We start from the raw sequence: 115,343 nt of genomic DNA, 5'->3' as shown, positions 1-115,343 counted from the left end.
AGCGATAATCGCCAGTAAAACCACCAATAAGGTGATGCCGATGCGGATTATTTTTAATGAAAAAGTACTCACGGCGACCTCAGGAGAAGAAACGAGAAATTAAATATAAAAGGCAACCGTACAACGCAGTATTAAAGAGGGCTGGGTGCCAAACAAACTCATAAATACCTGTCGGTTGCAGCAAACGGCGCACAACAAAAAACAGTGCCAGCGAAAGTAGCAGCTCCAGAAATATCGGCGGAAAAGAGAGACCGAAAATAACCATCACCGGAAGTAAACTCATTCTTAAATCCTTTCTATTATAGGATGTCGGTGAACATGCCTGAGTGAATAATCGGACGTTACACGGGCACTCATCCCACCTTTTCTGCCACGGTGAAAAGCTCCAACTATCAGGCAGACTTATCGGTTAAACTTGATTGTTCGGTATAGTGGCAAGCTAGACAAGGCGAGAAAAGACTTTCGCTACGCAGCATTCAGACTTCGGACAATTCACGACACCACTATATTAGCCTGCTTATTATCAACTTATCTACAATGTGTGATCTAAATCACTTTTAAGCTAGAGTTAACAATCGAGACGAAAACAAAACTTAAATAGGGCAAACAATGGAAAGATTAAAACGAATGTCGGTGTTTGCCAAAGTGGTTGAATGCGGCTCTTTTACCGCGGCGGCCAGGCAGTTGGAGATGAGCGTGTCCTCTATCAGCCAGACGGTATCAAAGCTGGAAACTGAGCTGAATGTTAAGTTACTTAATCGTAGTACGCGGCGTATTGGGCTGACAGAAGCGGGCCGGATTTATTATCAAGGTTGCCGGCGTATGTTGCAGGAAGTGCAAGAAGTGCATGAGCAGTTATATGCCTTCAACAATACCCCCACCGGCACATTGCGCATTGGCAGCTCATCCACCATGGCACAAAATGTTCTGGCGACCATGACAGCGGAGATGCTGAAAGAGTATCCCGGCCTGTCCGTCAATTTGGTGACAGGCATTCCCGCACCGGATCTGATCACTGATGGATTGGATGTGGTGATTCGCGTCGGGGCATTGCAAGATTCGGGGCTATTTTCCCGCCGCCTCGGTTCTATGCCGATGGTTGTCTGCGCGGCCAAAAGCTACTTGTTGCAGCATGGCACGCCCGAAAAGCCCAGTGATATGACCAATTTCTCGTGGTTGGAATATAGCGTCAGGCCAGACAGTAATTTCGAGTTGATCGCACCTGAGGGCATCACGACACAAATATCCCCACAAGGCCGTTTTGTGACCAACGATTCGCAAACCATGATTTGTTGGCTGAAAGCGGGTGCAGGTATCGCTTATGCGCCGTTAATGTGGGTGATAGAAGAAATTAAGCGCGGTGAAGTGGAAGTGCTGTTCAAGAAATATCATTCAGACCCACGTCCGGTCTATGCACTTTATACCGAAAAAGACAAAATGCCGCTCAAGGTTCAAGTTTGTATCGATTATTTGACGGAATATTTTAAGGGCGTAGCGCAAATTTATCAGGGGTATCGCTGAATACTGTCACGCACTCCCGCTCCCAACGGTTGGATTCACTAAACAGCCATTATCTAGTACAGGCAACACAGGAAAATCAACAAAAAGGATATAATAATATCCATTAATATCAAAAATAGGTATTTTGGGATATTATTGTATCCTTTCGTTAAAAGAGAAAAAAATGAAAAACCTAACTTTGCTGTCTGCATTTGATGTCCAACAACAACTTGCCGATGCCGTTAGAAAAAAACGAAAGCAGCGGAAATGGTCCCGCCAAGCGCTGGCTGAACGCAGCACAGTACCCACCACAACAATCAAAAAATTTGAAACGACCAGCCAGATATCATTACGCCAATTTATCTTACTATGGCAATGTGTCGACTCGCTGGAAGGACTGGCTACACTCACCCATGCTGAAAAAAGATCACCCCGCACTATTGATGAGGTACTTAACTCATGACGCAATTTGTGCCGATTCAAAAACTGGATATTTTCCGTCGTTTAAGCAACAACAAGCGAGTTCTGGCCGGGGTTTTAGCGCAAAACTCTCAAGGCGTATATTTCCAATACGATCCTGATTATTTATTAAATTACCCGACGTTATCACCGTTCAATCTGCCCTTTGACGGCGATCTACATCAAGCTCCTCGCGAACCTCATCAGGGTTTACATGGCGTATTTGCAGATTCACTACCTGATGGCTGGGGAACATTGCTGATGAACCGAGTATTTCGTCAGCATGGAATTTTGCCGCATCAACTCACTGCAATGGACAGATTGGCCTATATCGGCAATCGAGGTATGGGGGCTTTAGAATATAGCCCTACTTCTGATTATGCGACTCAGGACAATAGCAATTGGATTGATGTGGCAATGCTGGGAGAAGAGGCACAACTGTTATATGACGGCCAAACAGAGACAGTGTTAGCACAATTAGCCAATGCCGGAAGTTCGGGCGGGGCCAGACCCAAGGCTCAAATCTACCTTCAGCGCGATAACGCTACCTTAGCGAGTACGATTGCAAAACCGGATCTGGAGCCATGGCTGGTAAAATTCACCTCCGCCTCACTGGATCTCGGTCATGAAGAGGGGCTATGCGAAGCCGCATATCTATCAATGGCTGCACAAGCAGGTATCGATGTGCCTCAATGGCAACTGATTACGCCGCCTGAAAAATCGTCTGCGATTGCTTGGCTAGCACTACGGCGTTTTGACTGCTCACCTCATCAGGGCCGCTATCACTTTCATAGTCTTGCCGGTATGCTTGATGTAGATTTCCGAACGCCTGCTGTTGATTATGAAACGATAATAAAAGCCAGCCAAATCCTGTGTAAGTCACCTGTTGCAGGCCAAAAACAGTTTACCCGCGCCATATTTAACCTATTCTCACTTAATCAGGATGATCACAGTAAAAACTGGGCATTCCTGCAACAAGATAATGGTGAATGGAAAATTGCCCCCTTTTACGATGTGACATTCAGCCCAACACCCTATGGGGAGCACAGCACCTCATTTGCTGGATACGGCAAAAACCCGCCATTGAAGGCCATCCAACAGTTGGCAGCGCAGGCAAATTTTGAGAATTATGCGCACGCGCGGGCAGCAATGGAGAAAATAGTCAGTGCTATCCATAATTGGCATGATACAGCGATGCATTTAGATATTAGAGCAGAGACACGAAAATTAATTGCAGAGCGACTAAACGATGTTTATCAGCAAAACAAACACCTGCTGTCGAAATAATCAATAAAACGGAAACTGCGCGGTTATTGCAGTTTCCGTTATCAATAAACTCGCCTTACGCAGTACCACCGACAGTCAGATTATCCAGTTTCAGCGTTGGTTGACCGACACCGACAGGTAAACTTTGGCCCTCTTTGCCGCAAACGCCGACGCCTTTATCCAGCGCTAAGTCATTGCCGACCATAGAGATCTGCTGCATCGCCTCAATACCCGAGCCAATCAACGTCGCCCCTTTCACCGCACGGGTGATTTGGCCTTTTTCGATCAAATAGGCTTCAGAGGTTGAGAACACAAATTTGCCGGAGGTGATATCCACCTGACCGCCGCCAAAGTTCGGTGCGTAAAGGCCGTACTCCACACTGGCGATGATCTCTTCAGGTGTTGATTTACCCGCCAGCATATAAGTGTTGGTCATGCGCGGCATCGGCAAATGCGCATAAGATTCACGGCGGCCATTGCCTGTTGGCGATACGCCCATCAGACGCGCATTGAGCTTATCTTGCATATAGCCTTTCAAAATGCCGTTCTCGATCAGGACATTGTACTGACCTGGCACACCTTCATCATCGATAGCCAGCGAACCACGGCGGCCTTGTAGGGTGCCATCATCGACCACCGTACACAGTTCAGAGGCGACCAACTGGCCCATCTGTCCGCTGAACACTGAACTACCACGGCGGTTGAAGTCGCCCTCCAAGCCATGCCCGACGGCTTCGTGTAGCAACACGCCCGGCCAGCCTGCGCCTAGTACCACTGGCATCGCACCCGCAGGGGCCGCGATGGCTGAAAGGTTAACCAACGCCATTCTCACGGCTTCATTGGCAAAGTTATCCGCTCGCACTTCGCCATCAACCGTTTCTAAGAAGTAGTCATAACCGAAACGGCCACCACCACCACTAGCACCACGCTCGCGTTTACCGTTGTCTTCCACCAACACACTGACGGACAAGCGCACGAGTGGGCGTACATCGGCGGCCAATGTGCCATCAGTGGCGGCAACCAGAACCTGCTCATAAACGCCGGTCAGGCTAGCGCTGACTTCCTGCACTCGCTTATCAGCGGCGCGAGCGACTTTATCGACACGATGCAACAGCGCGATTTTGTCTTCCCGCGACAAACTTTGCAGTGGGTCTAGCAACGGGTACAACGCTGAATGCGCTATTTCACCCAAAGTATGAACTTTGCCATTGCCTGACTCACGGACAATACTGCGCGCGGCATGAGCACTTTGCTGCAAGGCATTCAGGGTGATTTGGTCTGCGTAAGCAAAACCCGTTTTTTCACCGCTGACCGCTCGCACACCGACGCCCTGATCAATATTGTAAGAGCCATCTTTAATGATGCTGTCTTCCAACACCCATGCCTCGTGGTAGCTGGACTGGAAATACAAGTCAGCATAATCGAGGCGGCGTTCGGCCAATTGCCCCAACACTGAGAACAAGTCCTGATGGTTCAGCTTGTTAGCAGCGAGTAACTGCTCACTGACAAACGAGAGGCTCATAGTTTTTACTCTTTATTTAGATGATGGTTTTAATTTAGCTGAAAGCTCATGCAATGACGGCACCTGTGGCGCTAAAAAGCGATTGTGCTGCAATACCGGCATTTGGCTACGAATCGTTTTCAAACCTGTGGTTTCAATTTTGACTTTCAATGCAGCGACTGCATCTGGGTTCTGCCCGAGTATTTTACCCCAAGCATCGACTGCCATTGTATGGCCCCATGTCCGGCGAGTCGCACCGTGCCGCCCGACTTGCGCAGCGGCCAAGATTACGCATTGGTTCTCAATCGCCCGCGCACGCAGCAATATTTCCCAGTGGGCTTCACCGGTCATTTTAGTAAAAGCGGCTGGCACGGTAATAATCTCGGCACCTTGCGCCCGTAAGGCTTGGAATAAGCCAGGGAAACGTAAGTCATAACAAATGGTCATGCCTAGGCGGCCTACGGGGGTATCGACCACGGTGACTTCTTGTCCTGCTTGATAGGTATCCGACTCACGATAACGGCCATGAATATCGTTAATATCTACATCAAACATATGAATTTTGTCGTAGCGTGCTTTTAACTCACCTTGGTCATCAAACAACAAGCTGCTGGTCGTAATAAGGTCCGGCGACTCACGGCTTATCATCGGCATTGAACCGACTTGAATCCAAACGCCATAACGGCGAGCCATCTCGCGGATCTCTTGCTGTAACGGCCCGTCATTGTGGCGCTCTGCATGATGGCGATATGAGGCCGAATTGGCGAACAATAATGCATTTTCCGGCGTCAGAACCAGCTTAATACCAGAATTTAACTGTTTGATCTGCTGCTCAATTTGAGCCAGATTGTCACGGGTATTTTCACCGCTGCATAACTGCAATAATGCAACATTGGCATTTTTCATGGCGCCTTACTCTCCTTTAGCTGGCGTAATACTTCATGGATGTTCGGCTGATCCAAACTACCGGTGATTTGGTAACGAATCAGCGAAACCTTACTCCAAAGTGGCCCTAAAATTTTCGAGGCAGCAAATACTGCCGCACCGACTACTGGGTTGATCGCAAAGGCGGTCGCAACACCGACGGTGGCCGAAATCTCGGGAGTGATCACCGCCTCCATGGCTATTTTCCGTTTAGCCAAATCCACATTGCCACTCATGGCAATATCGGCGGCTAAGCCATCAACCACTAAATCATTGGTATGCATGACGCCATTTTTGATATTGGCCGTGCCGCGAATCGAATCAAAGGCGAAGTCACGACTAAACGTATCACTAAAATCGAGCTGGAGCTTACGTAATAGTGCGTCGAAGCTGACCAGCCGCAGGAGTTGCCCCGCACGCCCGCCACCAAGATCTGTCAACACCCCTCGACCCAATCTACTCTTAATCGTCCCGTTCAGGGTATTAATCTGCGGTTGCCAGGGTACGCCACGCCAGTTTACGTCGGCACTGATATCAAATGAGGCATCTCTTATTGGCGTTGTCAGGCCAAAGAACGAGAGGGTTTCATCGATTTTAGCCCCTGTCAGCGCGACATTTAATGAGGTCTTGTCACCCGCAGCGTCTTGTTGCCATTGCCCACTTATTTTCGCTCGCCCGTTGCCCGCTTCAATCAGGCCATTCGTCAGCGCCAAAATGTCATCTTTCGGCGTCAGATCGGCATTAATTCGCCCAATGTTCTGCCCAAGAATCCAGCACGCTTTACAGCGTAGTTGCAGTGCTGGCCAATGGCGGAATGAAATTTTGTCAGTGCTTGCTGGCGCCGCCGCTTGCGCAAACGGGTCTTTCGCCTCGTTGGCTGCCCATTGCGGATTGTAATAAAGGTAATCAACGTCCGCATGCCAAGGACCACGGTCGTCCATCATCAAGCTCCCCCTAACTTCCTCGCCATTTGCGGTCACTTTAGTGCCTGCTAGCAGCGGCTCGACCAGCAACGTCAGTTGATGCCAGGCCTGCCCTCCTACCAATAGTTGCGGCGTCTCTAAGGTCAACCGTTGCGGGAAGATGACACTAGAATCGCTACCTTTTATTTTAGGCGGTGCCGACGAGGTAAAAGGCGCACTTCCCGTGGACAACTCAGGTGCCATCAAGGCTAGCCAGCGCTCACCGTCCAGTGGCGGTAATTTCAGTACCAGGCCTTTCTCCTCCGGCAACGGTGGGACTTTTTTGCTGTCTGTTTTTGGGCTATCTGTCTTTTGGCTACTGTTTTGCCAAATCGCACTCGCCAATTCGACTTGATCTTTTTGCAGTAACCACTGGCTATTAAAGTGGTTGTTGCCGCCCGCACTACCTGACAGCATAAATGAATCTAATCCGCCAATAGCTTGCACATGAATAGGCAATGCCTTACCACTGGTTTTATCCAGCGGTGACGGTAAGTGACTGCTCACTTTCTTTAGGTCAGCCGTTACATCGACTTTGTAGTCTGGCTTGCCTTTTTTGGGTAATTGCACGACAACTTTGCCTTCCCAATTCGCACTGCCATTGAGTAATTTAGCCACGTTGTCTGGCACACCCGGCAATTTAGCCGGTAGCCAATCGCCGTGCAGTCCAACATTCACTAAAAAGTTTTTTGGCTGCTCTTCCGTCGTAAAATCAACGGTTAACGGCTGACCAAACCAGTTAGCGGATAAGGCATCGCTATCGAGATTGCCATCATTGAAGCGGAATTTACCACTGATATTCTCCAGTTGGCTTTTCAGTGGTTTCACCAGCAAGCTGTTATTATTCAGCGTCACTTCGCCATTAGCATGGGTGATGCGGTCTTCTTGCAGTGGAATATCTAGGTGTAAGCGCCCACTAACTTTACCACCTACCTGCAACTCATCTAAGGTTTCAGCCACCGAATCATTCAAGGGTGTTTGGGTAAAGTAGTCATGAACATCGCGACCTTCGCCCACTACCTCAGCATCGACATACAGCTTTTCTTTCAGGTAATCAGGAATGATGGCACTGATATTGCGACCCGTGACATTACCCAACATCGCATGAGGGGCATCCATCCACAAACCTTCATTGAGGAAATTCAGATCGATGGCTAAATTCTCTAACGCAGGCCAATCCGGTTGGAACTGGAAAGTCGCGTCACGTAGCGGGACATAAACTTGGAACTGGCCTTCTTTATGTTTATAAGGAAAATCATGAGGGTTGCCATTATAGACCAGCGTAGCATTATCGACTTGCCCACCTTGTAACGCCTCAGTCAAATATTCCACCAGCTTCTTGCCCATAAGGGGTTCAGGGAAGTAACGCCAAGCATCGGTGGCGTCATACAGACGGATACCCGTTAGAATGCTAAGCCAAGGCTGCCCTTTGTCCGGCTGCTGATAGCGGAAACTGCCGTTACCCCACAGTGATTTGGCCCTGACATCCAGTTGGTCACTCCACAGCTCCCATCCTTTATCATCGACTTGCCAGTTCAATGCGCCACTGGCCTGACTCACTTCTAGTGGTGCGCGGAACATATCGCCATAGGGTAAGGTGCTGTCATTAAGGCTGACATTCATCTGCCCTTGCTTGGCTGAACCGGCCAATGTACCACTGAAATTATTCACGCCCGGCAGCACCTCCCAGTGCTGCCAGCTCATATCGTGCCATTTAGCCTGAAAACGCGTTTTTTCTGGCTGGCTAATCGGGATGTCCAGAGCCAGCGCATCGACGATGCCTTGTGGACGTAAATCCGTCCATCGATTCATTAATTCAGGCGTAAACAGTGACAACGTGGGTAAGAGTGGCCCCACACGTTCCAACTGGATATTAGTGGCACGAATACGTAATTCTTGGGTTTGGTCTGGTCCAATGAATTGAGTGTTCTCAGGGAGCCACAGCGCAGAAAGGTGGCCTTTCGGCCAAGGTAGCCCATCGGTTTTAAGACTCAGTTGGGGCGCATCAATTTGCCAACCATTACCCTGACGACGGCCTTCGAGCACAAAATTATCGACGGCAAGTTGATGGGTTTTGTCATTGACCGTCCAATCCGCGTGCCCTTCACTGAGCAAAACATTACCGCTGTAGACTTCGCCACTTTTGATACTCAGCCAAGCGGCCAGACTGAACTCAGCGCTATTCAAGCCCGTATTGTTATGCAACCAGCGGCTGATCCACGGCTTAACATCAATATTATCGGCCTGCATATAAACGGTGCCTGTATCTAAAATACCCTGATTATCATGCAGGTCGATACGAACCATCACGGCGCCATGCTGACCATTAATGGTCGAAAGGCTAATTTGCCCTTCCGCACGGTGTCGATTGAAAGAATTCAGCCAAGTCAGTTGTGGGATTTCTAGTTCGGCGCGTGGGCCAGAGGGTGTCAGAAATGAGATGCGGCTATTACGCAAGTCAAAATGGTCCAACTGGCGCAGGAAGATATCGGTAATCTGGCTGGCTTCAAGATTGCGGCTGTTACTTTGCTGCCGATCCAGTGTGGTGTTCAAGTCCAACTGCAACTGATAGAACGTCATATCGCGGAACTGCCAGCGCCAATGGAGCAACGATTGCCACACATCAAGCGCAAGCGTCACCCGTTGCACCTGCCAATCGGCAGACGGTAATTTAGCGCGAATATCGCGTAATTCCAGCGTCGGACCAAAAGTTTCCCACGTCCCCTGCATGAACCCCACTTCCAGTGGGATCCCGCTGATGGACTGGACTTTGGCCACGATTTGCGGACGATAATCGTTGATGAGAGGCAGCATCATCCGTAGCCCACTGACCAACAGCGCCACCACAACAATTATTGTGGCGCCTGTCGCTAACAAAATCCTGGGCAGTCGCCTCACACATCTCTCCTTACCATCGGCTGCAAAGGTTACAGCAGATCTTAATAGCTCCCATCCCATGTCGGCTGGGAGATTTTACATCATCACCACGTCAAACTGCTCTTGGTTATACAGTGGTTCAATCTGAACTTTGACCTGCTTGCCGACAAAGATTTCGACCTCAGCCAGCGCATGGGATTCCTCACCTTTCAGCGCTTCCCCTACAGCAGGAGAAGCATAGACCAAGAAGCGATCAGAATCATAAGCATGGTGAACACGGACGATTTCACGCAGAATTTCGTAGCACACCGTTTCTACCGACTTAACTGTGCCACGCCCACGGCAGTTAGGGCATTCATTGCACAGTACGTGCTCAATGCTCTCCCGCGTACGCTTACGTGTCATTTCGACTAAGCCTAGCTGAGAGAAACCATTAATACTGGTTTTTACTCGATCTTTACTCAGCGCTTGTTCCAGCGAGTGCAATACACGCCGGCGATGTTCTTCATTAACCATATCAATGAAATCAATAATGATAATCCCCCCCAGATTACGCATCCGCAGTTGGCGCGCGATAGCCTGAGTGGCTTCAATATTGGTATTGAAAATAGTTTCGTCGAGATTGCGGTGACCGACAAACGCACCGGTGTTGATATCCACGGTGGTCATGGCTTCGGTCTGGTCAATAATCAGGTAACCACCTGATTTTAATTCAACTTTACGCTCTAGTGATCGCTGAATTTCGTTTTCGACATCATAGAGGTCAAAAATCGGTTGCTTACCGGCGTACAATTCCAGCTTTTCGGTCATTTCCGGAATATATTCGCTGGTAAATTCCACCAGAAAATCATAGGTCAGTTTAGAGTCAACGCGGATTTTATCCAGCGCTGCACCAGCAAAATCACGCAGTACGCGCTGCGCCAGTGCCATTTCGCCATACAGTTTATATTTAGTGATATTGCGCTTTTTACGCTCTTGGACTTTCGTCCACAGGCGTTTGAGGAAAGCAGCATCCGCGGAAAGTTCTTCGTCGCCGATGCCTTCAGCGGCGGTACGAATAATAAAGCCACCTTGTTCGTCGCAATAGGCAGCCACGATTTTCTTCAACCGTTCACGTTCGACTTCACTTTCAATGCGCTGGGAAACGCCAACATGCGCAGCCCCTGGCATCAACACCAAATAACGTGATGGCAGAGTGATATCCGTGGTTAAACGTGCGCCTTTGGTGCCAAGAGGGTCTTTCACCACCTGCACCATTAAATCTTGGCCCTGACGAACCAGTTCAGCGATATCGCGGACATTGAAGTTTTTTTGCTCATCCCCAGCCACGCATTCGGTGTGGGGCATGATATCGGAAGCATGCAGGAAGGCGGCCTTTTCGAGACCGATATCAACAAAGGCCGCTTGCATGCCCGGTAATACTCGGCTCACTCGACCTTTATAAATATTGCCAACGATCCCTCGTTTAGCTTCACGCTCAATATGTATTTCTTGCAGGATGCCACCATCAATATAGGCAACCCGCGTTTCAGACGGGGTAATATTGACCAGTAATTCAGCTGTCATGTATTCCTCTCACATTACGTAGCGCAATGAAATGACTCAGTAGTTCATGGGTTTCTACCAGCGGCAGGCCGACAACAGCATGATAACTGCCCGTTATGGACCTGACGAAGCAACCACCTTTCCCCTGAATACCGTAAGCGCCCGCTTTGTCCATGGGTTCACCGGTAGCAATATACTTACTGATTTCCAACGGAGATAACACACGGAATGTCACATCTGTCACGACCATGACAGATAACACATCTTGCCGGTCAGCCAGCGATACCGCCGTGATCACCTGATGTTGTTGCCCAGATAATGCACTCAATATTTGCTGGGCATGCTCTGCATCCCGAGGTTTCTCTAAAACTTGCCCATTGAGCACCACAATGGTATCAGCCCCTAATACTGGCAGATCCTGCGGCGCGACCATCACCCCTGCTCGTGCTTTATCTTGCGCGAGTCGCAAAACGTACTCTTGCGCGCTTTCTTCTTGTTGACGTTGCTCTTCAACCTCTGTTTTCAGTACCTCAAACGGGACATCTAGCAGGGCTAATAATTCACGGCGACGCGGAGAACCAGATGCAAGATACAGGGCGGTCATGAGTCTTAGATCCTTATTGCACCGCAAATTGGCGGCGAATTTTACGCATTAATAGAAACAGCCAAGGCCAAAGAATGCCGTTAACGACACTACTCCAGAAGACTTCAGGGCGGAATGAGACATTAATGACTAAAAACTCAGACCAAAACACCACAACATCCATGGTGAGCGAAAGCAGCATCACGATAAGTGCTTGCTGCCACAACGCCATATTGCGAAATAGCTGGAATTTAAACGCGACCAAATAAGCAATGATACTCAGTGCCAGCGCTCGCACTCCGAGTGTTGAACCCAGAATCAGGTCCATAATCAGCCCAAGAATAAAACCGGTGCCAACGTTGACTCGATGCGGCAGGGCCATCACCCAATAAATTAAAACTAACGCGACCCAAGAAGGCCGGAACATGTAGATTTGCTCAGGCCACGGCATAATTTGCAGCACCATGGCAATCAGGAAAGATAACCAGATGACCCAACGTCCATTGCTGCTGTAACGGTTCATGGTGAGACTCCTGGCGCAGTGATTGCGTTTGGCGCAGTCGTCGGTGCTGCAGCAGAAGGTGCCCCAGTCGTAGGCGGTGCTGGCGGCCCCATTTCATCTGCAGCAGGCAACACTTGCGACATCATCGGAGCCAGACGTTCATTTGCCACGCGGCGGACTTCGTTTGGCGGCAAGGGTATATCGCCATTACGATCAGCGCCCCACAGCAACAGCAGGTAACGTAAGCGTTGTAGGTCAGCGGTCGGACGCGCTTGAATCACAGTATAAGCCCGCTGATTATCCACTTTGACCGAAGACACCACCGCAACAGGGTAGCCTTCAGGGAAGCGGCCACCGAGGCCTGACGTGACTAACACATCACCGACGCGAATATCTGTATTGCTTGGCAGGTGTTCCAATAATAAGTCATCAGTGCAACCACTCCCTGCGGCAATCACTCGAATATCATTGCGAAGCACCTGTATCGGTAGAGCATGAGAGGCATCGCAAATCAATAATACGCGGCTGGTTAATTTACTCACCGCAACGACTTGGCCTACGACACCCCGATCACTGATAACCGGCTGGCCTTCGTAAACGCCATTATTAGAACCTTTATCGATAACAACTTGATCGCTGTAGGGATCGGTCCCGCTGGACATCACCTGCGTGACCATTTTTTGTTCGTCTTGACGCAGCGGAGAACCCAGCAATTCACGTAAGCGGTTATTTTCCTGCTTAAATTGCCCGAGTAGCTGTAGGTCAGTATTTTTTAATAACAACTCTTGGCGCAATGCACGATTTTCCAGCTCAAGCTGTTCACGAGTCGCCAGCGTTTCAGAAACATTGTCGAGAACTTTTCGTGGCCCGTTGGCCAGAAAATAGAAAGGGCTAACTGCAGTGTCCATATAGGTGCGCACTTTTACAAACGTACCTAATCGGCTATCAGCGATAACCAAAATAATGGCTGCAAGAACGGCAAAGAACAACCGCAGTTGCAGGGATGGACCCCGGCTAAAAATCGGCTTCATAAATTATGCGTATTCCTCGACGACATGAGGAAGAAGCGCCAAACCTAAACCTATCCCCTTTCCTTGGATATCAGTTCATTCGATCTGGCGTTCTCCTTCTGGCTGACTATTCTTCGCTGAACAAATCGCCGCCATGCATGTCGATCATTTCCAACGCTTTACCACCACCGCGAGCAACGCAGGTCAATGGATCTTCTGCCACCACCACTGGGATACCGGTTTCTTCCATCAGCAGGCGATCCAGATTACGCAGCAAAGCACCGCCGCCGGTCAACACCATACCGCGCTCTGAGATATCAGAGGCCAGTTCTGGCGGACATTGTTCCAGCGCAACCATGACCGCGCTAACAATGCCGGTCAACGGCTCTTGCAGTGCTTCGAGGATCTCATTGGAGTTCAGGGTAAAGCCACGAGGTACACCTTCAGCAAGGTTACGGCCACGAACTTCAATTTCCAGGACTTCATCACCTGGATAAGCAGAACCGATGCTGTGTTTGATACGTTCGGCAGTGGCTTCACCAATTAATGAGCCATAGTTACGGCGCACATAATTAATGATGGCTTCATCAAAGCGGTCACCACCGATACGAACTGAAGAGGAGTAAACCACGCCGTTCAGAGAGATAACGGCCACTTCTGTGGTCCCGCCACCGATATCCACCACCATTGAACCGGTCGCTTCAGAAACAGGCAAACCTGCACCAATCGCCGCGGCCATCGGTTCTTCAATCAGGAACACTTCACGAGCGCCAGCGCCCTGAGCAGATTCACGGATAGCACGGCGCTCAACCTGAGTGGCCCCAACAGGGACGCACACCAATACGCGCGGACTCGGGCGCATAAAGCTGTTGCTATGAACTTGCTTAATAAAGTGTTGCAGCATCTTTTCGGTGACAAAGAAGTCGGCGATAACGCCATCTTTCATTGGACGAATAGCAGCGATATTACCGGGGGTGCGTCCTAGCATCTGTTTGGCTTCATGACCCACAGCCGCGACGCTTTTCGGTGAACCGGCACGATCCTGGCGAATAGCAACCACTGAAGGTTCATTCAGTACAATGCCTTGTCCTTTAACATAAATAAGGGTATTGGCGGTACCCAAGTCGATGGACAAGTCGTTGGAAAACATGCCACGAAATTTCTTAAACATAACGAAAGGATAATCCTGCAAGCTGGGGGCGGAAAATAAAATCCGCCTACTTTACCAACCACACGAACCAGCGACAAGGCGCAAAAACGTCCCGATTCGGTGAAAAAGTAGCTGCGTTAATGGCATATCGTTCCACTCAGAACCCATATCGTTTGAAAAGGTTGAATAAAACCTTGGCACAACACGGATTCTGCGCAACGACCGGCGTAACACAGCACATATAATCTAACATTTAACCTGATACTCGCTGGAAGTAAGCACCCACCAACGATTTACGGAAATGGCCGACACATTCTACGTTAATTTTTGCTCAACGATCAGGCTAAACACGGCCTAATACGAATATTTTTTCTTTTCGGGATTTAAAGGCGCTGGTGAAGCAAAAAAATTGCCCTGTCCACCGTAAATACCTTTCTCTTTCAGTGTTTGCCATTCTTCGCGGGTAAGCACTTCAGCGGCAAAAACTTTTGTATGCGTTCCTGCGCAGGCACCGGTCAAACTTTCAACAAACAACTGATTCTCATAACGTAAATTAATGTTTCTGACTAATCCAGGATGAAGCTTGATCATCTTGATCCGCAGCGACTTGATGTAAGACGTGCTGACAACGGTTAATCCAGCCTGCGATACCATGACTTTGCAGCCTAGCCCGAGCAATAAACGAATCATCGGACGGATTTGGTCGATATGTTGACACACATCTGCCTCTGCAAGTTCAAAGATAATTCGCGTTCTATCCGATTTTTTACATTGCAACAGCGTATCCCGCAGCCAACGCTGGAAAGGACGCTGCAATAATGAATCAACGCAGATAGAAAATGCCAGAGTTTCGTCCGGCCATAAAGATAATAAAGGAATTATCCGATCAATTTTTTGACGGTCATAGCGCTCAGCTAAACCAAACAGTTGTACTAAGGGCATAAATTCAGCCGCCAGTAACTCTTGCTTGCCATCAAATATGCGGCTAATTACTTCACGATGATGAAGATTGCCGTCCACGGTAATCACTGGCCGCTGATAGAGCCTTGGGCCACCGTTTGCCAGCGTTTGCTCTAATAAAGTGCGCCATTTGACACTACCACGCCCTTTTTCTGCCACGTTAGTGTCAAAGACATACCAACCGTTTCCGCCACTCATCGCTGCATTTCTGGTTGCTTGCGCGGCGTTATCCATAATTTGCTCAACGGTCTCGCCACTGCGATACGCCACAATCCCAATATGCAGCAATGATTCACGGTCAATAACATGAGGCTTGGGTAATGTCCCAACAGCATGGAGCAATTGTGCCGCCATCACATCGGCATATTTTAGGGTTTTATGCGGCAGTAAAATGGCGACCTCATTTTGATGATAACGGGCCAATAGCGCGGTGGGATGGCGGGTCATAAAGGTCGAAAACAGATTGATCAGTGAATGCATTAACTCTTGTACCAACTGATGGTCACCGGTTTCATTCAAACGGTCAAAATCAGGGAGCTGTATCATCATCACAACCCCGTGCGCACCTGATTCTTCTAAGTGCGTTGTTAATTGGTTATCAAAGAACTGCCGATTGCTGAAACCGGTTTTAGCATCCTGCGCCGCAAAAGTACGAATCAAGATATCGACCCGATTACGCTCAGCTCTTACCTCGGCCAATTCCGCCAATAAATGGTCCATCGCACGACTGGCACAAGGTGGCCATTCATGGCCTTCGCTGCGAATGGCATTTTCACGTTCGCCGCTCAAAATGCGCTTTGCCCGTCGTTCTAGTTTCTCTTGACCGGCAGTTTGTTCACGCAACCAACGGAAACTCAACAATAATGTCAGTGCAATCACCATCGCTGCCAGTGATAAAATTGCCATCGCATAGAGAGAGCGGGTATAGCTATTTAAGGGATCAACATAGGTAAAATGCATTGACGCCCCCGGTTGATGCAGCATAGGGACGACCAATGTACGGTGCTGGCTCTTATGATTCCAAGGTGTATAGACGGCAGGCAGTTTAAGACTGTACAACGTGCTGGTTTCATTACGAATACTGACTTCTACGACATCGATCGTGCGCATCAAGATGGGTAGCCATTCACGTTCTTTGTCTGGCGGATATTGCAATAGTGACTGATCATAGGCCGTCGCAATGCTCTGGAGACGGTGCTCCAACTTTTTCTGACACAGATAGAAGAAGCTTGCAGTGCTACCCAACAGCACTAAACACATTGCCAAGACGACCAGCAGGGTCATAAATGCAGAAAGTTTGGTTGTAAATCTCATCCCTTAGCCTTGCGAAGCGCACTTGAAGTAAAAACGCAGTTCCTTTGACGAAAATACTATATGACAAAAACAGCACGTAACACCGGTTTTTTACTTCACAATGCGACAATAGCCCAATAACTTGGTCCTTTTCCCTGAAATTCAGGGATTCTTCTTTCAAGAATAGCCTTAGTCAAAATCAATGGCGTCATTTTTGTCCTTGATCAGACTCGTTAGTTGATGTTGCCGTTATATTGGCTCACTCTTAACTCATCTTTTTCTGTTTTCTGGAGTGCGACATGCGAGCGCTTGTTCTTGATCAAATTGATGGCCGTACCACCGCAGAAGTGCGTGAAATATCCCCTTCACAGTTGCCTGCCGGTAATGTCACGGTCGATGTCAATTGGTCCAGCCTGAATTATAAAGATGCCTTGGCCATTACAGGCAAAGGGAAAATCATTCGTGAGTTCCCCATGGTGCCCGGTATTGATTTCGCTGGCACAGTTCACAGCAGCGAAGACCCTCGTTTTCATGTCGGCCAATCGGTATTGCTGACGGGCTGGGGCGTGGGCGAAAACCATTGGGGTGGTTTGGCTGAACAAGCGCGAGTCAATGGCGATTGGCTGGTCCCCATGCCTGAAGGGCTGGAACCACGTAAAGCCATGATTATCGGTACTGCTGGCTTTACAGCCATGTTATGTGTCATGGCGTTGGAAGAAGGTGGTGTCACTCCTGAACGCGGTGAAATCGTGGTGTCAGGGGCAAGTGGTGGCGTCGGCAGCACGGCGATAGCCTTGCTTGCTGCGCTGGGCTATCAAATCGCCGCGATTTCTGGCCGCGATAGTAACAGCGAATATCTGAAAAACTTGGGCGCACATCGGGTGCTATCACGCAATGACTACCTCGATGCGTCACGTCCACTGGAAAAACAGTTGTGGGCAGGGGCCATTGATACCGTCGGTGATAAATTACTCGCGAAGATACTGGCACAGATGAATTACAACAGTACCGTTGCGGCCTGTGGGTTGGCAGGCGGTTACACTCTACCGACGACCGTGATGCCATTTATTCTGCGAAATGTACGCTTGCAAGGGGTGGACTCGGTGATGACACCACAATCACGCCGTCAACAAGCTTGGCAGCGGCTGCTGAAAATCTTACCTGAAAGCTTCTATCAGCAAGCGTCACAGTCCATCACACTGGCGGATGCTCCGGCCATCGCGGCACGTTTACTGGAAAATGAAGTGACTGGCCGAACGTTAGTTAAAGTACGCTAATTAATATTTTAGGCTGACGACGACGCACACCACTCAGTACCTCGCGTTGTCGTGTCAATTCTGCTGGGGGTTAAGCCCCCAGTATTTCCTTACTATTGTAATTATTTTCAAATTTCTCCTCACTCCCTCGCACTTATGTTCATAAGCCGCCATGATTAATATCACTATGGTCAATATGATGCTTCTGTTTGATGGAGTAATGCTATGCGCAACGTTTCACCTCATCTCAAAAATACTGTTCTCCAAGCCAATAATACAAAGCGCACACTAACGGAAGCGGACGTCACGCCCGAGAGTATCTTTTACCAACGCCGTAAGGTATTGCAGGCGCTAGGCATTACGGCTGCCGCCTTAGCATTACCCGCCTCAGCACAAGCTGATTTGTTGGCTTGGTTTAAAGGTAATGACCGCCCCAAACCCCCTCCAGGCAAACCTTTGACGTTTACCCAATCCGCCGCGTATCACCCTGATTTGGCGATGACACCAGAAGATAAAGTGACTGGATACAATAATTTCTATGAATTTGGTCTCGATAAAGCCGATCCTGCTGCCAATGCAGGAACGCTGAAAACAGAGGGCTGGCAAATCAAAATTGACGGTGAAGTGGCAAAGCCTATGACACTGGATATGGATGATTTGATGAAGCGCTTCCCGCTAGAAGAACGTATCTATCGCATGCGGTGCGTAGAAGCTTGGTCAATGGTGGTACCGTGGATTGGATTTGAATTGGGGAAACTGTTAAAGCTGGTTGAACCGACCAGTAATGCACGTTATGTCGCGTTCCAGACACTCTATGCACCGGATCAAATGCCTGGGCAGGAAGACCGTTTTATTGGCGGTGGCCTGAAATACCCCTATGTCGAGGGGCTGCGGCTGGATGAGGCGATGCACCCATTGGCCTTTATGACGTTGGGTGTCTATGGTAAGACTTTACCCCCGCAAAATGGCGCGCCAGTCCGGCTTATCACACCGTGGAAATATGGTTTTAAAGGGATAAAATCCATTGTGCAAATTCGCCTGACTAGTGAAATGCCACCGACAACATGGAATCTGAGCGCCCCCAATGAATATGGGTTTTATGCCAATGTGAACCCCAATGTTGACCATCCTCGCTGGTCACAAGCCACCGAGCGTTTTATTGGTTCTGGCGGCATATTGGATGTGCAGCGCCAGCCGACACTTCTATTTAATGGCTACGCTGATCAAGTCGCTTCACTCTACCGAGGGCTAGATCTGAGGAAAAACTTCTAATGCGGCTGAGTTTACAACACATTAAGTGGCTAAAGGTGGCGATCTGGCTGGCCGCAGCCCTGCCTTTTCTGTGGCTGGTTTTATCGGTGGATCAAGGCTGGTTCAGTGCTGACCCGGCCAAAGATATTCAACATTTTACTGGGCGGATGACCCTTAAATTATTATTGGCAACATTGGTGGTGACGCCACTAGCACGCTACGGCAAACAACCGCTGTTGATCCGCTGTCGTCGCCTACTGGGCCTATGGTGCTTTACTTGGGGAACACTGCATTTGGTGAGCTATTCCGTACTGGAACTGGGGCTCAGCAATATTAGTCTGCTGGGCCGTGAACTGGTGACTCGCCCCTATCTGACACTGGGTATTATCAGTTGGCTATTACTCTTATCGCTGGCGGCCACCTCCACCTTGTGGGCGCAACGAAAAATGGGACCTAACTGGCAAAAGTTGCATAATTTGGTGTATGTTGTCGCCATTCTTGCGCCAATTCATTATCTTTGGTCGGTCAAAACGTTGTCACCCCTCCCTATTCTTTACGCGGTGGTCGCGGCAATATTACTGGCGCTGCGTTATAAAAAGTTTCGCCAATGGTACCGCTAAAATTGGAGACAAATTGGCGAGTGAATGCACAGTTCAGATTTTTTTCTATTGAATATCTTCGCTGATAAGACCAGTATTTAGCTGCTAATTGCTACGATATCATTATAATGCCCGACCTTAGTACCGATCACAGCGTCAAAATTATCGTAAAAAGGTGACAAATCGGTGACATCAGGTTATTTTTTACGATGATGTACTCATTCTTTACGATGAAGTACTAATTGCCGGAGATACCAGCATAATGTCGGATAAGTTTCACATTTTGCTTCTGAATGGCCCTAACTTGAATCTACTTGGAACGCGCGAACCGGAAAAGTACGGATCGACCACGTTGGGCGAGATTGTTAGCCAGTTAGAGACTCAAGCTCAGAAAATGGATGTTGAACTTTCCCATGTGCAGTCAAATGCAGAACATGTGCTGATCGAGAGCATTCACCAAGCACAGGGTAATATCGATTTTATCCTGTTCAACCCGGCAGCGTTTACGCACACCAGCGTAGCACTGCGCGATGCACTACTTAGCGTAGCGATCCCGTTTATCGAGATTCACTTGTCTAACGTGCACGCCAGAGAGCCTTTCCGTCATCATTCATATCTTTCAGATATCGCGGTTGGCGTAATCTGCGGACTTGGTGCCGATGGCTATAACTTTGCTTTACAGGCAGCGGTAAATCGCTTGTCAAAGTCCCACTAATTGCCACACAAAAAGAGTACGGAATCACACTCATGGATATTCGTAAGATTAAGAAACTGATCGAACTGGTTGAAGAGTCCGGTATTTCAGAGCTGGAAATCTCAGAAGGCGAAGAGTCAGTACGTATCAGTCGTGCTACCGCCGCACCAAACTACCCAATGATGCAACAGCCCTACGCATTTGCTGCTCCACAGCAACCTGCTCTGGCTGCTGCTGTTGCGCCAGCACCTGCTGCTGAAGCTGCTGCACCAACGGCTATTAGTGGTCATATCGTGCGCTCACCAATGGTCGGTACTTTCTACCGTACCCCGAGCCCAGATGCTAAAGCCTTCATTGAAGTAGGTCAGAAAGTTTCTGCTGGTGACACTCTTTGCATCGTTGAAGCGATGAAAATGATGAACCAAATCGAAGCAGATAAATCCGGTACTGTAAAAGCCATCCTGGTTGAAAACGGTCAACCGGTTGAATTCGACGAGCCTCTTGTCGTCATCGAGTAACGAGGCGTTCCATGCTTGATAAAATCGTAATCGCTAACCGTGGTGAGATTGCGCTGCGTATCCTGCGAGCTTGTAAAGAGCTGGGGATCAAAACTGTTGCAGTTCACTCTGTCGCGGACCGTGATCTAAAACATGTGTTATTGGCTGACGAGACTGTCTGTATTGGTCCCGCGCCTTCTGTTAAAAGCTATCTGAACATCCCAGCCATTATTTCTGCTGCGGAGATCACCGGCGCGGTGGCTATTCACCCCGGCTATGGTTTCCTGTCTGAAAATGCTGATTTTGCCGAACAGGTAGAACGTTCAGGTTTCATCTTTATCGGGCCTCGTGCCGAAACTATTCGCCTGATGGGTGATAAAGTTTCCGCGATCAATGCGATGAAGAAAGCGGGTGTCCCTTGCGTACCCGGTTCTGACGGCCCATTGACCGACGACACAACCCAAAACAAAGCCTTTGCTAAGCGTATCGGTTATCCGGTCATTATCAAGGCATCTGGTGGTGGTGGTGGTCGTGGTATGCGTGTTGTTCGCCACGATAAAGATCTCGAGCAATCCATTAACATGACCCGTGCGGAAGCCAAAGCGGCTTTCAATAACGACATGGTTTACATGGAGAAATACCTTGAGAACCCACGCCATATCGAAATTCAGGTTTTGGCTGATGGTCAAGGTAACGCCATCTATCTGGCTGAGCGTGACTGTTCTATGCAGCGCCGTCACCAGAAAGTGGTCGAAGAAGCACCAGCACCAGGTATCACTAGCGAGATGCGCCGTCATATCGGTGAACGCTGTGCAAAAGCCTGCGTGGAAATCGGCTATCGTGGTGCGGGGACGTTTGAGTTCCTGTATGAAAACGGCGAGTTCTATTTCATCGAAATGAACACCCGTATTCAGGTTGAACACCCGGTTACCGAAATGATCACCGGTGTCGATTTGATCAAAGAACAGCTACGTATTGCTGCAGGCCAACCTCTCTCCATCAAACAAGATGAAGTGAAAGTGAAAGGCCATGCTGTCGAATGCCGCATTAACGCCGAAGATCCAAATACTTTCCTGCCAAGTCCGGGTAAAATTACCCGTTTCCATGCGCCAGGCGGTTTTGGTGTGCGTTGGGAGTCTCATATTTACGCCGGTTATACCGTGCCGCCATATTATGACTCCATGATCGGCAAGCTGATCACTTACGGTGAAAACCGTGATGTGGCGATTGCTCGCATGAAAAATGCGCTGGCAGAACTCATCATCGATGGCATCAAAACCAACGTTGAGTTGCAGCAACGCATTATGAATGACGAAAACTTCCAGCACGGTGGCACCAATATCCACTATCTGGAGAAGAAGCTCGGGTTGCAAGAAACCTGATTTTCATCCAAAAAAATTTCGTCTTTTATATCAGGGCCGGTTAATCATCGGCCTTTTTCTTTTTGCACTTTCACGGCTTCGTTTTATATCTGGTCCGTACTAAATTGTTGGCACAACGCCCCTGCAGTATATGAATGAAATCCGATGACTTAATTCGGATGGCAAATCTGCGGAGGGTGGGTGATCGCATCCCGATGAGCTGACTCAAGTCAGTGATTCGGGTGTGTGAGCGCAGCTAACAACGCTGTAGCGCCAAATACACAAAATTTACCCAAAGTAGTTGGTGTTACAGCTAGGCAGCAAGCGAGCACATCCCGATGAGTTGACTCAAGTCAGTGATTCGGGTGTGTGAGCGCAGCTAACAACGCTGTAGCGCCAAATACACAGGGTATTGGAGACAAACATGGACACAAGATTCACACAAGCAAACAAAGAAGCACGCTGGGCCTTTGGCCTAACCGTCGCTTACCTGCTTGGTTGGATAATTACGGCTTACTTACCGGGCAATATCCCTGGAATGACGGGTTTGCCGGCTTGGTTTGAAGCGGCGTGTATTGCATTACCGCTGCTGTTTATTGGGTTGTGTTGGTTAATGGTACGCATGATATTCCGCGATATTTCGCTGGAGGATGATAATGCAAACTGATGTCATCCTGCCGCTAGTCGGCTACTTGGCGATGGTCTTCGGCTTATCGATTTATGCTTATACCCGCCGCCAAACCGGGAATTTTCTCAACGAATACTTCATCGGCAACCGCTCGATGGGGGGATTCGTGCTGGCCATGACCCTAACGGCCACCTATATCAGTGCCAGCTCATTCATTGGTGGGCCGGGCGCTGCCTACAAATATGGTCTCGGTTGGGTCTTACTGGCAATGATCCAACTCCCTGCCGTGTGGCTGTCGTTGGGGGTATTAGGGAAGAAATTTGCCATTTTGGCGCGCCGTTATAATGCCGTCACCCTCAACGATATGCTGTTTGCCCGTTACCAAAGTCGTCTGCTGGTATGGCTGGCTAGTCTCAGCCTGCTCGTTGCGTTTATCGGGGCCATGACGGTGCAATTTATTGGTGGTGCACGTTTGCTGGAAACCGCGGCTGGCATTCCCTACGATGCTGGTTTGCTGATTTTCGGTATCAGTATTGCGCTGTATACCTCTTTTGGCGGTTTCCGCGCCAGTGTACTGAACGACGCCCTGCAAGGGATGGTGATGTTGATTGGCACCATTCTGCTGTTGGTCGCGGTGGTTCATGCCGCAGGTGGATTGCATAAAGCCGTCGACACGCTGCAACATATCGATCCGGCACTGGTTTCTCCGCAAGGCGGCGATAAGATCCTCGACCTGCCCTTTATGGCCTCATTCTGGATCTTAGTCTGTTTCGGGGTCATTGGTTTACCTCATACCGCTGTCCGATGCATTTCGTATCGTGATAGCAAAGCCGTGCATCGCGGCATTATCCTCGGCACCATTGTGGTGGCAGTCTTGATGTTCGGGATGCATCTGGCGGGTGCGCTTGGCCGGGCAATCCTGCCGGATCTCAAGATCCCAGACCAAGTGATCCCAACATTGATGATCACGGTACTACCGCCTTTTGCCGCGGGGATCTTTTTGGCGGCACCGATGGCGGCAATAATGTCGACGATCAATGCCCAGTTGCTACAATCCTCAGCCACCATCGTGAAGGATTTGTACCTCAATTTACGGCCGGAAGAGCTGAAGAATGAGCGTAAACTGACACGAATTTCCAGTATGTCGACACTGATCCTCGGGCTATTACTGCTGCTTGCCGCTTGGCGTCCACCAGAGATGATTATCTGGCTAAACCTACTGGCCTTTGGTGGCTTGGAGGCGGTATTCCTCTGGCCATTGGTATTAGGGTTGTACTGGGAGCGCGCCAATGCTCACGGCGCCCTTAGCTCAATGATTGTTGGTGCGGTATGCTATACCCTATTGGCCAGCTTCGACATTAAAATAGCCGGCCTGCACCCGATAGTGCCTTCGCTAGTGCTCAATTTGCTGGCGTTTTACATCGGTAATCAGTTTGGCGATCGCGCGCGAGCACGCCAACCCGTCATCGCCAGCACTGAATAAATCGCGAGTGATCGCGATATTGACCGAATATCTTTTTGCTTTCCGAAACTAATGGTTTATCGAAAGCAGAATATTTATCGAAACCTTATTGAGAAAAACCGATCCGGCAGCGCAAGTGAAGGATCGGTTTTGGAAGAGAACGCGATGCCTTGGATCCAATTGAAGTTAAACACTAGCGGTAATCAGGCCGAATCCCTCGGCGATGCGCTGGTTGAAAGTGGCGCAGTGTCTGTCACGTTTCAGGATACTCACGATAATCCTGTCTTTGAACCATTGCCGGGTGAAACGCGTCTGTGGGGCGATACCGATGTGATTGGCCTGTTCGATGCTGAAACCGATATGGCCGAAGTCGTCGCCATGCTGGAATACCACCCACAGCTCGGTAAAGGCTTTATCCATAAAATTGAGCAACTGGAAGATAAAGATTGGGAACGTGAATGGATGGATAACTTCCATCCGATGCGTTTTGGCGAACGTCTGTGGATCTGCCCGAGCTGGCGTGATGTGCCCGATCCAACTGCCGTTAACGTCATGTTAGACCCTGGCTTGGCCTTTGGGACCGGGACTCACCCAACGACGGCCTTGTGCCTGCAATGGCTTGATGGCCTCGATCTGGCAGGCAAGACGGTTATCGACTTCGGTTGCGGCTCAGGCATCTTAGCCATTGCGGCATTAAAACTCGGTGCCGCGCACGCTATCGGCATTGATATCGATCCGCAGGCTATTCAGGCCAGCCGCGATAACGCGCAGCGTAACGGCGTTTCAGAGCGCTTGGCGCTCTATCTGGCCAAAGACCAACCCGCTGATTTATCCGCTGATGTGGTGGTCGCTAATATTTTGGCTGGCCCGCTGCGAGAACTGGCACCCTTGATCAGTGTATTACCGGTTGCTGGCGGCCACCTTGGCCTGTCAGGCGTACTGGCAACGCAGGCCGCAGGTGTCGCCGAAGCTTACGCAGATAAATTCATTCTCGATCCCGTCGCCGAGAAAGAAGAGTGGTGTCGTATCACCGGTGTTCGCAAGACTCACTAACCGAGGCATAACGAGTATCCCCTACCTTTGTAATGATAAAAACGTAGGGGATGCTCTGTCCGTTCGAGTCAGTACTTCCATGCCCTCTGTCGTACATAATTTTCAGTAAAAATGAGATGCTCGGCACACTTAATTCTGTGCTTTATCGTTGATTTGATGAATAAATCAGCATTTTCAACCTCAGTTATGATGTTTAGCTGGTCAATAATGATGTTGTTTAGTCGAAAACACTAAAGAGCACAAATTAGCCAATTCGATTTAACATCATGTTATATATGAATAAATAATTAATTAGCCAAGATTGAGGCGCAAATTACTGCTTTTTTTTCATCAATTGGTTAAAGTTTGGCCTTTCATCTGAGCGTAAAAATGCGTAATATACGCGCCCTTACGGACACAGTGTGGTCATTCTTTGTCTATGCGTATTGGACACTTCCAGCTTACAAATTGCCTGATTGCCGCCCCGATGGCCGGTATAACAGACCGCCCTTTCAGAGCGCTATGTCATGGCATGGGAGCTGGGATGGCTGTATCTGAAATGCTCTCCTCGAATCCTGAGGTATGGCGGACAGATAAGTCGCGTTTGCGCATGGTTCATAGTGATGAGCCTGGCATTCGTACCGTGCAAATTGCCGGTAACGACCCAGATGAGATGGCAGCAGCCGCCAAAATTAACGTGGCGAGTGGTGCACAAATCATCGACATTAATATGGGATGTCCAGCCAAGAAAGTGAACCGGAAGCTGGCAGGATCTGCGTTATTGCAGCATCCCGATCTGGTCAAACAGATCCTCTCCGCAGTGGTTAATGCGGTAGATGTGCCGGTCACGCTGAAGATCCGAACCGGTTGGTCGCCAGAACACCGTAACTGTATAGAAATTGCCCAATTGGCCGAAAATTGTGGTATACAAGCCCTGACGATTCATGGCCGAACCCGTTCTTGCCTGTTTAACGGTGAAGCGGAATACGACAGCATTCGGGCAGTTAAGCAGACTGTTTCCATTCCCGTTATCGCGAATGGTGACATCACTGACCCGCATAAAGCCAGAGCGGTGCTTGACTACACTGGAGCTGATGCTCTGATGATAGGACGTGCCGCTCAGGGAAGACCTTGGATCTTCCGGGAAATCCAGCATTATCTGGACACTGGGGAGTTGCTGCCACCGATGCCACTTGGCGAAGTGCAGCGCTTGTTAAACGGGCATATACGGGAATTGCACGACTTTTATGGTCCAGGCAAGGGATTTCGTATTGCACGTAAGCACGTCTCTTGGTATCTCCAAGAGCACGCCCCTAACGACCAGTTTCGGCGCACATTCAACGCCATTGAGGATGCCAGCGAACAGCTGGAGGCGTTGGAAGCATATTTCGAAAATCTTGCCTAAACAGAAAAAAGAGCTGACAGAACTATGTTCGAACAACGCGTAAATTCTGACGTACTGACCGTTGCAACCGTAAACTCACAAGATCAAGTGACTCAAAAACCGTTGCGTGACTCGGTAAAACAAGCACTGAAGAACTATTTTGCTCAACTGAATGGTCAAGACGTTAGTGACCTGTATGAGTTGGTACTGGCTGAAGTTGAACAGCCATTGTTGGACATGGTGATGCAATACACCCGTGGCAACCAAACCCGTGCTGCCCTGATGATGGGTATCAACCGTGGTACGCTGCGTAAGAAATTGAAAAAATACGGCATGAACTGATACTAGTCAGTTAAATTGTTGTTTAAAAGGGCGTACTCCACACGGAGCGCGCCTTTTTTATTGGGAAAAAAACGTGTTCTAGACTCATGCTCGCGCCAACCTTTCTGTTGGCGTGACTTTCGCGGTGCCTACGACTTGGCTAACGTCACCAACAACGCTGCGAGTTTGGCGGGAACGGAGACAAAAGGCTCATGTCCGCTATCGAGCTGATGGTATGAAGTAATACCGGCGCGTTGAGCCATTAACGCCTGTAACTGCGGGGAGATTGCTTTGTCTTGATTGCAACGAATGTAGGCCTTGGGAATATGGCTAAAACCTTCAGACCAAGATGCTGGGGCAAGAATAGGCTTGATAGGCTGCGGGCGAAAAAGCGGTAATAGCGCGCGATACTTATCCACATCGCAGTCATTAAAGAATGTCCCTGCAATTTTATCAGGGTAGAGCTTAGCAACGAATTGGTCAGGAATAACTTCAGCTTGCGGCCCCACAGTCCCCAGTTTGTCACTTTCCTCCCCCAGAGAAGCCACTGACTCGCCAGGTTGAGGTAGAAATGCGCAAACATAAATTATTTTGGCGAAAAGATCAGGCGCCAAAGAAGCGGCAGACGTGACCGCCGCTCCGCCCATGCTGTGGCCAACCAACACTAAATCGTATTGCGAACCGGCTATTTGATTGGCCTTTGAGATGATGGCATTAGCATAACTTTCGAGCGTGACATCTTCCGCTGGCGTACGATCGTTCCCACTACCGGGTAAATCTAAGACGCTCGCGTGATAGCCTTTATTCTTGAGGATATTAACCACAGGTTCCCATGCCCAAGCCCCCTGCCATGCCCCGTGAACTAAAAGAAAATGTTTCTTCATTGATTATCCTCCTTCAGTTTTAGAGAGATGAAACTGCTCACCACAGGGTGCTCACGTTCTCAGCATTGCGCTTAACAAGTATAATCCGTTCTCGGGAAATCGCCCCGCAGGTGAAGGGCGATAAGAAAGAATGGGATTAACCGACTTCCACCCGATTCCGTCCTTGCTGTTTCGCACGATACAAGGCTTCATCCGCCAGTTTTAATGCGTCTTCAGGCATCCCCTCCCCACTCCAATATGCCACCCCCAATGAGATCGTAATGGGGTGTACATTTGGCATCACCATCACTTCCACATTATGGCGCAGGCGGTTGGCGACTTGTGTTGCCACATCCAGCGTTGTGCCAGGGAGTAGCATCAGGAATTCTTCCCCGCCGCTACGACACAGGATATCGGTATCGCGCGAGCTATCACGAATCTGCGTCGCTAACTTTTTGATTACTTCATCGCCAACATCGTGGCCATAGGAGTCATTAATCAGCTTGAAGTGGTCAATATCCAACGCAATGACCGAGAATGGCTGGCCAAGTTGTGCGATAGGCTCAAGGGTAGTGGCTAACCCGCGCCGGTTATACAGGCCTGTCATCGGATCCGTTTGGGCCTCAAACTTCAGTTTGCCGATCTTTTTTTGCAGCAGGCTGATGCCAATCAACAGCGCCCGTTTGAGTTGCGTGGATTCGAAATACCACGAAGGTATTTGTTTGATACTAACGGCGATATCAGGCTTATCCATATCATTAGCGCTACCCGCCAATAACCACAACGGACGAGCAATCAAACGTGATAGCAACCAGACAGCCAGTAAAGTGAATAATGCCAGCGGTGCGATATGAGCTAACCCCTTGAGCATCAGCCCTTCTAGCGGTTTTAGCGTCACCGCCTCAGGCCGCAATGTAATGATTTCCCAACCGGATGGTTCCACCATGGCGTAGCCTGCTAACATCGACTCACCACTGGTACTGGTGACTATCAAACTGCCATTATTGGCGGTCTTCGGTGCCTCGGTGAGCGGTTTTGGCTCAAGTACCTCGCCGATGCGGCTTGTATCACGGTGATAAAGAATGCGTCGATCCTTATCAAGCACCACAATATAAGAACCATCGCGATAATAATGCTCACCTAATAATTCATTTAAAATGCTCTGCTTACGCAGATAAATCGTTCCGCCGATATAACCGCGATAATGTCCATCCGGCGTAATTATTGGCGTTGAAATATTGACGACCAGATTGTTCGCTGCCGAGACATAGGGCTTGCTGATGATAGGACGGCGCAGTTTTAACGCCTCTACCGAACCAGGTGACGACAAAGCGTGCCCCAGTAGTTGCAGGCTATCAGGGGACGTTGCGCGGATAACACCCTGTGCATCCGTTATCACCACCGAATTGAAACTGTCCGTTTGGTATTTTAGCCGTGCGGTTTCGGCTTGCAGAATCTTCGGATCATCAAAATGCTGGGCGGCAATCATGCTGCTGTAATGAAGTTGCCTTTGGGCACTTTTCAGGAAAATTTCAGTGCTGGACGCCAGTTTGGTGGCATAAACACGGTTGGCTTCCAGCGTGTTATCGATCAGTAGCTGTCGTTGCACCTTATAACTGGCATAGAAGCTGTTCGCCAGCGTCACAAACGCACTCATCACAGCAAGAATAAGGATCAAACGACCTAAGTCGAGGCGGAAAATCTTGGTAGAAATTATCGAGCGTGACACGACAGTCTTCCTGAAACAGTTAATAGGCCATATTCGACACTGACGTTAGCACGAATGGAGAGCGAGAAGTCTCCTATATATCTACATATGCTCAATATTTATCTCTTCAGATTAATCATTATCACGCTATAGTCATTATCAACGGCTATCTATCGTTAACTTTCAGCAAAGCCGTAGACAAAGCAATCACGATAAGCTGACTGATATCTGATGCGTATCAACAATTAAGGGCTAATTATGAAAAAACTGGTCATGGCAGTTGCACTCGCAACAACGGTATTAAGTGGCTGTGCCAACAACAATACGTTATCTGGTGATACCTTTAGCGCCTCTCAGGCACGACAAGTTCACACGGTAACTTACGGGACAGTGGTTTCTGCACGTCCAGTGACCATTCAGGGCGGCGATAAAAATAACGTCGCTGGTGCCATTGGCGGCGCCGTTGTCGGTGGATTCTTGGGTAATACTATCGGTGGTGGCCGTGGTAATAGCTTAGCAACGGCGGGCGGTGCAGTGGCGGGTGGTATGGCAGGTCAGGGCGTACAGAGCGCGATGAACCGTAGTGAAGGTGTGCAACTGGAAATTCGCCGTGATGACGGCAGCAGTATTGTTGTGGTGCAGGCTCAAGGCCCAACCCGTTTCAGTGCAGGGCAACGTGTGATGATTGCCAGCGATCGTAGTGGTACGGTGACGGTTTCTCCTCGCTAAATGCCAAATGCCGGAGGCTCCCTCCGGCATTTAACGGGCCTAATGACAGAGAATTGGTTAAATTTTAACTTTTTTTCATCATCGTAATATCTTGTTTAAAAACAAATAAATGCCAACACACCTTCTCTTGGAAGATGAAAATACCATTCAAATTAGTTATGGCAGTCAAATATAGTGTTGCTACAGTGAATGCATTGTGGTTAAATAGCGTCATCGGTTTGGAACACAGACCTTATGAAAGCAGTTTTAGTAAAGCAGTCCTCAGTTCAAGCGTTATCTTAGATATCCCTTCTCCGTGAGTCTCCTCCTAAGTGCCTAAGTAAGTCATCTTCTGAAAACAGACCCCATTCGCTGCATCGTTATTTTGATAATTTTGTGGCAAAAAAATAATTGAAGGAAGTATATCTATGTCTAATAAAATGACTGGTTTAGTAAAATGGTTTGACGCTGGTAAAGGTTTCGGTTTCATCTCTCCAACTGATGGCAGCAAAGACGTGTTCGTTCACTTCTCTGCTATCCAGAGCAATGACTTCAAAACCTTAGATGAAGGCCAAAAAGTAGAGTTCTCTATCGAGAACGGTGCTAAAGGTCCATCAGCGGTAAACGTTGTCGCGCTGTAATCCAGTGTGATACGGAGTGTTGGCAACCGACAGCGATGACGGTTTAGCCCGAGCAGTGTTGCCAACACTCAAGTCAGACTGTAGTAAAAGTCAGACTGTAGTAAAAGTAAGACAGCAGTACCCGGTTGACAGTAACATTTATGCAAGCAGTTTTAGTAAAGCAGTTCCCCGTATTAGCGTTATCAGACAGATACCTCTTCTCCGCGAAATTCCTTCTAAGTGCCCCATAAGATGTACCCAAGCCTCTCTGTTCGCCTATGGCGGCAATTAAAAATAAACAAATGAAGGAAGTATCTCTATGTCTAATAAAATGACTGGTTTAGTAAAATGGTTTAACTCTGATAAAGGTTTTGGTTTCATTTCTCCTGCTGATGGCAGCAAAGACGTGTTCGTTCACTTCTCTGCTATTCAGAGCAATGACTATAAAACTTTAGATGAAGGCCAAAAAGTGGAGTTCTCTATCGAGAACGGCGCGAAAGGCCCAGCAGCAGCAAATGTGGTTGCTCTCTAAGCCCCCCTATTCTGCTTAATACCCAGCGATTGATGTGACACGCAGTGAATACCGCTGTCGTATCAAGAAAGGGGTAATTTGGAATGATTTACGATAGCGATGAAGGTGATAGCCCTGAGCAGTTAAATCATTCTGAATAAAGAAGACCCGCCTTAGTGCGGGTTTTTTTATGGTTATTTTTTATGACTAATAATATGACTCGGTGCGAAATAATATGAAATTAACATTTAGCTAATAAATAATCTTCAATCAGCAAACTTCATATGGCGATTATTATTTTCCTGTCGCTGCCTCCGCCCCCAATACTGTCAGCATAGCCTTACCACCCCTGCCTTTCATGTGTATTTATCTTGTTTTAACAAACAAAACCCTGCCACCTAGAATTAAAAAAGTAAATTAATCGAAATTATTTCCCTGAACCTCCCCCTCCAGAACAATATATTTTCCTCTCAGCTCGGCGTGCGCCGCTCAATATAAAAATGACTTCGATCAAAATGAATACCTTATTTTGTCTATACAGTGATTTCATCTCCTCACCGCTTTAATCATTTAATGTCCACCGTTTACCGGTGAACATTAGCGCCGCATATAAAATTGCATCAGGGTAAAAGTCATGTCGATATTCAGAACACGTATAGGAAGAATGCTGCTTATTCTGCTCATTGGGATAGGTATCTGGTTTAGCCCAGTGCCTGAGTCTGTTGATCCGCGCGCTTGGCATCTCATGGCCGTTTTTGCAGCAACCGTCATCGGTCTGATTCTCTCGCCGTATCCGTTAGGGGCGATGGCCATCTTCAGCCTGACTGTCGTGGCGGCAACGGGGCTGCTGAGTATCAAGGAAGTGCTCGCTGGCTTTGCCGATCCTACAATTTGGATGATCGCCTGCGCCTTCTTCATTTCTCGCGGGTTTATTAAAACGGGTTTTGGTCGCCGTGTCGGTTTCTTGTTTATCAGTAAGTTAGGCCACAACTCATTGGGTCTGGCTTACGGTTTAGTGCTCACCGACTTACTGTTTGCTCCCGCGATGCCTTCCACGTCGGCACGTTGTGGGGGGATTATTACTCCGTTGTTCCGCTCTATTTCTGAAGCCTATGAATCCACCCCCGATCGCGGCACTGAGCGCAAGATTGGGGCTTTTCTGGTGCAATGTATCTTCCAGTGTAACGCCATTACCTGTGCCATGTTCCTGACGTCGATGGCCGGTAACCCAATGATCAGTAAGCTGGCAGGCGAGATGGGGATTACCATCACGTGGACGAGTTGGGCGCTGGCTGCAATCGTCCCAGGGTTAATCTCTTTGGCTGTCATCCCCTTATTGCTATACCGCTTCTATCCGCCAGAACTGAAAAAAACGCCGGAAATGCGTGCGCTGGCGCTGATGAAACTGAAAGAAATGGGGCCCATGAGCCGCAACGAATGGGTGGTTCTATCTGTCTTTATCGGGTTAGTTACTTTATGGGTGAGCGGCGCGACATTGAATATTGATGCCACCATGACCGCTTTTATTGGGTTAGCGATTCTGCTGCTGAGCAACGCACTGACTTGGGATGATGTGATTGCCGAGAAAGAAGCGTGGCATACCGTGATTTGGTTTGCCGTCTTGCTCACCCTGGCTAGTCAATTGAATAAATTAGGTTTTATTGCGTGGTTCGGCTCGTCTATTGCCGGTTCAGTGCAAGGAATGAATTGGATCCCGATGATGGGGATTCTGCTGCTGGCGTACTACTACAGCCACTATATGATGGCCAGCGCCATCGCCCATATCAGCGCCATGTATGCCATTTTTGTGTCTATTGCTATCGCCGCAGGTGCGCCGCCAATGCTCACCGTATTGGTGTTCGGGATGTTCAGTAACTTGTATATGGCGACCACTCACTACTCTGGTGGCCCTGCTCCTATCTTATTTGGCTGTAACTTTATCCCACTGGCAACATGGTGGAAAATTGGCTTCCTGATGAGTTTGGTGGTCATCCCGATTTGGTTGATTATCGGCGGTGCCTGGTGGAAAGTACTGGGCTTCTGGTAAGTTATCAGCACTGAAAAATACCGCGCCGTTGATGAGACTCGCGCGGTATTTTTTTATCGGTGACTAATGTACTGATGGCTCACTGCTGTTTACGTAACTCAATACCGACATCCCCACCAGGATGCACAGCCAATAACGTTTCTTTGGTAAATCCGCTGCGCGCCATCAGACAGGCACACATGGCATCAAACAGCGCCAGCACTAAAACAATCGAGGTGGTAGCCAGCATATTGAGCGGGTCAATCTCTTGCTGTACGTGGGTTTTTAGTACCAAGGCAGAGGCTTGTGCGATCGCCGATTGCTCATTTTCCGTCACACTGATAATCGTGACCTGCTTACGTTGCAATGTCGGTAACAAACGGGTTAATTCGTCAGAGTTGCCGCCACGGGAGATCAAAATAATGATGTCTTGTGCGCCAAGAAATCCCAAATCACCATGGGCAGCATCGGTCGCATTCAGATAAATCGCCGGTTGCTCGACACAAGCCAGCATATGCGCAACTTTCCGCGCTGCAATACCGGACGTTCCCACTCCTGTGACTGCAATTTTGCCACGGCATTGCGCTAGCGCGTCCAGCACCTGCAACCACACCTGCTGATCGACATTATCCTTTAATGCCGCCAACTCGCGGCTGTAAGTCATCCATGCTGCGCTGGCCGCTTGCCATTCATCACTGTGGCTCATGTCCCCTCCTTCATCAATTCCTGATAACGCACATGGTCGTCGTACATCTGGTGGAACACGCGATATTTGCGATCGTAATAGGCTTTGATTTTATTGGTTTGCGGCGTGACGGTTTTCCCGATACGACTCATGGCGGCCATTGCTTCTGGCAGTGACTCAAACACGCCAGCAGCGACCGTCCCCATCATGGCGCTCCCCAATAACATCGCCTCGCTCTCTTCCGGCAATAACATGGCGCAACCGGTGGCATTCGCGTGCTCTTGTACAAAAATAGGGTTCTTCGTCCCGCCACCGCTGGCCATCATGGTATCGATGTTGTAGCCGTTCTGATTCATGGTTTCGATGATGTGCCGCGTCCCTAACGCCAGCGCCTGAATGGTTGCCAGATACCGCAATGCCATATCTTCCGGTGTTGTGGAGAGCTTCAGGCCAGTAATAATGCCTGTCAGATTCGGGTTAGCGCGAGGTGAGCGGTTGCCGTGGAAATAGGGCAGCATATGAATATCATTCGTCAGGAAGGCGATATTTTCCGGCTCTCCCGCCAATTGGCGCAGAATATGATTCAGCGCCTCATAAATCGTTTCCCCCTTGCTTTTCGCTTGTGCCAATAGCGCGGGGTAACATGGATGTGACTGAATAATATGGTCAATCAAAGCACCGGTGGCCGATTGGCCGCCTTCATTGAGCCAGTATTCTGGCAAGATAGCCGAATAGTATGGCCCCCAGATACCACTGATAAAATGCGCTGAGCGGGACATCGCCATGTGCGCTGTTGACGTGCCACCAATCAGCGCAATTCGCCGATCAAAGTTAGCATTCTCGCCGGTTACCCCACTGGCACCGAGAATACCAATGGTGCCGGCATGGGCGTCAATGATGGACACACTGACCGCGGTGCCGGGGATCAGCCCCATTTCAGACGCAGCTCGTTGGCTTAAACCTCGGCCCAGTGGTTCCCCCATCGGCTTCACGGTAGCCCCAATTTTCGCCGCGTTGTTATCCAGTAAATCGGCTAACCCTACTAATTTGAAATAGGAAGGATCCCAGCGATCCTCATGGCCCAAATAAGTCCATTTACACACCGTCGAACACAGTGATCGGGTTTCATCTTTTGTCGCCCGCCATGTCAGGAAATCAGGCAGATCAAATAGATGGCCGACATTGCTCCACGTGGTTGGCATATGTTGCTTTAGCCACAGCAGTTTTGGCGTCTGCATCTCCGGAGAAATCACCCCACCCACAAATTCCAGCACGGGGTGTTTGGTGGCGTTGATGCGTTCCGCCTGTGTAATGGCGCGGTGATCCATCCACACAATTACGTTTTGCTCGCTGCGCCCTGAAGGGCTGACCGTCAACGGGTTACCTTCTTTATCCAGCACCACCAGCGAACACGTGGCATCAAACCCCAGCCCTTTGACTTGAATCGGGTTGATATCCGCCTGACTGACGGCATCGCGCACCGCATTACACACTGCTTGCCAGATATTATCGGAAGATTGCTCAACGAAATCTGCCTTGGGCTTAAACATGGTGATTTCACGGCTGGCCTGCCCGACCATACGGCCCTGCAAATCGAATACCCCAGCCCTTGCGCTGCCGGTCCCTACATCTACGCCGATAAAGTAACTTGCCATTGTGTTATCCCTCAATTCTTAAGCTTTACGATTCTGTAATGCGATAAAGAGGATCAATACCCCACCCCATAACGCCATGGTCAGGTAGCTACTCACCCCCAGCAAATTCAGGCCACTCTCCAGTAATTGCAGCACCACCAACGCCAATATCAGACCGATAATGCGACCAAAGCCGCCATCAGGATTAATGCCGCCCAATACGGAGGCCAAAATGGTGACCAATAGATAGGATTCGCCATAACCGGCTTTGGCAGAGTTGAATTTCGCCATCATTAAAATGGCGGCTCCCCAGCCCAATAGGGCCGACAGGATATACACCGCAATCTGTACCCGATGGGTGTTCACGCCACTAAAACGTGTTGCCTGCTCATTGGAGCCAACTAGATAGATACTGCGCCCCAAGGTGGTGTGTTCCAACAGCACCCACAGCCCTGCCGACACCAGTAAAAACAAGATCATCGCGACAGGAATACCGGCGATATCACCGCTACCAATGTACTGAATCACTGGCGGAAAACCTGAGATCACATCACCGTTGGACATCAAAATATTCAGGCCGGTGATCAGCGTCATGGTGCCTAAAGTCGCGAGTATCGGCGAGACGCCAATGACTGAAATCAGCAGCCCATTCAAGGTGCCAATTGCCACCGCCACCAGCAGCCCCGCCCCTAACGCCAACAGCAGAAACAGCGGCTGATCGGGGTGACTGACAATAATGGCGGCCATCACTAACGCGCAGGCATTCGCACCCGCAATAATAGATAGGTTTATGCCACCGGTCAGCATGGTCAGCCCCATTCCTAACGCCAACATGCCTAAAATCGGTAGCTGCGATGAAATCGACTGGAAGTTACCTATGCTGAAAAAGCGCTGCCCTAAGGTCATGGCGAAGGCCAGCATCACCGCCACCAAAATCAACAATTGCAGCCGGATAATGCGGTCATCAGGGATAATTCTGTTTAACCAAGTCATATCAGTGCTCCCTCAACAACTTGCGTTTTTCATTCCATGCGGTGGTACTGATACTCACCAAAATGATCACGCCGCTGAAAACCGTATGCCAGTAAGAAGAGACGCTCAGTAGCGTCAGGCCGTTTTGCAAAAATGCCAGCAACATCACGCCAAGCACTGTACCGGTTAGTGTGCCGCGCCCCCCGCTCATACTGGTGCCACCCAGCACTACCGCCGCCAATACCGTTAACTCAAAGCCCATCAGTGAATTAGGCGCAACCGATTGAGAAATCTGCGCCTGAACCACTGCGGCCACTCCCGCTAGCATGCCCATATAGCCGTAGACATACAGGTGCAGCCGCAGAATGTTAATCCCCAAACGGGAAGCGGCATCTTTATTGCTGCCCATGGCGAAAATTTGCCGACCGAGACGGGTGTAATTCATCAAAACACCGGTGAAAATGATGGTGGCGGCCAAACAAAACAGCGGGAGTGTTAAGCCATAGTCATAGCCATCACTGCCGGTAAACGAAAACCAGTTAATACCGGTCATAAACCAGTCTGGGAAGCCGTAGAGCCAAGTCCCGTTGGTGATGTACACCAGCAAACCGTAGAACAGATTCAAAGTGGCAATGGTGATAATAATCGCCGGTACTTTCAGCCAATAAACCAGCAAGCCGTTGACTAATCCCAGCAACAACCCCACCGTCATGGCCAACACGAACGCTAGCGCGAAGCTGCCGCCATGGGTGATCACCCACGATGCCATCACATATTGCGCAATGGCGGTTACCGCTGGGAAAGAGATATCGATGCCGCCCGCAATCAGCACCACAAACAAGCCGCAGGCTAAAATGCCTAAAATGGCATAGCTGGTGGCGACATCCGTCAAGTTCCCCAACGTCAGGAACTCAGGGCTTTTCACGCTCAAGCCGATAGCCAGTAACAACACCAGCAGGCCGAGATAGAACTCGTGGCGGCCCGTGAGGTGCCGCAGTGTTAGCTTATCCATTGACCACCTCGGCGATCTGTTGTTCTGTGCATTGATGCGGATAAAACTCGGCGACCAATTCACCTTTGCGCATCACCAACACCCGATGGCTGTTGTAGTACGCCTCGGGGATCTCGTCACAAATCATTAATACCGCCATCCCCTGCGCCGCCAGCGCTTTGGCAATGTGGTAGATCCCTTCTTTGTTGGCGATATCGACCCCGACCGTCGGCGAATCGAGGATCAAAATACGCGGTTGTGTCGCGACCCATTTGGCAATGGCTATACGTTGTGCATTCCCACCGGACAAAGTTTTGACCGGCAATGCGGTATCAGACACTTTGATATTCAGATCCTGCACCAGTTGCTTCACCAGTGCGGCGGCTTTAGGGTGATCGAGCAATCCACTGCGGGTGTGCAGTTGGTCGAATACCGACACAATCGTGTTGTCGTAGATCGACTGCTCCATGATCAAGCCCTGTGTCAGGCGATCTTCGGAGACATAGCCGATCCCTTGGTGGATCGCATCACGGTTATGGCGAAAATGTACGGCCTTACCCGCAACACATATCTCGCCGCTTTCCGGTTGCGTCATACCAAACAAGCTCAGGCACAGCTCAGTGCGGCCCGCACCAAGTAAGCCGGTGATCGAGACAATTTCACCCTCATGTAGCGTCAGATCGATATTGCGATACTGCTCGCCACGGCTCAGCTTTTTGACTTCTAGCAACGGTGTGGCCTTAGCAGCCAAAGGGGGTAATTGGCTGTAAGTGAAACGTTGGCCAGTCATGCGAAACGCCAATTCATGGCTGTCTAATTCACTGGCAGGCCAAGTGCCAATCAGCTTGCCATCGCGCATCACGCTGATTCTGTCAGCGACTTCCATCACTTCATCCAAACGATGGCTAACGAACACTACGCAGATACCTTGCGATTTCAGGTCGCGCACCACATTGAGCAAGCCTTTCACTTCTTGGCTGGTCAACGAAGCAGTTGGCTCATCCATAATCACCAAGCGCGCATCGGCGGCAATCGCGCGGCAAATAGCGACTAATTGGCGATCAGCAATCGAAAGTTGTTCCACTTTTTTATCGGGATCGAGGGTGACTCCCACTCGTTGCATGGCGGCCAAGGCTCGATCATGCATGCTTTTGCGCTTCACCCAAAAATCGCCCCCCGGCAGATAACGGTGGACAGCAATATTTTCGGAGACGGTTAAATTGGGGAAAAGCGACAAGTCTTGATAAATCACTTGTACGCCGTAGAAGAAGGAGAGTTGCGGTGTCAGGTGATGAAACAACTTGCCGTCAATCAGGATACTGGCACCTTTTTCGGGCTGATATACCCCTGAAATCACTTTAATGATGGTGCTCTTGCCGCAGCCGTTCTGGCCGGCCAAACAGTGCACTTCCCCTTTGTTCAGGGTGAGATTCACCTGATCCAGCGCCAGCACGCCGGGGAATTGCTTACTGATATTTTCAAGCGTGATAAATGCGTTAGCCTGAGTCATGACAATACCTTCCCTAACGCCCTCGGTATGGCGCTACTTTTACCGCTATTTGGTGAGGGTGGTGAGGACCGTGGGGCTGCTTTCCCACGGCCTGTTTTACTGCTGAATCCAGCGTTGGTTGCTGGTTATTCCCTGGTATGGCGTCTGAACATCAGAAACCTAACGTTTTGGCATTATCTTTGGTGACTTCGAGAATTTTATTAAAACGAATGACACCTTTTTCACTATCAACATCAGCTTTACCCAAGCCGTCGATGGTCAGGTCTGGCGTAATTTTCTGCCCTTTCAGCAGTTGATCGGCAATCTCTACCACCGCAAAACCAGCATCTTTCGGATCCCACAACAGTGCTTTTTTGATATCACCGCGCATCAAGTACGGCGCTGCCTGTGCTGGCATCGCAATACCGACAACCGCTATCTGATCCTTAGCCCGTTTCTTGGCAACCGCTTGACCGGCACCAATCGGACCCAGTGAACCAAAACCAATAATCCCTTTCATCTGCGGATAGGTTTTCATCAGATCCAGCGTGGTGGAATAAGACTTATCGATATTCTCCGCGACAGGTAAACGTGGGGTCACTTCGAACATGTCAGGGTATTTTTCTTTCTGGTATTTGATAGCGTAATCAGCCCACGCGTTATGCAATGGCACAGTCAGAGAGCCGACATAAATGGCATAGCCGCCTTTGCCGCCCATAGCTTTAGCCAGCTCGTCCATATTGGCCTGAGCGTACTTTTCGCTGTCGATGGTTTCAACATCCCACTGACCAATACGTTGATCCGGTGATTCATGGGTTAATACCACGATGCCTTTTTCTTGCGCTTTCTTCAGTACCGGCTCCAATACTTTGGCATCGTTCGGCACCACAATGATGGCATCCACGTTTTTGGCGATCAGGTCTTCAATCACTTTGACTTGTTGCGCCGGATCTGGCGTCGCAGGCCCAACTTGATAAGCGTTCACATCCAATTTTTTCGCGGCTTCGTTGACGCCAACTTCCATACGAGTAAACCAAGGAATGCCGGTCACTTTCGCCACGACAGCAATTTCAGGTTTTTTTTCTGCCATCGTTTGCGTGGTGAACAGCATGCATGCCGAAACAACACATGCATTCAGTAATGCGAGATTGAATTTCATAGCAATACCTTCTTGTTTTCTTTCAGATAACGGGTTGGTTGCAGGGTGAAGAGTCATCGGTGTTGCAAAGTGAACGTTTTATTTTCATGTGACTGCTTTTCACACACAGAAGGTTAACAAAAGAACACAAGAGGCTGCGCGACGAGGCAAAGTGAAATGTGATACATGCCCATAAAAGTAAAATTTAATAATTAATTACGTTAATAAATAGTTAATAATTTAGAAGAAAGAATAAACTCGATCAAACACCATCCTTTTAAATACAATTAACACTCATTATTTAAACATATATTTAACAATTGGCATTATCCAAAAACTCTGTAGCACGTACAAATCACCAGTAAATTGGCAGTCAATACTACAATTTATCTAAACTGTGACTGATATCACCTTACTGGGCCATCAGGTGCCTGCCGCCCCTCTTCAAGGCCTTCATTTGACGTCCTTAAAACGAGGCTGCTCGCAGTTTATGTCGAGAAAATTCCGTTTCGCTTCCTCGCGGTGATCTTTTTCTTTCATCTAGCAGGAATATGATATAATCCACCGAAAGCGACACTCGCCTATCGAAAGCCTACGTTTATGACCATTCACTACGCGATCCCTGCTTTTAATGTAAAGATTGCGTCAATTACCGCATTCCTAAAAACAATAGTTAACTATTGATGTCTGAATATTGAGTTATCGACGTCTGAATAGTTTTTTACCGATGTTTTAATAGTTAGTTGCCGATGTCTGACGATATGTATCGCTATCGAGTTATGTCCTTATGCGCTACACACTCATACTTAACGCATAAAGATAGAGCTCATATGATCAAGCCGCAGAAGTTCCATATTTCCTTGCTCCAACCACGCTATTGGCTAACGTGGTTTGGCCTTGGGTTGCTGTTTCTGTTAGTCCAATTGCCATACCCATTGCTCAACAAATTGGGGGTTTGGCTAGGGCGAACGTCCATGCGTTTCCTCAAACGCCGTGTCTCCATCGCTAGGCGAAATCTAGAACTCTGCTTCCCTGAGATGGACAAACAAGTCCTCGAACGCACCATTGTGGGTAACTTTGAATCCTTAGGTATGGGGATGATGGAAACCGGCATGGCATGGTACTGGTCTGATGCCCGCATTAAGCGCTGGTTTACGGTCTCTGGCTTAGATAACTTGAAAAAAGCGCAGGAAGGCAATCGGGGCGTTTTGGTGATTGGCGTGCACTTTATGTCACTGGAGTTGGGTGGCCGTATGATGGGGCAATGCCAGCCCATGATGGCGATGTACCGCCCGCACAACAATAAAGTCATGGAACTGGTGCAAACTTGGGGTCGTATGCGTTCAAATAAAGCCATGCTGGACCGCAAAGATTTGCGAGGCATGGTTCAAGCCTTGAAAAAAGGGGAAGCCGTCTGGTTTGCACCGGATCAAGATTACGGCCCACGTGGCAGTGTGTTTGCACCGCTGTTCGCCGTTGATCAAGCCGCAACCACCAGCGGCACCTTTATGCTGGCCCGTCTCGCTAAACCCGCCATGCTACCGCTCGTTTTGCTGCGCAAACCAGATGCCAGTGGCTATGAGCTGCTGATACAACCGGTATTGGAAGATTACCCCATCGATGATGAGGTCGCTGCTGCTGCCTATATGAATAAGGTGATAGAGCAAGAGATCTTGCGTGCGCCAGAGCAATATCTGTGGTTGCACCGTCGCTTTAAAACCCGCCCTGCGGGTGAGCCATCACTTTATTAATGTCCCAAAGCAGGGATTGTCCCGACTGAGGGATAACCTCAACCGCTAGGCGATCCATAAAAACCCGCACTCGATGCGGGTTTTTGCTGTTTCCACATAACTGTACCCCTTCCCTTCATCGCCCCCGCACTAAAAAGCATCAATTTGTCGTTAATTGCGCCATTTAAGTGCAACCCACTCTATCAGAAATTACCTACAAAGAGTTACCTCCAAGTAATTACCCAGTTGATCAATGAAATGCAACTCTGGCATCACATTTGCTAATACCAAACTGGCTACACGCCAAAAGACAGCGACGGTGCAGTCACTGTGCACCACAAAATTAAAATAGGTTCAACTTTGCCTCACAGGACGCTTTCATGAAAAAAATGATGATTTCCACGCTGGTAGCTGCTGCTTCATTAGTGGCATTAGCGGGTCAGGCCCATGCGGGTACTACTTTGGATGCGGTGAAGAAAAAAGGTTTTGTGCAATGTGGTATCAGTGATGGCCTGCCCGGCTTCTCTTATGCCGATGCGAGTGGCAAATTTTCTGGCCTTGATGTCGATGTCTGCCGTGGTGTTGCTGCCGCCATCTTTGGTGATGCTGAGAAAGTAAAATATACCCCGCTGACGGCAAAAGAACGTTTCACTGCCCTGCAATCAGGCGAAGTGGATATTTTGTCCCGTAACACCACTTGGACCTCCTCTCGTGATGCAGGCATGGGAATGTTATTTACCGGCGTGAACTATTACGACGGTATCGGCTTCCTGACCCACAATAAAGCGGGTCTGAAGAGTGCTAAAGAGCTGGACGGTGCCACAGTCTGTATTCAAGCGGGGACTGACACTGAGTTGAATGTCGCCGACTACTTTAAAGCCAACAAAATGCAATATACGCCAGTGACTTTCGACCGCTCTGACGAAAGTGCTAAGGCGCTGGACTCTGGCCGCTGCGACACCTTGGCTTCTGACCAATCCCAACTTTATGCCTTGCGCATCAAGCTAGGTAAACCAGATGAATTTATCGTTTTACCTGAAGTGATTTCAAAAGAGCCTTTGGGCCCAGTTGTACGCCGTGGCGATGAAGATTGGTTTGCTATCGTCCGCTGGACACTGTTTGCCATGCTGAACGCAGAAGAAATGGGCGTGACATCGAAAAACGTTGAAGCTCTGGCCGCCAAACCTACCACACCGGATATGGCTCACCTGTTAGGTCAGGAAGGCAATTACGGTAAAGATCTGAAAGTCCCTAACGACTGGGTGGTTAAAATCGTGAAACAAGTGGGTAACTACGGTGAAAGTTTCGACCGTAACGTCGGTCTGGGCAGTGAGCTGAAAATCAAACGTGGGCAAAATGCGTTGTGGAACAATGGTGGCCTCCAGTACGCACCGCCGGTTCGCTAATCACCAATGATGTCTTGATGACAAATGACGTCTCCGGCAGGCCAACCCTGCCGGCTGTATGACCCAGACCGAGGCCCACACTATGTCACAACGCCCAACCGTCAAAGGTGCCTTTTCGCTGACCAACCCAGCGGTGCGCGCCTGGCTGTATCAAATTATTGCGCTATTGATACTGATCGGATGCGGTGCGTACCTGATTCATAACACCATGACCAACCTGTCCACCCGGGGCATCACCTCCGGTTTTGCCTTCTTGAACAACAGCGCCGGTTTCGGCATTGTTCAACATCTTATCGACTATGAGCAGGGCGATACTTATGGGCGCGTGTTCTTAGTCGGGCTATTGAATACCTTGCTGGTCTCCGTATTGTGTATTTTCTTTGCCTCAATACTGGGCTTCTTTCTTGGGTTGGCGCGGCTGTCGGACAACTGGTTATTACGCAAACTCTCCACTATCTATATCGAAACCTTCCGTAATATTCCGCCGCTACTGCAAATCTTCTTCTGGTATTTTGCGGTACTGCGTAATTTGCCGGGGCCCCGGCAGAGTATGGATGCCTTTGGCGTCGCCTTTTTAAGTAACCGTGGCCTCTATTTGCCATCACCCGAATTAACGGCCGGTTTTATACCCGCGCTGATTGCCGTGCTGTTAGCTGTCGCCGCCATCATCGCATTGTCTCGCTATAACCATTTTCGCCAGTTACATACTGGCCAGTTCCACCGCACATGGCCGATAGGTTTGTTGTTGCTGATTGTTCTACCGGCATTGGCTCATGTCATCTATGGCCCCGCGCTACATTGGGATATCCCCGCGTTACGCGGTTTTAACTTTAAAGGTGGATGGGTACTCATCCCTGAACTGGCCGCCTTAACACTGGCGCTGTCTGTTTATACCTCCACGTTTATCGCTGAAGTGATTCGTTCAGGTATTCAGTCCGTTCCCTATGGTCAGCATGAGGCGGCCCGCTCACTGGCGCTGCCTAATACCGTCACTTTGCGACAGGTTATCTTGCCGCAGGCGTTGCGGGTCATCATTCCCCCACTGACCAGCCAATATTTGAATGTCGTCAAAAACTCCTCATTGGCGGCCGCAATAGGCTATCCCGATATGGTGTCATTGTTCGCCGGTACGGTACTGAACCAAACCGGACAGGCGATAGAAACCATCGCCATCACGATGTCGGTCTATTTGGCTATCAGCCTATCCATTTCATTCTTAATGAATATCTACAACCGGCGCATCGCGCTGGTCGAGCGCTAAGGGGAGCGAATGACAATGACATTAACCCGCGAACCACCTAGCACTGTGCGGCCGGGGAACGCGTTCAGCCGGATGGTCTTTTGGGCCAGAAAAAATCTCTTTTCCAGTTGGACCAACAGCCTGCTCACTCTGCTATGCCTGTGGCTGATGTGGCAGTTGATCCCACCACTGCTGAGCTGGGCCATTTTTAACGCCAATTGGATAGGAACATCACGCACTGATTGCACCCGCGAAGGCGCCTGCTGGGTATTTATTCATGCCCGTTTTGGCCAGTTTATGTATGGCCTCTACCCCATTGAGCAGCGCTGGCGGATTAATACCACGCTAGTCATCGGGTTGCTGACGATGGTCCCGTTGTTCTGGCGTGGCATGCCGCGCCGTGGCCGTTATCTGGTGGTCTGGATGGTAGCTTATCCGCTACTGGTCTGGGTGATGCTCTATGGCGGTTTCTTTGGACTGACTCGTGTGGAAACCCGCCAGTGGGGCGGTCTAACACTGACACTGATTATCGCCGCTGTCGGTATTGCTGGCGCGCTGCCGCTCGGTATCTTACTGGCGCTGGCCCGCCGCTCCAGCATGCCAGTGGTGCGCATTCTGTCGGTGGTGTTTATCGAGTTCTGGCGTGGGGTACCATTAATCACCGTGCTGTTTATGTCCTCGGTCATGCTGCCGCTGTTTATGACCGAAGGCACCAGCATCGATAAGCTCATCCGCGCCTTGGTCGGTGTGGTGCTGTTCCAATCAGCCTACGTGGCGGAAGTGGTACGCGGCGGCTTGCAAGCCTTACCCAAAGGCCAGACGGAAGCGGCGGAATCGCTCGGATTAGGTTACTGGAAAACCCAAGGGCTGGTGATCTTGCCACAAGCCCTGAAAATGGTAATCCCGGGGCTGGTCAACACCATTATCGCCCTGTTCAAAGACACCAGTTTGGTGATCATCATCGGGTTGTTTGATTTGTTCAGCAGTGTGCAGCAAGCCACCGTTGACCCTGCTTGGCTAGGCATGTCAACCGAAGGCTACGTCTTCGCCGCCGCTGTTTATTGGATTTTCTGTTTCAGCATGTCGCGCTACAGCCAGCATTTGGAAAAGCGCTTTCACACCGGACGTTCCACACATTGAGGCATAACATGAGCGACAATCAGCCAACTTTCGGCGATAAAATGATGATTACGCTGGAAAACGTCAATAAGTGGTACGGGCAGTTCCACGTATTGAAGGATATTAATTTACATGTCCGCCCCGGTGAACGCATCGTGTTATGCGGTCCTTCTGGCTCGGGGAAATCCACCACCATTCGCTGCATCAACCATCTGGAAGAGCATCAGCAGGGGAAGATCATGGTGGATGGTATCGAGCTAAACGATGACTTACGTAACATCGAGCGGGTGCGGACCGAGGTCGGTATGGTGTTCCAACACTTCAATTTGTTCCCACACTTAACCGTGATGCAGAACTGCACGCTGGCCCCAAGTTGGGTACGTAAAATGCCGAAAAAAGAAGCGGATGAATTGGCGATGCATTATCTGGAACGGGTCCGGATTGCCGAGCATGCTCATAAGTTCCCCGGTCAACTTTCCGGTGGGCAACAACAACGCGTAGCGATTGCCCGCTCCCTGTGCATGAAACCGAAAATCATGCTGTTCGATGAACCGACTTCAGCACTCGATCCAGAAATGGTGAAAGAGGTGCTGGATACCATGATCAGTCTGGCGCACGAAGGCATGACCATGCTGTGCGTTACCCACGAAATGGGGTTTGCACGTACCGTCGCTGATCGGGTGATCTTTATGGATCGCGGTGAAATCGTAGAGCAAGCACCACCAGCTGAATTCTTCTCTCAGCCAAAATCAGAGCGTACGCAGGCGTTTCTGGCACAGGTTATTCACTAAATTCATTACGTTGGGAGTTTACATTGAGGATTTTCGGGTGAGGTTAACCTCACCCTTTTTTATTCCCGCGCACTGACTCTATTGTTGAGCAGTCGCTAGCCATTACCGCAATACCTGACCTTTACCACAATATCTGACCATTACCACAACAAGTGACCCATCAGTGGCGCGCCGATCACCGTAATAATACCAGCCAGCATCATCACTAAGCTGGACACTACGCCCTCCTGCGATCCCATTTCATAGGCTTTCGCAGTCCCTGCACCGTGAGAGGAAGCCCCCAAACCCGCGCCTTTTGCCAGCCCACTGCGTACTGACAAGCGCAAGAAGAGTAAGTCCCCCACCGCCATACCAAACACCCCCGTAATCACCACAAATAGCGCCACTAAGTCAGGTTGCCCGCCCAGTTGTTTAGCGGCTTCTAATGCAAAAGGTGTGGTGATCGAGCGCACGGCGAGGCTGCGTTGTACCTCTTCGGATAGCGTTAAGAACTTCGCCAGCCACACCGAACTGACCACTGCTACTGTGACCGCAGTTATCACTCCTGCACTGAGTGATAACCAGTGGCGGCGAATGATCGACAAATTCTCGTAAACGGGTACCGCAAACGCGATAGTGGCTGGCCCCAATAACCACAGTAACCAATGTGTCTCGCCAATATAATCCTGATAAGAGATATGGGTGACCACCAGCAATAACACCAAAACCATTGGCGTCAGCACCAACGGCATCAGTAATAATGAGCGGTGGCGGCGATAGAGCTTTTTATTGGCAAAATAGAGTGCCAAGGTCGCCAGAAAGCAGGCGATGCTGATCATGAGGTCATTCATGGCGATTGGATTTGCGACGTTGCAGCCACACCTCAAAACGGTAGACGCGATCAACCACTAACCCCGTGGCGGCGAGTGTTAATGAGGTGCTCACGGCGATCACCGCAAAAATCTTCCAGCCATCGACCCGAATTAACTGGGCATAATTCACCACCGCCACCACCGCCGGAACAAAAAACAGCAGCATTTCGGCTAACAGCCAGCGCGATCCCGCCTGAACCCATCGCACCGGCATGATGCGCAGCATAATCATTGCCAACAGCAATATCATGCCCACGATATTAGCGGGTAAAGGCAGATGAAACACCCTAACGAGCTGATCAGAAATAATAAATAGCCCTGCGTACAGCGCGACCTGAACGGGCACTTGTAAACGCGTGATGACCGACGGCGCAAAACTGCGTAACGCCAATAACATGAGAAACCTCAGTGGGGAATTTTTGTCAGTGCTCAGTATAGGCCGCAGGCAACCTTGCAAAAAATGAATTAAAATCATCGTAATCATGCCTAAATGGCATACTTCGCTGTTCAAAAGACGGCTCGCTGACTAACAGGAAAACCTGATGGATATCAGAACACTACGTTATTTCGTGGAAGTGGTGCGCCAACAGAGTTTCACGCGGGCGGCAGAAAAGCTTTTTGTCACCCAGCCCACTATCAGCAAAATGCTGCGTAATCTGGAAGAAGAACTTGAGTGCAGCTTGTTGATTCGCGAGGGCCGTCGTTTACATCTGACCGACAGTGGGGAGGCAGTTTATCAACGGGGATTAGCGATCCTCGACCAATTTCAGCAGTTGGAAGCCGAGCTAGAAGATATTGGCTCGTTAAAAAAGGGCAAGTTGCGTTTAGGCATTCCGCCCATGGTTGGCACACAAATGGCCGTCCTCATCAGTCAATTTCGTCAGCGTTATCCCGGCGTGGAACTGCAAATTTCAGAATTTGGTGGCTTAACGGTGCAACAAGCGGTGTTGTCCGGCGAATTGGATTTAGCCCTAACGGCCTTACCCGCCGGTGTAGATTTACCGCTGACCACATTGCCCCTGTTCAGCCATCCACTTTGTGTGGTGGTGCCACGCACGGCATTTTGGCTCAACCGTACCTCCATCAGTATTCCCGAATTAGCCGATCAATCGATTCTGATTTATAACGAGGATTTCGCGCTCTACCGCCAGTTAATGGATGCTTTCACGGTCGCTGGGTTTACACCCAAAATCGCCGTTCGCAGCGGTCAGTGGGACTTTTTGGCCGCTATGGTACAAGCCAATATCGGGATCGCTATTTTGCCGGAACCGATTTGCCAACGGCTGGATAAGAACGCATTGCTATGGCTGCCCTTAACACCACTGATGCCATGGCAGTTGGGATTGATTTGGCGACAAGGCAGCTATCTCTCTCACAGCGCACAAGCGTGGATCAGTCGATGCCGTGAATTTTGGCCCAATGGCTCATTGGTGGAGGTGGGGGGGAAGTGAATCCGGCGACTGAATAGCCGCCGGATTGAAAGAGGATTAGCCTGCTTTTTCGAACGGATTAACCTTCTTTCTCGATCAATAACGCTTCCAACAAGTCCAAATCGTGCAGCAGCTTTTGCAGGGTTTCGTTACTGATTTTCTGCGTTGCGCGCAGGTGATACAACTCACCACGTTCTGCCCGTAATGCTGTTAAGCGGAAACGCCGCTCCAGATTTTCGACAAATAAGGTGTTTTCAATTTCATCCTTACTGCCCGTGCGCCGCCGCAGATTACCGATCACCCGTGAACTGACCTCTTTGAGCAATTCTGGATCGATGTTTTCCTCACTGCTGGCCGCCAACCGCTCTTCCATTTTATTTAAGCTAACAATCGCCACTTCCGCTGCCGCCGCTCGCGCTAAGCGGACCTCTTCACGGCTGACACTCTTATCGGCCATAACCACACCACGCAGTAACGGTGGCAAGGCAATCACCCCAACAATGACCGATAACAAAATGACGCCGGTGGCGATAAACACTAGTTGATAGCGGGAGGGGAAAGCTGAACCATCGCTCAGGAATAACGGAATCGACAGCACACCTGCTAGCGTAATCGCCCCACGCACCCCAGCAAATGATGCGACCCACAGCTCACGCGTGGTGTATTTGCTAAATTCGAGTGGCCGTTTGCCCAGAAAACGCTTACTGATTCTTTTCATCGACCACAACCAGCCGAAACGCAGCACCAGCAATGCCCCATAAATGATGGCAACGTCGGCAAACAGATTCCACGTTTGGATAGTCGGGTCCAGCTCTGCCTGCACAATCGAGGTTTCCAGAATCCCCGGCAATTGCAGGCCCAACAGAATGAACACCATGCCGTTAAACACAAACTCCAGCATCGACCAGACGCTATCAGCACGTAACCGCATTGTCAGTGGGGCGTTACGAATCACGCCGGACTGGCTGATGGTCATCCCCGCCGCGACGGCCGCCAAGATACCAGAGACGCCGATATGTTCGGCAATCAAGTAAGAAGCGAACGGCAATAACAGCAGCAAGACAATTTGCGTTGCGGGATCATCGCCACTCCAGCGACTCATCAAACGCAGCGATTTACTGTATAGCCAGGTGACTGCGACACCGGCCAACAAGCCACCAATAGCGACTTTCAGGAATTCTAATGTTGCGCCGGACACAGTAAACACCATGGTGCCCATGGCAACCGCAATGGCAAACTTCAGCGCCACCAGACCGGAGGCGTCATTCATCAATGCCTCCCCTTCCAGTACGCCCATAATCGATTTCGGTATACGCCCTTTACCCACAATGCCGGACAACGCCACCGCATCGGTTGGCGACAATACCGCCGCCAGTGCAAAGGCGGCCACCAGCGGGATCCCCGGTACCATCCAGTGGATCAGGTAACCGATCCCCACCACGGTGACCAATACCAACGCGAGTGCCAGCGCTAATATTTCTCGCCCATGATGAATAAATTCGCGCGTCGGTGTTTTCCAGCCATCGGCAAAAAGCAAAGGCGGAATAAACAGCACCAAGAATAACTCGGGGTCAAAATCGACATGCAAACCAAAGTGAGGCCAAGCCAATAAGGCACCACAGACAATCTGCATCAGAGGGAGTGGGACTTGGAACGGTAACATTCGGGTGACAACGCCGGAGAGCGATACCACCAAAATCAGAATGAGGATTGTAAAAAAGATTTCCATGCTTTCCTTAGACTCAACTCAATACTGCTCAACATAAAACTTGCTTGTACTTACCCGTAGACAGGGCCAAAGCGCCGCTTTTGATAGTAGATCACTTTTTTATTCAGCGGGGAAAAACCTGTAACAGATCGCAGGAAAAAACAAAGAATGTGGGGTTAAAGCGGGATGGGAAATAGTATCGGGGGCAGACGACCCCCGATAAGCAAACCAATAACCATTTATGCCGGCTTAAATCGCCCAGCCACCGGCATAGAATACCACCAGTGCCACAGCAATAATGACGGTACCCAAGTTCAGTTTACGCCATTCGCCGGAACAGATGCGACCAATCACCAGTGAACTGAAGCCCAGCATAATACCGGTCACGATATTGCAGGTCAGTACGATAAACACGGCGCACAACAGGCCGGACATCGCATCTACAAAATCGTCGAAATCCAGCTTGGACACATTACTCAGCATCAGCAAGCCCACATACATCAACGCCGGAGCAGTGGCATAGGCTGGCACTAAATAGGACAGCGGTGAGAGGAACAGCATCAACAGGAACAGCACACCGACCACAGTCGCTGTCAGACCCGTTTTACCGCCTGCCGCCGTACCCGCTGCAGATTCGATATAAACCGCCGCTGGCGCTGCGCCCACTAAGCCAGCAAAGATGCTGCTGACGGAGTCAGAGGTCAGCGCTTTACCGCCACTGATAATCTGGCCGTCTTTGTCCAGCAAGTTAGCCTGACCCGCAACCGCACGAATCGTACCCGTTGCATCAAACACCGCCGTCATCACCAAGGCCAAAACACTTGGCAGTACCACAGGTTTCAAGGCACCCATAATGTCGAGGCTGAAAATCAAAGAGTTGCCGTTAGCATCCGCCAAGCTTGGCATCGCAAACAGCCCTTGATACGTCACACTTGGGTCAAAGATCAGGGCGATAATCGAAATACCGATAATCACCAGCAAAATGCCACCTGGGACTCGCAGTTTTTCCAAACCAAAAATCACCGCCAGACCCAATAACGTCATGATCACAGGGAAAGAGGTAAATGCACCCAGCGCCACTGGCAAACCTTCGATAGGGTTTTTGATGACCAGACCGACACCATTGGCTGCAATCAGCAGCAAGAACAAGCCGATACCGATACCGGTACCGTGCGCCACGCCCATGGGCAAGTTACGTAATATCCACGAACGGATACCGGTGACGGAGATAATGGTGAACAGTACCCCCATCAGGAATACCGCGCCCAATGCCACAGGAATACTAATTTGTTGGCCCAATACCAAGCTAAATGCAGTAAACGCGGTCAATGAGATGGCGCAACCAATGGCCATAGGTAAATTGGCCCACAACCCCATCAACAGAGAACCTAAGCCTGCGACCAAACAGGTCGCCACAAACACGGCGGTTGGCGGGAAACCTGCTTTGCCCAACATGCTCGGCACCACGATAACCGAGTAGACCATGGCCAAAAAGGTCGTCAGACCGGCCAGCACTTCCTGGCGTACATTACTGCCACGTTCACTCATCTTGAAAAATGCATCAAGTGAACTTTTTGGCTTTGCTGCCGAGTTCGCTTGAGGATTGGTGCTAGACATGGTGATGTCCCCTGTGTGTGTCATTTTAAAATAGTCAGCAAGCCAAGCGTCCATTCCATACGTAATCGTTTCCGTCCCTGCCGATTAACTCGTCAACTCACCCAACGCCAAGATGGCGGGGAAAATAGCAAACGATTAGCTGGAAGTACGCATGACTGAAATAAAATCGAGATTTAAGGCAGATGTCATTTAAGGCAAACGATTATCCAGCTATTTGCGGCGACTAATCAACATCAGATCGCGACATTTAATGCCTTTTTTAACATTAATTTGTCCAGAGACATGAATTTGAGGTCGAACGGAAGTGTGAGCAGCCTCACACCCGTTAACTCTCCGCGACCGTTGGTGCCAAATCACAGGGGATCAGCGTTCCAAAGTGTAGGCACCGCCCTTCGCAATCGCCTGTTTATAAGCAGGGCGCTCATGAATTTGCGCTAAGAAATTTTGCAGTTTGGGGAAACCCTCAAGGCCGCCACGGCTGTTGATGGCTTCGATAGGGAAACTCATTTGGATATCTGCGGCACTGAAATCGCTGCCAGCAAACCACTTATGTTGAGTGAGATGCTGCTCCAGATAATCGCGGTGTGTGGCAATTTGCTTATTCAGGTAATTTTTCTGTACCCCATCCCCCAGCGCTTTGGCGACAGGGCGAATAATCCAGGGTACGGGTGGCCCACCTAATCGACTAAAGATAAGTTTCATCACCAACAGGGGCATCAAAGAACCTTCGGCATAGTGCATCCAGTAACGGAATTGCTGGCGATCATAATGCCCCGTTGGCTTAAACAACCCCTGAGCATCATAGGCTTCCTGCAAATATTCGAGGATTGCCCCCGATTCCGCTAGGGTCAGATCGCCATCAGTGATCACCGGTGATTTACCCAGCGGGTGCACTTTTTTCAATTCAGGCGGAGCCAACAAACTACCAGGATCGCGCTGATAGCGCTTTAGTTCATAGGGGACTTGTAACTCCTCCAACATCCACAAAATACGCTGTGAACGCGAATTATTTAAATGGTGAACAATGACCATAATCAGTATCACTCCGCATATGAAAATAAAACCTAGTCACGACAGACAAACTTTGCGACTGAAGCAATGAAACGGGTTAATAAAAACCGCAGGCCACGACTCAAGGCGTACTTCAATCATCCCAAAATGAGCCCTAACACCGCTAGTGCTACGAAATAGAGTGTAGGGCATGCAGTCAAAATGGGTTGATAATCTGGGGAACGGCTTTTTCAAACACAAATCACGGTAACCTCGAACCCTTGATTAACCTTCTCTCTTATCGAACCGGCCCCGTACTCGGTGGTGTTGATGTTGCAGGTGGAGTGATGAGCGGTTTAGAACGATAAAACAGCTTATAAGACTGTGTTGCAAAGATAACCCCAGCGATAACTAAAACAGCCCCTGAAATCTGTAAACCCGTGGGTAAAATATTATTCAACATGGCTAATATCATGGTAAAGACGGGGACAAGGTTGAAGAAAACAGCCGTATTCGCTGCACCTAAATTCTTAATCCCCACATTCCAGAATAAATAAGCTAATACCGACCCTGCAATTCCCATGTAGATAAGTGCGGCATGGTTAAAGGCAGAAATATTCGATAAGCCGCTGAATGTCCCTTCTGTGTAATAAGCAAATAGCACGATACCTAACGTTCCAAACAGCATGGTAAAACTGGTTATCTGCAATGGGGTAGCGCCAATACTGTATTTTCGGCAGCCAACCGTATAGGCCGCCCATGCAATATTACCGAGCAAAATAATCATATCACCTTGATTAAATTGCATATTCAATAAATTACCGATAGAGCCTTTGCTGATAACCAGTAAAACCCCTAATAAACTGACCAACATGCCAACACACTGGATACGTGATATTTTCTGCCGTTCACTGAGAGTGAAAAGTAGTGCCGTTGTAATTGGCGAGGTTGCCATAATAAGGGCACCATTTATGGGGGTGGTTGTTTGCAATCCAATAAAGAATGCCAAATTAAAACCGGTGATACCACAAAGGCCGAGCAGAATAAATGCCAGATAATTCCTTTTCAGAACAACCCAGTTATTTCTTTCTCGTAAGAAAAGTATCGCTAATATCGCGATGCTCGCAATGACAAACCTCTCAGTTGCCGCCATCATAGGAGAAACATGATTGACGATTAACGCTGCAACATTGAAATTCGATCCCCAGAAAAATGTGGAGAGAACGACGCAAAGCAAAACAAGACTTTTATTCATGTGACTATCTCCAAAGTGCTGCATCTAGGACAATAGAAGAAGCAAGTGCATTTCTAGATGTTTTCAATAAATAACTGACTGTGTCAGCAACATCAGAGGCAGCAAGCATTCTTTTCTTTTGCTCGTTTGATATATTGATATGCTCTTCCATCAGTTCTCTAAATGACGTATCAACCTTATCAAGAATAAGACTTGTCACTTTAATCCCTAACGGTTTGCAATATTCTCTCAACCCATCAGTCATACCTTGAACGGCATACTTAGAAACAGAATATGCATACATGTCTTTATTTCCTTTCGTTCCCCAAATAGAGGACATATTTATTATTTGTGCTGAAGGGCTATTGATGAGCACCGGTAGCAACGAGCGGGTAAGATAAAAATAACCATTCACATTAACATCAAATGTATTTTTCCACTCGATATCCGTGGTTGTTAACGGGCTGCTGAAATATGAAATACCTGCAACATTGATAAGTACATCAATCGAATTCATCACATCTAAAGCATTCAATACTGCTTGGTCAACTTCATCCCGCTGTGTAACATCTAATTGAGTGAAATGGATTTTATCTTGGTATTTTCTCTTTAATAGCATCGTTTCCTTTTCTGGAATGTTTTTGAAATGACAAGCAAAAACCGAATGTCCATCCTTTAGAATACGCTTTGTTAAGCTCTGACCAATTCCACTCTCACAACCAGTGATAAATACATTCATAAGACGTTCCTTTATTTGTTCAAAAAATATTTAGTCATGTTTATATCCCTGGTTAAATACTATAATATTCATCTATTGAGCATAAGAGTTGAAATTGAATAGGTGAATTTCATAAATGAAAGATAAAATTTCTCTGGACGATCTTAATTTATTTGTCAGCGTTGTTGGCGCTGGGAGTTTGACAAAAGTCTCTGAAACCGCTGATATCCCCTTACCAACTCTCAGTCGTCGACTAACAAAATTGGAGCAATGCATTGGCGGCCGTCTTCTTAATCGTTCAACCCGAACAATCACACTCACACCGTTAGGACGCATGTATTACGACAGTTGTGTCGGCCCCTTATCTGAATGTTTATCCGCTACCACATTACTTGATGACTATCACCATAGCTTAACGGGGAAACTTGTCATTACCGCCCCAATAAATCTTACCCATCAATGGGTTGGTGATTGTATTTTTAATTTTATGAAAAAGTACCCAGAGATCAGCATTGACTTAATGGTGACCAACCGAGTGATAGATCTCGAATCTCTCAACATTGATGCTGCTATTAGAGTCGGTAAGTTGAAAGACAGTAATTGGATCGCCAAGAAAATCATGAGCTCACATTATGTTTTTTGTGCTTCCATAGAATACCTTTCTAAAAATTCCGTTCCATTAGTACCAAGTGATTTGGTAAACCAGCATAAGTTGATTATGCCGAGATCTGACACTGAATGGCAGATTACCAATAGATCTTCAAATAGCGAGTATGTCATTTCAGCGGCTCCCTATATGGTGGTAGATGATACCGAGTTGATTATCCGAGCAGCAAAAAATAATCTTGGAATTTGTTTGGCTCCTTTTCAATTTGTTAAATCACTTATTGAGCGCGGGGAACTGGTACACATACTACCCGAATGGCATGGTGGGATTAGACCAACGTATATCATGTTTAGAGATAGAGATTATGTCCCTGCACGCTTGCGTGCCTTTATTAGTCATGTAGAAAAATATGAAATCATCGATAGTTAAAGTACTTTGCGTTAATCAAAAAAATGAGAAGAGTATTGTATGCAACCACTCTTCTCAAATAATAATAACGAGGAAAGTCCTATATCATTAGTAAGTAATACCTTTCATTCCTTCTTGGGTGTATCGCTCGCCATAAACACTAAGTTTGTGCTTAATGTTATTTAAGAGCATAACATCACAATCATCCAAGCTAATATGACATGAGGCTATATTCTCCGTTAAGTATTTCTCTTTTTTCGTGCCTGGAATAGGAACAATATTACTACTTTGCGCTAATAACCATGCCAACGCAATCTGGCCAAGAGTACAGTTATATTTATGGCTCAAAGGTGTAATTGTTTCTAGAATAGCAAGATTTTTAGTCATGTTCTCTTCAGAAAAACGCGGATTGAAACGACGAAAATCATCTGTTGCAAAGTCATTTGCTGAAGTATATTTTCCGGTCAAAAAACCTCGGCCAAGCGGTGAATAGGGTACTAACCCAATATTCTCCTTGATCAGGAATGGTAATATTTCATCTTCAATATCCCGTGTCCAGAGGGAATACTCTGTTTGCACCGCATCAATTGGGAACACCGATAGAGCGCGCTGAAGAATATCCACAGAAACTTCACATAATCCAATATGTAAGATTTTCCCTTCTCTCACTAAGTGAGCTAGAGTATTCATAGTTTCTTCAATAGGTATTGAATCATCAAGTCTATGCATATAATAGAGATCGATCTTCTCCACCCCTAGTCGTTTTAAGGATGATTCGCAACTTTGCTTTATATAATCAGGGGAGTTATTAATTTTCCGCTCATAACCCGTGCTATCACCACGATCGATGCCGCACTTAGTTGCGATGGTTAAATTTGCACGGTCGCTAGCGGTTAAGGTAGACAAGCATCGGCCAATCAATGATTCATTATGCCCACGGCCATACATATCTGCCGTATCAAAGAATGTTACCCCTTGATTGATAGCGGAATGCAAAATATTCAGAGAATCAACTTCATCGCTAGGGCCATAGAACTCACTCAACCCCATAGCGCCATACCCAATTGAGGATACCTGTAAACTTGAACCTAAAATTCGTTGTGGTAGCTTATTGTTATTCATTTTATTCCTTTATCATTAAGCAATGAATTCCTGCTAAATATTATTTACTGACACTTTAAGTGATTATAAATTATTTTATTAAATGAATACTTCCATCGTTCCAAGTTCCGACGAGGTAGTTATTTCCTTGTTTAGCTAATGCAACCGCACCACTAAAATTATCAGCCAATAATTCAGTTTTACCTGATTTGACATTGACACGCTTAACCGCATTGGCCCCATTATCTACAGCAACAATCACGTCATCTGACTCAACAACAATTCCTACACCAGGGCGGGAAAAATTATGGCCTAGCTCTGTTTTTTCTCCTGATGGGCTAATATGTGTTAACCTGCCGCTATATTGGGTGACAACTAAGCTCCCGTCATTGAGTTCAGCAACACCAACAGGAAGACTTAATCCTTTGACGACCGTTATTGCACTACCGCTTTCAAGGTCAAGAGACGATATCTCGCCTGATGAGCGATTAGCAATTAACAAATTTCCATTATTGGAGAATGCAATACCTGTAGGCGTGTGATAACCCGTTGATATTTTACTCTGGACACCCTCAGGGCTAATTTTAAGAATATAATTATCAGAGTAAGAAGATACATATACATCGCCATTGCGATTAACTGCAATTCCAGCTGGAGATGCTATATCTCTTGCTAAAACTTCTTTTTCACCATTAGCCATTATTTTTTCAATGGAATCTCCCGACCAGTTAGTCACATAAACAGCGCCTTGTTGGTCGACAGCAATTCCTGTCGGTGCATTAAAGCCCCTGTAGACGATTGATGAGTCTGCCATTATTTTCTCGTTAAAAAAAATCGTAGTGAGTAACAGTAATACTATATTTAAGCTCTTCATAAATTATTCCTTTGAACTATAACGTCAAGTTGTAGTAAGGGCGATAAGCCCCCCACCACAACATCCGATAATTTTACTTAATAGATAAAAATAGTACCCCTGCTAGTTGAAAGACATTAATGCTATCAACTGTTTTAAAAACCAACGGTCGCTCCACCATCAATATTCAGGGAAGCACCATTAATAAATGATGACTTTTCACTTAATAAAAACAATATTGCATTGTTAATGTCTTCAGTACAGGCGTATCTATTAGAGGGGTTTATTGAACGTAAATTTTTATCTAATACCTCTTTATCAATTCCTTTGAATTCTGCTAATTTCTCACACGTCTCACTCCAAGACTCTGTTTCAGTAATCCAAGGATTGATCACATTTAAATTAATATTCTTCGTAGCCAAATACTTTGAGCATGCCTTAGTAAACCCTGCTAATGCTGCATTAACAGTGCTGTTAATAATAAAAAGAGGGTCAGGGTCATAGCAGAACGTACCATTAATAATAATGACCTTTCCACTCTTATACTTTGACATTGTTCGAGTTACTGCTTGCGTCATTCGTATTGTGCCCAATAATTTTGCTTGCATAGTGACCTGCCAGTCATCCTCTGTAGTAGAGAAAAAGTCGGTAGGTTCACCATTTCCAGCGGCATTTATCAATACATCAATTGGACCGTAATACTCATCAATATAAGCAACCCCTTGATCCACTGATAGCGGTTCCGAAATGTCTATCTTATGTGTAATCACTAAATCATGCTGCCCCGTCAAGTTAGCTATTTCATTTTTAACTTGCGTCAATTTGCTGTCGCTACGCCCGACTAAAATAACCTTATAATTGCTCTCTACTAAGCATTTGGCTATTTCCTTACCAATTGAACCTGTCGCACCAGTCACTATCGCTAATTTATTCAACATAATTTATTTTGAACTCTCAACAGGGTTAATAACATGGGTAACTTTAGATTCCCCCATATAGCGAATAGCTAATACAATGTTAATCACAGATACAAAAATACAAGTGAGCACCACGCCATTCCAATTCATCGAATTCCAGACAAGGCCAAGGATAAAGGTACCAAAGCTCCCTCCCGCTAAACAGGATAAGAGATATAATGATGAGATCGTTCCTTTAGATGAAACATCCACCAGTTGAGTCAGTATGGACATCACAATAGGCTGTATACCAAAAACAAAGATAAATAATGAAAAAATACCAAATGCTACAATATAAATATTATTAGAGAAGGAAATAACTAATATAGAAGCAACGACACCGCATAAGAATGTCATTAAAATCTTTCTCTTATCGATTGTCATTGCTAGTTTCGCACTAATAAAAGCACCGCCAACTGCGCTTACCCCGACAAAATTCAGCCAGCCTAACGCTGTTGACGATAGGTTAAAAGCTCCCCCTTTAAGGTAATAGGTTAGAAATGAAGATAATCCTAAGTAGCTGAAGAAAAGTAGGAACCCCAAAGATAAAAACAAAATGATTCTTTTGTCGGCAAGGATTTTAACCGCATTAATATAGACATCTGCTAATTTCATTTGATTCTGCTTCATGGCCATTTTTTCTTTGAGACCAACGATAATAAGTAGTGCAGAAATCATCACAAACACAGCATATATGAAGAATGCAGTACGCCAAGAAAAATAGTCCGATAAGATACCAATGATACTACGACTAAATATGATACCAACAATTGAGGCTGATATCATTAGCCCCATTGCACGAGGAAGCTTATACTCCTCTGTATTTTTAGCCGTATACGAAAATAATGCAGCAGGGACCGCCGCAGCAAAAAAACCGAGCAAGGCCATGACCAGAAGAAAAGTATTATATTGGATAATATAAAGGCAGAGAACCAAGCAAATAATAACACCAGCGCATCCAAATAAACTCAAAGACTTAGCAGAGACTCGGTCAGACAAAGGTCCGAATATAAAAAATGAAATGGCATAAACAAAGCATGATACGCTAAATGAGTAGCGAGCGTCCAATAAGCCAACAACAAAACTTTCTGATATCTCTTGGAAAATCAACTGTGTAATATAAACAGCGCCAACAGATAAAACAATACCAATAACTGAGATAATTAAACTTGATAGCTCACCACCTGAAGCAGGTTTCCCTAGTGTTTTATTTGAATACATAGTAGCACCTATTTTTATTCATAGTAATTTCATTCCTTTCGTTGTTACTTCTGAAAGAAATATCATCAATGATGCCAAAAATAGATTGACATCATTGGATAATAAATAATCAAAATTCTCTTCAGAAATTCACTTTACTATTAATAGATAATATAAATCCAAGACGGAAAGGCATTAAATATGGCGTTATACTCGTGCCACTGCCATCGCTAAACCTTCACCACCACCAACGCACAATGCCGCGACTCCATTTTTAAGATTCCGAGCACCTAATTGATGAATGAGTGAAACCAAAATCCGGCAACCTGATGCACCAATTGGATGCCCTAAAGCGATCGCTCCGCCATGAATATTAATCTTCTCTTTCGGGATAACGAGGGCCCTTTTAATGGCTAACGATTGTGCTGCAAAAGCTTCATTACATTCAAAAAGGTCAATTTGAGAAATATCACTATCAATCTTTTCCAGACATTCAGTAATTGCTGAAATGGGAGCAACACCCATTATTGAGGGGCAAATACCGGTATTGGCAAATGCAGATATTTTCACTAGTGGCGTCAACCCTAACTCTTTCGCCTTGCTCGCACTACAGACAATAACGGCCGCTGCTCCATCATTTAAGGAAGATGCATTGCCTGCGGTGACGGTACCTTGAGAATCAAATGCGGGTCTTAACTTGGCTAGCTTAGTAGCCTCAGTCACTCTTGGTCCTTCATCAGTATCAACAATCTGTGAGCCTTTTTTATGCATCACGGTAACTGGGGAGATCTCCGCCTTAAATTTCCCCTCGTCAATTGCTGCTAGTGCTTTTTGATGGGACTGCATTGAATATGCATCTTGATCCTCACGCGAAATATTATATTGAGCAGCTACATTTTCCGCAGTAATCCCCATGTGGTAGCCCTTATAGGCATCTGTTAATCCATCATTTACCATCGAATCAACAATATTACTATTCCCGACACGGATGCCTTGACGTGAAGACAATAGAATATGGGGTGATAAAGACATGTTCTCTTGTCCGCCGGCAATAATCATATTCGCATCACCATTACGAATCGCCTGAGCAGCCAATTGAATGGCTATCATTCCTGAGCCACAAACTTTGTTAATCGTTAATGCACAAACACTATTAGGCAATCCAGCATTTAATGCAGCCTGACGCGCAGGGTTCTGACCACAACCCGCGGTTAACACTTGCCCCATAATGACCTGATCAATATTTTCAGGATTAATATGATATGTCTGCAATAAATCCTTTATCACGATGGCACCTAATTCAGTGGCCGGTACTGTAGATAACCCTCCCTGAAATGAACCAATGGCTGTTCTCTTCGCCCCTACAATAACAATATCTTCCATGCACCCTCCCTCATAAACGGTCAATGACGTCATTATTATTAAAAATAGAATTGTATTTAAATCTATATATTTAGCAGTTTTGCTCGTTAAATACGTATAATCTCCCAGCTATTTTCTAACGCATAATGGCTGAGTGCTGTTCCCTCACCAATACATACGGGATGACCAACAGAAGCAAGCATAGGAATATCAGAAACATCATCGCCATAGGCAAAACTCGTTGATAAATTAATATTCTTTTCTAAAGAAAACTGCCTAATTGCGATTGCTTTACCTTCACCGATTGTTTGTGTATCTGTAATTTCACCGGTAACCACTCCTGATCTATCAGTCACTAATTTTGTACAGAGTATATCGGTAATACCTAATAACTGAGCGATAGGTTTTAAGAGTGGAACCATTGAACCAGAGACAAAAACCACATTATTACCTAACGCTCGATGTGCTAAGACACTTCTTAATGTGTAACCAATAAATATTTCAGTATCTGAAAACGTTTTTTTAAACCAACGTTCTGCACTCTGCTCTATACTTAATAATGGAACGCCCTTGAAAAATCGATAATATGAACGATTTAATTCCTCCCGACTAACCAGCTTTCTAGCAACAACAGAGAACTGCGAATCAAACAGTTCCTTCTGGTTAACAAGATTATTCTCTTCTGCCCAGAACTGGTAGAAATGAAACATACTTTTAATATTGATTAACGTATCATCCACATCATAAAATGCAGTCTGTCGCATCTTCATTCCCCATCGTCATAATACATTCTTCGGCTTTTCGTTTTGAAATCGGGATTGTCACCAGCAATACCGGCATCCCCCCATCGAGAAGGTAAAATCTCTTCGATATAAACCGTAATCTTATCTAATGGACAGCCTAGCTGATTATGTACGACTCGAGTAATATCAGCGATAAGTAATCTGGCTGAATTCTCATTCGCAAATGGCCATGCTGATATTCTTATAATTGGCATAATGCTTTACCCTAGTGTTGTAATATCGTGAAAACTTGAATTTTTTAATTTAAGGTGGGCATGAATATCGCCACCTAGACCATAGAACCCTATTGCTCCACCATAGCTTTGCTGTGAACTCATAAAAAGCACAACCACATTGATGATACGATTAGCACTTTTATTCACACTCGATGGAAACGGATTATCTAATATTGCCCAATACGATGCACATCCATGTTCATCAGTGATAAATACATTCGGTATGCCCAAAGGTCCTGGCCTGCTTAATACATCAGGATTTAAGTCATTTTCTCTTAAGCTCATAACAGTATATAAGCTGTTAGGTACAAGATGACTAAAATTAAAATCAAACCGAGCTGAACGACTGTTATCCGAAACAGTCACAGTAAGAGCACCCTGCGCCTTTGCCCAATCTGCCAACGTTATTTTTTCTATTTTTCTCCGCCCATCACTCTCTCGATAGTCAGAAATATATGCCTGATTAAGAGGATGACTATTCCGTATGACTTCATTAGCATTCGGACACTGCTCCGGTGCAAATACCATTGGATAATTATTAGAAGGCAACGGTAGTGGCAAAGTAAAAAGCTCTATATCTTTTAATTCATCTGTTGAAGCTTTAGATAAATCCTTCTTAATTAGATAATCCTCAATATTGCCAAATGAGGGAACTGGGGTTTTTGTATCAACAATTGCCGCTCCCCAAATCATTTTCCCTTCCTGCAGTAAATTACCAATAACAACATAATCCCCGTCTTTATCGATGACCTCACTAGGTGGATAAAGTGGCCCTTGTGTGGTAATTGATAATTCGTAGGTATAACTTTTGTTACCTTTCATTATATTTACTCTGAGACTATTTTATTTGAATTTATTTTAATAAAATGATCACTGATCGCCTTCTCTGCAAGTTCACTCTCTTTCTCACTAATTATATCAAGTGGATAAACTGTGAAATTTGCTTCCATAGAAGCACATAATATATCATTCTGCCATGCTTCAATTCTTGAACTTACTTTTTCTCTCCGCTCATTAATATCAATATCATTAACTTTATATACAATATTGGCTGCAATTGGAAAAATGAAATTATGAAACTGAGTATTTAGTGAATTGATGACAAAGTATTTTTTTATATCCCCAAGGAACGGGTAAAACTCTTCAGTAACAGCAATAAATGTTTGTCTAAATGCCTCAACTAATAGCATACCCTGTAAGTGTTTACCTGATTGGTGATCGCCCATCAGCTCACACCGTTCATCAATGATTAGCGGCAGTGTATAAATGTTTTCTTCAACTTTCGTCGTTTTTCCGATCAGAATATTATGTTCTTCTTTCTTATGGGTGTAATTGTTAATTCCTTGCGAATGTTGATCTTCTAGCAAGATTTGCAAATCAACATTACTTACTTGTTGGTTATATTCATGATAGTTTTTTAATATATTATTTACAGTGTCTTTTCTAACACCTTGCCCGACGACCAATGAATTATTTCTAGCTAATACTTTAGATGGTATTTTTGTCATTAAGTCTAGCTGACTTAATGTAACAATATCATTACCCAAGGCGAAGTCATGAAATTTATCACCAACCACCAAGAGATCTGTACTTTGCTTTGTTAACATATTCATCTCTCTCACTTGTCATTAATGAAATGAAATTTTCTGATATATTTTTGTATACAAACCGTCATTGCCGCCCGTGATATACTTATCACCCGCTTGTTGAATAATCCTCTGATAGTTTTCATCAGTGAATGATTTAATATATTCATTAGGTGATACCGAAAAAGACGAAACGAACATAACACCAGGTTGAGTACTAAATAGTGAATGATATGCTTCAAAGGATTCAATTTTGTCTTTATTACTGCGAACAACATTGAAAATAGTTTCTTCCCGCCAATTACGATATTGTGAGTGGAACTCTGGAACGACTTCGACATGCCGTAACTGTACATATTCAGAATCCGGAATAGGTTTTTCTGATGCAATAGGACTTTCAACAAACTTAACTAACTCACGTTTGACATCACCAGATAGTATTGTTTTAAGGCTATCAAGAATGCAGTCGAGATTATTCTCATCATTCTGAATTGCACTGAGTTCTGTATAGCTGTTGAATTCCAGCAATTCTTTATCTTCACCTTGTGTAGAAAGATAATAGTTTTTCATTTCAGAAGGTTGCAGCAATATTGCGAGTTTAGACTCCATTCCTTTCTTTAATGGGTAGCGAGAGATCATTAGATAGTTAGAAGACATTGTTTATTTCCTTTTCAATCAGTTGAAGGTTAATCATTATTTCGATGAAAAGAGCTTACGTTTTTAAAACGATGTTTCGAAGTATTTATTTTGTGATAGGATAAAGATATCAGCGGGTATGAAAATCAAGGTGTTCGTTGCAGCTCTATCGCTTAAGCATAAACATGGATGTTGGAGAGAGTGATGAAGATATTTAGTAAAAGGCTACCTACTATCAAACAATTGCAGTTCTTTCTTGCGGTATGTGAAGATATGAGTTTTAGGCGGGCGGCTGAACGATTAGGCGTTTCACAACCGCCGTTATCAATTCAAATTCGTCATCTTGAAGAGAATCTTGGCACCACTCTTTTCCTTCGCGATACACATCAAGTATCTCTAACCGAGGCAGGTAAGTTATTTGAGTTACAAAGTCGGCATCTTTTGAATACGATGGTTGATAGTTTGGTGGAAATTAAAAAGCACAGTACTGATGAACAAGGTTTTCTTGCAGGAACCACTAAAACGTTAGATTTTAATTTAATGCCTAAGATTCAAGATACACTTGATGAACTTTCTATTACGAATAAAATCTATAAAGACACCTATACTTCTAAACAACTCTTGATGGAGATGCTTAACGGCCATTTAGATTTTTCAATTGTCGCAGAAAAGCCTTATCAAAATGAATTGTTGGAATTTAAATTTATCCATAAAGAAATAAATCTGATCACCATACCAACGAGTCATCCCGCGAGCCAAAAAGAATTTATTGATTTAAAAGATGTTAGCGACCTTCCGTTATATTGGTTTAATCGTCTAGCTAACAATGACTATTTTGATAAATGTGAGAAGATTTTTAATACTTTACCTTTTCATCTGACCCGAAAACCAGAGCCAGGTGATCCACTACGAATGTTGTCTGAAATTGCATTAGGGCGCGGGATGGCCTTTATCCCATATTCAATGTGTATGGTGAGCAGAGCAGGCATTACCTATAAGCGTATGACGCCTTACTACGAAGAGAAATTCAGTATTAATATTTATCTCTCTTGGCGAAAAGATTTAAAAAAAATCAGTGCACTGAACGCGATACAAAGGATTTTATCTTTAGAGCCTTAAGCGAGCGGATAGATAGCCACCGGCGGCTTATCATGATTGATTAGGTAAAATTGCGCCGGTGAGGTTTCATTATTCATTCCCTGCAGCGATATCTGGTCGCTCTTGGAGAAGCAGCGCCCTGCTAATGTTGCCCTGAATGGAGCAACTCAGTAAAGATTTACCCTTTTTGCTGTCGAGCATGACGATTTTTTCAGCGCTATCTTTAGCAGGAGCAATACCATCGACAGCAGAAGGATTAGGCTGCCAAGGTTGGGACGGGTTGATCTTTATCTGTGCATGCGTGATATAGGTGTCACTGTTCTTTTGCCACTTAAGTTCTGGTGTTAAGGCGATCACTTTCTCAACGGGTTCGTTGATCAGTAGACCCCAGAAGTAGTATTTCCCTAATTCACCGAGGTCATTACTCTGCTCGTAATAGCCAGATAGCGTGAAAGCACCATCGCGCATGGTCTGAGTAAAATAAGCAATCCTGCCGTCTTTATCCTTCACTGGCACCCATGCATTTGCCTTTTTATCATCTTCCACACGGACAACTTTTTTCAACTCAGCACGATGCTGATAAAGCACTTGGAAAAACTGTGGATTACACTCAATAAGGCTAGCGGTTAGCGTCGTTGCAGCAACACTACTGCCCATCGACGCACCCAAAACTGATGTGATAAATATGATTTTTGCTACAGACATGTCTATTCCCTTACGCATTTTGTCATCCGCCGCAAACGTATTGCGCGGCGCGCCTTAGCCAACCACTACCCCTGATAACGGGTTAAGTTCCTTCTATCGGCAACTCGGTACCGCACTTTAGATTTTTTACTTTTTCCTAACATCAACTTAGCTACTTATTCGCCCGATGAGAGTAGTGCATTGAGGCATTTGTCGAAGCAATGACTAAACATTTAGACGTTTCCTTTCACGCCGTTAACCACGTTATGGCAAGGGCTGACTGTCATAACGTAAAGTCATTTTTTGACAAGAAAACATGCATACTTTACACTACAAAAAATCGCTTTACGCGGAATGAATAATGACAGTCAAGACATCTGAACTAGGCGAGTATATTGAATCCATATTGGGTTTTCGCACTAAGCTAACAAAGGTAAAACTCAATGTTCCGTTCAGCGTGCAGGAAGTCTTTCGTTTTTATAAATTAGAAATCGATATTCCGGGTGATTCCCCCATCACGCTGCTGGCTGCCTTACAGAATGATGACGACTATCCAGGCATAGTCACGTTGAGAAAACGTCTGTCTGCTATTGAAAAGACCACTGATTTGGTTGTCGTTTACGTTAGTAATGGTATCTCCTCCGTCGAACGCCGAAGTCTAATTAACCACCATATAAATTTCATTGCCGTTAGAAAGCAGTTTTTTATCCCAGAATTAGCAATGGATTTGCGCGAAGCTTTCAGAATCAGGAAGAATAATATTCACGAGGAGTGCTATTTTTCCCCGGCGACTCAAGCCATGCTAATCCAACTACTATTTGATGAGTCAGCCTCTAGACCCGACGTTCTCTATACCGCAGAGAAGTTGATGGGTTCATACAAGTACAGTCGAGTGACGCTATCCAAAGCAATATCTGAACTGAGGAAGTCCAAGCTTCTTATTTTAACGTCTGATAAAAGTTTTTCGACTAGACATTACGCGCTCAAATATTCGCGTTCAAAGACCTTCGAAATAGCGCTGCAACTGATGCGCAGCCCTGTCAAAAAAACAGTCTGGATTAACAAAATTCCGCCTTTAGGTGATGGCATTTATTATGCTGGGGACACTGCATTAGGCGAGTACACTATGCTTGCTCCCAGCCCTAAACCCGTATTTGCAATGACCCAAAAGGTTTTCAGCTCGCTAGTGAATAGCGGAATATTTGATGAAATGACACATATCGACTGGGCTAAGGCGACGGTGGAAATCTGGAGTTATAGAAGCCCCAAAGTCACGAGACATATCGTCGACGAGATATCATTATATTTGACCCTAAAAGATGATAAGGACGAACGTGTTCAGTTAGCACTCAGTGAACTCAAGGAGGATTACCCATGGATGAAATTCGAGGATTAAAACTATTTGGTGAGCATTTCAAAAACCACCAGGATCAGTATGTACTTATCGGAGGTGTTGCATCTTGGATTACGATGGATGAGGCAGGTGAAAAATTCCGAGCGACCAAAGACCTCGATATCGTGCTCATCCTAGAAGTTCTCAGCCCCGCATTCGTGCAACAATTTTGGGCTTTCATACAGTTAGGCAACTACGAGATTCGACAAACAGGGGGAGATAAACCCATTTTCTACCGGTTTCAAAAGCCAAGAGATGTCAGCTTCCCCGCTCAAATTGAACTTTTCTCTCGTTCTCCCGCGGGGATGGAACAACCGGAAGATGCTCAAATCACGTCCATTCCAACCGATGAAGATATTTCTTGTCTCTCAGCCATTATTCTTGATGACGACTATTATTTCTTTCTCAAGGAAGGCCTTCAGCGTACAGAATCTCTCTCCTATATCGGAGCAGATCGATTAATTCCCTTTAAAATGAATGCATGGCTAGACCTATCTGCCCGCAAGGCAGCAGGAGAACCTATAGATTCTAGGGTTGTAAATAAGCATCGAAATGATGTTATTCGGTTATCCGGCCAATTGACGGAAGAGGCAGTGACCATTCCCGATAGCATTCGTGTTGATATGGAGCGCTTTCTCACACAACTGCGTGGCGAAAAAATGGACCTTAAATTACTGGGTGTCCGCGGCTCAATAGATGATGTAAACAACCGAATCAGAACAGGTTTTGGTCTGCCACTATGACAGGTCACACACACCTAATTACCCACTAAATAGAAAACAAAAAGCCCCGTATTCGGGGCTTAGCGATAAAATCTCACAAAAATTGTTAGAACGGAATATCGTCGTCAAAATCCATTGGCGGCTCGTTGCCGCCTTGTGGCTGAGCTGCTGGGGCAGACTGAGCAGGGCGTGAAGTTTGACCACCGCTGAACTGATTACCACCTTGTGGCTGCTGAGGCTGACCCCAACCGCCTTGCGCGCCGCCGTCTTGCTGTGAACCACCTGCTGGTGCGCCACCGCCTTGACGGCCACCCAACATTTGCATAGTCCCACCAACGTTAACCACGACTTCAGTGGTGTAACGCTCTTGGCCACTTTGGTCCTGCCATTTGCGGGTTTGCAATGCGCCTTCGATATATACCTGAGAACCTTTACGCAGATATTCACCCGCGACTTCAGCCAGCTTGCCGAACAACACCACACGGTGCCATTCCGTTTTCTCTTTTTGCTCGCCGGTTGCTTTATCACGCCAGCTTTCGGAAGTGGCCAGGGTGATATTGGCAACAGCCCCGCCGTTAGGCATGTAGCGGACTTCCGGGTCTTGGCCCAAATTCCCGACCAAAATCACTTTGTTTACGCCTCTGCTGGCCATGTGAACTCTCCTGATGAAGTAAATTTTGTACAGTATAAACGAGTCAGTTTAACACGCGAACCACCAAACGGCACAACTGATCATAACTGCGTAATGCATTACAGATTTATCGGGTTATCTGTCTTAATTGCACTCGGATACTGGATATCCATTCAGGTTTTTTTGTGTCATAATTATCCGTTTCGTACTGGCTGTGCCCTTTTTTCGGCGTTGCAAACATGTGCCTGCTGGCAACTTAACACAGTGATTTTTACGGCAAATGGGCAACTCCCTCACGCCTAACTCATTGTTGTTACAGGCACGATGTCAATACCCTGCGGTTACAAAGCTCGTGGGAGTAAACGCGAAAATGGCACGGTGAGAGGCTCAGTCTACATCCGGGAAGTGTTTGAATGGATAATATCGAAGTTCGGGGCGCTCGCACCCATAATCTTAAGAATATCAACCTGATCATCCCGCGCGACAAACTGATTGTTGTCACCGGCCTATCGGGTTCAGGCAAGTCCTCGTTGGCTTTTGATACCCTGTATGCCGAGGGGCAACGCCGTTATGTTGAGTCTCTCTCTGCCTATGCGCGCCAATTTCTATCGCTGATGGAAAAACCAGATGTCGACCATATTGAAGGTCTGTCACCGGCCATTTCCATTGAGCAAAAATCAACCTCCCATAACCCGCGCTCCACCGTGGGGACCATCACTGAAATTCATGACTACCTGCGTTTGTTGTTTGCCCGAGTCGGTGAACCACGTTGCCCTGATCACGATGTCCCGTTGGCGGCACAGACCGTCAGTCAGATGGTCGATAATGTTTTAAGTCAGCCTGAAGGCCGCCGCCTGATGCTACTCGCGCCCGTGGTACAAGATCGCAAAGGCGAACATACCAAAATGCTGGAAAATCTGGCGATGCAGGGCTATATCCGAGCACGAATCGACGGAGAGGTTTGCGACCTATCAGATCCACCCAAGTTAGAGCTGCAAAAGAAACACACCATTGAAGTGGTTATCGACCGCTTTAAAGTGCGTGAAGATATGGCGCAGCGCCTTGCTGAATCATTTGAAACCGCACTCGAATTATCTGGCGGCACGGCTGTCGTCACCGATATGGACGATCCTCAGGCCGAAGAATTATTATTCTCCGCCAACTTTGCCTGCCCAATTTGCGGCTATAGCATGAGCGAGTTGGAACCGCGCCTGTTCTCCTTCAACAACCCCGCAGGTGCCTGCCCGACTTGTGATGGTCTCGGCGTACAACAATTCTTCGACCCTGATCGCGTGCTGCAAAATCCTGAGTTATCACTAGCCGGTGGCGCGATTCGCGGCTGGGATCGCCGTAACTTCTATTATTTCCAGATGCTACGCTCACTGGCGGATCATTATAAATTTGATATCGAAGCGCCCTTTAACTCGTTAAGTACCACCATTCAAAAAGCGGTACTGTATGGCTCGGGCAAAGATACCATTGAGTTCAAATACATAAACGATCGGGGTGATACCACCGTCCGCCGTCATCCTTTTGAAGGGGTGCTGCACAACATGGAACGCCGTTATAAAGAGACGGAATCCAGTGCGGTGCGTGAAGAGTTGGCAAAATTCATCAGCAATCGTTCCTGTGCTTCTTGCAGCGGTACACGTCTGCGCAGAGAAGCACGTTACGTCTTCGTACAAAACACCACGTTGCCCGAGATTTCCGAACTGAGCATCGGTCATGCACTGACTTTCTTCCAAGATATGAAACTGAGTGGCCAACGAGCGCAGATTGCCGAGAAAATCCTGAAAGAAATCGGTGACCGCCTCAAATTCTTGGTGAACGTCGGGCTAAATTATCTGTCATTGTCACGCTCGGCCGAAACCCTGTCAGGGGGTGAAGCACAGCGTATACGATTAGCGAGCCAGATTGGCGCAGGTTTAGTTGGCGTCATGTATGTGCTGGATGAGCCATCCATTGGCTTGCACCAACGTGATAACGAACGTTTGCTGGAAACACTGATTCACCTGCGTAATCTGGGTAATACCGTCATTGTGGTAGAGCATGATGAAGATGCGATCCGCGCCGCAGACCATGTGATTGATATCGGCCCTGGAGCCGGTGTACACGGGGGTGAAGTGGTGGCAGAAGGCACCGTTGATGACATTATGGCTGCGCCAAACTCATTGACCGGCCAGTTCCTGAGTGGCAAGCGGGAAATCGAGATCCCAGCTAAACGCGTAGCCGGCGATCCCAGTAAAGTATTAAAACTGATTGGGGCGAGCGGCAATAACCTGAAAGATGTCACCCTCACCCTGCCGGTGGGGCTATTTAGCTGCATTACCGGTGTTTCTGGTTCCGGCAAGTCGACGTTGATCAACGATACACTCTACCCCATCGCACAGAGCCGATTAAATGGCGCGACCAACAATGAGCCCGCGCCTTACCGCGAAATTCAAGGGTTGGAGCATTTCGATAAAGTTATCGATATCGACCAAAGCCCCATTGGTCGTACACCGCGTTCAAACCCAGCGACCTATACCGGTATCTTTACGCCTATCCGGGAATTATTCGCCGGTGTACCTGAATCACGCGCCCGCGGTTACACACCGGGCCGTTTCAGCTTTAACGTCAAAGGGGGTCGCTGCGAGGCTTGTCAGGGTGATGGGGTGATTAAAGTCGAAATGCACTTCCTGCCTGATATCTATGTGCCTTGTGACCAGTGTAAAGGGAAGCGTTATAACCGTGAAACGCTGGAAGTGAAGTACAAAGGCAAGAGCATCCACGAAGTCTTGGCGATGACTATCGAAGAGGCGCGTGATTTCTTTGACGCCGTGCCAGCACTGGCGCGTAAGCTGCAAACGTTGATGGATGTTGGCCTGTCGTATATTTGTCTGGGGCAATCGGCGACCACCTTGTCTGGTGGGGAAGCCCAACGAGTTAAACTGTCCCGTGAGCTATCAAAACGCGGCACCGGCCAGACCTTATATATTCTGGATGAACCGACGACTGGCCTGCATTTTGCTGATATCCAGCAACTACTGGCGGTGCTGCATCAGTTACGGGATCAGGGCAATACCATTGTGGTCATTGAGCATAATCTGGATGTGATTAAGACAGCAGACTGGATTGTCGATTTAGGGCCAGAAGGTGGCAGTGGCGGCGGCGAGATTTTAGTCTCAGGCACGCCAGAAACCGTCGCACAATGCGCCGCATCCCATACGGCTCGTTTCCTCAAGCCGATGCTGCAACCGAAGTAAAACGCAAAAAAGCACTCAGGGGCAATTCATTGCCTCTGGTGTTTTTTGCTCGTCATACGGTTTATTCCTCGCGCCCCATTAGTTCCACGCGACGCTGACGGCGCGCTAGGCAACAACCCCATATAGTCTTCATGGCATAGCACCGATGACATCACAATAAGGGCGGAGGGCTAAACTCAAACCGCCAACGCTTGGCGTCTCTGTTCCGGTAGTCCCTGCAATACCAACTGATAAGAGCAATCGACTAACGAATAAAACTGCGAATTCGGCAATTCCCCATCCAGAAACACCGTGTTCCAGTGCGCTTTATTCAAGTGTTCACTCGGCACGATATCCGGATGTTTCTCCCGTAAGCTCTCCGCCAGTTCTGGGCTGGTTTTCAATGAAATTGACGGGCGGCCCTTGGTTTCCCCCATCATGGCAAACATCACATCTGCAACTTTAATTTGATTGACCTGCCATGCCTCATGATCGCTCTGCTCAGCGCCGGGCTTAGACATGCAGTACTCCAATAGTGCGGAATTATTCATTGGGTTATCTCCTGTAATGGGCCTATACCGACTGGCGAAAAGGCCTCATAAGCGATTCATTCCATACGCTTTCAATGACTCATTCCATTGATGCAGCAACATGCTGAAGTGATAGCTTGCACCTATTGCGGAAGGTTTAATGTGAGCGATGAATGATCATTTGGCATAAGTTAGCCAACACTAATGAGTATATTCTTTAATCGATTTACAGCCATGAACTCGCGGTAAAATAGACAAGAGATGAGGGTAAGTCGCGGAAAGGTGGAAGAAAAAAGACGGGAGAGATAGATAGGAAAAAGGCGCAGTATCTGCGCCTCGATCACTCAGTTACTGTACGGCAGCAAAAGCCGCAGCAACCCGCTGAACATTACCGTGGTTAACGCCAGCCATGCACATCCTGCCACTGGCAATCAGATACACACCAAACTCTTCCCGCAAGCGATCAACCTGCGCTGCGCTAAAACCGGTATAGCTGAACATACCGCGCTGTTGCAGCAAATAGTCGAAATTGCGATTTGGCAGCGATGCTTTCAAGGCTTGTACCAGTGTGCTGCGCATTTCAATAATCCGCAAACGCATCTGTTCGACTTCCGCTTCCCATTGGGCGCGTAACGCGTTGTCATTCAGTACTTTGGCAACAACCTGCGCGCCAAAGTTTGGTGGGCTGGAGTAATTACGGCGCACCGTCGCTTTCAACTGCCCCAATATGCGCCCTGCCACGTCTGCGCTTTCACACACCACAGACAGGCCACCCACCCGCTCGTTATAGAGAGAGAAGATTTTAGAGAAGGAGTTACTGATTAAACACGGCAATCCCGCCGCCGCCATCTCGCGAATGGCATAAGCATCTTCATTCAACCCAGCACCAAATCCCTGATAAGCAATATCCAGGAATGGGATCAGATCCCGCGCTTTAGCCACTTCAATCACCTGATCCCATTGTGCATTCGTCAGATCAGAGCCTGTGGGGTTATGACAGCAAGGATGCAGCAAAACAATACTTCTGGCGGATAATTGCTGCAATGCGGCCAACATTTGATCGAATTTGACGCCCAGCTTTTCGTCATCAAAATAAGGGTAGGTATTCACCTTGAAACCTGCGCCACCGAAAATCGCGACATGGTTTTCCCAAGTAGGGTCGCTCACCCAGACTTGTGAATCAGGGAAATAAGTATGAAGGAAGTCAGCGCCGACTTTTAAAGCACCAGAACCGCCCACCGTTTGGATCGTCGCAACCCGTTGTTGATTCAGTATCGGATGTTCGCGACCAAACAGTAACTGCTGAATCGCAGTACGGTAAGATTGCAAACCCTCCATCGGCAAATAGACCGGCGTTCCATGGGGCTGAGCGTTCAATTGTGCTTCAGCGATGTCTACCGCCTGCATTTGCGGGATTTCACCCAATTCGTTGTAATAAAGCCCAATGCTCAAATTGACCTTATCTGCTCGGCCGTCAGCTTTAAAACTTTCCATCAGTGAAAGGATTGGGTCACCTGCGTAGGCGTCAACATGTTGGAACACGGTGCTGCACTCCTTTATCGATAATCGTCGTCAATACGCTAAATCATTCGCGTTGCCGCCTGCCAACGATTTAGCCTATACCGCATATATTTATGCAGCTTACCTTATTCCCCTAAATATTCCATCGTTACGCGGGAGGTCAGCTTAGTGATCAATTCATAGGCACTGATACCGGTACAAGCGGCAATTTTCTCAACGGGCAATTCTACTCCCCAGAGCAACACTTCATCCCCGACTTTGTCGTTCGCATCCGGCCCAAGATCGACTGAAATCATGTCCATCGACACTCGGCCAGCAATGCCAACCTCACGCCCATTGATCCACATCGGTGTACCCGATGGTGCGCTACGAGGATAGCCGTCACCATAACCAATCGCCACCACACCTAGCCGCGTATCTCGTTCACTGACCCAAGTGCCACCATAACCCACAGGTTCACCGGCTTTATGTTCACGTACCGCAATCAAACTGGATTTCAATGCCATCGCAGGCTGCAAGCCAAAATGGCTGGCATGGGGTTGATCCAACGGCGAAACACCGTAGAGAATAATCCCAGGGCGAACCCAATCACGATGCGCTTCTGGCCACAGCAAAATACCGCCAGAGGCGGCAATCGACTGTTTACCGGGCTTATCGGCGACAAAGGCATCAAAACAGCGGAGTTGTTGGCGGGTGGTATCGACTTCTGGCTCATCCGCGCGACTAAAGTGGCTCATGATATTGACCGGCTGGACCACATTACGACAGGCGCTTAAACGCTGATAAAAAGCATTTGCGTGTTCAGGACGAACGCCCAAACGATGCATGCCAGTATCCAGTTTCATCCAAACATTGATGGGGGCAGGTAGGCTCGCGGCTTCCAGCGCTTCCAACTGCTCAATACTGTGCACCGCTGTTTCAATGCGATTCGCCACCAGAATGGGTAGGTCTTCTGCGGCAAAAAAACCTTCCAGCAGTAGGATAGGTTTGACAATGCCACCAGAACGCAGCATCAGCGCTTCGCTAATGCGCGCTACACCATAGCAATCGGCATCCTGCAACGTATGCGCAATTTCTAATAACCCGTGGCCATAAGCGTTTGCTTTCACAACGGCAATCAGGCGGCTTTGCGGCGCCATACGCCGCACCTGTTGCAAGTTATGTCGCAGAGCGCGGCGGTCAATCACTGCAGTTGCCGCTTTCATTTCTTATCCTTAATTATCAATTATATATGTAAAGAAATTAGTGTTGTTGGCTCACAGCAAGTGGACGCAGTTAACCCCTGCGGATTCACGAAAGAGAGGGGATGACTATTCGTCGTCGTATTGTGGACCTGCGTAGTTATCGAAACGTGACCACTGACCATTAAATTTCAATCGAACAGAACCGATCGGACCGTTACGCTGTTTACCCAAAATAATTTGGGCGATCCCTTTCTCATCACTGTTCTCGTGATAAACCTCATCACGGTAAATAAACATGATTAAGTCGGCGTCCTGCTCAATTGAGCCAGATTCACGTAAGTCGGAGTTGACTGGGCGTTTATCGGCGCGTTGCTCCAAGCTACGGTTAAGCTGCGACAGCGCAACCACAGGAACTTGTAGCTCTTTCGCGAGCGCCTTGAGAGAGCGTGAGATTTCCGCAATTTCCAAGGTGCGGTTATCGGAAAGCGATGGTACCCGCATCAATTGCAGATAGTCGATCATGATCAGGCTCAAGCCACCGTGTTCACGGAAAATACGCCGCGCACGAGAGCGCACTTCCGTCGGCGTTAGGCCAGAAGAGTCATCGATGTACATATTGCGCTTTTCCATCAATATCCCCATGGTACTGGAGATACGCGCCCAATCTTCATCATCGAGTTGGCCGGTACGAATTCGGGTCTGATCGACATGTGACAGTGACGCTAACATACGCATCATGATCTGATCGCCGGGCATCTCCAAACTGAAGATTAATACCGGTTTTTCCTGCATCATCGCGGCATTTTCGCACAAGTTCATCGCAAACGTCGTTTTCCCCATCGATGGACGAGCCGCCACAATGATCAAATCCGATTTCTGCAAACCCGCCGTCTTTTTATCTAAATCAGAAAAGCCAGTCGATACACCGGTGACACCATCATGGGGCCGCTGATAGAGCTGCTCGATACGTGCCACCGTCGCTTCTAGAATCTGATCGACGCTTTTTGGACCTTCATCCTTATTGGCTCGGCTCTCTGCAATTTGGAAAACTTTCGACTCTGCCAAATCCAGCAAATCTTCACTGCTACGCCCTTGGGGATCGTAACCCGCGTCAGCAATTTCATTCGCCACAGAGATCATTTCACGCACCACGGCACGTTCTCGCACGATATCCGCATAGGCACCGATATTCGCCGCACTTGGTGTGTTTTTGGATAACTCCGCTAGATAGGCAAAGCCCCCTACCGAGTCTAAATCACCTTTTTGTTCCAATGATTCAGACAGCGTGATCAGGTCGATTGGCTTGCTGTTTTCCAGTAAGCGCTGCATTTCGGTAAAGATTCGGCGATGCGGACGGCTGAAAAAGTCATTACTGGCAACACGTTCTGACACGTTGTCCCAACGTTCGTTATCCAGCATCAAACCGCCCAACACGGACTGCTCTGCCTCCAGCGAATGCGGCGGGAGCTTCAGCCCTTCCATCTGGCGGTCTCGTGGCTCTGTCGTATTGTTGGTTGGTTTTTTTGCGGCCATGAAGAGTGTTCTTTACCTTTGTTGCGAATAGAAAAATGACGAATAGAAATTATAGCGGCCTAGTATATACCCAAAGTAATTGGAGTTGCAGGTAACCGATAAATCAATCACGAATCTGCACACGCAAGATCTTGGCTACCTTCGCAGAACCCTGTAGGGTGAAAATACATCTACGTCGAGGAGCTAATATGGCAAAGCGTATTCAATTTAACACCACTGGTGGGCCAGAAGTATTGCAATACCTTGATTTTTCACCGGCAGATCCCGCAGCCGGTGAAGTGCAGGTTGAAAACAAAGCAATCGGCATTAACTATATTGATACCTATATTCGCAGCGGGCTTTATCCGCCTCCTCACTTACCTAGCGCCTTGGGAACGGAGGCGGCTGGCGTCGTGGTGAAAGTAGGTTCATCGGTGAAAGCCCTTAAAGTGGGTGATCGCGTTGTTTATGCTCAATCAGCGCTTGGCGCTTATAGCGAAGTGCATAATGTTAGCGCAGAAAAAATAGCGTTGCTTCCCGAGCAGATTTCTTTCGAACAGGCAGCTGCGTCCTTCCTTAAGGGGCTGACAGTTCAATACTTATTGCGCCAAACCCATGAAATCAAACCCGGTGAGGTGTTCTTGTTCCACGCAGCCGCAGGGGGGGTTGGGTTAATTGCCTGCCAATGGGCAAAAGCACTCGGTGCAAAACTGATTGGTAGCGTGGGGTCGGATGAAAAAGCAGAGTTAGCCAAAGCGGCTGGCGCTTGGGCCACCATTAACTATCGCACGGAGAATATCGCTGAGCGGGTAGCCGAACTGACTCATGGTGAGAAGGTGGGCGTTGTCTATGATTCGGTTGGGAAAAGTACGTGGCAGGACTCACTCAACAGCCTCAAACGCAGGGGGTTAATGGTCAGCTTCGGGAATGCCTCGGGTCCAGTGACCGGTGTTGACCTCGCTACGCTGAATCAGAAAGGTGCGCTGTATTTGACCCGCCCATCACTCAATGCTTATGTGACCAATCGACAAGAGCTGGAAACCGCCAGTCATGAACTGTTCTCACTTATCGCGAGCGGAGCCATTAATGTTGATGTGGCTAAAAACCAGCAATTCCCGCTGCGGGATGCTCATCGTGCTCATGAAATATTAGAAAGCCGCCAGACAACAGGGTCTAGCCTGCTTATTCCTTAATTTTCTGAGCCGCATTGAGTTAATCTCGCCATAAAAAATAAAGGGCTCCTGATTAGGAGCCCTTGCTTTCTTTGATGCATATGTAGGGGTACAGCAGAGTATTCTGTCAGAAGCCGATCTGTTTTGGTAACAGTGCCGTTTATACGGCTATTTCTTGCCTCTAGCAGAGATGAAAATGTGATACCGAATCGTATCGGGTAGCATCCTAGCAAGCACGCCAGAGAAAAAATACGCTTTCACGACAATTTGTATCACTAAACTTTCAGGCTGTGATCGCTCACGCAAGAAAGCAAAATAATCAATAACGCCTGACTGTCGGTTTCTGCATCGAACGCCATAACCAAACAACAACGATCGCTAGAACCAACCATGGCAACAACTTAATCATCATGACAAATAACCCGCCGACCATCATAAAAGCCGCGGCAACCAGCAAAGCCGCAAATATTCCCAATAAGGAAATGCCGGTCACCATGAGCATGATGAAAAAGCCGATAACAAATAGAATTTCGAACATGGCGAGCTCCTTACTCATTGTTTATTTCCCTTGCGCCGTGCGGCGAATATCACGACACAAACGGGGGTTTTATCTTGAGTATTACAAGAAACGTGCCAATCTAATGCTTCAATTTAAGGCATTGAATTTAATAGTAATGATTTAGGTGCAGCCTATCCGAACAAACGAATAGGCTTGGTCAAATTAACTAATTTGTAGTGAATTAGACTGCGGATAGTGAATTAGACTGCGGGCGAGTGACTAGGGCCAACGCCTGCTCGACGACGGAGACATCCGCACCGGGCTTATGCGCATTCTCACTGAGATGGCGACGCCACTGACGTGCACCGGGTACGCCTTGGAAAATACCTAAAATATGGCGGGTGATGTGGCCAAGATAGGCACCTCGAGACAGTTCCTGCTCGATGTAAGGATAGAGCGCCTCAATAGCTTTTACGCTATCGACCACCTCAGCATTAGGATCAAACAGCTCACGATCTACTTGCGTTAGAATACTGGGGTTTTGATAAGCCTCACGCCCCATCATCACACCATCAAGGTATTTCAGGTGTTCTTTGGCTTCAGCCAATGTTTTCACCCCACCATTAATGGCGATGGTCAGTGCGGGGAAATCACGTTTGAGCTGATAAACACGCTCGTAATCCAACGGCGGTATTTCACGGTTTTCTTTCGGACTCAGCCCTGATAACCAAGCTTTTCGAGCATGTATGGTGAAGATATCGCACCCGCCCTGCTCAGCAACAGTTTGCACAAACTCACACAAAAATGCGTAGCTATCCAAGTCGTCAATCCCAATACGGGTTTTCACAGTAACGGGAATAGACACCACATCACGCATAGCTTTAATGCAGTCAGCCACCAGACTCGCTTCTGCCATTAAGCAAGCACCAAAGCGACCATTTTGTACGCGATCGGAAGGGCAGCCTACATTCAAATTGATTTCGTTATACCCGCGAAGCTCAGCCTGTTTGGCGCACAATGCTAAAGCCTGTGGGTCACTGCCCCCCAGTTGTAGCGCAACAGGATGGTCCTGTTCGCTGTAAGCCAGATAATCGCCTTTACCATGAATAATGGCACCGGTGGTGACCATTTCGGTATAGAGCAATGTCTGCTTAGTGAGTAAGCGATGGAAATAGCGGCAATGGCGGTCAGTCCAATCGAGCATCGGCGCGACGGAAAAACGCTGTAGCGGAAAACTGCCTTTTAAATCAGTATGATCGCTTGTTATAGCTGAATTTATCAGTGTGTTATTTTCGTGCATTCTGGGTCATTTTGTCGTGTTATTTCTTCTCAGCACACCTCAATTAGAGGCCACTGGAATAGTGATAAGGTAAAAGCATCGCCTACTATAACACAGAAAAAAACCTTCGCGCCGATGACTAAAGGGTATGTCACATTAGTAAATTTAAAGTTTTGAATAACTAGAGTATTTTCTCTCGACTCTATCTCTTTCAATAAAAAGAAAATATCCAAAAATATTTCAAAAGAATAAATAATGTATATTCCATTAATTCCAATTATCCAGTAGAATTTCAATAAATCTTCTTTAGATACTCACAAAATAAAAACATTTAAATAATACAGTCAACCAAATTTATTTAAAACCACATCAGTGACCACATATTTATCTATAATCCCATACAATTAACTTTAATCAACGCTAATGAATTAACTTAATTAACACTGAAAGAACATCATTTTCAATAAAGAAATGAATGTCGGAAAATTCCCACAAATTTTAGTTTCCCGTCCTATTTAAAACAAATTAGTACGGATTAATATCGAAACTAATATTAACTAATGTGGGTATTATTTATGAAAACACCTTCCTTTACGCCGATAGCAGTAGCACTCTTCGGCATACTATCGGCGTCTTCTGCGAATGCAATTGATGTAGACTCAACAATCACCAATATTGTAGAAGGAGATGATTTCAGCAACTTTAATGTATCTCATACCGTTGCTAACATGTCTGGTGGTTCGATTTTCATGATGAGTAATAATGCTCAAATCGGTAATTTATTGGGTGGAACCATTAGCGTTATGGATGGCAATGCTCAAATAAATAATATGTCCAATGGCTTCATTGCTGGCATGTTTGGTAATAGTAATATCCTTAATATATCTGGCGGGAGAATTGGTAATATCAGTGGTGCTAATAACTTATTAACTTTTGCCGGAGATGCTACCAGTCTGAGTGGTGGAACACTTGTGGGTCACGTTAACAATAACGCCGACTTAACACTCTCGGATAATGGCTTTATGACAATAGCGTCAGGAGGTGGCACTTTTAATGCTCATCTTAAGATGAACGGAGGCACTGTTAGATTAACATCCGGTATATTGGGTACAGACCATGCTTTTGATATGCTCAGTGGAGCAAATAATACTTTGTGGGCTGTTGCCGATACTGAGAATGTTAACCTTAATATTGCATCTGGATTGACAGGTACGATCAATACCGATGCTGGCATAAATCTTACCTTAAATAACCTAACAGCAGACAGTACCACGACCCTAAATAAAGACGGCGCTGGGACTCTGATTTTGTCTGATACAAGCAATTACAGCGGGACAACCTCTGTCAATGGTGGTGCCATTAGAGCCACTGCGAATAATATTTTCAGCAGCCTCTCAGATTTCATCACTCAATCTGCGGGTTCTCTGGATTTGAATGGTTACAGCCAAACACTAAAGTCACTCAACCATGCAGGAATTGTTAATTTTGGCGGTAGTGGTGGAAATACCTTGAACATCATCGGAGATTATATCGGCAACAATGGATTGCTGAATATGAATAGTATATTAGCTGCTGATGTTTCAGTGACAGACAAACTCAATGTTCAGGGTAATACATCAGGAACAACTTATGTTCAGGTTAACAATCTGGGTGGAAGCGGAGCGCAAACGCTCAATGGTATTGAGTTAATCAGTGTTGCAGGCTCATCTGATGGTGAATTTATTCAAAGCGGCCGCATTGTTGCTGGCGCCTATGACTATTATTTAAACCGTGGTCTGGATGCCAATGCCAATAATTGGTATCTAAACAGCACACTAGCTTCAGTCAATCCAGGTCCTGGTGGTGGTGGCGGCTTAACGCCTGAAACGCCGGATGAGGGTACCGCTCCTGGACCAAGAATTGAACGCCCAGAAGCGGGAGCCTATAGTGCTAACTTAGCCGCGGCCAACAATATGTTTTCTACTCGCCTGCATGATCGGTTAGGGGAAAATCACTACATTGATGCATTCACTGGCGAGCAAAAAGTCACCAGTATGTGGATGCGCAACGAAGGTGGGCATAATCGTTCCCGTGATTCTAACGGCCAACTCGACACCCGAATGAATCGTTATGTGCTTCAAATTGGTGGTGATATTGCGCAGTGGAGCAATAACGAGAAAGATCGTTTCCATCTAGGCATCATGGCCGGTTATGGCAATAGCAGTAGTACTACAGACTCACGTATTACTGGCTATAGCGCAAAAGGTTCCATCGACGGTTACAGCACAGGCTTATACGGAACTTGGTTTGCCAATGATACCGATAAAACCGGTCTGTATGTGGACAGCTGGGCACAATACAGTTGGTTTAATAATACGGTGAATGGCCAAGACCTAGCGGCCGAAGAGTATAAATCTAAGGGCGTTACCGCTTCAATTGAAAGTGGTTATACCTTCAATGTTGGCGAAAATGCAGCGAAAAATACGCGTTACTTCATCCAGCCGAAGGCACAGGTGACTTGGATGGGGGTAAAAGCTGATGACCACAAAGAAGCCAATGGCACCCGTATTTCTAGCGAAGGTGAGGGGAATATCCAAACCCGCTTAGGAGCTAAAGCATTTATGAACCGATACAGTGACCAGAATAAAGAACACGCCATCCAACCTTTCGTTGAAGCTAGCTGGATTCATAATACGAAAGACTTCGGAACAAGACTGGACACGGCAACTGTTAAGCAAGAAGGGGCAGCAAATATTGCGGAACTGAAGCTAGGCGTAGAAGGAAAGGTAAATAAAAACGTTAATCTATGGAGTAATGTTGGCCAGCAAATCGGTAATAATAATTACAGCGATACGTCGGTAATGTTAGGCGTTAAATATAGTTTCTAATCCTAACTAAAGGTGAACAAATCGAGCCATTAAGCTCGGTTTGTTCGCTTTAATTTAGCGCTCACACCGTAAAATCTCGCCATGATGGTTAAGTAGGTTAGTCAAACGAAAAACTTGATATCAGGCCAGTATTGAGATTAAAAAGACAAAATTGCGATGCCCGCCAACCCTGAGCCTTTTCATCTATCGGTGATTAGCTGTAAATATGGTAAAATTCCTTCAATTCGACTGCTGCGGGATGTATATGATGAACCCTATCAATCAGGAAAAACTGCTGGCTCAAGCTGAAAGTTTGTGCCAACAACGTAACGTCCGGCTGACACCGCAACGTCTTGAAGTTTTGCGTCTAATGGCACAACAGCCTGGCGCAATCAGTGCCTACGATTTATTGGATTTACTGCGTATCTCTGAACCTCAGGCTAAACCACCGACTGTTTATCGCGCGTTAGATTTCTTGCTGGAACAAGGATTTATCCACCGTGTGGAGTCTGCGAACAGTTATGTGTTATGCCATCATTTTGAAGAACCGACCCACACCTCAGCGCTCTTTATCTGCGATAGATGCAAAATAGTGACTGAACGTACTACGGTGGGTATCGAAGAAGCATTGGCACAATTAGCAAAACAGTCTGGTTTTGCACTTCGTCATAGCGTGGTTGAAGCGCATGGTTTATGTGCTGAATGCGGAGTGATTGAAGCATGTGAAAGCCATGATCATTGCGATCATGACCACTCGATTGTGGCTAAAAAGAAGTGATTGAGGCAAAGAGAATAACGCCCAAGAATCTCGTTTGAGCTGTCGTCGATATCACGGCAGCATAAATTTTAATATTAGCGATGATCAGAAAATATGAGACACGTCCTTGTGTCGCGTCGATACAAAAAAATAACGCTAATGAAAATCCTGATATAGAATCTATTATTAACATGCCTCATCAAAGATGATTGAATAATAAAGACAGTTAAACAACCGATATGAGGTTTATTTAATTAATAGTGATTATTCTATCATGCAGGAATTCGAATTGTTTGTATCGGTATCAGATTAATTCCATTTAGTGACGTGACTACCAGCGATATTTGCTATGATCTTCCCAGGCCTTCACTTCTTTCTCAGCCTGCTCTTTCTGGTAGCCGTATTTTTCCTGGATTTTACCGACCAGTTGGTCGCGCTTACCTTCAATAACCGTCAGATCATCGTCAGTCAGCTTGCCCCATTTCTCTTTCACTTTACCCTTAAACTGCTTCCAGTTACCGTCAGCTTGATCTTTGTTCATGATATCTCCGTAATCTTTGGATTAGTCAGTTTACTTAATTTGATACGATAAATATTTTCCATTATTACTAAGCATCTAACGCCATCTATATAAACTAATAATTTGTAGTTATTAATTTATTTAAGCATCAGTAGAAATATTTATCGTAGGAATAACTATAGCAGAGGAGACTGATAATTAAAGGCTGATTGATATTAATGACTGGATTTAGATCAGGAAAGTAAAAATAATGACTGATAATATTCAGTTAAAACAGCAGGTAATAATGTATTGTCGGAATGCTCTCAATTTAAATATGATAAGAAAGATTGTAGGGAAATGGATAATATACCCTTCTGATAGGAAGGGTATATTGCGGGCAATTAAATCAGATCCAGTCCCCATTACGGATGACGCCAACGGCCAATCCCTCAATGGTGAAGCTTTGTTCGCGCAGATCAACGACGATCGGCTCAAACTCGCTGTTTTCTGGCAGAAGCTGTACGATGCTGCCCTGCTTTTTAAGGCGTTTGACTGTCACTTCATCATCGATGCGTGCCACAACCACTTGCCCGTTCCGCACATCCTGCGTTTTATGTACTGCGAGTAAGTCGCCATCCAGAATACCGATATCTCTCATCGACATCCCATTAACCCGCAGCAAAAAATCTGCGCTCGGCTTAAACATGGAAGGATCAACTTTATAGTGCCCTTCGATGTGTTGCTGCGCCAGCAGTGGTTCACCTGCAGCAACCCGCCCAATCAGTGGCAGGCCCTCTTCTTCTTCCATCAGCAAACGAATGCCGCGCGAAGCGCCAGAGACAATCTCAATCACGCCTTTACGGGCCAATGCTTTTAAATGCTCTTCAGCAGCGTTAGGAGAGCGAAACCCCAGACGCTGCGCAATTTCGGCCCGGGTCGGTGGCATACCAGTTTGCGCCAAGTGATCGCGCACTAGGTCATAAACCTCTTGCTGTCTGGTCGTAAGTGCTTTCATTCCGCCCCCTGTTTGTTTATACAGTTTTGCTGTGAGTATATACAGGTGAGTGGATATTGGGAACCAAAGAGTGAATAAAAACAGGGATTAATCACAGCTTAATTGTGTCCTGTTGTGAACTCACCGTCGCTTTATGCACGATGACATCAGCCAAAATAGTGCCAAAGTACAGATATCCAGACAAAAACAGCCAACAAGACAGCCAAAAATACAGCGGCAGACCCCATATCTTTAGCCCGACCAGATAGCTCGTGGAACTCACTGCCAATGCGGTCGACTACCGCTTCAATTGCACTATTGATAACTTCAATAATAATCACTAGAACAACGCTACCAATCAATAAAATGCGGGCTACAGCATCTAAATCTAGCCAGAACGCCAGTATGATAGCCACAAGCGCAACGACAGCCTCTTGGCGAAAAGCCGCTTCATTGTGCCAAGTTGCGATTAAGCCTTTCGCAGAATAACCCGCCGCTTTGTAGATTCGGGTTAGCCCCGTTAACTGATTCGCCATGTTTTATTGCCTTTATCTTAAGGAGATGATGATTTTTACCGTTTTCTATTGTCTCATCACCACAGATCTAAAAACCAGTTTCTGGTATCCTTGCGATGAATTGCTAACAAGAGGCTTCACGTTGTCATGTCAGGTTGGCGTAAAATATATTATAAGTTATTGAATTTACCACTTAAATTGTTGGTAAAAAGCAAGGTTATTCCGGCAGATCCTGTGACTGAGTTAGGGTTAGACCCGTCTCGTCCAATTCTGTACGTTTTACCTTATAATTCCAAGGCTGATTTACTGACTTTGCGAGCGCAGTGTCAGGCACAAGATCTGCCTGATCCTTTGATTCCATTGGAAATTGATGGCGTACAACTCCCAAGCCATGTCTTTATCGATAATGGCCCAAGGGTCTTTCGCTATTACGCGCCAAAACAAGAGTCAGTCAAGCTGTTCCACGATTATTTGGATTTACATCGTAATAATCCGGAATTAGATATTCAGATGCTGCCGGTTTCCGTGATGTTTGGTCGCTCACCTGGGCGCGAAGGGCACGGCACACCTCATCTGCGGGTATTGAACGGCGTTGAGAAGTTCTTTGCTGTCTTGTGGCTAGGCCGCGATAGTTTTGTCCGGTTCTCAACCACAGTGTCACTGCGCCGGATGGCCAGTGAGCATGGCACAGATAAAACCATCGCTCATAAACTGGCTCGCGTAGCGCGGATGCACTTCTCTCGTCAGCGTTTGGCGGCAGTCGGCCCAAGTTTGCCAGCCCGTCAGGACCTGTTCAATAAGCTGCTGGCCTCTAAAGCGATTGAAAAAGCCGTTGCCGATGAAGCGCGGACCAAAAAAATCTCCCACGAGAAAGCACAGCAAAACGCCATTACGTTGATGGAAGAGATTGCGGCAAACTTCTCTTATGAAGCCGTACGTCTATCTGACAGGGTATTGAGCTGGACATGGAACCGCCTGTATCAAGGCATCAACGTCCATAACGCTGAGCGAGTACGGCAGTTGGCACAAGATGGTCATGAGATTGTTTATGTGCCTTGCCATCGCAGCCATATGGATTATTTGCTGCTCTCCTACGTGCTCTATCATCAAGGGCTAGTACCGCCTCATATTGCAGCCGGTATAAACCTTAACTTCTGGCCTGCTGGCCCGATTTTCCGCCGTTTGGGTGCGTTCTTTATCCGCCGTACTTTTAAGGGCAATAAACTCTATTCAACGGTATTCCGTGAATATCTGGGTGAGCTGTTTACGCGTGGCTATTCAGTAGAATACTTTGTTGAAGGCGGCCGTTCACGCACGGGGCGTTTGTTAGAGCCTAAAACCGGCACGCTGTCGATGACCATTCAGGCCATGCTTCGTGGCGGGTCACGCCCCATTACCTTGGTGCCAATTTATATTGGCTACGAGCATGTCATGGAAGTGGGTACTTACGCTAAAGAATTACGTGGTGCGACCAAAGAGAAAGAGAACTTGCTGCAAATGCTACGTGGCTTGCGCAAGTTACGTAATCTCGGTCAGGGCTATGTTAACTTTGGTGAACCTATTCCGCTGACCACCTATCTGAACACTAATGTGCCGCAATGGCGGGATGCTATTGATCCGATTGAAGCACAGCGCCCAACATGGCTGACACCGGCAGTGAATGATTTGGCTGGCAAGATCATGGTTAGAATCAACAATGCGGCAGCGGCAAACGCCATGAACCTCTGTTCGACCGCATTATTGGCCTCACGCCAGCGCTCACTGACTCGCGAGCAGTTACTTGAGCAACTCGATTGCTACTTGCAACTGATGCGCAACGTGCCTTACGCGAAAGACGTCACTGTTCCGGATAAAACACCGGAAGAGTTACTGAATCACGCCTTGAATATGAATAAGTTCGAGGTGGAGAAAGACAATATCGGTGACATCATCATCCTGCCACGGGAACAAGCCGTGCTGATGACTTATTACCGCAACAATATCCAGCACTTGCTGATGTTACCGTCGCTGATTGCCAGCATGGTGATGTACCACCGCCGCATTACTCGCGCTGAGTTGCTGCGTCAGATTGGCATGATTTATCCGATGCTAAAAGCCGAATTGTTCCTGCATTACAGCAAAGAGCAGTTACCGCATACGCTGGATACCTTAATTGATGAACTGGCGCGTCAGCAGCTTATTTGCGACAAAGGGAATGAATTGGTGCTGAATCCAGCCCGTATTCGTCCACTGCAATTATTGGCGGCAGGTGTCCGAGAAACACTGCAACGTTACGCGATTACGCTGTCGTTACTCAGTGCAAACCCAAGCATCAATCGTGGGGCTCTGGAGAAAGAGAGCCGTATCATGGCGCAACGTTTGTCGGTTCTGCATGGCATTAACGCACCGGAATTCTTTGATAAAGCGGTCTTCTCAACGTTGGTGGGCACACTGCGTGAAGAAGGTTATATCAGTGATACCGGTGATGCTGTTCAGGCACAGACATTGGAAGTTTATAATATGTTGAGTGCCTTGATGACGCCGGAAGTGAAGCTGACGATTGAGAGTGTCAGTATGCCAGCGGAAACCAGCGAACAGTTGCCAGAACCTGATGATGAAGAAGAAGATAAATCGGAAAATTAATCGATTAGTAAACAGTATCGGTTAGCAAACAGTATCGGTTAGCAAACAGTATCGGTTAGCAAACAGTATCGATTAGTAAACAATAAAAGTGGCCAGACTGACCCTCTGGCCATTTTTTATAAGTAGCTCACTAGAATGCCTAAAAACAATACCAATCCCACATAGTTATTGTTTAGAAATGCTCGGAAGCAGGCATCACGCTCACGTTGAGCAATCAACTTCTGCTGATGAACGAACAGCGCCCCTGCGAGCAGTAATGACCAATAAAATGCCCCGCCCAGATTCATCAGCCAGCCGACCGCGACCATCAGTACCAACGTCGCTAATTGCAACAATCCAATGATCAGTTTGTCATGTTGACCAAAGAGAATAGCGGTAGATTTAACCCCAATTTTGAGGTCATCATCACGATCAACCATCGCATATTGCGTATCGTAAGCGACTGTCCAGCAGATATTGGCCAAGAATAGTAGCCAACAAACCAAGGGCAAACTTTCACTGACTGCCGCGAATCCCATCGGGATTGACCAACCAAAAGCGGCGCCCAAAACCACCTGAGGTAGGTGGGTAACCCTTTTCATAAACGGGTACACCCAAGCCAGCGCCAGTGCCGCCAGTGATAACCCGATGGTCATGCGATTCAAGGTTAAGACTAAGCCAAACGAAAGCAGTACCAAGGTGACGAACAGGATTTTGCTCTCTTTTTCACTAATGGCACCGCTGGGCAGCGGCCGAGAGGCGGTGCGTTTCACATAGCCATCAATATTCCTGTCAGCATAATCATTGACGACGCAGCCTGCCGCGCGCATGAAGAAGACCCCTAAGACAAAAACAATCAGTATCTGAACCTCAGGAATGCCTTGCCCCGCCAACCATAGCGCCCAAAATGTCGGCCACAACAATAATAAGGAACCAATCGGCTTATCGATGCGCATCAAACGGCAATAAGCCCGCCATTTGCTTTGGTCAATACTTCCCTTCAATTTATCCATCTCCTAAATCTCACAGCCAACTCAACCTGCAAAAACCGAATAAAGCGGCGAGGCCGGTAAAAAAACTTCTGTCAGTAACAAGGGTTTGCCTGATAGGCGTAGCAATGAGCGGCGCGCCCATAGCGCATTCTGCCGCCCTACCTGAATATAATCCCGCGTTAAATTATCGCCACCAAATAAATAGCGCCCCAGCGGTATCGTCCCTAAATCCACCAGCGCACGATCTGGGCCTGACAAGGTTTCTTCGGGAATAACCGTGCGCCCCAGTAGCCAAGGTTCATTATCACCACATAAGATGATTTCCCGCAGCCAATAGCGTTCGCTTACCGGTAAATGTGCCGCATCTTCACCTAATTCGTTACGTGTCACGAAGCATTCACGTTGTGGTTCGACATGGACTCGCTGGCAATGCTGCTCAAAGCGCCGAGTCATTGAGCCTAATTCCATCAACCAATCAGCAATATTGGCGGGAATATCGGGCTGTTCAATGGCACACCATTCGATAGGCTTTAAAATTGATGCATCGCCGGTAGACATGCGACTTGCTCCCTGCAGGGGATTTAACAATGACGAAAGAGAGCGCTATTGTAGCGCAGAATGAGCCAAGGGCGGCATCTGATTATCATAACCACAACAACCAATTAACGCCGATAAATTCAGCAGACGGATGTGCAGTATCGATGTTCTAGAGAGTTCATCAGGTAAAGAAGATATTGCATAAAACAAGATAAGGCGCAGTCGCTGCACATACCGCCCCATAAAAAAAGGTGCGCCAAAGCGCACCAATCATCTAGCCATATTCGGCAGTGCCGGGATTAACCCTTGCCTTTTACACTGCCAATAAAGGTTTTTCGGGCTGAAGTTGAGCCCAAATGTTCCGCCTCGTTCAACAATTTCAGCGCCTTATCGACATCACCGGATTTCACCGCGTCTTTAATCGCTTGGTTGAAGTAGTTTTCAGTCTCGCTCAGCATCGGTTCTGCCGGTTTCACAGGCGCAGGTGCTGGTGCTGCAACCGCCGCAGTTTGTGTGCTGCCTACCACGACAGGAGGTGAAGCCGGTGCTGACTGAATTAAGCCTATCATCACGTTACCCATGCCTTGCTCGGCAGTGGCCTTGATTTTCAGGTTGCCTGTAGGCGTATGCTTGGCAATCGGATCAGGGATATCCGGTACTGCGTTACCCACGCCCATGGCATAAGCCTTAGCCGGATCGAGCAACTTAGTGGTTTTAGCCAAATCTTCACGCGTGGTATAGACCAACAGATAAATCTGTTTCTGGCCCAACGCAGGTGTCAGTTTCATCACCCCTTGCAGACGGTCGCTGGTCATGATGCCGGCTTTTTCGTAGGTGAAATAGCTGGCAGGATAATAAGCTGCTGGGCGCATTTGTTCATCGAGCACCAAGACGCTTGGCGAGTACAATTGGTTATCTGTCACTAAACTGCTGAGCGTGATTTCCATCGAGCCACGATCTGCGGGCAATGCAAAGGCGGCAACCGCACCTTCAATGTTCCCTTGCGAGATTTGTGGGCTAACAGACGTGAGTTTGACGTCTTGCGTTACGGGTGGCACTAAGGGTTGCCACGGTAACTGCTGTAGCGTGGCAGTACTGATTGTCGGCGCGATAGAGACATTCGCCGGAGATATCGTTGATTCGGCCTGCACTGCCAGAGGTGCGGTGACCCCTAGAGCCAATGCCAAACAGAGTGTCAGCAGATTCTTTTTCATTGTTATACCTTATACATTGAGCGTCAGCGCTAACTGTGCACAGGCAAGGTCGGCAGAGTTAACCAATGATTCCCGTCAAACTTCAAGTTGCCTGCACCTTGGCGACCACTTGAATGATGGCGGGTGTCTCGCTTTATATTATTGGAAACGGGCCGTAACCCACCTCATCAAAACAGGACAGCCGCCCCTAAGGACGGCTGCAACACGACTGTTACCACCAAGCTTCGAATTGTGCACCGAAGGTGACTTCGTTGTTCTTACCACGGCTATCAGTACCGATTGTACCGTTTTGCGCTAAACCATTATCCGCGCTGCCAGACACATTGTTGTAGCCCCACTTCTCATCCCAGTTGGCATAAGTTGCGAAGATACGGATTGCCGGACGTGACCAAATGCTGTCGCCTGCCTGCCATTGTTGTGCCAGAGTCAGTTTGTACTGGCCGTTACGCTCGCCAGTATGTTGTGACTTCACATTGTCATAGCCCGCTTCCAGCAAGGTACTCATGATAGGGGTCCATTTGTACATTGGGCGTACACCCACGCTGTACCAGGTAGTACCGTTGTTGTTATCCCAATCAGTATCTTGGTATAACGCGACGTACATCATGTCCCACTTCTCGGCCAGATTGATGGCACCGTGGTCGATAACACGCAGCATATGGCCGTTATTATTGATGGATGCCCCTTGAGAGTGACCGCTGTTATAGGAGGTCATTGAGTCAGTGGCATATTGGATAACAAATTTGTTAAAGCCACCCATCATGCTTTGGGTGTGTTCAGTGGTCAGCATCACGCCATCTTTCGATGCGCCCGGTGCTAACGCATAATCGTCTTGGGTATTGGCGCGACCATAATCGACACCAAACTCAAGTGTACCGCCTGGGTTAGTTTCTAAACCGGCCAAGCGAATGTCGTACACGTCGTTGACAGTGTGGTCGGCATCTTTACGTTGATTGTCGATCCAAGCACTTGAACCGCCCGCTTCTGAGTTGCGGGTAGCAGCCACAGATAACTTACCGAAGCCCAGATCAATAGCCTCTAAACCTGCACCAGGACCTGAAATGTCCCAGTAGTAGAAGTCAATCATATGGACGTCATGACGTTGATAGAAGCGTTTACCCGCCCACATGGTGGACCCTGGCAACCATTCGATCAGATTTTTACCCTGCACGTTGGCTTCACGGAAAGCCGGTGATGTGGATTCCCAGTCATCACGTTGTGAAACGGAATAGGCGACGTTGGTATCGAAGTAGAAGCTCTTATCACCTTCTTTCCACAATTCTTGGCCTAACTTAATTTCCGCATACGTCTCACATTCGTTACCCAAACGGTATTTACTTTGAGCACCGGTTGCTTTGAAACATTGTTGCTCGCCACCACTTGCTGTCCAGCCGATACCGGAACGCGCGTACCCGTGGAAATCAACAGCCATCGCTTGAGTGGAAAGGACACCAGCGGCAACAGCCAGTGCTATCGGTAACTTGCGCAGAGTAGTCATCAGTAATCTCCTGTTATATTTGCCTTTTGGCATGCGTGCTTAACATTTTCCGTCGCAGGGCGCTGCTATCACTAGACACCCAGCTCTTGGTAAAGCCGTTTACACGCAGTGCCATCTTCACGGAATAGATGACAACGTTGTGGAGGCAAACCGATGGCGAATGTTGCACCTTCTTCTACCAGCACCACGTCGTTCTGGCGGTAAACCAGGTTCTGACGTATTGCCGGGATTTGGATATGAATTTGAGTCTCGTTACCCAGTTGCTCGACCACTTGAATCTCGCCTTCCAGCGTGACTTCAGAGGCGCTGCTTGGCAGCAAATGTTCCGGGCGGATCCCCAAAGACATATTTGCGCCGACATGAACCCGAGTGCCCTCTACCGGTAGCCACACTAATTGGCCATTTGGATTGGGAAGTTCTATTTGCACTTGGTTTGGTTCAACGGCGGTCACTTTAACCGGTAAAAAATTCATTTTTGGCGAGCCGATAAAGCCCGCGACAAAGCGATTGGCTGGGTAGTGGTACAGCTCGAGTGGCTTACCTACCTGCGCGACATTGCCCGCATCGAGTACCACAATTTTGTCGGCCAATGTCATGGCTTCGACCTGATCATGGGTGACGTAAATCATGGTGCGTTGCAGGCGTTTATGGAGGCGCGATATCTCAATGCGCATCTGCACTCGCAGTGCGGCATCCAAGTTAGATAACGGTTCATCGAGCAAGAAAACATCGGGCTCCGCGACCAAGGTACGACCAATCGCCACACGCTGACGCTGCCCGCCTGATAACGCTTTTGGCCGACGGTCCAACAGGTGAGCCAGTTGCAGCACTTCTGCTACCTGATTCACCCGTTGGTTTATTTCGGCTTTCTTCGCGCCCGCCAATTTCAGGCCAAACGACATGTTTTCGGCCACAGACAGATGGGGATAAAGTGCATAGGACTGAAACACCATGCCGATGCCGCGCTCAGAAGGCGGTACATCGTTCATGCGCTTACCACCAATCAACAGCTCACCCGAGGTAATGTCCTCAAGACCGGCAATCATCCGCAGCAGCGTTGACTTTCCACATCCGGATGGGCCAACAAACACCACAAATTCACCGTCATCGATTTCCAAATTGATATCTCTGGAAATCACAGCCTCACCAAAGGCCTTATAAACGCCGCTCAGCGTTACATTAGCCATCTGTTACTCCTTTGCTTACGCAAACAACTTTTCAAAAAACTTGAATGAAGAAAAATGGCGGAAGCAAATCCCGGCATAGCCCGTCGATAACTCCCAGCCCTGATGACTCTCTTGCTACGCGTCGTTCCGCCAAGCGTTGAGCCGGTTGCCCCGGACGACGTCGCGGCCTGAGTATAGGGCTGCACGTTAGTTAACGCTTCAACGTCTTGATCTGGCTGGGTAAAAACTAACCAAACAACCTCATTAAGTGGGCCACTGTGCTGTGCTGGCGCTGCTTTTCAATGAGGGACTGTTTTTTCAATGTTGCCGATAATGCGGCAGTGCTACTGTTTGGTAATCATCCGTAACAAAGTTTTTCATGGGGGAGGAGATGGGAGGATGAGGGAACGAATAGGTGGGGTAGAAGTTCCACTGTAAATACAAATACGTGATCTCTCTTGCAAATTTCGACCTACATTATTGTGCCTAACACCACAGAATAGGCAGCAATGTTAACTGGCTCACATTTACTCGCTGGGGGGCGTAGAGGGGGGGAGGATGATGCTGTATCCGGTTGTGACTCAATATGTCAGCGTAATGTATTAGTCAGTGTAATAACTTGTTTGCAGCTCAACATTTTTGCAACGCTGCCACACCCTCCTCACTGAGTGATTCAAGGCAACAGCGGCCTGAAAACAGCAGGCAAACTTAATTGCCAATAATGGTTCACCAAAAAGTGAGTACCCACAAAATTGGATAAAAGGATTGGATTATGACTCGCAGCTTCACAAAATCCGGCATAAGTAAGACCGCACGTGTTTTGGCCCTTTCAGCGTTAACGACGCTGGTGCTCTCTTCCTCTGCTTTTGCCAAAATTGAAGAAGGTAAACTGGTTATCTGGATCAATGGCGATAAAGGCTATAACGGTCTGGCAGAAGTCGGTAAGAAATTTGAGAAAGACACCGGCATCAAAGTCACCGTCGAGCACCCAGATAAATTAGAAGAGAAATTCCCGCAAGTCGCCGCAACAGGTGATGGCCCAGATATCATCTTCTGGGCGCATGACCGTTTTGGCGGCTACGCGCAGTCTGGCTTACTGGCTGAATTGACGCCATCAAAAGCCTTCCAAGAAAAACTGTTCCCGTTCACTTGGGATGCCGTTCGCTTTAATGGCAAGTTGATTGGTTACCCTGTGGCAGTCGAAGCGCTGTCACTGATTTACAATAAAGATCTGGTCAAAGAAGCGCCTAAAACATGGGAAGAGATCCCTGCGCTGGATAAAACACTGCGTGCCAATGGCAAAAGCGCCATCATGTGGAACCTGCAAGAACCCTACTTCACTTGGCCACTTATTGCAGCCGACGGTGGTTACGCCTTCAAATCTGAAAACGGTGTTTACGACGTGAAAAACGTGGGCGTGAACAATGCCGGTGCGAAAGCAGGTCTGCAATTTATTGTCGATCTGGTGAAAAATAAGCACATCAATGCGGATACCGATTACTCCATCGCAGAAGCAGCCTTTAATAAAGGTGAAACGGCGATGACCATCAATGGCCCATGGGCATGGTCCAACATTGATAAGAGCAAAATTAATTATGGTGTGACCTTACTGCCAACCTTCCATGGCCAACCCTCTAAGCCGTTCGTCGGTGTTCTGACGGCAGGGATTAATGCCGCCAGCCCGAATAAAGAACTCGCCACTGAATTCTTGGAAAACTACCTGATTACTGACCAAGGTCTGGCTGAAGTCAACAAAGACAAGCCTCTTGGCGCGGTGGCACTGAAGTCATTCCAAGAACAATTGGCGAAAGATCCCCGTATTGCGGCCACCATGGACAACGCCACCAAAGGCGAAATCATGCCGAATATTCCGCAAATGGCCGCCTTCTGGTATGCCACCCGTAGTGCGGTCTTGAACGCCATTACTGGGCGTCAAACCGTGGAAGCTGCACTGAACGACGCAGCGGCGCGTATCACCAAATAACAGCTTCACCTGCAAAAGGGGCATAGTTCGCTATGCCCCAACACGGTTTGCGGTAGTGTTAACCGCTAACACCGCAGCAACTTCAAGTACGAAGAGTAGAAAGGGAATATTATGCAGTTATCCCACACCGAATATGAAAGCCGTAAAAAGAGAGTTGCCTGGTGGCAAAGTGATGCCCTTAAATGGCTGGTTATCGGCGCATTAAGTCTCTTCACCTGCTATTTGATCGTGTTGATGTATTCTCAAGGTGAATATCTTTTTGCCATTGTCACGCTGATTCTGGTGAGTTTGGGACTCTATGTTTTCGCTAATCGCCGCGCTTACGCATGGCGTTATGTTTATCCTGGCGTGGCTGGGATGGGGCTGTTTGTCCTGTTCCCCTTGATTTGTACCATCGCCATCGCGTTTACCAACTATAGCAGCACCAACCAATTAACCTTCGAGCGCGCCCAATCCGTTTTGATGGATCGGCAGTTCCAAACCGGTAAAACCTTTGCCTTTGGCCTGTATCCGAGTGATGACCAATGGCGCTTGCAACTGACCAACCCAGACGATAATACCGTCCTGATTTCCGAGCCTTTTCGCTTCGATACTGTCGGTGAGCATAAATTAAAAGTCACCCCGGCTAGCGCTGAACAAACCGGCGAACGCGCGTCACTACGGATCATTACCCAGAATCGCCAAGCATTAAGCAGCTTAGTGGCTACCTTGCCTGATGGGGGCGAACTGCGCATGAGTTCACTGCGCCAATTCTCTGGAACCAGCCCACTTTACAAACTGGGTGATGATGGCCAAGAGCTGATCAATAAACAGACAGGGGTCGTCTATCGGCCTAATACGGATATCGGTTTCTATCAAGCCGTGAACGCTGATGGGCAGTGGGAAAATGAAAAACTCAGCCCCGGCTTTACTGTCACCATTGGCTGGAAAAACTTCCTGCGAGTACTGCACGATGAAGGTATCCAGAAACCCTTTATCTCTATTTTCATCTGGACCATCCTGTTTTCCGTTATCAGTGTCGTCCTCACTGTTGCCGTTGGCATGATACTGGCCTGCGTGGTGCAATGGGATGCCCTAAAAGGTAAAGCCATCTATAGGGTGCTCTTGATATTGCCCTATGCCGTACCTTCATTTATTTCTATTTTGATTTTCAAAGGGTTATTTAACCAAAGTTTCGGGGAAATTAACCTGATGCTTAACCAACTGTTTGGCATTAAGCCTGAATGGTTTAGCGATCCACTCACCGCCAAGAGCATGATTGTGATTGTGAATACGTGGCTCGGTTATCCCTACATGATGATTCTGTGCATGGGGTTACTCAAAGCTATCCCTGATGATTTATATGAAGCCTCAGCAATGGATGGCGCGGGCCCATTCCAGAACTTTTTCCGGATTACTTTCCCGCTACTGATTAAGCCGTTAACACCGCTGATGATTGCCAGCTTTGCCTTTAACTTTAATAACTTCGTGCTGATTCAATTATTAACCCGAGGCGGCCCAGATATGATCGGTACCAGCACCCCTGCGGGGTATACCGATTTGCTGGTCAACTACACCTATCGTGTCGCCTTTGAGGGTGGCGGTGGGCAGGACTTCGGGCTGGCAGCGGCTATCGCAACGTTGATTTTCATACTGGTAGGCGCGCTCGCGATACTGAATTTGAAAGCCAGCAAAATGAATTTTGACTAAGGAGGAGATGCAGATGGCTATGGTTCAACCTAAATCCCAACGTTTGCGTCTATTAGGCACCCATTTTCTCATGCTGTGCTTTATCGCGCTGATCATGTTCCCACTGCTGATGGTCATTACCATTTCACTGCGGCCGGGTAACTTCGCGACCGGCAGTTTGATTCCCGACCAAATTTCGTGGGAGCACTGGAAGCTGGCCTTGGGTATTAGCATCACCCATGCAGACGGTAGCGTAACGCCACCACCGTTCCCCGTCATGTTGTGGCTATGGAACTCCGTTAAAATTGCGGTGATCACCGCGATTGGCATTGTTTCACTGTCGACAACCTGTGCCTATGCTTTTGCCCGTATGCGTTTTCGCGGTAAAAACACTCTGCTGAAAAGTATGCTGATTTTCCAGATGTTCCCTGCGGTGCTGTCACTGGTGGCGCTGTATGCCCTCTTCGACCGCCTCGGGCAATATATGCCGTTTATCGGTCTGAATACCCACGGCGGCGTGATATTTGCTTATATGGGGGGGATAGCGCTGCACGTTTGGACGATCAAAGGTTACTTCGAAACCATTGATAACTCACTGGAGGAAGCCGCGGCCTTAGACGGTGCGACCCCATGGCAAGCCTTCCGGCTGGTACTGTTACCGCTGTCGGTTCCTATTTTGGCCGTGGTGTTTATTCTGTCGTTTATTGCCGCCATCACCGAAGTCCCAGTCGCCTCATTGTTACTGCGTGATGTGGAGAGTTACACCTTGGCGGTGGGAATGCAGCAATATCTGAATCCACAAAACTACCTGTGGGGCGACTTTGCCGCTGCCGCTGTGCTTTCTGCCATCCCTATTACCACCGTCTTCCTGCTGGCACAACGCTGGTTGGTGGGTGGCCTAACCGCCGGTGGAGTGAAAGGTTAAAGATTTCATTATTCAATACCCAAAGTAATTGGAGTTGTAGCTAGGCGGCAAACGAGTGACAAATCGGTCAGGAACCGATTTGAACAGCGTTTATGCTAGCCCGTAGGGTGAGCCTCAAGGACGAGGCTCATTAATCCCGATGAGCTGACTCAGGTCAGTGATTCGGGTGAGAGAGAGCAGCTAACAACGCTACAGCTTCAAGTAAGAAGGGTATTTTCCTCTGGTACTGTGTCTTTAGGGCGGCCTCATGGCCGCCATTTTTATTTTATATCCCAAACACGGCCTACCCGCAGGTTACTCTCGTTTTAAACGATCCGTATTTGCCAAATACAACGTCACCACCAACAACAAAATTGAACCCGAATATATCAGCGTATCAATCGGATTTTCATGATCAACGATGATTAGCCGAATAATGGCCGTGATACCGATATAAATAAAGTAGCGTAGTGGGAAGTGATAGCCTGATTCAAAGTACTTAACAATCAAGGCAATAAACTCGAAATACAGGAAATAAATCACAATGCCTTCAATCAGCATATATGACGAGGTTTCCTGATTATTCATGAATAGCATCTGCCCCAGATGAATGGTTTCTTTCACTAAAAAAACCACCAAAATCGCCGCGAGAACAATTAATCCTGCATTCAATAAGCGCTGTAGATTTTTAGCGACCCATTGAGAACGCGAGTTTTTGGCCATAAATCCCCCCTGTTAAAGTTGGAAAATTATCCGAGCCAAAAAAAGCCCCTTACTCAGTAAGGGGCTAACAAGCACGGATCAAGAGCTTAAGCCGCTAAGCTTAACGCCAGTTCTTGAAACGGTTAATCAACGCATTGGTTGAGCTGTCATGGCTGGTGACCGCTTTATCATCTGCCAGTTCTGGCAAAATGCGGTTAGCCAGTTGTTTGCCCAGTTCAACACCCCATTGGTCGAAGGTGTAAATGTTGAGGATAATGCCTTGCGTGAAGATCTTATGCTCATACAGCGCAATTAAAGCCCCCAGACTGAATGGCGTAATTTCACGCAGCAGGATGGAGTTCGTTGGGCGGTTACCCTCAAACACTTTGAACGGCGCAACATGAGCCACTTGTTCAGGCGTTTTACCGGCAGCGGCAAATTCCGCTTCAACTTCAGCCAGTGATTTACCAAACGCCAGTGCTTCCGTCTGCGCAAAGAAGTTGGACAGCAACTTAGCGTGATGATCGCTCAATGGGTTATGGCTGATAGCTGGCGCGATAAAATCACAAGGGACCAATTTGGTGCCTTGGTGAATCAACTGATAGAACGCGTGCTGACCGTTGGTGCCAGGTTCGCCCCAGATGATTGGCCCAGTCTGGTAGTCCACTGGGTGACCATTACGGTCCACATACTTACCGTTAGATTCCATATTGCCTTGCTGGAAGTAAGCAGGGAAACGGTGCATGTATTGATCATAAGGCAGGATAGCTTCGGTTTCTGCACCGAAGAAATTGTTGTACCAGATACCAATCAACGCCAACAAGATAGGCAGGTTCTGTTCGGCAGGGGTTTCAGCAAAGTGCTTATCCATCGCATGTGCGCCACTGAGCATCGCTTCGAAATGCTCAAAGCCCACTGACAGTGCGATAGATAAACCGATAGCTGACCACAGGGAGTAACGGCCACCGACCCAATCCCAGAACTCAAACATATTGTTGGTATCAATACCAAACTCGCCAACCGCTTTAGCATTGGTGGACAATGCCGCAAAGTGTTTAGCCACATGCTTCACATCACTGGCGGTAGACAAGAACCAATCGCGCGCGCTGTGGGCGTTGGTCATGGTTTCTTGGGTGGTGAAGGTTTTCGAGGCCACTAAGAACAGCGTCGTTTCTGGGTTCAGTGGTTTCAAGGTTTCGGCAATGTGAGTGCCATCGACGTTAGAAACAAAATGCATATTCAGATGATTTTTGTAGGGGCGCAGCGCTTCAGTCACCATGTAAGGGCCGAGATCTGAGCCACCGATACCGATATTCACCACATCAGTAATGGCCTTACCGGTATAGCCTTTCCACTCACCGCTGATCACGCGATCGCAGAACTGTTTCATTTTCGCCAGCACCGCATTCACTTCTGGCATCACATCCTTGCCATCGACAACAATCGGCGTATTGCTACGATTACGCAACACCACATGCAACACGGCGCGGTCTTCAGTGCGGTTGATTTTCTCGCCCGAGAACATGGACTTAATGGCGCCAGCTAAATCGGTTTCTTTCGCCAGAGCTTGCAACTTTTCTAGGGTTTCGCTGGAAATACGGTTTTTAGAGAAATCCACCAGCATTTGATCGTCAAAGGTGGCTGAAAACTTGCTAAAACGCTGGTCGTCCTTGGCAAACAGATCACGGATTGTGACGTCCTTCATCTGTTCAAAGTGTTGCTGTAACGCTTTCCAGGCAGCGGTTTGACTAGGATTGATATTTTTCATAGCGGCGCTCTTCTAGGCTTAAGGATAATGAAACGAATGGCCTAATTGTATCCTGTTCGGGTGTGATTGAGATCTCTTTTCTTGCGATAGGTGTTATCTCTCGAAACAACACTTGATCTCATCCCTGTTTTCTTGCTACGCCAGTTCGTCTTCAGAGTTTCAATCTTAGCAGCCGTCCATATCTCAGCCAGTATCCAGTTAATTTAGTGATATGACGGAGCTAATTATTAAAGATGAAAATACATCATGGTCATATCGTTGACAGAGAACGCATAACCCGTTATTCCTAAAGGCCTACTTACGCACCCCGTGCGTAAGCCAGAAGAGGTGCGTCGCCCAGGTAAAATGTCGGAGGAGCCGTGATCCGCTGAAGACATTCGAGGGGGAGCGACGCCGAGACACGATGACTTCGGCTATCAACGTGTCGACTGCAGGGGCTGAATCCCCTGGGTTGTCACCCATGCCGTTCCTTTCGGGCGGTCAACAAGGTGGAGCGCTTCTGGGTGTAACGTAGTGTTATTTCTACGCCTGCCCCCTGACTTACCGCTCTTTCCTTGTGCCAAGGCGAATACAGATGACCACCCAAGATGGCATCCCTGACACGAGGTTTTAAATGAATTGCGCAACACAACAACAGACTAACCGCACTGCTTCTAAGGCCGTGGTAGCCAAATTTGGTGGCACCAGTGTGGCTGATTTTGATGCCATGAACCGCAGCGCTGATGTGGTTTTATCGAACCCGGACGTTCGTTTGGTGATTTTGTCGGCTTCTGCCGGTATTACCAATCTGTTGGTCGCTCTTGCCGATGGCTGCGAGCCTGGACAGCGCGAACAGCATTTAGATGACATTCACCGCATTCAAGACGCGATTCTCGTTAAACTCGGTAATCCCGTCGTGATCCGTGAAGAAATTGAACGCATGCTGGAAAATATTGCGATGCTGTCGGAAGCCGCCAGCTTGGCGACGTCGGCGGCCTTGACCGATGAGTTAGTCAGCCACGGCGAATTAATGTCGACGCTGCTGTTTGTCGAATTGCTACGCCAGCGCCAAGTCGCCGTCGAATGGTTTGATGTGCGTAAAATCATGCGCACCAATGACCGTTTCGGCCGTGCTGAACCTGATACTGTGGCGTTAGCTGAATTGGCTCAAGCTCAATTGGCACCCCGTATTGAGCACGCTATTATCGTGACTCAAGGGTTTATTGGCAGCGAAAGCAAAGGCCGAACAACCACGCTGGGCCGTGGCGGCAGTGATTATACTGCGGCCTTATTGGGTGAAGCACTCAACGTCAGCCGCATTGATATCTGGACCGACGTACCGGGGATTTACACAACCGATCCACGTGTGGTGCCCGCAGCAAAACGCATCGATAAGATTGCATTTGAAGAAGCGGCTGAAATGGCGACGTTTGGTGCCAAAGTACTGCATCCGGCCACGCTATTACCCGCCGTTCGTAGCGATATTCCGGTATTTGTTGGGTCAAGCAAAGATCCCGCCGCAGGTGGCACACTGGTGTGCAATAAAACCGAAAATCCACCCTTGTTTCGTGCCTTAGCACTGCGCCGCAAACAAACCTTGCTCACGTTACACAGCCTAAACATGTTACATGCACGCGGTTTTCTGGCAGAAGTGTTTAACATTTTGGCGCGCCACAATATTTCAGTGGATTTGATTACCACCTCTGAAGTAAGTGTCGCACTGACGCTGGACACCACCGGTTCAACATCTATCGGTGATAGCCTGCTGACCACGTCACTACTGACCGAGCTTTCTTCTCTGTGTCGCGTGGAAGTAGAAGAGAATCTGGCGCTGGTGGCGATTATCGGCAACGACCTGTCTCAGTCTTGCGGTGTGGGGAAAGAAGTGTTTGGCGTACTCGACCCATTCAATATTCGCATGATTTGCTACGGGGCCAGCAGCCATAATCTTTGCTTCCTGATTCCGGGCAGCGATGCCGAGAAAGTGGTGCAAACGCTGCATCATAATTTGTTTGAATAATGATTGATTCGAGTAATAAAAACCGGCGCAACCTGTAGGAAGTGCCGGTTTTTTACTGTCAACTTAATGGCAAGCGGGTCAATTTAATGGCAAGCGATTCCAAACCTACGATAACCTTAAGTCTTTGATATTATTATTCGGATTCACTTCTGAGCAAGGGCGTTAAACTGCGGTGAATAATTCCGTAGTATCTCTATTCCAGCAGCTCGTCTAATGCAAGAATTGCTGTAATCAACCGAAGATAAGTGGGTGATAGACTTTGCCATCTTACTGGGTTGTTCATCGCTAAATCTAACTTGTTTCGGCTCCGACGACTGAGTCAGTTTTTTATACTGCTGATAGTCCTGTATGTTGTTTTGCCCAGCAGCACGCCCCATACAAATATTCTTATTTTTGGTCGATTGTAACCGGTCTGCGATGCGGTTAAAAACCACCTCCGCCTTCGGGTTTGTTTTCGCCTTAAATGACCACTCTGGTGCGAACTTTTTTAATATTCCGAGTTTCATTATCGTGTTATCTCCATTTCCTAGTTGCAAAACAGAGTAGCGAATGGGCATTCGTCTTTCTTTCATAAATCGCGAGTCACACTGTTTTGGCGACTCGCGGTTCGTCATCTGCCTTTTAGTCCGCGTCATAGCCCAAATTGGGCGCTAACCAGCGTTCAACTTCTGCCACTGGCATCCCTTTGCGCGCGGCATAGTCTTCGACCTGATCCCGCTGAATCTGCGCGACGGCAAAGTATTTACTATCTGGATGACTGAAGTACCAACCTGATACCGATGCGCCTGGCCACATGGCGTAAGACTCGGTCAGCTTCATTCCCGTGTGGGTTTCCACATCGAGCAACTGCCAGATTTGGCCTTTTTCGGTGTGCTCTGGGCAAGCGGGATAGCCTGGTGCAGGGCGAATCCCCTGATAGTTTTCACGCACCAGTTCTTCATTGCTCAGGTTTTCATGGGGTGCAAAACCCCAATATACTTTGCGCACCTGCTCATGCAGATATTCAGCGAAAGCCTCCGCCAAACGGTCCGACAATGCCTTAATCATGATTTTGTTATAGTCATCATGCTGCGCATCATAGGCGTCCGCCAATGCGTCTTCTTCCAAGCCACCCGTCACGGCAAATGCGCCAAAATAATCCGCTTTACCGCTGGATTTCGGGGCGACATAATCGGCCAAGCAATAGTTCGGGAAGTCGGTTTTTTCCGTTTGCTGGCGCAGATGATGGCTGACCACCAGCACGTCATCACGGCGCTCATCGCGGTAGATTTCGATGTCATCCCCTACACTGTTGGCAGGGAACAGGCCGACGACACCTTTAGGATGCAGCAATCCTTCTACTGACAGTTTATCCAGCATGTCATTAGCATCCGCAAAAAGGCGCTTGGCTTCTTCGCCGACAACTTCATCTTCCAGAATGCGCGGATACTTGCCCGCCAACGACCACGTCATAAAGAATGGCGTCCAGTCGATGTAATTACGCAGAGTTTCAATACTCGCTTCCACCGCTTGTACACCTAACTTGTGTGCCACGGGCGGCGTGTAGTTTTCCCAATCAATGACGGTTTGGTTATCCCGCGCAGCTTGTAAGCTGACAGGTGGGGTACGAGGTTTTTTACGCGCATGTTGAATACGGACGGTTTCATATTCTTTGCGGGTTTTTGCAACAAAATCATCGCGCTGGGTATCCGATAACAACGCGGAAACCACACCAACACTGCGCGACGCATTTGAAACGTAGGTGGTCGAACCGCTGTAATTCTGCTCGATTTTAACCGCGGTATGCGCTTTGGACGTGGTTGCACCGCCAATCAGCAACGGCAAGGTAAAGCCTTGGCGCTCCATCTCTTTCGCTACGTTGACCATTTCATCCAGCGACGGCGTTATCAGGCCAGACAAGCCGATGATATCCACGTTCTCTTCTCGTGCTGTACGCAGAATTTTCTCCGTCGGCACCATCACGCCAAGATCGATAATTTCGTAATTATTACACTGCAATACTACGCCAACGATGTTTTTACCGATGTCATGAACATCGCCTTTCACCGTCGCCAGCAGGATTTTACCCGCCGTTGTTCCTTTCTGTTTGCTGGCCTCAATATAAGGCTCGAGGTAGGCCACCGCCTGTTTCATCACCCTCGCGGATTTCACCACCTGTGGCAGAAACATCTTCCCTTCGCCAAACAGGTCGCCGACCACATTCATCCCAGCCATTAATGGCCCTTCAATCACTTCAATGGGGCGATCAGCTTGCTGACGGGCCTCTTCGGTATCCGCTTCGATAAACTCAGTAATGCCTTTGACCAATGAGTACTCCAAGCGTTTCACGACTGGCCAGCCGCGCCATTCCGCTTGTTGAATCGCCACTTCATCACTTTTACTGCTACGGTATTTTTCGGCCAGATCCAGTAAGCGCTCGGTGCTGTCACTGCGGCGGTTGAGAATGACATCCTCGACGGCATCACGCAGCTCATCGGATAAATCATCATAAATCGCCAACTGACCCGCGTTCACGATCCCCATGTCCATCCCGTTACGAATGGCGTAATACAAGAACACCGCGTGGATCGCTTCACGCACCGGATCGTTACCCCGGAAGGAGAAGGAAACGTTGGAGACGCCGCCGGAAATCATGGCATGAGGCAGCTCGGCTTTGATATCTGCGCAAGCCTCAATAAAATCAACAGCGTAGTTATTGTGCTCTTCGATCCCTGTTGCCACAGCAAAAATATTCGGGTCGAAAATAATATCTTCCGGCGGGAAGCCCACCGTTTCAGTCAAAATCTTGTAGGCACGTCGACAAATCTCGATTTTGCGGGCGCGGGTATCTGCCTGTCCCACCTCATCAAATGCCATCACAACCATGGCGGCACCATAGCGGCGAACCAATTTGGCATGGTGAATAAAGGCTTCTTCGCCTTCTTTCATTGAAATTGAGTTAACAATGCCTTTGCCCTGAATGCATTTCAGCCCTTTCTCGATCACCTCCCATTTGGAGGAGTCGATCATGATTGGAACACGCGCGATATCAGGCTCACCGGCAATCAGATTGAGAAAACGTACCATGGCCGCTTCTGCGTCCAGCATCCCCTCATCCATGTTGATATCGATGATCTGCGCGCCGCTTTCCACTTGTTGGAGCGCAACTTCCAAGGCTTCGTCGTATTTATCTTCTTTTATCAACCGTTTGAATCGAGCAGAACCGGTCACGTTGGTACGTTCACCGACGTTAACAAACAATGTGTTAGCGTCGATAATCAGGGGTTCCAGCCCCGCCAAACGGCAAGCTACGGGGATATCAGGTAAAGGACGCGGCGGCACACCTTCGACCGCTTTCGCCATCGCTGCGATATGCTGTGGCGTGGTGCCGCAGCAGCCACCAACAATATTCAGGAATCCAGCCTGCGCCCACTCGCCAATATGTTCAGCCATTTCTTTGGCATCAAGATCGTATTCACCAAAGGCATTTGGCAACCCAGCGTTTGGGTGAGCACTGACATAATATTCAGAGATGCGCGATAACTCCGCGACATATTGACGTAATTCATCTGGCCCCAAGGCACAATTCAGGCCAAAGGAGATCGGCTTAACGTGACGTAGCGAGTTATAAAACGCTTCAGTCGTTTGGCCCGATAATGTTCGGCCCGAGGCATCAGTGATCGTGCCAGAAATCATGACGGGTAACAGTACACCCATCGCTTCAAATTCAGATTCGACGGCGAAGGTGGCCGCTTTGGCATTCAGGGTATCAAAGACGGTTTCAATCATAATCAGATCGACGCCACCCTCAATCAGCGCACGGGTTGATTCCCGATAGGCATCCACTAATTGATCAAAACTGACATTTCGGAATGCAGGATCGTTAACTTTTGGGGAGATCGACGCGGTGCGGTTGGTCGGGCCAAGCACCCCGGCGACATAGCGCGGTTTTTCAGGGGTGCGAGCCGTCCATTCATCAGCGCAGATGCGGGCCAAACGGGCAGCTTCGTAGTTAATTTCAGCGGACAGTGACTCCATCTGATAATCTGCCATCGCGATGGTGGTCGAGTTGAATGTATTGGTTTCGAGAATATCAGCGCCCGCTTCCAAGTAGGCATTGTGTATGGCAGTGATGACTTCCGGCTTAGAAAGGACCAATAAATCATTGTTACCTTTCAAGTCACTTGGCCAATCGGCAAAACGTGCGCCACGATAATCTGCTTCTTCCAGCCGATAGCTCTGGATCATGGTACCCATACCACCATCCAATACCAAAATTCGCTTTGTTAATTGCTGATGCAACGTCTTAATTTTATTATTTGTGACTGTATCCACCACTGCCGCCTCGCCTCTTTACCCTGTTGCAAAAATAATCCATTCGACATACCCGTCTGTCATCCTAGCACAAGTTGCTCATGTAATGAGTCAGCTCACAGTTGAGACTTTTTCAGGTAGAAGAGCACACTCATCGGATGAGCATTTTTTCGGGTTTGCATGCATAATTAAAAAACGAAAATGAATTCCATAAAAATAAAGATGAGGCTGACTTATGGCATTACCGATTTCAATAAAACGGGGAAAAAAACCTAAGACTGCCGCGCAAACCTCCCCCACAGCAACAGGTCAGGTTCAGTCGTTAACACGTGGACTTAAATTATTGGAATATATTTCCGAAGCGCAGGGAAGTGTGGCTCTGACGGATTTGGCGCAGCAGGCGGGTTTACCGAACTCAACAACTCATCGCCTTCTGACCACGATGCAACAGCAAGGTTTTGTGCGTCAGGTGGGGGATTTAGGGCTTTGGACCATGGGGGCTCACGCCTTTATCGTCGGCAGTAGTTTTTTGCAAAGCCGTAATCTGCTCGCCATGGTACACCCGATGTTACGCCGTTTGATGGATGAGTCTGGCGAAACGGTGAATTTAGCCGTTTTAGATCACAGCGATTATCAGGCCATCATTATCGATCAGGTGCAATGTACAGCTTTGATGCGGATGTCTGCGCCTATTGGCGGTAAGCTGCCTATGCATGCCTCTGGGGCAGGTAAAGCTTTTCTCTCCACCCTAACGGATGATCAATTGGTGCAACTGTTACATAAAAAAGGGTTACATGCCTATACCCAGCATACCCGCACCAATCCAGCCAGTTTAAAAGAGAATTTGGCGTTGATTCGCAAGCAAGGTTATTCGTTTGATGATGAAGAGCATGCGCTCGGTTTGCGTTGTATCGCCGCCTGTTTGTTCGATGAGCACCACGAGGCGTTCGCCGCAATCTCGATCTCTGGTCCGGTATCTCGTATTACAGACGATCGAGTGACGGAGTTGGGTGCGTTAGTTATCCATGCTGCGAAAGAGATCACGCAATCCTACGGGGGTGGGAGTCGTAGTTAGAAAAATGGAGGTTCTCATATCGTTCAGAGAGAACAGGCGGATCGTAAAGACGCCGTAAATCCATCCTTGGAGGCTCGAGCCGCGCCGTCCTGGCGCGGACGCTTTACTCTTCTGCCTGCCCTCACCTCACTGCATCAAATGACTCATGCATGATTAATCAAGGTATCGCGGGCTAAATTAATCTGAGTACGTACCCCGTACCCTCAAGAGATCACTCGCTGGGAGAAACGTTGTTTCCGGCGATAGGCAAAAACATCCTCCACATGCCCCTCCCGAATACGCTGCTGCAACCCGCGCCAATAACTGGCGTGGAACAAGTCACTGTGCACTTCCTCAAAGAAGTGCCTGACCTTCGGGTCGCTACATAAAAAGTGGCGGAATTCCTCAGGAAACACATCATTGGGTGACACGCTGTACCAAGGTTCGCTGGCCATCTCATCTTCCGGATAGCGCGGTGGGGGAATATCGCGGAAATTGACCTCTGTCATATAGCAAATTTCATCGTAATCGTAGAACACCACCCGTCCGTGGCGAGTCACACCGAAGTTCTTAAATAGCATGTCACCGGGGAAGATATTAGCCGCCGCCAACTGTTTGATGGCATTGCCGTATTCCTCAATGGCATCTTTCAACTGTTGATCATCCGCCTGTTCCATATAGAGATTTAACGGTGTCATGCGCCGTTCCATATACAGGTGCTTAATGATGATTTGATCGCCTAAATCTTCCAGTTTCTCAGGAACTTCAAGCTGAAGTTCTGCCAACAGCTCTGGGCTGATACGGTGCTTATCAATCACAAAATTTTCGTACTCTTGAGTATCGGCCATGCGCCCAACGCGATCGTGCTCCTTAACCAATTGATAGCATTCTAGTACCCGAGCCTGAGTAACCTCTTTTTGCGGCGCAAACTGGTCTTTAATGACCTTAAATACACGATCAAATGATGGCAGGGTAAAGACCAACATCACCATGCCTTTTACACCGGGAGCAATGATAAACTGCTCGCTCGATTGATGGACGAAAGTGAGGTATTCACGATAGCTTTCGGTTTTACCGTGCTTCTGACAGCCAATCGCCATATACAGCTCTGCTGTCGATTTGCCCGGTAGTATTTCTCGTAGCCATTCGACCATTGCCGCCGGTAGCGGCGCATAAACCATAAAATATGAACGAGCAAAGCCGAATACGATGCTGGCTTCGGCCTTACTGGTCAAACAGGTATCGATGAAAAGCGCACCGGACTCATCGTGATGAATCGGTAGCAGGAAGGGAAAAACGCCCTCGGGTAAGCGCAGTTTGCCCACCAACCACGCGGCTTTGTTACGGTAAAAAAGCTCGTTGGCGATTTGAAAGCGGGCCTCAGTAAGTTGCTCTTCCGTAAAAGTCTGGCGCAGAGAAGCCACAATATAATCGATATCCCGAGGCAAATTTTCCCATGGTAATCGCAACGGTAAGTCATTGAGAACCACCTGTAACATGCCACTTAAATTGCCTTTTGGCGCAAAATCACGCGCTAATGGCCGAGGGATCTCGCGAAAACGCCGTTCTGGTTGTGAGCTAAAGACAAACAGCTTATCCGTGGTTAAATCGCGGTGTTTAAACAAGCGGCAGTAAACAGAATTAAAAAAACTTTCAGCGATTTCAAAACGCGGATAGTCCGGTAACAACTCGGTATAAATTTCTTTCACTCGCGCCAAAAATACGGCATCAAAATGGCGCTGGTCAGTAATGTGTTTTAGCTGTTCAACGACTAATCCCACGTGGTGGTCATAGAGGTGAATACGCTTTTTCATGGCCTGCTGTACTGCGTGCCAATCCGCTTGTTCAAAACGATGCTGGGCGCTGGCGGTCACTTCCAGAAAACGGCCGTATTGTGCATCGAATCCCTGCAAAATTGTCTGAGCGATTAATTGTTCTAATTTTACCGCCATGCCCACCTCCCACCATACGGAACAGAGCCTGCAAAAGCAGGCTCCTGATAAAACGCACGCTTATCAAACGCTCGATTAGAACTGTTGTTCTTCCGTCGAGCCGGTCAGTGCTGTCACGGATGACTCACCGCCCTGAATGATATTGGTGACTTTATCGAAGTAACCCGTACCGACTTCTTGCTGATGAGAGGCAAAGGTATAGCCGCGCTCAACGGAAGCAAATTCTGGTTGCTGTACCTTCTCGACGTAATGTTTCATGCCTTCGCCCTGCGCGTAGGCATGGGCCAGATCGAACATGTTGAACCACATGCTGTGGATGCCTGCCAGCGTAATAAATTGGTATTTGTAACCCATCGCAGACAAGTCATCTTGGAAGCTAGCGATTTGTTGGTCGGTGAGATTCTTTTTCCAGTTAAATGATGGCGAACAGTTGTAAGCCAACAATTTACCTGGGAATTTAGCGTGAATCGCATCAGCAAAACGTTTAGCTAGCGCCAAGTCTGGCGTAGAGGTTTCGCACCAAACCAAATCAGCGTAAGGGGCATAGGCCAAACCACGACTGATAGCTTGCTCAACGCCGGCGTGGGTACGGAAGAAACCTTCTGCGGTGCGCTCACCCGTAATAAATTCACCGTCATACGGATCGCAATCAGAGGTCAGTAAATCAGCAGCATCGGCATCGGTACGAGCAATCAGTAACGTTGGTACACCTAAAACATCAGCTGCTAAACGGGCGGCCACCAGTTTCTGAATGGCTTCCTGAGTTGGCACCAAGACCTTGCCGCCCATATGACCACATTTTTTCACTGCGGCTAATTGGTCTTCGAAGTGAACACCCGCAGCACCGGCTTCAATCATAGCTTTCATCAATTCAAACGCATTCAATACGCCACCAAAACCGGCTTCGGCATCGGCCACGATTGGCAGGAAATAGTCGGTATAACCTTTGCTACCCGGTTCAATGTTATTTGACCATTGGATCTGATCCGCGCGACGGAAGCTGTTATTAATGCGCTTAACCACCGCAGGAACTGAGTCGACCGGATATAGCGACTGATCTGGGTACATGCTGGACGCCGTATTAGCATCAGCGGCAACCTGCCAGCCTGATAAGTAAATTGCCTCGACACCCGCCTTCGCTTGTTGCAATGCCTGACCCCCCGTGAGCGCACCCAAACAGTTGATGTAACCTTTGCGAGATTCGCCGTGCAACAGCGTCCATAGTTTTTTCGCGCCGTGCTGGGCTAATGTGCACTCTGGATTAACGGACCCACGCAGCTTAATCACTTCCTCAGCGCTATAGGGGCGGGTGATGCCTTCCCAACGCGCTGATTTCCATTCCTGTTCCAATTGCTGAATTTGTTGAGTACGAGAGGTTGTCATGGCGATATTCCTTATTGTCTAATTTTGTAGGGTTTAATAGAACGTTATACCCAAAGTCATTGAAGTTGCAGGTAGGCAGCAAGTGAACGAATCCCGATGGTCTGACACAAGTCAGTGATTCGGGTGAGCGAACGTCGCTAATACCGCTGCGGCTTCAAGGACGAAGGGTATCTCAGGCGAGTAATGCGTAGCCCGGCAACGTCAGGAAGTCGATAAGCTCGTCTTGTGTTGTAATACGCTCCATCAGACGTGCAGCTTCTTCAAACCGCCCACCATCAAAACGTTCTGCGCCAAGTTCAAGCTTTACTACCTGCATTTCTTCACTCAACATGCTTCGGAACAACTCTTTCGTCACCGTTTGTCCATTGCTCAGGCTTTTTTGGTGATGTATCCATTGCCAGATAGAAGTACGAGAAATCTCAGCCGTTGCGGCATCTTCCATCAGGCCATAAATCGGTACACATCCATTACCGGATATCCATGCTTCAATGTATTGCACCGCCACGCGGATATTGGCTCGCATGCCTTCTTCGGTACGATCACCCGTGCAAGGCTCCAACAGTTCTGCTGCAGTGATGGGCTTGTCTTGCTCACGACTCATCTCTAGTTGGTTTGGTCGTTCGCCCAACACCTTGTTAAAGACGTCCATCACGGTATCGGCCAGACCGGGGTGAGCAACCCAGGTGCCATCATGACCATTACTGGCTTCTAACTCTTTATCAGCACGAACTTTATCCAAAACCAGTGCATTTTTTTCTGGGTCTTTGTTCGGGATAAAGGCAGCCATCCCGCCCATCGCCAATGCACCACGCTTATGGCAGGTTTTGATCAGTAAACGAGAGTAGGCACTTAAGAATGGTTTAGTCATCGTGACTGACTGACGATCTGGCAGTACACGATCGCTGTGATTTTTCAGCGTCTTGATATAGCTGAAGATGTAATCCCAACGACCACAGTTTAAAGCCACAATATGATGGCGCAGATGGTAGAGAATCTCGTCCATCTGGAATACCGCGGGCAATGTCTCAATCAATACCGTGGCTTTGATGGTGCCTTGCGGTAAATCGAAACGCTGCTCGGTGAAACTGAAGACCTCACTCCACCAAGCCGCTTCTTGGTAGGACTGCATCTTCGGTAAGTAGAAATAGGGGCCGCTGCCGTTCGCAAGCAATAACTTATAGTTATGATAGAAATACAAAGCGAAATCGAACAAGTTGCCGGGGATATCTTCCCCTTGCCATTTAACGTGTTTTTCCGGTAAGTGCAAACCACGAACTCGGGCAATCAATACCGCAGGATTCGGCTTTAACTGATAAATTTTGCCTGATTCATTTGCATAAGAGATTGTCCCTTTTACCGCATCGTGCAAATTAATCTGTCCTTCGATAACCTTATCCCAGCTCGGTGCAAGTGAATCCTCAAAGTCGGCCATAAAGACTTTTACATTCGCATTGAGGGCATTAATCACCATTTTGCGTTCAACTGGGCCTGTAATTTCTACTCTGCGATCACGCAAATCTGCAGGAATACCTTGAATTTCCCAGTCACCATTACGAATGGAAGTGGTTTCCGAAATAAAGTCAGGCAATGCGCCTTGATCGATGGTCTGCTGCCAAGAGGCCCGTGCAGCAAGGAGTTTGCTACGTGGCGCGGCAAATTTCGCGACCAATTCCGCCAAAAACTCAATCGCGTCATTAGGTAAAACCTGCTGTTCCGCAGTATTAAAATGCTGGGTGAAAACTAACTCTGTGCCGACTATCTGTTGTGTCATTACCCTTCCCCTTCCCCATCTCACGACTTTCACATCAACGCTAATACAGCGTCACTATAGGATTCCTATCGGGTAATACGCTTCGGCTAAAAATTGAAGGCTAGATTTCATGGTCATTTTTCATCCCGACAGCACTAAGAATAATCAATTAATTTCGAAAATCAAAAACGATTTCCATTTTTATATAAAATATTTTTTTAATCTTTATTTATCATATTGTTAACATTACCGTGATGGGTGTGCAGATAGGAATCAACTTCCATTCAGTCAATTTTTGCGAGATAAGTTATTGTTTCTCAAAGAGATCAGACCAGTTAATGAGAGGAGAGTGATACTTATTAGGAGGGAATAATAGGCTGGCGGCTTCGATTCAGCCGCCATAACTGAGGATTAACAGGGGAATTTAATCGAGCGTAGGATTCATATGGCGCAAATCAAAAGGCGTGATTTGGTAGACATAGTAGTTAAGCCAATTAGCAAACAGCAGATGCCCATGACTGCGCCATGACGCTTTTGGTGGCAATGTCGCATCATCCTCAGGGAAATAATTCAGGGGGACTTTCGGATTAAGCCCTGCGACGACATCACGTTCATATTCTCCCGCGAGAGTATCAACATCGTATTCGGGATGACCCGTGACGAAAGCCATCCGCTTATCTTTACTGGCAAATAGATAAGCGCCAGCCTCTTCTGATGAGACTAATATATCCAAATCGGTATATTGCTGAAGCACCTCAAGCGGAAAATCAGCATAGCGAGAATGAGGGGCGAGAAACGTCTCGTCAAAACCTCGAGTAAGTAGTGCTAGAGGCTCTCGTGTTTGATGCTGATAGATACCTGAGAGTTTGACCTCGCGAGTCATCTTAGGAATACCATATAAGATATTTAACGCAGCTTGCACTGCCCAACACACAAACAGCGTTGATGTAACGTGATCCTTCGCCCAAGCGATAATACGCTCAATTTGCGGCCAGTACGCAACATCACAGAAATCAACCAATCCTAGAGGTGCGCCAGTGACTATCAGTCCATCAAAATTTTGATCTTGGATATCCTCAAAGTCGCAATAGAAGTTGTTCAGATGCTCCGCTGGGGTATTCTTTGACTCACGGCTATCAATTCGCAGTAATTGAATATCGACTTGTAAGGGGGAGTTGGAGAGTAAACGTAGGAATTGATTTTCCGTCTCAATTTTCTTAGGCATCAGATTCAGAACTAACACCTTCAGGGGACGAATTTCCTGAGTTTTCGCACGTGATGAGGTCATGACGAAGACATTCTCATTGCGCAAGAAACTCACCGCAGGTAATTCATCAGGAACCCGAATTGGCATGCCTATATCCTCAATATATCCGTTTATACGTTTAGACTTCTAGATGCCTGAAGATAGCGGGTTTGAGATGAAAAGTCGAGCATTCTGCAGCAACCTGAAAATGTTTCATTGCGGGGGCCGCACTATCTGTAGCCGATATATTAGCCAACTTAATTTGATTCGATGGCTAGAAAAGTAAAATCTACAAATAAGAAAGCCCTCTGCTGTGCAGAAGGCTTTTCTTTTGACTTTGACCCATAGCAAAAACCCCACGCTTTTGGCATGGGGTCTCGGCTTATTTGATGCCTGGCAGTGTCCACTGTACTCGTCTCATCTTTAAGATGAGTCTCACCCCTAACGGGGCCAGCGCAAGCGCTGTTCAAACTGCATGCGCAGTAGTATTCGTCTCATCTTTAGGATGAGTCTCACCCCTAACGGGGCCAGCGCAAGCGCTGTTCAAACTGCATGCGCAGTTTGTCGCATGTCATGCTCGAATAGCACTCTACCAAAACCATAAACAAAAAAGGCCACCCGTTAGGGTAGCCTCTTTTGCTTGTTT

General features: G+C 47.6%; 98 protein-coding genes and 1 riboswitch (1 of these 99 running past the window's edge). Of the genes, 38 read left to right on the top strand and 60 right to left on the bottom strand.

Annotation, left to right across the window (positions count from 1 at the left end):
• On the bottom strand, positions 1-72 hold the beginning of the coding sequence (gene aaeA, locus BN68_RS17095) for a p-hydroxybenzoic acid efflux pump subunit AaeA (protein WP_019212390.1). It extends 864 nt beyond the left edge of the window; the window shows 72 of its 936 coding nt (coding positions 1-72); the start codon lies at positions 70-72; the stop codon falls past the left edge of the window.
• 7 nt (positions 73-79) lie between these two features.
• Positions 80-283: a p-hydroxybenzoic acid efflux pump operon protein AaeX gene (gene aaeX / locus BN68_RS17090; RefSeq protein WP_019212389.1), complete on the bottom strand. Its 204-nt coding sequence runs from the start codon at positions 281-283 to the stop codon at positions 80-82.
• A gap of 326 nt (positions 284-609) precedes the next feature.
• On the opposite strand from aaeX, the gene aaeR reads away from it, so the two are divergent.
• The 3 genes from aaeR (at position 610) to BN68_RS17075 (ending at position 3,246) form a co-directional block, all read left to right on the top strand.
• Positions 610-1,521, top strand: coding sequence for an HTH-type transcriptional activator AaeR (gene aaeR, locus BN68_RS17085; RefSeq protein ID WP_019212388.1), 912 nt, complete (start codon positions 610-612; stop codon positions 1,519-1,521).
• Between the two features lie 163 nt (positions 1,522-1,684).
• A complete protein-coding gene (locus BN68_RS17080; RefSeq protein ID WP_019212387.1) occupies positions 1,685-1,963 on the top strand; it encodes a helix-turn-helix domain-containing protein in 279 nt (92 codons plus the stop codon).
• Positions 1,960-3,246: a type II toxin-antitoxin system HipA family toxin gene (locus tag BN68_RS17075; RefSeq protein WP_019212386.1), complete on the top strand. Its 1,287-nt coding sequence runs from the start codon at positions 1,960-1,962 to the stop codon at positions 3,244-3,246. The genes BN68_RS17080 and BN68_RS17075 overlap by 4 nt, the downstream gene beginning before the upstream one ends.
• 55 nt (positions 3,247-3,301) lie before the next feature.
• Here BN68_RS17075 and tldD read toward each other — a convergent pair whose 3' ends face one another.
• The 9 genes from tldD to csrD form a co-directional block, all read right to left on the bottom strand.
• A complete protein-coding gene (gene tldD, locus BN68_RS17070; RefSeq protein ID WP_019212385.1) occupies positions 3,302-4,747 on the bottom strand; it encodes a metalloprotease TldD in 1,446 nt (481 codons plus the stop codon).
• 12 nt (positions 4,748-4,759) lie between these two features.
• A complete protein-coding gene (nit1, locus tag BN68_RS17065; RefSeq protein ID WP_019212384.1) occupies positions 4,760-5,632 on the bottom strand; it encodes a deaminated glutathione amidase in 873 nt (290 codons plus the stop codon).
• Positions 5,629-9,510 (bottom strand): AsmA2 domain-containing protein YhdP, encoded by a 3,882-nt coding sequence (yhdP, locus tag BN68_RS17060; RefSeq protein WP_042806920.1) that lies wholly within the window; start codon positions 9,508-9,510, stop codon positions 5,629-5,631. Before yhdP ends, nit1 begins: the two co-directional genes overlap by 4 nt.
• Positions 9,511-9,585: 75 nt before the next feature.
• On the bottom strand, positions 9,586-11,055 hold the full coding sequence (gene rng, locus BN68_RS17055; protein WP_019212382.1) for a ribonuclease G: 1,470 nt from the start codon (positions 11,053-11,055) through the stop codon (positions 9,586-9,588).
• The gene (locus tag BN68_RS17050) at positions 11,045-11,638 is read right to left on the bottom strand and encodes a Maf family protein (protein ID WP_019212381.1); all 594 of its coding nucleotides are present in this window, start codon (positions 11,636-11,638) and stop codon (positions 11,045-11,047) included. The genes rng and BN68_RS17050 overlap by 11 nt, the downstream gene beginning before the upstream one ends.
• Before the next feature lie 13 nt (positions 11,639-11,651).
• On the bottom strand, positions 11,652-12,140 hold the full coding sequence (mreD, locus tag BN68_RS17045; RefSeq protein WP_019212380.1) for a rod shape-determining protein MreD: 489 nt from the start codon (positions 12,138-12,140) through the stop codon (positions 11,652-11,654).
• The gene (mreC, locus tag BN68_RS17040) at positions 12,137-13,150 is read right to left on the bottom strand and encodes a rod shape-determining protein MreC (protein ID WP_019212379.1); all 1,014 of its coding nucleotides are present in this window, start codon (positions 13,148-13,150) and stop codon (positions 12,137-12,139) included. The genes mreD and mreC overlap by 4 nt, the downstream gene beginning before the upstream one ends.
• Before the next feature lie 106 nt (positions 13,151-13,256).
• Positions 13,257-14,300 carry a rod shape-determining protein MreB gene (gene mreB / locus BN68_RS17035; protein WP_004875762.1) on the bottom strand — a complete coding sequence of 348 codons (1,044 nt, stop codon included), beginning with the start codon at positions 14,298-14,300 and terminating at the stop codon, positions 13,257-13,259.
• 333 nt (positions 14,301-14,633) lie between these two features.
• A complete protein-coding gene (gene csrD, locus BN68_RS17030; RefSeq protein ID WP_019212378.1) occupies positions 14,634-16,553 on the bottom strand; it encodes an RNase E specificity factor CsrD in 1,920 nt (639 codons plus the stop codon).
• Between the two features lie 278 nt (positions 16,554-16,831).
• Between csrD and acuI the strand changes: the two genes are divergently transcribed.
• From acuI to fis, 11 genes are all read left to right on the top strand, one after another.
• Positions 16,832-17,809, top strand: a complete 978-nt coding sequence (gene acuI / locus BN68_RS17025) for an acrylyl-CoA reductase (NADPH) (RefSeq protein WP_019212377.1) — start codon at positions 16,832-16,834, stop codon at positions 17,807-17,809.
• Between the two features lie 204 nt (positions 17,810-18,013).
• Positions 18,014-19,060, top strand: coding sequence for a protein-methionine-sulfoxide reductase catalytic subunit MsrP (gene msrP / locus BN68_RS17020; RefSeq protein WP_019212376.1), 1,047 nt, complete (start codon positions 18,014-18,016; stop codon positions 19,058-19,060).
• Entirely contained in the window at positions 19,060-19,659 is a 600-nt protein-coding gene (msrQ, locus tag BN68_RS17015) for a protein-methionine-sulfoxide reductase heme-binding subunit MsrQ (protein ID WP_019212375.1), read from the top strand. Before msrP ends, msrQ begins: the two co-directional genes overlap by 1 nt.
• Before the next feature lie 241 nt (positions 19,660-19,900).
• Entirely contained in the window at positions 19,901-20,353 is a 453-nt protein-coding gene (gene aroQ, locus BN68_RS17010) for a type II 3-dehydroquinate dehydratase (protein ID WP_019212374.1), read from the top strand.
• A gap of 32 nt (positions 20,354-20,385) precedes the next feature.
• Entirely contained in the window at positions 20,386-20,850 is a 465-nt protein-coding gene (gene accB, locus BN68_RS17005; RefSeq protein WP_019212373.1) for an acetyl-CoA carboxylase biotin carboxyl carrier protein, read from the top strand.
• Between the two features lie 11 nt (positions 20,851-20,861).
• Positions 20,862-22,211 carry an acetyl-CoA carboxylase biotin carboxylase subunit gene (gene accC, locus BN68_RS17000; RefSeq protein WP_019212372.1) on the top strand — a complete coding sequence of 450 codons (1,350 nt, stop codon included), beginning with the start codon at positions 20,862-20,864 and terminating at the stop codon, positions 22,209-22,211.
• 403 nt (positions 22,212-22,614) lie between these two features.
• Positions 22,615-22,857, top strand: a complete 243-nt coding sequence (locus BN68_RS16995) for a YhdT family protein (protein ID WP_019212371.1) — start codon at positions 22,615-22,617, stop codon at positions 22,855-22,857.
• Positions 22,847-24,301 carry a sodium/pantothenate symporter gene (panF, locus tag BN68_RS16990; RefSeq protein WP_019212370.1) on the top strand — a complete coding sequence of 485 codons (1,455 nt, stop codon included), beginning with the start codon at positions 22,847-22,849 and terminating at the stop codon, positions 24,299-24,301. The genes BN68_RS16995 and panF overlap by 11 nt, the downstream gene beginning before the upstream one ends.
• Before the next feature lie 144 nt (positions 24,302-24,445).
• Positions 24,446-25,333, top strand: coding sequence for a 50S ribosomal protein L11 methyltransferase (prmA, locus tag BN68_RS16985; RefSeq protein ID WP_019212369.1), 888 nt, complete (start codon positions 24,446-24,448; stop codon positions 25,331-25,333).
• Between the two features lie 418 nt (positions 25,334-25,751).
• Positions 25,752-26,717: a tRNA dihydrouridine synthase DusB gene (gene dusB / locus BN68_RS16980; protein WP_019212368.1), complete on the top strand. Its 966-nt coding sequence runs from the start codon at positions 25,752-25,754 to the stop codon at positions 26,715-26,717.
• 24 nt (positions 26,718-26,741) lie between these two features.
• Positions 26,742-27,038, top strand: a complete 297-nt coding sequence (gene fis / locus BN68_RS16975) for a DNA-binding transcriptional regulator Fis (protein WP_002210061.1) — start codon at positions 26,742-26,744, stop codon at positions 27,036-27,038.
• A gap of 128 nt (positions 27,039-27,166) precedes the next feature.
• On the opposite strand, the gene BN68_RS16970 is transcribed toward fis, so the two are convergent.
• Complete coding sequence (locus BN68_RS16970) at positions 27,167-27,901, bottom strand: alpha/beta fold hydrolase (RefSeq protein ID WP_019212367.1); 735 nt, start codon at positions 27,899-27,901, stop codon at positions 27,167-27,169.
• A gap of 136 nt (positions 27,902-28,037) precedes the next feature.
• Positions 28,038-29,597, bottom strand: a complete 1,560-nt coding sequence (locus tag BN68_RS16965) for a sensor domain-containing diguanylate cyclase (protein WP_042806941.1) — start codon at positions 29,595-29,597, stop codon at positions 28,038-28,040.
• A 249-nt stretch (positions 29,598-29,846) separates the two neighbouring features.
• On the opposite strand from BN68_RS16965, the gene BN68_RS16960 reads away from it, so the two are divergent.
• The 4 genes from BN68_RS16960 (at position 29,847) to BN68_RS16945 (ending at position 33,474) form a co-directional block, all read left to right on the top strand.
• A complete protein-coding gene (locus tag BN68_RS16960; protein ID WP_019212365.1) occupies positions 29,847-30,317 on the top strand; it encodes an outer membrane lipoprotein in 471 nt (156 codons plus the stop codon).
• 407 nt (positions 30,318-30,724) lie between these two features.
• Positions 30,725-30,937: a transcription antiterminator/RNA stability regulator CspE gene (cspE, locus tag BN68_RS16955; protein ID WP_019212364.1), complete on the top strand. Its 213-nt coding sequence runs from the start codon at positions 30,725-30,727 to the stop codon at positions 30,935-30,937.
• Between the two features lie 298 nt (positions 30,938-31,235).
• Positions 31,236-31,448 (top strand): cold shock protein CspG, encoded by a 213-nt coding sequence (gene cspG, locus BN68_RS16950; RefSeq protein ID WP_019212363.1) that lies wholly within the window; start codon positions 31,236-31,238, stop codon positions 31,446-31,448.
• A 613-nt stretch (positions 31,449-32,061) separates the two neighbouring features.
• A complete protein-coding gene (locus BN68_RS16945) occupies positions 32,062-33,474 on the top strand; it encodes an anion permease (RefSeq protein WP_042806919.1) in 1,413 nt (470 codons plus the stop codon).
• A gap of 79 nt (positions 33,475-33,553) precedes the next feature.
• Here the strand turns inward: BN68_RS16945 and BN68_RS16940 are convergent, their stop codons facing one another.
• From BN68_RS16940 to BN68_RS16915, 6 genes are all read right to left on the bottom strand, one after another.
• Complete coding sequence (locus BN68_RS16940) at positions 33,554-34,159, bottom strand: KpsF/GutQ family sugar-phosphate isomerase (protein ID WP_019212361.1); 606 nt, start codon at positions 34,157-34,159, stop codon at positions 33,554-33,556.
• Complete coding sequence (locus BN68_RS16935; RefSeq protein WP_019212360.1) at positions 34,156-35,793, bottom strand: FGGY-family carbohydrate kinase; 1,638 nt, start codon at positions 35,791-35,793, stop codon at positions 34,156-34,158. The genes BN68_RS16940 and BN68_RS16935 overlap by 4 nt, the downstream gene beginning before the upstream one ends.
• A gap of 18 nt (positions 35,794-35,811) precedes the next feature.
• Entirely contained in the window at positions 35,812-36,765 is a 954-nt protein-coding gene (locus BN68_RS16930) for an ABC transporter permease (protein WP_019212359.1), read from the bottom strand.
• A gap of 1 nt (position 36,766) precedes the next feature.
• Positions 36,767-37,756 carry an ABC transporter permease gene (locus BN68_RS16925; protein WP_019212358.1) on the bottom strand — a complete coding sequence of 330 codons (990 nt, stop codon included), beginning with the start codon at positions 37,754-37,756 and terminating at the stop codon, positions 36,767-36,769.
• Positions 37,749-39,245, bottom strand: coding sequence for a sugar ABC transporter ATP-binding protein (locus tag BN68_RS16920; protein WP_019212357.1), 1,497 nt, complete (start codon positions 39,243-39,245; stop codon positions 37,749-37,751). The genes BN68_RS16925 and BN68_RS16920 overlap by 8 nt, the downstream gene beginning before the upstream one ends.
• Positions 39,246-39,396: 151 nt before the next feature.
• Positions 39,397-40,383 (bottom strand): autoinducer 2 ABC transporter substrate-binding protein, encoded by a 987-nt coding sequence (locus BN68_RS16915; protein ID WP_042806917.1) that lies wholly within the window; start codon positions 40,381-40,383, stop codon positions 39,397-39,399.
• Between the two features lie 809 nt (positions 40,384-41,192).
• Between BN68_RS16915 and lpxP the strand changes: the two genes are divergently transcribed.
• The 5 genes from lpxP (at position 41,193) to BN68_RS16890 (ending at position 46,648) form a co-directional block, all read left to right on the top strand.
• Positions 41,193-42,113, top strand: coding sequence for a kdo(2)-lipid IV(A) palmitoleoyltransferase (gene lpxP, locus BN68_RS16910; protein WP_019212355.1), 921 nt, complete (start codon positions 41,193-41,195; stop codon positions 42,111-42,113).
• A gap of 359 nt (positions 42,114-42,472) precedes the next feature.
• Positions 42,473-43,498, top strand: coding sequence for an amino acid ABC transporter substrate-binding protein (locus tag BN68_RS16905; protein ID WP_019212354.1), 1,026 nt, complete (start codon positions 42,473-42,475; stop codon positions 43,496-43,498).
• A gap of 82 nt (positions 43,499-43,580) precedes the next feature.
• On the top strand, positions 43,581-44,759 hold the full coding sequence (locus tag BN68_RS16900; RefSeq protein ID WP_019212353.1) for an amino acid ABC transporter permease: 1,179 nt from the start codon (positions 43,581-43,583) through the stop codon (positions 44,757-44,759).
• Positions 44,760-44,774: 15 nt separating this feature from the next.
• Complete coding sequence (locus tag BN68_RS16895) at positions 44,775-45,878, top strand: amino acid ABC transporter permease (protein WP_042806940.1); 1,104 nt, start codon at positions 44,775-44,777, stop codon at positions 45,876-45,878.
• Positions 45,879-45,886: 8 nt separating this feature from the next.
• Positions 45,887-46,648, top strand: a complete 762-nt coding sequence (locus BN68_RS16890) for an amino acid ABC transporter ATP-binding protein (protein WP_019212351.1) — start codon at positions 45,887-45,889, stop codon at positions 46,646-46,648.
• A gap of 140 nt (positions 46,649-46,788) precedes the next feature.
• Here the strand turns inward: BN68_RS16890 and BN68_RS16885 are convergent, their stop codons facing one another.
• Both BN68_RS16885 and BN68_RS16880 read right to left on the bottom strand, forming a co-directional pair.
• Positions 46,789-47,478, bottom strand: coding sequence for an LrgB family protein (locus BN68_RS16885; protein ID WP_019212350.1), 690 nt, complete (start codon positions 47,476-47,478; stop codon positions 46,789-46,791).
• Positions 47,471-47,896 carry a CidA/LrgA family protein gene (locus BN68_RS16880; protein ID WP_019212349.1) on the bottom strand — a complete coding sequence of 142 codons (426 nt, stop codon included), beginning with the start codon at positions 47,894-47,896 and terminating at the stop codon, positions 47,471-47,473. Before BN68_RS16880 ends, BN68_RS16885 begins: the two co-directional genes overlap by 8 nt.
• Before the next feature lie 145 nt (positions 47,897-48,041).
• On the opposite strand from BN68_RS16880, the gene BN68_RS16875 reads away from it, so the two are divergent.
• Positions 48,042-48,950 (top strand): LysR family transcriptional regulator, encoded by a 909-nt coding sequence (locus BN68_RS16875; RefSeq protein WP_019212348.1) that lies wholly within the window; start codon positions 48,042-48,044, stop codon positions 48,948-48,950.
• Positions 48,951-49,008: 58 nt separating this feature from the next.
• Here the strand turns inward: BN68_RS16875 and BN68_RS16870 are convergent, their stop codons facing one another.
• From BN68_RS16870 to BN68_RS16850, 5 genes are all read right to left on the bottom strand, one after another.
• The gene (locus tag BN68_RS16870) at positions 49,009-50,658 is read right to left on the bottom strand and encodes a Na+/H+ antiporter (protein ID WP_019212347.1); all 1,650 of its coding nucleotides are present in this window, start codon (positions 50,656-50,658) and stop codon (positions 49,009-49,011) included.
• A 228-nt stretch (positions 50,659-50,886) separates the two neighbouring features.
• A complete protein-coding gene (locus tag BN68_RS16865) occupies positions 50,887-52,254 on the bottom strand; it encodes an NCS2 family permease (RefSeq protein WP_019212346.1) in 1,368 nt (455 codons plus the stop codon).
• A 363-nt stretch (positions 52,255-52,617) separates the two neighbouring features.
• Complete coding sequence (locus BN68_RS16860) at positions 52,618-53,286, bottom strand: glutathione S-transferase family protein (RefSeq protein WP_019212345.1); 669 nt, start codon at positions 53,284-53,286, stop codon at positions 52,618-52,620.
• A 256-nt stretch (positions 53,287-53,542) separates the two neighbouring features.
• A complete protein-coding gene (locus BN68_RS16855; protein WP_019212344.1) occupies positions 53,543-54,499 on the bottom strand; it encodes a DMT family transporter in 957 nt (318 codons plus the stop codon).
• A 4-nt stretch (positions 54,500-54,503) separates the two neighbouring features.
• Positions 54,504-55,217, bottom strand: coding sequence for an SDR family oxidoreductase (locus BN68_RS16850; RefSeq protein ID WP_019212343.1), 714 nt, complete (start codon positions 55,215-55,217; stop codon positions 54,504-54,506).
• A gap of 115 nt (positions 55,218-55,332) precedes the next feature.
• Between BN68_RS16850 and BN68_RS16845 the strand changes: the two genes are divergently transcribed.
• Positions 55,333-56,232: a LysR family transcriptional regulator gene (locus BN68_RS16845; protein ID WP_019212342.1), complete on the top strand. Its 900-nt coding sequence runs from the start codon at positions 55,333-55,335 to the stop codon at positions 56,230-56,232.
• 87 nt (positions 56,233-56,319) lie between these two features.
• Here the strand turns inward: BN68_RS16845 and BN68_RS16840 are convergent, their stop codons facing one another.
• From BN68_RS16840 to BN68_RS16795, 10 genes are all read right to left on the bottom strand, one after another.
• Positions 56,320-57,333, bottom strand: coding sequence for an aldo/keto reductase (locus BN68_RS16840; RefSeq protein WP_019212341.1), 1,014 nt, complete (start codon positions 57,331-57,333; stop codon positions 56,320-56,322).
• A gap of 70 nt (positions 57,334-57,403) precedes the next feature.
• Positions 57,404-58,186, bottom strand: a complete 783-nt coding sequence (locus BN68_RS16835; protein WP_019212340.1) for a Vgb family protein — start codon at positions 58,184-58,186, stop codon at positions 57,404-57,406.
• Between the two features lie 134 nt (positions 58,187-58,320).
• The gene (locus tag BN68_RS16830; protein WP_019212339.1) at positions 58,321-59,103 is read right to left on the bottom strand and encodes an SDR family NAD(P)-dependent oxidoreductase; all 783 of its coding nucleotides are present in this window, start codon (positions 59,101-59,103) and stop codon (positions 58,321-58,323) included.
• 3 nt (positions 59,104-59,106) lie between these two features.
• Entirely contained in the window at positions 59,107-60,342 is a 1,236-nt protein-coding gene (locus BN68_RS16825; RefSeq protein ID WP_019212338.1) for an MFS transporter, read from the bottom strand.
• 186 nt (positions 60,343-60,528) lie between these two features.
• A complete protein-coding gene (locus BN68_RS16820; protein WP_019212337.1) occupies positions 60,529-61,704 on the bottom strand; it encodes an acetyl-CoA C-acetyltransferase in 1,176 nt (391 codons plus the stop codon).
• An 86-nt stretch (positions 61,705-61,790) separates the two neighbouring features.
• Complete coding sequence (locus BN68_RS16815) at positions 61,791-62,447, bottom strand: HAD family hydrolase (RefSeq protein WP_019212336.1); 657 nt, start codon at positions 62,445-62,447, stop codon at positions 61,791-61,793.
• A gap of 2 nt (positions 62,448-62,449) precedes the next feature.
• A complete protein-coding gene (locus BN68_RS16810) occupies positions 62,450-62,680 on the bottom strand; it encodes a tautomerase family protein (protein ID WP_019212335.1) in 231 nt (76 codons plus the stop codon).
• Between the two features lie 6 nt (positions 62,681-62,686).
• Positions 62,687-63,523, bottom strand: coding sequence for a hypothetical protein (locus tag BN68_RS16805; RefSeq protein WP_019212334.1), 837 nt, complete (start codon positions 63,521-63,523; stop codon positions 62,687-62,689).
• A gap of 5 nt (positions 63,524-63,528) precedes the next feature.
• A complete protein-coding gene (locus BN68_RS16800; protein WP_186375638.1) occupies positions 63,529-64,308 on the bottom strand; it encodes an AfsA-related hotdog domain-containing protein in 780 nt (259 codons plus the stop codon).
• A 21-nt stretch (positions 64,309-64,329) separates the two neighbouring features.
• Complete coding sequence (locus BN68_RS16795; RefSeq protein ID WP_019212332.1) at positions 64,330-64,944, bottom strand: hypothetical protein; 615 nt, start codon at positions 64,942-64,944, stop codon at positions 64,330-64,332.
• 183 nt (positions 64,945-65,127) lie between these two features.
• On the opposite strand from BN68_RS16795, the gene BN68_RS16790 reads away from it, so the two are divergent.
• Positions 65,128-66,042, top strand: a complete 915-nt coding sequence (locus BN68_RS16790) for a LysR family transcriptional regulator (protein ID WP_019212331.1) — start codon at positions 65,128-65,130, stop codon at positions 66,040-66,042.
• A 69-nt stretch (positions 66,043-66,111) separates the two neighbouring features.
• On the opposite strand, the gene BN68_RS16785 is transcribed toward BN68_RS16790, so the two are convergent.
• On the bottom strand, positions 66,112-66,726 hold the full coding sequence (locus BN68_RS16785) for a hypothetical protein (RefSeq protein WP_019212330.1): 615 nt from the start codon (positions 66,724-66,726) through the stop codon (positions 66,112-66,114).
• Between the two features lie 340 nt (positions 66,727-67,066).
• On the opposite strand from BN68_RS16785, the gene BN68_RS16780 reads away from it, so the two are divergent.
• Both BN68_RS16780 and BN68_RS16775 read left to right on the top strand, forming a co-directional pair.
• Positions 67,067-68,101, top strand: coding sequence for a hypothetical protein (locus BN68_RS16780; RefSeq protein WP_019212329.1), 1,035 nt, complete (start codon positions 67,067-67,069; stop codon positions 68,099-68,101).
• Positions 68,080-68,841: a hypothetical protein gene (locus BN68_RS16775; RefSeq protein WP_019212328.1), complete on the top strand. Its 762-nt coding sequence runs from the start codon at positions 68,080-68,082 to the stop codon at positions 68,839-68,841. Before BN68_RS16780 ends, BN68_RS16775 begins: the two co-directional genes overlap by 22 nt.
• Before the next feature lie 85 nt (positions 68,842-68,926).
• Here the strand turns inward: BN68_RS16775 and ssb1 are convergent, their stop codons facing one another.
• Complete coding sequence (gene ssb1 / locus BN68_RS16770) at positions 68,927-69,472, bottom strand: single-stranded DNA-binding protein SSB1 (RefSeq protein ID WP_019212327.1); 546 nt, start codon at positions 69,470-69,472, stop codon at positions 68,927-68,929.
• Between the two features lie 392 nt (positions 69,473-69,864).
• Here ssb1 and uvrA point away from each other — a divergent pair, with 392 nt between their 5' ends.
• A complete protein-coding gene (gene uvrA, locus BN68_RS16765; RefSeq protein WP_019212326.1) occupies positions 69,865-72,696 on the top strand; it encodes an excinuclease ABC subunit UvrA in 2,832 nt (943 codons plus the stop codon).
• Between the two features lie 176 nt (positions 72,697-72,872).
• Here uvrA and BN68_RS16760 read toward each other — a convergent pair whose 3' ends face one another.
• The 4 genes from BN68_RS16760 to dnaB all read right to left on the bottom strand — a co-directional run bounded on the left by BN68_RS16760 (position 72,873) and on the right by dnaB (position 77,443).
• A complete protein-coding gene (locus BN68_RS16760; RefSeq protein WP_019212325.1) occupies positions 72,873-73,226 on the bottom strand; it encodes an MmcQ/YjbR family DNA-binding protein in 354 nt (117 codons plus the stop codon).
• 327 nt (positions 73,227-73,553) lie between these two features.
• On the bottom strand, positions 73,554-74,747 hold the full coding sequence (locus BN68_RS16755; RefSeq protein WP_019212324.1) for an amino acid aminotransferase: 1,194 nt from the start codon (positions 74,745-74,747) through the stop codon (positions 73,554-73,556).
• Between the two features lie 104 nt (positions 74,748-74,851).
• On the bottom strand, positions 74,852-75,931 hold the full coding sequence (gene alr / locus BN68_RS16750; protein ID WP_019212323.1) for an alanine racemase: 1,080 nt from the start codon (positions 75,929-75,931) through the stop codon (positions 74,852-74,854).
• A 105-nt stretch (positions 75,932-76,036) separates the two neighbouring features.
• Entirely contained in the window at positions 76,037-77,443 is a 1,407-nt protein-coding gene (gene dnaB / locus BN68_RS16745; RefSeq protein ID WP_019212322.1) for a replicative DNA helicase, read from the bottom strand.
• Between the two features lie 188 nt (positions 77,444-77,631).
• Between dnaB and BN68_RS16740 the strand changes: the two genes are divergently transcribed.
• Complete coding sequence (locus BN68_RS16740; protein ID WP_019212321.1) at positions 77,632-78,615, top strand: quinone oxidoreductase; 984 nt, start codon at positions 77,632-77,634, stop codon at positions 78,613-78,615.
• Positions 78,616-78,913: 298 nt separating this feature from the next.
• Here BN68_RS16740 and pspG read toward each other — a convergent pair whose 3' ends face one another.
• The gene (gene pspG / locus BN68_RS16735) at positions 78,914-79,132 is read right to left on the bottom strand and encodes an envelope stress response protein PspG (RefSeq protein ID WP_042806916.1); all 219 of its coding nucleotides are present in this window, start codon (positions 79,130-79,132) and stop codon (positions 78,914-78,916) included.
• A gap of 202 nt (positions 79,133-79,334) precedes the next feature.
• A complete protein-coding gene (gene dusA, locus BN68_RS16730; RefSeq protein WP_019212319.1) occupies positions 79,335-80,393 on the bottom strand; it encodes a tRNA dihydrouridine(20/20a) synthase DusA in 1,059 nt (352 codons plus the stop codon).
• 554 nt (positions 80,394-80,947) lie between these two features.
• Between dusA and BN68_RS16720 the strand changes: the two genes are divergently transcribed.
• On the top strand, positions 80,948-83,239 hold the full coding sequence (locus BN68_RS16720) for an autotransporter outer membrane beta-barrel domain-containing protein (RefSeq protein WP_019212317.1): 2,292 nt from the start codon (positions 80,948-80,950) through the stop codon (positions 83,237-83,239).
• A gap of 247 nt (positions 83,240-83,486) precedes the next feature.
• The gene (zur, locus tag BN68_RS16715) at positions 83,487-83,996 is read left to right on the top strand and encodes a zinc uptake transcriptional repressor Zur (protein ID WP_042806915.1); all 510 of its coding nucleotides are present in this window, start codon (positions 83,487-83,489) and stop codon (positions 83,994-83,996) included.
• A 310-nt stretch (positions 83,997-84,306) separates the two neighbouring features.
• On the opposite strand, the gene BN68_RS16710 is transcribed toward zur, so the two are convergent.
• The 3 genes from BN68_RS16710 to BN68_RS16700 form a co-directional block, all read right to left on the bottom strand.
• Positions 84,307-84,516, bottom strand: coding sequence for a CsbD family protein (locus tag BN68_RS16710; protein WP_004391853.1), 210 nt, complete (start codon positions 84,514-84,516; stop codon positions 84,307-84,309).
• A 367-nt stretch (positions 84,517-84,883) separates the two neighbouring features.
• On the bottom strand, positions 84,884-85,492 hold the full coding sequence (gene lexA / locus BN68_RS16705) for a transcriptional repressor LexA (protein ID WP_019212315.1): 609 nt from the start codon (positions 85,490-85,492) through the stop codon (positions 84,884-84,886).
• 146 nt (positions 85,493-85,638) lie between these two features.
• On the bottom strand, positions 85,639-86,007 hold the full coding sequence (locus tag BN68_RS16700; RefSeq protein WP_019212314.1) for a diacylglycerol kinase: 369 nt from the start codon (positions 86,005-86,007) through the stop codon (positions 85,639-85,641).
• 126 nt (positions 86,008-86,133) lie between these two features.
• Between BN68_RS16700 and plsB the strand changes: the two genes are divergently transcribed.
• Positions 86,134-88,608, top strand: coding sequence for a glycerol-3-phosphate 1-O-acyltransferase PlsB (gene plsB / locus BN68_RS16695; protein WP_019212313.1), 2,475 nt, complete (start codon positions 86,134-86,136; stop codon positions 88,606-88,608).
• Positions 88,609-88,724: 116 nt separating this feature from the next.
• Here the strand turns inward: plsB and ubiA are convergent, their stop codons facing one another.
• From ubiA to malK, 5 genes are all read right to left on the bottom strand, one after another.
• The gene (ubiA, locus tag BN68_RS16690; protein WP_042806935.1) at positions 88,725-89,591 is read right to left on the bottom strand and encodes a 4-hydroxybenzoate octaprenyltransferase; all 867 of its coding nucleotides are present in this window, start codon (positions 89,589-89,591) and stop codon (positions 88,725-88,727) included.
• Positions 89,592-89,621: 30 nt separating this feature from the next.
• Positions 89,622-90,137, bottom strand: a complete 516-nt coding sequence (ubiC, locus tag BN68_RS16685; RefSeq protein WP_019212311.1) for a chorismate lyase — start codon at positions 90,135-90,137, stop codon at positions 89,622-89,624.
• Positions 90,138-90,415: 278 nt separating this feature from the next.
• Positions 90,416-91,330, bottom strand: coding sequence for a maltose operon protein MalM (gene malM, locus BN68_RS16680; protein ID WP_019212310.1), 915 nt, complete (start codon positions 91,328-91,330; stop codon positions 90,416-90,418).
• A gap of 211 nt (positions 91,331-91,541) precedes the next feature.
• Positions 91,542-92,828, bottom strand: a complete 1,287-nt coding sequence (locus BN68_RS16675; RefSeq protein WP_019212309.1) for a maltoporin — start codon at positions 92,826-92,828, stop codon at positions 91,542-91,544.
• Positions 92,829-92,899: 71 nt separating this feature from the next.
• Positions 92,900-94,015 (bottom strand): maltose/maltodextrin ABC transporter ATP-binding protein MalK, encoded by a 1,116-nt coding sequence (malK, locus tag BN68_RS16670; RefSeq protein ID WP_019212308.1) that lies wholly within the window; start codon positions 94,013-94,015, stop codon positions 92,900-92,902.
• A 751-nt stretch (positions 94,016-94,766) separates the two neighbouring features.
• On the opposite strand from malK, the gene malE reads away from it, so the two are divergent.
• The 3 genes from malE (at position 94,767) to malG (ending at position 98,571) form a co-directional block, all read left to right on the top strand.
• On the top strand, positions 94,767-95,978 hold the full coding sequence (gene malE / locus BN68_RS16665) for a maltose/maltodextrin ABC transporter substrate-binding protein MalE (RefSeq protein WP_019212307.1): 1,212 nt from the start codon (positions 94,767-94,769) through the stop codon (positions 95,976-95,978).
• A gap of 111 nt (positions 95,979-96,089) precedes the next feature.
• The gene (gene malF / locus BN68_RS16660; RefSeq protein ID WP_019212306.1) at positions 96,090-97,667 is read left to right on the top strand and encodes a maltose ABC transporter permease MalF; all 1,578 of its coding nucleotides are present in this window, start codon (positions 96,090-96,092) and stop codon (positions 97,665-97,667) included.
• A 13-nt stretch (positions 97,668-97,680) separates the two neighbouring features.
• On the top strand, positions 97,681-98,571 hold the full coding sequence (malG, locus tag BN68_RS16655) for a maltose ABC transporter permease MalG (RefSeq protein ID WP_019212305.1): 891 nt from the start codon (positions 97,681-97,683) through the stop codon (positions 98,569-98,571).
• Between the two features lie 294 nt (positions 98,572-98,865).
• Here the strand turns inward: malG and psiE are convergent, their stop codons facing one another.
• Together psiE and pgi are read right to left on the bottom strand one after the other, a co-directional pair.
• Positions 98,866-99,273 (bottom strand): phosphate-starvation-inducible protein PsiE, encoded by a 408-nt coding sequence (psiE, locus tag BN68_RS16650; RefSeq protein ID WP_019212304.1) that lies wholly within the window; start codon positions 99,271-99,273, stop codon positions 98,866-98,868.
• Positions 99,274-99,373: 100 nt separating this feature from the next.
• Positions 99,374-101,020, bottom strand: coding sequence for a glucose-6-phosphate isomerase (gene pgi, locus BN68_RS16645; RefSeq protein WP_019212303.1), 1,647 nt, complete (start codon positions 101,018-101,020; stop codon positions 99,374-99,376).
• A gap of 314 nt (positions 101,021-101,334) precedes the next feature.
• Positions 101,335-101,527, top strand: a riboswitch (Lysine riboswitch).
• 106 nt (positions 101,528-101,633) lie between these two features.
• On the opposite strand from pgi, the gene lysC reads away from it, so the two are divergent.
• Complete coding sequence (gene lysC, locus BN68_RS16640; protein ID WP_019212302.1) at positions 101,634-103,019, top strand: lysine-sensitive aspartokinase 3; 1,386 nt, start codon at positions 101,634-101,636, stop codon at positions 103,017-103,019.
• A gap of 143 nt (positions 103,020-103,162) precedes the next feature.
• Here lysC and BN68_RS16635 read toward each other — a convergent pair whose 3' ends face one another.
• Positions 103,163-103,576, bottom strand: a complete 414-nt coding sequence (locus BN68_RS16635; RefSeq protein WP_019212301.1) for a hypothetical protein — start codon at positions 103,574-103,576, stop codon at positions 103,163-103,165.
• Between the two features lie 64 nt (positions 103,577-103,640).
• A complete protein-coding gene (gene metH, locus BN68_RS16630; protein ID WP_042806913.1) occupies positions 103,641-107,336 on the bottom strand; it encodes a methionine synthase in 3,696 nt (1,231 codons plus the stop codon).
• Positions 107,337-107,547: 211 nt separating this feature from the next.
• On the opposite strand from metH, the gene iclR reads away from it, so the two are divergent.
• Positions 107,548-108,387 (top strand): glyoxylate bypass operon transcriptional repressor IclR, encoded by an 840-nt coding sequence (iclR, locus tag BN68_RS16625; RefSeq protein WP_019212300.1) that lies wholly within the window; start codon positions 107,548-107,550, stop codon positions 108,385-108,387.
• 203 nt (positions 108,388-108,590) lie between these two features.
• Here the strand turns inward: iclR and aceK are convergent, their stop codons facing one another.
• The 4 genes from aceK to metA form a co-directional block, all read right to left on the bottom strand.
• Positions 108,591-110,318, bottom strand: a complete 1,728-nt coding sequence (gene aceK, locus BN68_RS16620) for a bifunctional isocitrate dehydrogenase kinase/phosphatase (protein ID WP_042806912.1) — start codon at positions 110,316-110,318, stop codon at positions 108,591-108,593.
• Positions 110,319-110,393: 75 nt separating this feature from the next.
• Entirely contained in the window at positions 110,394-111,701 is a 1,308-nt protein-coding gene (aceA, locus tag BN68_RS16615; protein WP_019212299.1) for an isocitrate lyase, read from the bottom strand.
• Positions 111,702-111,873: 172 nt separating this feature from the next.
• On the bottom strand, positions 111,874-113,472 hold the full coding sequence (aceB, locus tag BN68_RS16610) for a malate synthase A (RefSeq protein WP_019212298.1): 1,599 nt from the start codon (positions 113,470-113,472) through the stop codon (positions 111,874-111,876).
• Between the two features lie 403 nt (positions 113,473-113,875).
• Positions 113,876-114,805 (bottom strand): homoserine O-acetyltransferase MetA, encoded by a 930-nt coding sequence (gene metA / locus BN68_RS16605; protein WP_019212297.1) that lies wholly within the window; start codon positions 114,803-114,805, stop codon positions 113,876-113,878.
• Between the last annotated feature and the right edge of the window lie 538 nt (positions 114,806-115,343).

The sequence above is a fragment of the Yersinia massiliensis CCUG 53443 genome, assembly GCF_000312485.1.
GTDB classification, from domain to species: Bacteria; Pseudomonadota; Gammaproteobacteria; order Enterobacterales; family Enterobacteriaceae; genus Yersinia; species Yersinia massiliensis.
The sequence above is the reverse complement of the archived record's forward strand: the minus strand, read 5'-3'. Positions and strand labels throughout refer to the sequence as shown.

Excerpts from the sequence above, each read along its gene's own strand:
- aaeX (WP_019212389.1), bottom strand. The coding sequence starts at position 283 with ATGAGTTTACTTCCGGTGATGGTTATTTTCGGTCTCTCTTTTCCGCCG.
- aaeR (WP_019212388.1), top strand. The coding sequence starts at position 610 with ATGGAAAGATTAAAACGAATGTCGGTGTTTGCCAAAGTGGTTGAATGC.
- BN68_RS17080 (WP_019212387.1), top strand. The coding sequence starts at position 1,685 with ATGAAAAACCTAACTTTGCTGTCTGCATTTGATGTCCAACAACAACTT.
- BN68_RS17075 (WP_019212386.1), top strand. The coding sequence starts at position 1,960 with ATGACGCAATTTGTGCCGATTCAAAAACTGGATATTTTCCGTCGTTTA.
- tldD (WP_019212385.1), bottom strand. The coding sequence starts at position 4,747 with ATGAGCCTCTCGTTTGTCAGTGAGCAGTTACTCGCTGCTAACAAGCTG.
- nit1 (WP_019212384.1), bottom strand. The coding sequence starts at position 5,632 with ATGAAAAATGCCAATGTTGCATTATTGCAGTTATGCAGCGGTGAAAAT.
- rng (WP_019212382.1), bottom strand. The coding sequence starts at position 11,055 with ATGACAGCTGAATTACTGGTCAATATTACCCCGTCTGAAACGCGGGTT.
- BN68_RS17050 (WP_019212381.1), bottom strand. The coding sequence starts at position 11,638 with ATGACCGCCCTGTATCTTGCATCTGGTTCTCCGCGTCGCCGTGAATTA.
- mreD (WP_019212380.1), bottom strand. The coding sequence starts at position 12,140 with ATGAACCGTTACAGCAGCAATGGACGTTGGGTCATCTGGTTATCTTTC.
- mreC (WP_019212379.1), bottom strand. The coding sequence starts at position 13,150 with ATGAAGCCGATTTTTAGCCGGGGTCCATCCCTGCAACTGCGGTTGTTC.
- mreB (WP_004875762.1), bottom strand. The coding sequence starts at position 14,300 with ATGTTTAAGAAATTTCGTGGCATGTTTTCCAACGACTTGTCCATCGAC.
- csrD (WP_019212378.1), bottom strand. The coding sequence starts at position 16,553 with ATGAGATTTACAACCAAACTTTCTGCATTTATGACCCTGCTGGTCGTC.
- acuI (WP_019212377.1), top strand. The coding sequence starts at position 16,832 with ATGCGAGCGCTTGTTCTTGATCAAATTGATGGCCGTACCACCGCAGAA.
- msrP (WP_019212376.1), top strand. The coding sequence starts at position 18,014 with ATGCGCAACGTTTCACCTCATCTCAAAAATACTGTTCTCCAAGCCAAT.
- msrQ (WP_019212375.1), top strand. The coding sequence starts at position 19,060 with ATGCGGCTGAGTTTACAACACATTAAGTGGCTAAAGGTGGCGATCTGG.
- aroQ (WP_019212374.1), top strand. The coding sequence starts at position 19,901 with ATGTCGGATAAGTTTCACATTTTGCTTCTGAATGGCCCTAACTTGAAT.
- accB (WP_019212373.1), top strand. The coding sequence starts at position 20,386 with ATGGATATTCGTAAGATTAAGAAACTGATCGAACTGGTTGAAGAGTCC.
- accC (WP_019212372.1), top strand. The coding sequence starts at position 20,862 with ATGCTTGATAAAATCGTAATCGCTAACCGTGGTGAGATTGCGCTGCGT.
- BN68_RS16995 (WP_019212371.1), top strand. The coding sequence starts at position 22,615 with ATGGACACAAGATTCACACAAGCAAACAAAGAAGCACGCTGGGCCTTT.
- panF (WP_019212370.1), top strand. The coding sequence starts at position 22,847 with ATGCAAACTGATGTCATCCTGCCGCTAGTCGGCTACTTGGCGATGGTC.
- prmA (WP_019212369.1), top strand. The coding sequence starts at position 24,446 with ATGCCTTGGATCCAATTGAAGTTAAACACTAGCGGTAATCAGGCCGAA.
- dusB (WP_019212368.1), top strand. The coding sequence starts at position 25,752 with ATGCGTATTGGACACTTCCAGCTTACAAATTGCCTGATTGCCGCCCCG.
- fis (WP_002210061.1), top strand. The coding sequence starts at position 26,742 with ATGTTCGAACAACGCGTAAATTCTGACGTACTGACCGTTGCAACCGTA.
- BN68_RS16970 (WP_019212367.1), bottom strand. The coding sequence starts at position 27,901 with ATGAAGAAACATTTTCTTTTAGTTCACGGGGCATGGCAGGGGGCTTGG.
- BN68_RS16960 (WP_019212365.1), top strand. The coding sequence starts at position 29,847 with ATGAAAAAACTGGTCATGGCAGTTGCACTCGCAACAACGGTATTAAGT.
- cspE (WP_019212364.1), top strand. The coding sequence starts at position 30,725 with ATGTCTAATAAAATGACTGGTTTAGTAAAATGGTTTGACGCTGGTAAA.
- cspG (WP_019212363.1), top strand. The coding sequence starts at position 31,236 with ATGTCTAATAAAATGACTGGTTTAGTAAAATGGTTTAACTCTGATAAA.
- BN68_RS16945 (WP_042806919.1), top strand. The coding sequence starts at position 32,062 with ATGTCGATATTCAGAACACGTATAGGAAGAATGCTGCTTATTCTGCTC.
- BN68_RS16940 (WP_019212361.1), bottom strand. The coding sequence starts at position 34,159 with ATGAGCCACAGTGATGAATGGCAAGCGGCCAGCGCAGCATGGATGACT.
- BN68_RS16935 (WP_019212360.1), bottom strand. The coding sequence starts at position 35,793 with ATGGCAAGTTACTTTATCGGCGTAGATGTAGGGACCGGCAGCGCAAGG.
- BN68_RS16930 (WP_019212359.1), bottom strand. The coding sequence starts at position 36,765 with ATGACTTGGTTAAACAGAATTATCCCTGATGACCGCATTATCCGGCTG.
- BN68_RS16925 (WP_019212358.1), bottom strand. The coding sequence starts at position 37,756 with ATGGATAAGCTAACACTGCGGCACCTCACGGGCCGCCACGAGTTCTAT.
- BN68_RS16920 (WP_019212357.1), bottom strand. The coding sequence starts at position 39,245 with ATGACTCAGGCTAACGCATTTATCACGCTTGAAAATATCAGTAAGCAA.
- BN68_RS16915 (WP_042806917.1), bottom strand. The coding sequence starts at position 40,383 with ATGAAATTCAATCTCGCATTACTGAATGCATGTGTTGTTTCGGCATGC.
- lpxP (WP_019212355.1), top strand. The coding sequence starts at position 41,193 with ATGATCAAGCCGCAGAAGTTCCATATTTCCTTGCTCCAACCACGCTAT.
- BN68_RS16905 (WP_019212354.1), top strand. The coding sequence starts at position 42,473 with ATGAAAAAAATGATGATTTCCACGCTGGTAGCTGCTGCTTCATTAGTG.
- BN68_RS16900 (WP_019212353.1), top strand. The coding sequence starts at position 43,581 with ATGTCACAACGCCCAACCGTCAAAGGTGCCTTTTCGCTGACCAACCCA.
- BN68_RS16895 (WP_042806940.1), top strand. The coding sequence starts at position 44,775 with ATGACATTAACCCGCGAACCACCTAGCACTGTGCGGCCGGGGAACGCG.
- BN68_RS16890 (WP_019212351.1), top strand. The coding sequence starts at position 45,887 with ATGAGCGACAATCAGCCAACTTTCGGCGATAAAATGATGATTACGCTG.
- BN68_RS16885 (WP_019212350.1), bottom strand. The coding sequence starts at position 47,478 with ATGAATGACCTCATGATCAGCATCGCCTGCTTTCTGGCGACCTTGGCA.
- BN68_RS16880 (WP_019212349.1), bottom strand. The coding sequence starts at position 47,896 with ATGTTATTGGCGTTACGCAGTTTTGCGCCGTCGGTCATCACGCGTTTA.
- BN68_RS16875 (WP_019212348.1), top strand. The coding sequence starts at position 48,042 with ATGGATATCAGAACACTACGTTATTTCGTGGAAGTGGTGCGCCAACAG.
- BN68_RS16870 (WP_019212347.1), bottom strand. The coding sequence starts at position 50,658 with ATGGAAATCTTTTTTACAATCCTCATTCTGATTTTGGTGGTATCGCTC.
- BN68_RS16865 (WP_019212346.1), bottom strand. The coding sequence starts at position 52,254 with ATGTCTAGCACCAATCCTCAAGCGAACTCGGCAGCAAAGCCAAAAAGT.
- BN68_RS16860 (WP_019212345.1), bottom strand. The coding sequence starts at position 53,286 with ATGGTCATTGTTCACCATTTAAATAATTCGCGTTCACAGCGTATTTTG.
- BN68_RS16855 (WP_019212344.1), bottom strand. The coding sequence starts at position 54,499 with ATGAATAAAAGTCTTGTTTTGCTTTGCGTCGTTCTCTCCACATTTTTC.
- BN68_RS16850 (WP_019212343.1), bottom strand. The coding sequence starts at position 55,217 with ATGAATGTATTTATCACTGGTTGTGAGAGTGGAATTGGTCAGAGCTTA.
- BN68_RS16845 (WP_019212342.1), top strand. The coding sequence starts at position 55,333 with ATGAAAGATAAAATTTCTCTGGACGATCTTAATTTATTTGTCAGCGTT.
- BN68_RS16840 (WP_019212341.1), bottom strand. The coding sequence starts at position 57,333 with ATGAATAACAATAAGCTACCACAACGAATTTTAGGTTCAAGTTTACAG.
- BN68_RS16835 (WP_019212340.1), bottom strand. The coding sequence starts at position 58,186 with ATGAAGAGCTTAAATATAGTATTACTGTTACTCACTACGATTTTTTTT.
- BN68_RS16830 (WP_019212339.1), bottom strand. The coding sequence starts at position 59,103 with ATGTTGAATAAATTAGCGATAGTGACTGGTGCGACAGGTTCAATTGGT.
- BN68_RS16825 (WP_019212338.1), bottom strand. The coding sequence starts at position 60,342 with ATGTATTCAAATAAAACACTAGGGAAACCTGCTTCAGGTGGTGAGCTA.
- BN68_RS16820 (WP_019212337.1), bottom strand. The coding sequence starts at position 61,704 with ATGGAAGATATTGTTATTGTAGGGGCGAAGAGAACAGCCATTGGTTCA.
- BN68_RS16815 (WP_019212336.1), bottom strand. The coding sequence starts at position 62,447 with ATGCGACAGACTGCATTTTATGATGTGGATGATACGTTAATCAATATT.
- BN68_RS16810 (WP_019212335.1), bottom strand. The coding sequence starts at position 62,680 with ATGCCAATTATAAGAATATCAGCATGGCCATTTGCGAATGAGAATTCA.
- BN68_RS16805 (WP_019212334.1), bottom strand. The coding sequence starts at position 63,523 with ATGAAAGGTAACAAAAGTTATACCTACGAATTATCAATTACCACACAA.
- BN68_RS16800 (WP_186375638.1), bottom strand. The coding sequence starts at position 64,308 with ATGTTAACAAAGCAAAGTACAGATCTCTTGGTGGTTGGTGATAAATTT.
- BN68_RS16795 (WP_019212332.1), bottom strand. The coding sequence starts at position 64,944 with ATGTCTTCTAACTATCTAATGATCTCTCGCTACCCATTAAAGAAAGGA.
- BN68_RS16790 (WP_019212331.1), top strand. The coding sequence starts at position 65,128 with ATGAAGATATTTAGTAAAAGGCTACCTACTATCAAACAATTGCAGTTC.
- BN68_RS16785 (WP_019212330.1), bottom strand. The coding sequence starts at position 66,726 with ATGTCTGTAGCAAAAATCATATTTATCACATCAGTTTTGGGTGCGTCG.
- BN68_RS16780 (WP_019212329.1), top strand. The coding sequence starts at position 67,067 with ATGACAGTCAAGACATCTGAACTAGGCGAGTATATTGAATCCATATTG.
- BN68_RS16775 (WP_019212328.1), top strand. The coding sequence starts at position 68,080 with ATGGATGAAATTCGAGGATTAAAACTATTTGGTGAGCATTTCAAAAAC.
- ssb1 (WP_019212327.1), bottom strand. The coding sequence starts at position 69,472 with ATGGCCAGCAGAGGCGTAAACAAAGTGATTTTGGTCGGGAATTTGGGC.
- uvrA (WP_019212326.1), top strand. The coding sequence starts at position 69,865 with ATGGATAATATCGAAGTTCGGGGCGCTCGCACCCATAATCTTAAGAAT.
- BN68_RS16760 (WP_019212325.1), bottom strand. The coding sequence starts at position 73,226 with ATGAATAATTCCGCACTATTGGAGTACTGCATGTCTAAGCCCGGCGCT.
- alr (WP_019212323.1), bottom strand. The coding sequence starts at position 75,931 with ATGAAAGCGGCAACTGCAGTGATTGACCGCCGCGCTCTGCGACATAAC.
- dnaB (WP_019212322.1), bottom strand. The coding sequence starts at position 77,443 with ATGGCCGCAAAAAAACCAACCAACAATACGACAGAGCCACGAGACCGC.
- BN68_RS16740 (WP_019212321.1), top strand. The coding sequence starts at position 77,632 with ATGGCAAAGCGTATTCAATTTAACACCACTGGTGGGCCAGAAGTATTG.
- pspG (WP_042806916.1), bottom strand. The coding sequence starts at position 79,132 with ATGTTCGAAATTCTATTTGTTATCGGCTTTTTCATCATGCTCATGGTG.
- dusA (WP_019212319.1), bottom strand. The coding sequence starts at position 80,393 with ATGCACGAAAATAACACACTGATAAATTCAGCTATAACAAGCGATCAT.
- BN68_RS16720 (WP_019212317.1), top strand. The coding sequence starts at position 80,948 with ATGAAAACACCTTCCTTTACGCCGATAGCAGTAGCACTCTTCGGCATA.
- zur (WP_042806915.1), top strand. The coding sequence starts at position 83,487 with ATGAACCCTATCAATCAGGAAAAACTGCTGGCTCAAGCTGAAAGTTTG.
- BN68_RS16710 (WP_004391853.1), bottom strand. The coding sequence starts at position 84,516 with ATGAACAAAGATCAAGCTGACGGTAACTGGAAGCAGTTTAAGGGTAAA.
- lexA (WP_019212315.1), bottom strand. The coding sequence starts at position 85,492 with ATGAAAGCACTTACGACCAGACAGCAAGAGGTTTATGACCTAGTGCGC.
- BN68_RS16700 (WP_019212314.1), bottom strand. The coding sequence starts at position 86,007 with ATGGCGAATCAGTTAACGGGGCTAACCCGAATCTACAAAGCGGCGGGT.
- plsB (WP_019212313.1), top strand. The coding sequence starts at position 86,134 with ATGTCAGGTTGGCGTAAAATATATTATAAGTTATTGAATTTACCACTT.
- ubiC (WP_019212311.1), bottom strand. The coding sequence starts at position 90,137 with ATGTCTACCGGCGATGCATCAATTTTAAAGCCTATCGAATGGTGTGCC.
- malM (WP_019212310.1), bottom strand. The coding sequence starts at position 91,330 with ATGAAAAAGAATCTGCTGACACTCTGTTTGGCATTGGCTCTAGGGGTC.
- BN68_RS16675 (WP_019212309.1), bottom strand. The coding sequence starts at position 92,828 with ATGACTACTCTGCGCAAGTTACCGATAGCACTGGCTGTTGCCGCTGGT.
- malK (WP_019212308.1), bottom strand. The coding sequence starts at position 94,015 with ATGGCTAATGTAACGCTGAGCGGCGTTTATAAGGCCTTTGGTGAGGCT.
- malE (WP_019212307.1), top strand. The coding sequence starts at position 94,767 with ATGACTCGCAGCTTCACAAAATCCGGCATAAGTAAGACCGCACGTGTT.
- malF (WP_019212306.1), top strand. The coding sequence starts at position 96,090 with ATGCAGTTATCCCACACCGAATATGAAAGCCGTAAAAAGAGAGTTGCC.
- malG (WP_019212305.1), top strand. The coding sequence starts at position 97,681 with ATGGCTATGGTTCAACCTAAATCCCAACGTTTGCGTCTATTAGGCACC.
- psiE (WP_019212304.1), bottom strand. The coding sequence starts at position 99,273 with ATGGCCAAAAACTCGCGTTCTCAATGGGTCGCTAAAAATCTACAGCGC.
- pgi (WP_019212303.1), bottom strand. The coding sequence starts at position 101,020 with ATGAAAAATATCAATCCTAGTCAAACCGCTGCCTGGAAAGCGTTACAG.
- lysC (WP_019212302.1), top strand. The coding sequence starts at position 101,634 with ATGAATTGCGCAACACAACAACAGACTAACCGCACTGCTTCTAAGGCC.
- BN68_RS16635 (WP_019212301.1), bottom strand. The coding sequence starts at position 103,576 with ATGCCCATTCGCTACTCTGTTTTGCAACTAGGAAATGGAGATAACACG.
- iclR (WP_019212300.1), top strand. The coding sequence starts at position 107,548 with ATGGCATTACCGATTTCAATAAAACGGGGAAAAAAACCTAAGACTGCC.
- aceK (WP_042806912.1), bottom strand. The coding sequence starts at position 110,318 with ATGGCGGTAAAATTAGAACAATTAATCGCTCAGACAATTTTGCAGGGA.
- aceA (WP_019212299.1), bottom strand. The coding sequence starts at position 111,701 with ATGACAACCTCTCGTACTCAACAAATTCAGCAATTGGAACAGGAATGG.
- aceB (WP_019212298.1), bottom strand. The coding sequence starts at position 113,472 with ATGACACAACAGATAGTCGGCACAGAGTTAGTTTTCACCCAGCATTTT.
- metA (WP_019212297.1), bottom strand. The coding sequence starts at position 114,805 with ATGCCAATTCGGGTTCCTGATGAATTACCTGCGGTGAGTTTCTTGCGC.